104 protein-coding genes, 1 tRNA gene, 1 other RNA gene and 8 pseudogenes are annotated in these 115,067 nt (G+C 71.0%); 67 read left to right on the plus strand and 47 right to left on the minus strand.

Annotated elements, in window-relative coordinates:
- On the plus strand, positions 1–1,257 hold a 1,257-nt coding region (locus Phou_RS42470), incomplete at its 5' end, for an aldehyde dehydrogenase family protein (RefSeq protein ID WP_173069240.1).
- A gap of 52 nt (positions 1,258–1,309) precedes the next feature.
- Here Phou_RS42470 and pgm read toward each other — a convergent pair.
- Positions 1,310–2,965 (minus strand): phosphoglucomutase (alpha-D-glucose-1,6-bisphosphate-dependent), encoded by a 1,656-nt coding sequence (pgm, locus tag Phou_RS42475; RefSeq protein WP_173069243.1) that lies wholly within the window; start codon positions 2,963–2,965, stop codon positions 1,310–1,312.
- Positions 2,966–3,046: 81 nt separating this feature from the next.
- Here pgm and Phou_RS42480 point away from each other — a divergent pair, with 81 nt between their 5' ends.
- The 6 genes and pseudogenes from Phou_RS42480 to ahcY all read left to right on the plus strand — a co-directional run bounded on the left by Phou_RS42480 (position 3,047) and on the right by ahcY (position 9,242).
- Positions 3,047–3,805 carry an HAD-IIB family hydrolase gene (locus Phou_RS42480; protein WP_246274463.1) on the plus strand — a complete coding sequence of 253 codons (759 nt, stop codon included), beginning with the start codon at positions 3,047–3,049 and terminating at the stop codon, positions 3,803–3,805.
- Positions 3,806–3,888: 83 nt separating this feature from the next.
- Entirely contained in the window at positions 3,889–4,071 is a 183-nt protein-coding gene (locus Phou_RS42485) for a Trm112 family protein (protein ID WP_173069250.1), read from the plus strand.
- Positions 4,068–5,252: an SIS domain-containing protein gene (locus Phou_RS42490; RefSeq protein ID WP_173069254.1), complete on the plus strand. Its 1,185-nt coding sequence runs from the start codon at positions 4,068–4,070 to the stop codon at positions 5,250–5,252. The genes Phou_RS42485 and Phou_RS42490 overlap by 4 nt, the downstream gene beginning before the upstream one ends.
- A gap of 67 nt (positions 5,253–5,319) precedes the next feature.
- Positions 5,320–6,264 (plus strand): cation diffusion facilitator family transporter, encoded by a 945-nt coding sequence (locus tag Phou_RS42495; protein ID WP_173069257.1) that lies wholly within the window; start codon positions 5,320–5,322, stop codon positions 6,262–6,264.
- Positions 6,265–6,266: 2 nt separating this feature from the next.
- Positions 6,267–7,364 (plus strand): mannose-6-phosphate isomerase, class I, encoded by a 1,098-nt coding sequence (gene manA / locus Phou_RS42500; protein WP_173069260.1) that lies wholly within the window; start codon positions 6,267–6,269, stop codon positions 7,362–7,364.
- A gap of 385 nt (positions 7,365–7,749) precedes the next feature.
- Positions 7,750–9,242: pseudogene (ahcY, locus tag Phou_RS42505) on the plus strand (adenosylhomocysteinase).
- Here the strand turns inward: ahcY and Phou_RS42510 are convergent.
- Both Phou_RS42510 and Phou_RS42515 read right to left on the minus strand, forming a co-directional pair.
- Positions 9,230–9,433 (minus strand): hypothetical protein, encoded by a 204-nt coding sequence (locus tag Phou_RS42510; RefSeq protein ID WP_173069263.1) that lies wholly within the window; start codon positions 9,431–9,433, stop codon positions 9,230–9,232. The pseudogene ahcY and the gene Phou_RS42510 overlap by 13 nt on opposite strands.
- A 96-nt stretch (positions 9,434–9,529) precedes the next feature.
- Positions 9,530–9,838 carry a hypothetical protein gene (locus tag Phou_RS42515; RefSeq protein ID WP_173069265.1) on the minus strand — a complete coding sequence of 103 codons (309 nt, stop codon included), beginning with the start codon at positions 9,836–9,838 and terminating at the stop codon, positions 9,530–9,532.
- 156 nt (positions 9,839–9,994) lie between these two features.
- Here Phou_RS42515 and Phou_RS42520 point away from each other — a divergent pair, with 156 nt between their 5' ends.
- The 6 genes from Phou_RS42520 (at position 9,995) to efeB (ending at position 14,808) form a co-directional block, all read left to right on the plus strand.
- Positions 9,995–10,846, plus strand: a complete 852-nt coding sequence (locus Phou_RS42520; RefSeq protein WP_173069268.1) for a helix-turn-helix domain-containing protein — start codon at positions 9,995–9,997, stop codon at positions 10,844–10,846.
- Positions 10,847–10,884: 38 nt separating this feature from the next.
- Positions 10,885–11,100 (plus strand): DUF397 domain-containing protein, encoded by a 216-nt coding sequence (locus Phou_RS42525; protein WP_173069272.1) that lies wholly within the window; start codon positions 10,885–10,887, stop codon positions 11,098–11,100.
- Between the two features lie 118 nt (positions 11,101–11,218).
- Positions 11,219–11,377, plus strand: coding sequence for a DUF397 domain-containing protein (locus tag Phou_RS55890; RefSeq protein WP_173069275.1), 159 nt, complete (start codon positions 11,219–11,221; stop codon positions 11,375–11,377).
- A 129-nt stretch (positions 11,378–11,506) separates the two neighbouring features.
- Positions 11,507–12,388: an iron uptake transporter permease EfeU gene (gene efeU, locus Phou_RS42535; protein ID WP_371872266.1), complete on the plus strand. Its 882-nt coding sequence runs from the start codon at positions 11,507–11,509 to the stop codon at positions 12,386–12,388.
- A 19-nt stretch (positions 12,389–12,407) separates the two neighbouring features.
- Positions 12,408–13,544: an iron uptake system protein EfeO gene (gene efeO / locus Phou_RS42540; RefSeq protein ID WP_173069278.1), complete on the plus strand. Its 1,137-nt coding sequence runs from the start codon at positions 12,408–12,410 to the stop codon at positions 13,542–13,544.
- A gap of 13 nt (positions 13,545–13,557) precedes the next feature.
- The gene (efeB, locus tag Phou_RS42545) at positions 13,558–14,808 is read left to right on the plus strand and encodes an iron uptake transporter deferrochelatase/peroxidase subunit (RefSeq protein ID WP_173069282.1); all 1,251 of its coding nucleotides are present in this window, start codon (positions 13,558–13,560) and stop codon (positions 14,806–14,808) included.
- Positions 14,809–14,811: 3 nt separating this feature from the next.
- Here the strand turns inward: efeB and Phou_RS42550 are convergent, their stop codons facing one another.
- Positions 14,812–15,840: an RDD family protein gene (locus Phou_RS42550; protein WP_246274465.1), complete on the minus strand. Its 1,029-nt coding sequence runs from the start codon at positions 15,838–15,840 to the stop codon at positions 14,812–14,814.
- A gap of 25 nt (positions 15,841–15,865) precedes the next feature.
- Here Phou_RS42550 and Phou_RS42555 point away from each other — a divergent pair, with 25 nt between their 5' ends.
- A complete protein-coding gene (locus Phou_RS42555; RefSeq protein ID WP_173069289.1) occupies positions 15,866–16,834 on the plus strand; it encodes a stage II sporulation protein M in 969 nt (322 codons plus the stop codon).
- Positions 16,835–17,143: 309 nt separating this feature from the next.
- Here Phou_RS42555 and Phou_RS42560 read toward each other — a convergent pair whose 3' ends face one another.
- From Phou_RS42560 to Phou_RS42580, 5 genes are read right to left on the minus strand one after another with little or no spacing between them, the layout of a single operon-like run.
- Complete coding sequence (locus Phou_RS42560; RefSeq protein WP_173069292.1) at positions 17,144–18,424, minus strand: DUF58 domain-containing protein; 1,281 nt, start codon at positions 18,422–18,424, stop codon at positions 17,144–17,146.
- Complete coding sequence (locus Phou_RS42565) at positions 18,424–19,392, minus strand: AAA family ATPase (RefSeq protein WP_173069295.1); 969 nt, start codon at positions 19,390–19,392, stop codon at positions 18,424–18,426. The genes Phou_RS42560 and Phou_RS42565 overlap by 1 nt, the downstream gene beginning before the upstream one ends.
- The gene (locus tag Phou_RS42570) at positions 19,389–20,672 is read right to left on the minus strand and encodes a DUF4350 domain-containing protein (RefSeq protein ID WP_173069298.1); all 1,284 of its coding nucleotides are present in this window, start codon (positions 20,670–20,672) and stop codon (positions 19,389–19,391) included. Before Phou_RS42570 ends, Phou_RS42565 begins: the two co-directional genes overlap by 4 nt.
- Complete coding sequence (locus tag Phou_RS42575) at positions 20,669–21,253, minus strand: DUF4129 domain-containing protein (protein ID WP_173069301.1); 585 nt, start codon at positions 21,251–21,253, stop codon at positions 20,669–20,671. The genes Phou_RS42570 and Phou_RS42575 overlap by 4 nt, the downstream gene beginning before the upstream one ends.
- On the minus strand, positions 21,250–22,083 hold the full coding sequence (locus Phou_RS42580; RefSeq protein WP_173069305.1) for a hypothetical protein: 834 nt from the start codon (positions 22,081–22,083) through the stop codon (positions 21,250–21,252). The genes Phou_RS42575 and Phou_RS42580 overlap by 4 nt, the downstream gene beginning before the upstream one ends.
- Before the next feature lie 129 nt (positions 22,084–22,212).
- Between Phou_RS42580 and mtrA the strand changes: the two genes are divergently transcribed.
- From mtrA to Phou_RS55900, 7 genes and pseudogenes are all read left to right on the plus strand, one after another.
- On the plus strand, positions 22,213–22,902 hold the full coding sequence (gene mtrA, locus Phou_RS42585) for an MtrAB system response regulator MtrA (RefSeq protein WP_173069308.1): 690 nt from the start codon (positions 22,213–22,215) through the stop codon (positions 22,900–22,902).
- Positions 22,903–22,959: 57 nt separating this feature from the next.
- Complete coding sequence (gene mtrB / locus Phou_RS42590) at positions 22,960–24,591, plus strand: MtrAB system histidine kinase MtrB (RefSeq protein WP_371872278.1); 1,632 nt, start codon at positions 22,960–22,962, stop codon at positions 24,589–24,591.
- On the plus strand, positions 24,588–25,949 hold the full coding sequence (locus Phou_RS42595) for a hypothetical protein (RefSeq protein ID WP_173069314.1): 1,362 nt from the start codon (positions 24,588–24,590) through the stop codon (positions 25,947–25,949). The genes mtrB and Phou_RS42595 overlap by 4 nt, the downstream gene beginning before the upstream one ends.
- Positions 25,946–26,449, plus strand: a complete 504-nt coding sequence (locus tag Phou_RS42600) for an LpqB family beta-propeller domain-containing protein (RefSeq protein ID WP_173069317.1) — start codon at positions 25,946–25,948, stop codon at positions 26,447–26,449. Before Phou_RS42595 ends, Phou_RS42600 begins: the two co-directional genes overlap by 4 nt.
- Before the next feature lie 32 nt (positions 26,450–26,481).
- A complete protein-coding gene (locus Phou_RS42605) occupies positions 26,482–27,156 on the plus strand; it encodes a ComF family protein (protein WP_173071354.1) in 675 nt (224 codons plus the stop codon).
- Positions 27,157–27,405: 249 nt separating this feature from the next.
- Positions 27,406–27,763 (plus strand): annotated as a pseudogene (gene hpf / locus Phou_RS55895) (ribosome hibernation-promoting factor, HPF/YfiA family); the annotation flags it as partial.
- A 74-nt stretch (positions 27,764–27,837) separates the two neighbouring features.
- Positions 27,838–28,038, plus strand: a pseudogene (locus Phou_RS55900) (sigma 54 modulation/S30EA ribosomal C-terminal domain-containing protein); the annotation flags it as partial.
- On the opposite strand, the gene Phou_RS42615 reads toward Phou_RS55900, so the two are convergent.
- The gene (locus tag Phou_RS42615; RefSeq protein WP_173069323.1) at positions 28,011–29,117 is read right to left on the minus strand and encodes a GNAT family N-acetyltransferase; all 1,107 of its coding nucleotides are present in this window, start codon (positions 29,115–29,117) and stop codon (positions 28,011–28,013) included. The pseudogene Phou_RS55900 and the gene Phou_RS42615 sit on opposite strands and share 28 nt — an antisense overlap.
- The gene (locus Phou_RS42620) at positions 29,114–30,232 is read right to left on the minus strand and encodes a GNAT family N-acetyltransferase (protein ID WP_173069326.1); all 1,119 of its coding nucleotides are present in this window, start codon (positions 30,230–30,232) and stop codon (positions 29,114–29,116) included. Before Phou_RS42620 ends, Phou_RS42615 begins: the two co-directional genes overlap by 4 nt.
- Positions 30,233–30,393: 161 nt before the next feature.
- On the opposite strand from Phou_RS42620, the gene secA reads away from it, so the two are divergent.
- Positions 30,394–33,267: a preprotein translocase subunit SecA gene (gene secA, locus Phou_RS42625; RefSeq protein WP_173069329.1), complete on the plus strand. Its 2,874-nt coding sequence runs from the start codon at positions 30,394–30,396 to the stop codon at positions 33,265–33,267.
- Positions 33,268–33,747: 480 nt separating this feature from the next.
- On the opposite strand, the gene Phou_RS42630 is transcribed toward secA, so the two are convergent.
- The 3 genes from Phou_RS42630 to Phou_RS42640 form a co-directional block, all read right to left on the minus strand.
- Positions 33,748–34,350, minus strand: coding sequence for an Rv3235 family protein (locus Phou_RS42630; RefSeq protein WP_173069332.1), 603 nt, complete (start codon positions 34,348–34,350; stop codon positions 33,748–33,750).
- Positions 34,351–34,478: 128 nt separating this feature from the next.
- On the minus strand, positions 34,479–34,694 hold the full coding sequence (locus Phou_RS42635; protein ID WP_173069335.1) for a helix-turn-helix transcriptional regulator: 216 nt from the start codon (positions 34,692–34,694) through the stop codon (positions 34,479–34,481).
- Entirely contained in the window at positions 34,691–35,170 is a 480-nt protein-coding gene (locus Phou_RS42640) for an Lrp/AsnC family transcriptional regulator (RefSeq protein ID WP_173069339.1), read from the minus strand. The genes Phou_RS42635 and Phou_RS42640 overlap by 4 nt, the downstream gene beginning before the upstream one ends.
- A 93-nt stretch (positions 35,171–35,263) precedes the next feature.
- Between Phou_RS42640 and Phou_RS42645 the strand changes: the two genes are divergently transcribed.
- Positions 35,264–35,575, plus strand: a complete 312-nt coding sequence (locus Phou_RS42645; protein WP_308784966.1) for a rhodanese-like domain-containing protein — start codon at positions 35,264–35,266, stop codon at positions 35,573–35,575.
- Positions 35,576–35,737: 162 nt separating this feature from the next.
- The gene (locus Phou_RS42650; RefSeq protein ID WP_173069342.1) at positions 35,738–36,238 is read left to right on the plus strand and encodes a DUF6912 family protein; all 501 of its coding nucleotides are present in this window, start codon (positions 35,738–35,740) and stop codon (positions 36,236–36,238) included.
- 56 nt (positions 36,239–36,294) lie between these two features.
- On the opposite strand, the gene Phou_RS42655 is transcribed toward Phou_RS42650, so the two are convergent.
- Positions 36,295–37,227, minus strand: a complete 933-nt coding sequence (locus tag Phou_RS42655) for a hypothetical protein (protein ID WP_173069345.1) — start codon at positions 37,225–37,227, stop codon at positions 36,295–36,297.
- A gap of 145 nt (positions 37,228–37,372) precedes the next feature.
- Between Phou_RS42655 and pruA the strand changes: the two are divergent.
- Positions 37,373–38,999 (plus strand): annotated as a pseudogene (pruA, locus tag Phou_RS42660) (L-glutamate gamma-semialdehyde dehydrogenase).
- On the opposite strand, the gene Phou_RS42665 reads toward pruA, so the two are convergent.
- On the minus strand, positions 38,996–41,314 hold the full coding sequence (locus tag Phou_RS42665) for a helicase-associated domain-containing protein (RefSeq protein ID WP_173069348.1): 2,319 nt from the start codon (positions 41,312–41,314) through the stop codon (positions 38,996–38,998). The pseudogene pruA and the gene Phou_RS42665 overlap by 4 nt on opposite strands.
- Positions 41,315–41,489: 175 nt before the next feature.
- Here Phou_RS42665 and Phou_RS42670 point away from each other — a divergent pair, with 175 nt between their 5' ends.
- From Phou_RS42670 to ssrA, 12 genes are all read left to right on the plus strand, one after another.
- Complete coding sequence (locus tag Phou_RS42670) at positions 41,490–42,782, plus strand: serine/threonine-protein kinase (protein WP_281365176.1); 1,293 nt, start codon at positions 41,490–41,492, stop codon at positions 42,780–42,782.
- Between the two features lie 133 nt (positions 42,783–42,915).
- Entirely contained in the window at positions 42,916–43,431 is a 516-nt protein-coding gene (locus Phou_RS42675; protein WP_173071356.1) for a PadR family transcriptional regulator, read from the plus strand.
- 19 nt (positions 43,432–43,450) lie between these two features.
- On the plus strand, positions 43,451–44,584 hold the full coding sequence (prfB, locus tag Phou_RS42680) for a peptide chain release factor 2 (RefSeq protein ID WP_173069354.1): 1,134 nt from the start codon (positions 43,451–43,453) through the stop codon (positions 44,582–44,584).
- A 105-nt stretch (positions 44,585–44,689) separates the two neighbouring features.
- Positions 44,690–45,370 carry a cell division ATP-binding protein FtsE gene (gene ftsE / locus Phou_RS42685; RefSeq protein WP_173069357.1) on the plus strand — a complete coding sequence of 227 codons (681 nt, stop codon included), beginning with the start codon at positions 44,690–44,692 and terminating at the stop codon, positions 45,368–45,370.
- 32 nt (positions 45,371–45,402) lie between these two features.
- Positions 45,403–46,281: a permease-like cell division protein FtsX gene (gene ftsX / locus Phou_RS42690; RefSeq protein ID WP_173069360.1), complete on the plus strand. Its 879-nt coding sequence runs from the start codon at positions 45,403–45,405 to the stop codon at positions 46,279–46,281.
- Positions 46,282–46,401: 120 nt separating this feature from the next.
- Positions 46,402–47,649 (plus strand): M23 family metallopeptidase, encoded by a 1,248-nt coding sequence (locus Phou_RS42695; protein WP_246274467.1) that lies wholly within the window; start codon positions 46,402–46,404, stop codon positions 47,647–47,649.
- A gap of 16 nt (positions 47,650–47,665) precedes the next feature.
- Entirely contained in the window at positions 47,666–48,142 is a 477-nt protein-coding gene (gene smpB / locus Phou_RS42700; protein ID WP_173069375.1) for an SsrA-binding protein SmpB, read from the plus strand.
- A 22-nt stretch (positions 48,143–48,164) separates the two neighbouring features.
- Positions 48,165–48,986: an SRPBCC family protein gene (locus Phou_RS42705; RefSeq protein WP_173069378.1), complete on the plus strand. Its 822-nt coding sequence runs from the start codon at positions 48,165–48,167 to the stop codon at positions 48,984–48,986.
- Complete coding sequence (locus Phou_RS42710; protein WP_173069381.1) at positions 48,968–49,261, plus strand: hypothetical protein; 294 nt, start codon at positions 48,968–48,970, stop codon at positions 49,259–49,261. The genes Phou_RS42705 and Phou_RS42710 overlap by 19 nt, the downstream gene beginning before the upstream one ends.
- An 84-nt stretch (positions 49,262–49,345) precedes the next feature.
- A complete protein-coding gene (locus tag Phou_RS42715; RefSeq protein WP_173069400.1) occupies positions 49,346–50,173 on the plus strand; it encodes an SRPBCC family protein in 828 nt (275 codons plus the stop codon).
- Positions 50,068–50,364, plus strand: coding sequence for a cellulose binding domain-containing protein (locus Phou_RS42720; protein ID WP_173069403.1), 297 nt, complete (start codon positions 50,068–50,070; stop codon positions 50,362–50,364). The genes Phou_RS42715 and Phou_RS42720 overlap by 106 nt, the downstream gene beginning before the upstream one ends.
- A 91-nt stretch (positions 50,365–50,455) precedes the next feature.
- Positions 50,456–50,831, plus strand: a transfer-messenger RNA (tmRNA) gene (gene ssrA / locus Phou_RS42725).
- 46 nt (positions 50,832–50,877) lie between these two features.
- Here the strand turns inward: ssrA and Phou_RS42730 are convergent.
- Positions 50,878–51,471, minus strand: a complete 594-nt coding sequence (locus Phou_RS42730; protein ID WP_173069406.1) for a ribonuclease FAU-1 family protein — start codon at positions 51,469–51,471, stop codon at positions 50,878–50,880.
- Positions 51,472–51,605: 134 nt separating this feature from the next.
- Here Phou_RS42730 and Phou_RS42735 point away from each other — a divergent pair, with 134 nt between their 5' ends.
- The gene (locus Phou_RS42735; protein WP_246274469.1) at positions 51,606–52,073 is read left to right on the plus strand and encodes a hypothetical protein; all 468 of its coding nucleotides are present in this window, start codon (positions 51,606–51,608) and stop codon (positions 52,071–52,073) included.
- 121 nt (positions 52,074–52,194) lie between these two features.
- Here the strand turns inward: Phou_RS42735 and Phou_RS42740 are convergent, their stop codons facing one another.
- Positions 52,195–52,998 (minus strand): S-methyl-5'-thioadenosine phosphorylase, encoded by an 804-nt coding sequence (locus tag Phou_RS42740; protein WP_173069409.1) that lies wholly within the window; start codon positions 52,996–52,998, stop codon positions 52,195–52,197.
- 131 nt (positions 52,999–53,129) lie between these two features.
- Between Phou_RS42740 and Phou_RS42745 the strand changes: the two genes are divergently transcribed.
- On the plus strand, positions 53,130–53,684 hold the full coding sequence (locus Phou_RS42745; protein WP_173069412.1) for a YqgE/AlgH family protein: 555 nt from the start codon (positions 53,130–53,132) through the stop codon (positions 53,682–53,684).
- 100 nt (positions 53,685–53,784) lie between these two features.
- Positions 53,785–53,857, plus strand: a tRNA-Ala gene (locus tag Phou_RS42750).
- A gap of 149 nt (positions 53,858–54,006) precedes the next feature.
- Here Phou_RS42750 and Phou_RS42755 read toward each other — a convergent pair.
- The 4 genes from Phou_RS42755 to Phou_RS42770 are packed head-to-tail and all read right to left on the minus strand — an operon-like array spanning position 54,007 to position 57,580.
- A complete protein-coding gene (locus tag Phou_RS42755) occupies positions 54,007–54,279 on the minus strand; it encodes a hypothetical protein (RefSeq protein WP_173069415.1) in 273 nt (90 codons plus the stop codon).
- Entirely contained in the window at positions 54,279–54,962 is a 684-nt protein-coding gene (locus Phou_RS42760; RefSeq protein WP_173071362.1) for a toll/interleukin-1 receptor domain-containing protein, read from the minus strand. The genes Phou_RS42755 and Phou_RS42760 overlap by 1 nt, the downstream gene beginning before the upstream one ends.
- Complete coding sequence (locus Phou_RS42765; protein WP_173069418.1) at positions 54,907–55,902, minus strand: toll/interleukin-1 receptor domain-containing protein; 996 nt, start codon at positions 55,900–55,902, stop codon at positions 54,907–54,909. Before Phou_RS42765 ends, Phou_RS42760 begins: the two co-directional genes overlap by 56 nt.
- Positions 55,903–55,918: 16 nt before the next feature.
- Positions 55,919–57,580 (minus strand): hypothetical protein, encoded by a 1,662-nt coding sequence (locus Phou_RS42770; RefSeq protein WP_173069420.1) that lies wholly within the window; start codon positions 57,578–57,580, stop codon positions 55,919–55,921.
- 164 nt (positions 57,581–57,744) lie between these two features.
- Between Phou_RS42770 and Phou_RS42775 the strand changes: the two genes are divergently transcribed.
- From Phou_RS42775 to Phou_RS42795, 5 genes are read left to right on the plus strand one after another with little or no spacing between them, the layout of a single operon-like run.
- Complete coding sequence (locus Phou_RS42775) at positions 57,745–58,758, plus strand: AAA family ATPase (protein ID WP_173069423.1); 1,014 nt, start codon at positions 57,745–57,747, stop codon at positions 58,756–58,758.
- Positions 58,755–59,885 (plus strand): DUF58 domain-containing protein, encoded by a 1,131-nt coding sequence (locus Phou_RS42780; protein WP_173069426.1) that lies wholly within the window; start codon positions 58,755–58,757, stop codon positions 59,883–59,885. The genes Phou_RS42775 and Phou_RS42780 overlap by 4 nt, the downstream gene beginning before the upstream one ends.
- Entirely contained in the window at positions 59,882–61,381 is a 1,500-nt protein-coding gene (locus Phou_RS42785) for a TgpA N-terminal domain-containing protein (RefSeq protein ID WP_173069429.1), read from the plus strand. Before Phou_RS42780 ends, Phou_RS42785 begins: the two co-directional genes overlap by 4 nt.
- Positions 61,309–61,965: a hypothetical protein gene (locus Phou_RS42790; RefSeq protein WP_173069432.1), complete on the plus strand. Its 657-nt coding sequence runs from the start codon at positions 61,309–61,311 to the stop codon at positions 61,963–61,965. Before Phou_RS42785 ends, Phou_RS42790 begins: the two co-directional genes overlap by 73 nt.
- A 36-nt stretch (positions 61,966–62,001) precedes the next feature.
- Positions 62,002–63,057 carry a hypothetical protein gene (locus Phou_RS42795; protein ID WP_173069435.1) on the plus strand — a complete coding sequence of 352 codons (1,056 nt, stop codon included), beginning with the start codon at positions 62,002–62,004 and terminating at the stop codon, positions 63,055–63,057.
- Between the two features lie 99 nt (positions 63,058–63,156).
- Here Phou_RS42795 and Phou_RS51745 read toward each other — a convergent pair whose 3' ends face one another.
- From Phou_RS51745 to Phou_RS42805, 3 genes are all read right to left on the minus strand, one after another.
- The gene (locus Phou_RS51745; protein WP_218579569.1) at positions 63,157–64,191 is read right to left on the minus strand and encodes a Calx-beta domain-containing protein; all 1,035 of its coding nucleotides are present in this window, start codon (positions 64,189–64,191) and stop codon (positions 63,157–63,159) included.
- Positions 64,188–64,985: a vWA domain-containing protein gene (locus tag Phou_RS51750; RefSeq protein ID WP_218579570.1), complete on the minus strand. Its 798-nt coding sequence runs from the start codon at positions 64,983–64,985 to the stop codon at positions 64,188–64,190. The genes Phou_RS51745 and Phou_RS51750 overlap by 4 nt, the downstream gene beginning before the upstream one ends.
- A gap of 391 nt (positions 64,986–65,376) precedes the next feature.
- A complete protein-coding gene (locus tag Phou_RS42805) occupies positions 65,377–65,814 on the minus strand; it encodes a MarR family winged helix-turn-helix transcriptional regulator (RefSeq protein WP_246274473.1) in 438 nt (145 codons plus the stop codon).
- An 82-nt stretch (positions 65,815–65,896) separates the two neighbouring features.
- Between Phou_RS42805 and Phou_RS42810 the strand changes: the two genes are divergently transcribed.
- From Phou_RS42810 to Phou_RS42820, 3 genes and pseudogenes are all read left to right on the plus strand, one after another.
- A complete protein-coding gene (locus Phou_RS42810) occupies positions 65,897–66,529 on the plus strand; it encodes a maleylpyruvate isomerase family mycothiol-dependent enzyme (RefSeq protein WP_173069438.1) in 633 nt (210 codons plus the stop codon).
- Between the two features lie 114 nt (positions 66,530–66,643).
- Positions 66,644–67,356 (plus strand): annotated as a pseudogene (locus tag Phou_RS42815) (Clp protease N-terminal domain-containing protein).
- 44 nt (positions 67,357–67,400) lie between these two features.
- Entirely contained in the window at positions 67,401–67,733 is a 333-nt protein-coding gene (locus Phou_RS42820) for a TfoX/Sxy family protein (RefSeq protein WP_173069443.1), read from the plus strand.
- A gap of 27 nt (positions 67,734–67,760) precedes the next feature.
- On the opposite strand, the gene Phou_RS42825 is transcribed toward Phou_RS42820, so the two are convergent.
- Positions 67,761–69,449 (minus strand): alkaline phosphatase family protein, encoded by a 1,689-nt coding sequence (locus tag Phou_RS42825; protein ID WP_246274475.1) that lies wholly within the window; start codon positions 69,447–69,449, stop codon positions 67,761–67,763.
- Positions 69,450–69,522: 73 nt separating this feature from the next.
- On the opposite strand from Phou_RS42825, the gene Phou_RS42830 reads away from it, so the two are divergent.
- Together Phou_RS42830 and Phou_RS42835 are read left to right on the plus strand one after the other, a co-directional pair.
- The gene (locus tag Phou_RS42830) at positions 69,523–69,681 is read left to right on the plus strand and encodes a hypothetical protein (protein WP_173069448.1); all 159 of its coding nucleotides are present in this window, start codon (positions 69,523–69,525) and stop codon (positions 69,679–69,681) included.
- A 42-nt stretch (positions 69,682–69,723) separates the two neighbouring features.
- Entirely contained in the window at positions 69,724–71,661 is a 1,938-nt protein-coding gene (locus Phou_RS42835) for an alpha-glucuronidase (protein WP_246274477.1), read from the plus strand.
- On the opposite strand, the gene Phou_RS42840 is transcribed toward Phou_RS42835, so the two are convergent.
- The 7 genes from Phou_RS42840 to Phou_RS42870 are packed head-to-tail and all read right to left on the minus strand — an operon-like array spanning position 71,655 to position 81,887.
- Positions 71,655–73,676 (minus strand): beta-galactosidase, encoded by a 2,022-nt coding sequence (locus Phou_RS42840; RefSeq protein WP_173069451.1) that lies wholly within the window; start codon positions 73,674–73,676, stop codon positions 71,655–71,657. The two genes, Phou_RS42835 and Phou_RS42840, sit on opposite strands and share 7 nt — an antisense overlap.
- Positions 73,673–74,365, minus strand: coding sequence for a YesL family protein (locus Phou_RS42845; protein WP_218579572.1), 693 nt, complete (start codon positions 74,363–74,365; stop codon positions 73,673–73,675). The genes Phou_RS42840 and Phou_RS42845 overlap by 4 nt, the downstream gene beginning before the upstream one ends.
- Positions 74,365–75,891 (minus strand): GH39 family glycosyl hydrolase, encoded by a 1,527-nt coding sequence (locus Phou_RS42850; protein ID WP_173069454.1) that lies wholly within the window; start codon positions 75,889–75,891, stop codon positions 74,365–74,367. The genes Phou_RS42845 and Phou_RS42850 overlap by 1 nt, the downstream gene beginning before the upstream one ends.
- A 2-nt stretch (positions 75,892–75,893) precedes the next feature.
- The gene (locus Phou_RS42855; protein ID WP_173069457.1) at positions 75,894–77,537 is read right to left on the minus strand and encodes an ABC transporter substrate-binding protein; all 1,644 of its coding nucleotides are present in this window, start codon (positions 77,535–77,537) and stop codon (positions 75,894–75,896) included.
- 56 nt (positions 77,538–77,593) lie between these two features.
- Positions 77,594–78,511: a carbohydrate ABC transporter permease gene (locus Phou_RS42860; protein ID WP_218579573.1), complete on the minus strand. Its 918-nt coding sequence runs from the start codon at positions 78,509–78,511 to the stop codon at positions 77,594–77,596.
- Entirely contained in the window at positions 78,508–79,497 is a 990-nt protein-coding gene (locus Phou_RS42865) for an ABC transporter permease (protein ID WP_173069460.1), read from the minus strand. Before Phou_RS42865 ends, Phou_RS42860 begins: the two co-directional genes overlap by 4 nt.
- Positions 79,494–81,887 (minus strand): beta-xylosidase/alpha-l-arabinosidase, encoded by a 2,394-nt coding sequence (locus tag Phou_RS42870; RefSeq protein WP_173069463.1) that lies wholly within the window; start codon positions 81,885–81,887, stop codon positions 79,494–79,496. The genes Phou_RS42865 and Phou_RS42870 overlap by 4 nt, the downstream gene beginning before the upstream one ends.
- 269 nt (positions 81,888–82,156) lie before the next feature.
- Here Phou_RS42870 and Phou_RS42875 point away from each other — a divergent pair, with 269 nt between their 5' ends.
- The 4 genes from Phou_RS42875 to Phou_RS53935 all read left to right on the plus strand — a co-directional run bounded on the left by Phou_RS42875 (position 82,157) and on the right by Phou_RS53935 (position 85,195).
- Positions 82,157–83,242 (plus strand): LacI family DNA-binding transcriptional regulator, encoded by a 1,086-nt coding sequence (locus Phou_RS42875; protein ID WP_173069465.1) that lies wholly within the window; start codon positions 82,157–82,159, stop codon positions 83,240–83,242.
- Positions 83,242–84,213 carry an acetylxylan esterase gene (locus tag Phou_RS42880; RefSeq protein ID WP_173069467.1) on the plus strand — a complete coding sequence of 324 codons (972 nt, stop codon included), beginning with the start codon at positions 83,242–83,244 and terminating at the stop codon, positions 84,211–84,213. The genes Phou_RS42875 and Phou_RS42880 overlap by 1 nt, the downstream gene beginning before the upstream one ends.
- 145 nt (positions 84,214–84,358) lie before the next feature.
- The gene (locus Phou_RS53930) at positions 84,359–84,526 is read left to right on the plus strand and encodes an AraC family ligand binding domain-containing protein (protein WP_246274479.1); all 168 of its coding nucleotides are present in this window, start codon (positions 84,359–84,361) and stop codon (positions 84,524–84,526) included.
- 102 nt (positions 84,527–84,628) lie between these two features.
- Positions 84,629–85,195: a helix-turn-helix domain-containing protein gene (locus Phou_RS53935; RefSeq protein WP_246274481.1), complete on the plus strand. Its 567-nt coding sequence runs from the start codon at positions 84,629–84,631 to the stop codon at positions 85,193–85,195.
- A gap of 365 nt (positions 85,196–85,560) precedes the next feature.
- Here the strand turns inward: Phou_RS53935 and Phou_RS42890 are convergent, their stop codons facing one another.
- The 7 genes and pseudogenes from Phou_RS42890 to Phou_RS42925 form a co-directional block, all read right to left on the minus strand.
- Positions 85,561–85,770, minus strand: a complete 210-nt coding sequence (locus tag Phou_RS42890) for a tetratricopeptide repeat protein (RefSeq protein WP_173069468.1) — start codon at positions 85,768–85,770, stop codon at positions 85,561–85,563.
- 23 nt (positions 85,771–85,793) lie between these two features.
- Positions 85,794–88,624 (minus strand): annotated as a pseudogene (fxsT, locus tag Phou_RS55905) (FxSxx-COOH system tetratricopeptide repeat protein); the annotation flags it as partial.
- Positions 88,625–88,938: 314 nt separating this feature from the next.
- A pseudogene (locus Phou_RS55910) lies at positions 88,939–89,649 on the minus strand (KGGVGR-motif variant AAA ATPase); the annotation flags it as partial.
- On the minus strand, positions 89,582–90,619 hold the full coding sequence (fsxC, locus tag Phou_RS42910; protein WP_173069472.1) for an FxsC protein: 1,038 nt from the start codon (positions 90,617–90,619) through the stop codon (positions 89,582–89,584). The pseudogene Phou_RS55910 and the gene fsxC, both read right to left, overlap by 68 nt.
- Positions 90,577–90,807 carry a TIR domain-containing protein gene (locus Phou_RS42915; protein WP_173069474.1) on the minus strand — a complete coding sequence of 77 codons (231 nt, stop codon included), beginning with the start codon at positions 90,805–90,807 and terminating at the stop codon, positions 90,577–90,579. Before Phou_RS42915 ends, fsxC begins: the two co-directional genes overlap by 43 nt.
- Before the next feature lie 124 nt (positions 90,808–90,931).
- Positions 90,932–91,405, minus strand: coding sequence for a hypothetical protein (locus Phou_RS42920; RefSeq protein WP_173069476.1), 474 nt, complete (start codon positions 91,403–91,405; stop codon positions 90,932–90,934).
- Positions 91,405–93,021, minus strand: coding sequence for an NAD-binding protein (locus Phou_RS42925; protein ID WP_173069477.1), 1,617 nt, complete (start codon positions 93,019–93,021; stop codon positions 91,405–91,407). The genes Phou_RS42920 and Phou_RS42925 overlap by 1 nt, the downstream gene beginning before the upstream one ends.
- 224 nt (positions 93,022–93,245) lie before the next feature.
- On the opposite strand from Phou_RS42925, the gene Phou_RS42930 reads away from it, so the two are divergent.
- The 8 genes from Phou_RS42930 to Phou_RS42965 all read left to right on the plus strand — a co-directional run bounded on the left by Phou_RS42930 (position 93,246) and on the right by Phou_RS42965 (position 101,100).
- Positions 93,246–93,887 carry a helix-turn-helix domain-containing protein gene (locus tag Phou_RS42930; protein WP_218579574.1) on the plus strand — a complete coding sequence of 214 codons (642 nt, stop codon included), beginning with the start codon at positions 93,246–93,248 and terminating at the stop codon, positions 93,885–93,887.
- A gap of 86 nt (positions 93,888–93,973) precedes the next feature.
- Entirely contained in the window at positions 93,974–95,356 is a 1,383-nt protein-coding gene (locus Phou_RS42935; RefSeq protein ID WP_173069481.1) for a M24 family metallopeptidase, read from the plus strand.
- Complete coding sequence (locus Phou_RS42940; protein ID WP_173069483.1) at positions 95,283–96,260, plus strand: thiamine pyrophosphate-dependent dehydrogenase E1 component subunit alpha; 978 nt, start codon at positions 95,283–95,285, stop codon at positions 96,258–96,260. The genes Phou_RS42935 and Phou_RS42940 overlap by 74 nt, the downstream gene beginning before the upstream one ends.
- Entirely contained in the window at positions 96,248–97,231 is a 984-nt protein-coding gene (locus tag Phou_RS42945; RefSeq protein WP_173069485.1) for an alpha-ketoacid dehydrogenase subunit beta, read from the plus strand. The genes Phou_RS42940 and Phou_RS42945 overlap by 13 nt, the downstream gene beginning before the upstream one ends.
- A gap of 11 nt (positions 97,232–97,242) precedes the next feature.
- Positions 97,243–98,598, plus strand: coding sequence for an amidohydrolase family protein (locus Phou_RS42950; protein ID WP_173069493.1), 1,356 nt, complete (start codon positions 97,243–97,245; stop codon positions 98,596–98,598).
- Positions 98,595–99,485 (plus strand): cupin domain-containing protein, encoded by an 891-nt coding sequence (locus Phou_RS42955; protein WP_173069495.1) that lies wholly within the window; start codon positions 98,595–98,597, stop codon positions 99,483–99,485. The genes Phou_RS42950 and Phou_RS42955 overlap by 4 nt, the downstream gene beginning before the upstream one ends.
- Positions 99,482–100,234, plus strand: coding sequence for an SDR family NAD(P)-dependent oxidoreductase (locus tag Phou_RS42960; protein WP_173069502.1), 753 nt, complete (start codon positions 99,482–99,484; stop codon positions 100,232–100,234). The genes Phou_RS42955 and Phou_RS42960 overlap by 4 nt, the downstream gene beginning before the upstream one ends.
- Positions 100,231–101,100, plus strand: a complete 870-nt coding sequence (locus Phou_RS42965) for an NAD(P)-dependent oxidoreductase (protein WP_218579575.1) — start codon at positions 100,231–100,233, stop codon at positions 101,098–101,100. The genes Phou_RS42960 and Phou_RS42965 overlap by 4 nt, the downstream gene beginning before the upstream one ends.
- On the opposite strand, the gene Phou_RS42970 is transcribed toward Phou_RS42965, so the two are convergent.
- Positions 101,086–102,150 (minus strand): DNA polymerase ligase N-terminal domain-containing protein, encoded by a 1,065-nt coding sequence (locus tag Phou_RS42970; RefSeq protein ID WP_173069504.1) that lies wholly within the window; start codon positions 102,148–102,150, stop codon positions 101,086–101,088. The two genes, Phou_RS42965 and Phou_RS42970, sit on opposite strands and share 15 nt — an antisense overlap.
- Before the next feature lie 54 nt (positions 102,151–102,204).
- Here Phou_RS42970 and Phou_RS42975 point away from each other — a divergent pair, with 54 nt between their 5' ends.
- Complete coding sequence (locus Phou_RS42975) at positions 102,205–102,558, plus strand: STAS domain-containing protein (RefSeq protein WP_173069506.1); 354 nt, start codon at positions 102,205–102,207, stop codon at positions 102,556–102,558.
- On the opposite strand, the gene Phou_RS42980 is transcribed toward Phou_RS42975, so the two are convergent.
- The 3 genes from Phou_RS42980 to Phou_RS42990 form a co-directional block, all read right to left on the minus strand.
- Positions 102,540–103,388 carry a glycosyltransferase family 2 protein gene (locus Phou_RS42980; protein ID WP_173069507.1) on the minus strand — a complete coding sequence of 283 codons (849 nt, stop codon included), beginning with the start codon at positions 103,386–103,388 and terminating at the stop codon, positions 102,540–102,542. The genes Phou_RS42975 and Phou_RS42980 overlap by 19 nt on opposite strands.
- 89 nt (positions 103,389–103,477) lie before the next feature.
- Positions 103,478–104,626 carry a glycoside hydrolase family 12 protein gene (locus tag Phou_RS42985; protein WP_173069509.1) on the minus strand — a complete coding sequence of 383 codons (1,149 nt, stop codon included), beginning with the start codon at positions 104,624–104,626 and terminating at the stop codon, positions 103,478–103,480.
- A 101-nt stretch (positions 104,627–104,727) separates the two neighbouring features.
- A complete protein-coding gene (locus Phou_RS42990; protein WP_218579576.1) occupies positions 104,728–105,438 on the minus strand; it encodes an IclR family transcriptional regulator in 711 nt (236 codons plus the stop codon).
- 43 nt (positions 105,439–105,481) lie between these two features.
- Between Phou_RS42990 and eda the strand changes: the two genes are divergently transcribed.
- The 4 genes and pseudogenes from eda to ctaD all read left to right on the plus strand — a co-directional run bounded on the left by eda (position 105,482) and on the right by ctaD (position 110,496).
- A complete protein-coding gene (gene eda / locus Phou_RS42995) occupies positions 105,482–106,132 on the plus strand; it encodes a bifunctional 4-hydroxy-2-oxoglutarate aldolase/2-dehydro-3-deoxy-phosphogluconate aldolase (RefSeq protein WP_246274485.1) in 651 nt (216 codons plus the stop codon).
- Positions 106,129–107,226 (plus strand): sugar kinase, encoded by a 1,098-nt coding sequence (locus Phou_RS43000; RefSeq protein ID WP_173069513.1) that lies wholly within the window; start codon positions 106,129–106,131, stop codon positions 107,224–107,226. The genes eda and Phou_RS43000 overlap by 4 nt, the downstream gene beginning before the upstream one ends.
- Positions 107,227–107,418: 192 nt before the next feature.
- Positions 107,419–108,528, plus strand: coding sequence for an FAD-dependent monooxygenase (locus Phou_RS43005; RefSeq protein WP_173069515.1), 1,110 nt, complete (start codon positions 107,419–107,421; stop codon positions 108,526–108,528).
- A 211-nt stretch (positions 108,529–108,739) separates the two neighbouring features.
- Positions 108,740–110,496 (plus strand): annotated as a pseudogene (gene ctaD / locus Phou_RS43010) (aa3-type cytochrome oxidase subunit I).
- 48 nt (positions 110,497–110,544) lie between these two features.
- Here the strand turns inward: ctaD and Phou_RS43015 are convergent.
- Genes Phou_RS43015 through Phou_RS43025 form a run of 3 tightly spaced genes read right to left on the minus strand, consistent with a single transcriptional unit; the run spans position 110,545 to position 115,052 of the window.
- Positions 110,545–111,099, minus strand: a complete 555-nt coding sequence (locus Phou_RS43015; RefSeq protein WP_173069517.1) for an isochorismatase family protein — start codon at positions 111,097–111,099, stop codon at positions 110,545–110,547.
- 13 nt (positions 111,100–111,112) lie between these two features.
- A complete protein-coding gene (locus Phou_RS43020; RefSeq protein WP_281365179.1) occupies positions 111,113–112,387 on the minus strand; it encodes a nicotinate phosphoribosyltransferase in 1,275 nt (424 codons plus the stop codon).
- 10 nt (positions 112,388–112,397) lie between these two features.
- Complete coding sequence (locus Phou_RS43025) at positions 112,398–115,052, minus strand: helix-turn-helix transcriptional regulator (protein WP_178135014.1); 2,655 nt, start codon at positions 115,050–115,052, stop codon at positions 112,398–112,400.
- Positions 115,053–115,067 lie beyond the last annotated feature (15 nt).

Below are 115,067 nucleotides of genomic sequence, written 5' to 3' on the forward strand. Positions count from 1 at the left end.
GCGCGCGCCGCGGCGCTGGACCACGTCTCCCGCCGCCTCGCCGAGCGGGCCGACGAGGTGGCACAGCTGATTACTGCGGAAAACGGCAAACCGCTCAAGTGGGCACGGGCCGAGGTGGGCCGCGGCGTCTCCACGTTTCGGTGGGCCGCCGAGGAGGCGCGCCGGTTCGCCGGTGAACTGCAGCGCCTGGACACGGACCCGGCGGCCGCGGGCCGGGTCGCGGTGGTGCGCCGCTTCGCGCGGGGACCGGTGCTCGGCATCAGCCCGTTCAACTTCCCGCTCAACCTCGTCGCCCACAAGGTCGCACCGGCCCTCGCCGTCGGCGCGCCGATCATCCTCAAGCCGGCCCCGGCCACCCCGCTGACCGCGCTGCTGCTGGGTTCGCTCCTGGCTGAGACGGACCTGCCGGCGGGCATGTTCTCGGTGCTGCCCGTGCCCAACGACCGGGCCGGCGCGCTGGTCGAGGACCCGCGGCTGCCGGTCGTGTCGTTCACCGGCTCGGGCCCGGTGGGGTACGCCATCCGCGACCGCGTGCCGTACAAGCACGTGACGCTGGAACTGGGCGGCAACGCGGCGGCCCTTGTCTGCGGCGATTGGTCATCGATCGAGGACCTGGACTGGGCCGCGCAGCGGGTCGCGCTCTTCTCCAACTACCAGGCCGGGCAGAGCTGCATCGCGGTACAGCGCGTCTTCGTGCACGAGTACCTCGAGGACGCCTTCGTCCCCCGCCTTGTAGCGGCCGTGGAGGCCCTGAAGACCGGCGACCCCTCCGACGAGTCCGTCGACGTCGGCCCGATGATCAACGAAGACGCCGCCAAGCGGGTGGAAGCCTGGGTCGACGAGGCCGTGGCCGCGGGCGCCACCCTCGCCGCCGGCGGCCGGCGCGACGGCGCCACCTTCCCGCCCACCGTGCTGACCGGCGTACCGGCCGGCGCCAAGGTGGTCACCGAGGAGGTCTTCGGCCCGGTGCTCGCCGTGGCCCGGGTGACCGACGACGCCGCCGGCTTCGCCGCGATCAACGACTCCGCGTTCGGCCTGCAGGCCGGCATCTTCACGCACAACCTGCAGACGGCCTTCACCGCCCACCGCACGCTCGAGGTGGGCGGCGTCATCATCGGCGACGTGCCGTCGTTCCGCGCCGACCAGATGCCCTACGGCGGCCTCAAGGGCAGCGGCGTCGGCCGCGAAGGGCTCCGCAGCGCCATGGACGACTACACCGAACCGCGCGTCATGGTCCTCACCGGCGTCGACCTCTAAAGATCAAGATCAAGAAAGGGGGCCACCGCGGTAGCTCGGAAAATGAAATGGATCAGCTCTTCAGGGCGGACGAGACGAGCGCCTGGCCCTCCTCCTGGAGCTGGGCCAGGTGGTCGTCGCCCTTGAAGGACTCGGCGTAGAGCTTGTAGACGTCTTCGGTGCCGGAGGGGCGGGCGGCCAGCCAGCCGGACTCCGTCACGATCTTCACGCCGCCGATCGCCGCGTTGTTGCCGGGCGCGTGCGAGAGGACGGCGGTGATCGGGTCGCCGGCCAGGTCGCTCGCCGTCACCTGGTCTGCGGAGAGCTTGGACAGCACGGCCTTCTCCTCGCGGCTGGCCGGCGCGTCGATCCGGGCGTACGCCGGGGCGCCGAACCGCTCGGTCAGCTCCGCGTACCGCTCGCTCGGCGACCGGCCGGTGACCGCGATGATCTCGGAGGCCAGCAGGCAGAGGATGATGCCGTCCTTGTCGGTGGTCCACACCGAGCCGTCGCGCCGCAGGAACGAGGCGCCCGCGCTCTCCTCGCCGCCGAAGCCCACGCTGCCGTCGACCAGGCCGTCGACAAACCACTTGAAGCCGACCGGCACCTCCATCAGCCGGCGGCCGAGGTCGGCGGCCACGCGGTCGATCATCGAGGAGGAGACAAGCGTCTTGCCCACGGAGGCGTCCGCGGCCCACTCCGGCCGGTTGCGGTAGAGGTAGTCGATCGCGACGGCCAGGTAGTGGTTGGGGTTCATCAGGCCGCCGTCGGGGGTGACGATGCCGTGGCGGTCGGCGTCCGCGTCGTTTCCGGTGGCCACCTGGTACGCGGTGCGCTGCTCGATAAGCGACGCCATCGCATAGGGGGACGAGCAGTCCATCCGGATCTTCCCGTCCCAGTCCAGCGTCATGAACCGCCACGTCGGGTCCACCAGAGGGTTGACCACCGTCAGGTCGAGGTCGTGGCGGCTGGCGATCTCGTCCCAGTACGCGACGCTCGCGCCGCCCAGCGGGTCGGCGCCGATCCGCACGCCGGCCGCGCGGATCGCGTCAAGGTCGACCACGCTTGGCAGGTCGGCGACGTACGTGCCGCAGAAGTCGTACCCCTCGGTCGTCCCGGCCGCCCGCGCCCGCGCGACGGTGACCCGCCGGACCTCCTTGAGCCCGCTCTCCAGCAGCGCGTTCGCCCGGTCCTCGATCACCTTGGTGACGTCGGTGCCGGCCGGACCGCCCGACGGCGGGTTGTACTTGAAGCCGCCGTCCGCCGGCGGGTTGTGTGACGGAGTGACGACCACACCGTCGGCCAGCCCGCTCGTCCGACCCCGGTTGTACGTGAGGATCGCGTGCGACACGGCCGGCGTCGGCGTGTAACCGTCGCGGCTGTCCAGCCGCACCCGCACGCCGTTTGCCGCGAAGACCTCCAGCGCCGACAGCATCGCGGGCTCGGAGAGCGCGTGCGTGTCGCGTGCCAGGTAGAGGGGGCCGTCGATGCCGTGCTCGGCCCGGTACTCGCAGATGGCCTGGCTCATCGCGACCACGTGGTCCTCGTTGAACGCGAGCTTGAGGCTGGACCCCCGATGTCCCGAGGTGCCGAAGGCGACCCGCTGCCCGGCCTCCGACACGTCCGGCTTCCCCGTGTAATAGGCGGACACGAGGTGGGGCACGTCGACGAGATCGCCGGGCTCGGCAACGCTACCGGCGCGAGGGTGAAGCCGGGCAGTATCGGACACGACGTATCCTCTCGGGAAGTTGGGAAGCGGTTTCGATCGTAGTCGCGTGGGAGGCTTCTGTTGGCGGGAGACATTCGAGTCGTGGCGTTCGACCTCGACGACACACTCGCCGTGTCGAAGTCTCAAATCGACGACCGCATGGCGAAGCTTCTCGCCCAGCTGCTGGCCCAGGTCGACGTGTGCGTCATCTCGGGCGGACGGTTCGAGCAGTTCGATACCCAGGTGCTGCGCCATCTGGACCTCGACACGGGCGTGCGTGAGCGGCTGCACCTGATGCCCACCTGCGGCACCCGCTACTACCGCTGGATCGACGGCGACTGGGGCCTGGTGTACGCCGAGGATCTCACCGAAGAGGCCAAGGACCGCATCGTGTCGGTGCTGGTCGAGGGGGCGAAGGCGCTCGGCATCTGGGAGCCCGAGCCGTGGGGCGAGATCATCGAAGACCGCGGCAGCCAGGTCACGTTCTCGGCGCTGGGGCAGCGTGCGCCGGTCGACGCCAAGTACTCGTGGGACCCGGACGGCGCCAAGAAGGCGGCGCTGCGCGACTACGCGGCCGCCCGCCTGCCCGACCTGGAGGTGCGCAGCGGCGGTTCGACGTCGGTCGACGTGACCAAGAAGGGCGTCGACAAGGCGTACGGGATGGGCCGGCTCATGCAGCACCTCGAGCTGTCCACCGACGAGGTGCTGTTCGTCGGCGACCGCCTCGACGAGGGTGGCAACGACTATCCCGTCAAGGCGATGGGTATCCGGTGCGTGGCGGTAACCCGCTGGCAGGACACCGCCGAGTACGTGGAGCGGCTGCTCACCACGCTGCCGGCCGCACTACCCGGCGACGTTTAGGATCATCGCAGCGTCCCGATGGATCGGCGTTGGTCGCGGGCCAGCGACCAACGCGGGACCACAGTGCTTGGAAGGAGCGTCCGGTGTCGCTGGACACGCAGTTGCTGGAGATCCTCGCGTGCCCGGACACGCATCACGCACCGCTGGAGTACGACGCCGCCGCCGAGACCCTGACCTGCACCGAGTGCGGGCGGATCTTCGAGGTGCGCGACGGTATCCCGGTGCTGCTGCTGGACGAGGCTCGCAACCCTGAGGGCGAGAAATGAGCGCTAGCGTGCGCGGCCGGCGCACTGTCGACGAAGCCCTGCTGGACGATCCGGCCGGGATGGCGGAAAACGACCCGGGCGGCATGCTGCGGGCCACCGCTTCCGCCGGTGCCCAGGTCCGCGAGTCGGCCGCCCTCGCCGCGGAGGCCAATCTCGCCGTGCTGAGCGACGAGGGCCGCCCCCGCGCCGTCGTGATCGCCGGCATCGGCACCGCCGGCCGCACCGGCGAGATCCTGGCGACGGTCGCCGGTCCACGCTGCCCCGTACCCGTGATCGCGCACCGCAGCGCCGGCGTGCCCGGCTGGGTCGGCGCCGCCGACGTGGTGATCGCGGTCAGCGCCTCCGGCCGCAGCCCCGAGGCGCTCGGCGCCGCCGAGGCCGCCTCCCGCCGGGGTGCCCGCCTGGTCGCCGTCGGCGCGCCCGACTCGCTGTTGCAGTCGGTGGCCGAGAGCGCGCGGGCGCCGTTCATCCCGGTGCCGCGGCGCGCGCCCGCCCGCGCGAGCCTGTGGGCACTGACCGTCCCGGTGCTGCTCGCCGCCCGTAGCTTCGGGCTGGTCAAGGTCAACGAGGCGGACCTGGCCGAGACCGCGGCCCGGCTCGACGCGGACGCCGACCGCTGCCGCCCGACGGCCGAGTCGTTCGTCAACCCCGCCAAGTCGCTCGCGCTCGGCCTTGCCGGCTCGGTGCCGATCGTGTGGGGCTCCTCGCCGCTGGCCGCCGTGGCCGCCCGGCGCTTCGCCGACACGATCTCGGCGAACGCCCGCTACCCCGTGGTCGCCGGCGCGCTCGGCGAGGCCGGCCGAGGCCGCGTGGGCCTGCTGGACGGCGTCTTCGGCGGGCTCGTCGAGTCGTCCCGCGACATCTTCGCCGACCCGGAGGAGGAGCAGGACGCGACCCGCCTGCGGGTCGTGCTGCTCCGCGACGGCGGCCTCGCCAACGAGGAGGAGGCCGACGAGCCGGTCGCGGTCGAAGAGAGGCGGGCCGACGCGATTCAGACGCTGGCCGAGCGCCGCGGCGTCCGCTGCGACGTGGTCACGGCCGAGGGTGGCTCCCCGCTGGAGCGGCTCGCCTCGCTGGTGGCCGTCCCCGACTTCGCCTCGATCTACCTCGCTCTCGCGCACGGCCTCGACCCCATGGCCGTGCCGGCCGTCACCGAGATGAAGGAGCTGAGCAACCCATGAGCGAGCGAATCATCAGGCGCAGCGTTTTCTGTGCCTCATGTCCGCCCGCAGCGAAGCGAGGGCGGGCATGAGCACCTCCGGCGGCACCAGGGCGATCATCGCCGCGCTGCTGGCCAACCTGGGCATCGCGGTCACCAAGTTCATCGCGTGGCTGCTGACCCAGTCGTCGTCGATGCTGGCCGAGTCGATCCACTCCGTGGCCGACTCCGGCAACCAGGCGCTGCTCCTGCTCGGCGGACGCCGGGCAAAGCGCGAGGCCACCCCGCAGCACCCCTTCGGCTTCGGCCGCGAGCGCTACATCTACGCGTTCATCGTGTCGATCGTGCTCTTCAGCCTCGGTGGCTGCTTCGCGCTGTACGAGGCGTACCACAAGTGGGGCCACCGCGACGAGGGCATCGACAGCTGGCAGTGGGTGCCGATCGTCGTGCTCTCGGCGGCCATCATCATGGAGTCGTTCTCGTTCCGTACGGCGATCGTCGAGTCCAACCACGTGCGTGGCAAGGCGTCCTGGGTGCACTTCGTGCGCCGCGCGCGGGCGCCTGAGCTGCCCGTGGTGCTGCTGGAAGACCTCGGCGCGCTGGTCGGCCTGATCTTCGCGCTCATCGGCGTCTCGATGACGCTGATCACCGGTGACGGCACCTGGGACGCGCTCGGCACCGCCGCGATCGGCATCCTGCTCGTCACCATCGCGATCGTGCTGGCTCTGGAGACCAAGAGCCTGCTCCTCGGCGAGGCCGCCACGCCGGAAGACCTAGCCAAGATCGAGGCGGCGATCGTCGCGGGCCGCGAGGTCGAGCGGATCATCCACATGAAGACCCTGCACCTCGGCCCGGAGGAGCTGCTCGTCGCGGCGAAGATCGCGGTGCGCGAGCACGAGACGGCGGAGGACATCGCCCGGCACATCAACTCCACCGAGGCCCGCATCCGCGAAGCCGTACCGATCGCCCGGGTGATCTACCTGGAGCCGGACATCTACCACGTCCCGGCAGAGCCGGCACCCGTCGCGAGCTGACCGTGCGGCTCCTCACCGGCCGCATCCGGCCGTACGCCTGGGGCTCGCGGACCGCGATCGCGCGGCTCCAGGGGCGGCCGGTGCCGAGTGAGGGGCCGGAGGCCGAGCTGTGGCTGGGCGCCCACCCGGGCGACCCGGCCACGGTCGACGGGACGAGCCTGACCGACCTGATCGCCGCCGAGCCCGAGCGGGTGCTCGGCGGCGCGGTCGTGGCGCGCTTCGGGCCGCGCCTGCCGTACCTGATGAAGCTGCTCGCCGCGGCCGCGCCGCTGTCGCTGCAGGCGCACCCGGACGCGGAGCAGGCCCGCGAGCGGTTCGCGGCCGGACACCCCAGCTACGTCGACGCGTACCACAAGCCCGAGATGCTCGTGGCGGTGTCGGATTTCGAGGCGCTGTGCGGGTTTCGTGACCCCGCGGCGTCCGCGGCCGAGCTGTCCACTCTGGACGCGCCCGCGCTCAAGCCGGTCCTTGCCGCACTCGCCGCCGGCGACCTGCGCGCCGCGATGGCCGACCTGATCGCATTGCCCTCCGCCGTGGTCGCGGAGGCCGCGGCGGCGCCCGACGCGCCCGACCTGGTCCGCCGGCTCGCCGCCGCCTATCCCGGCGATCCGGGGGTACTGGTGGCGCTGCTGCTCAACCACGTCACGCTCGCGCCCGGCGAGGCGATCTGGATGCCGGCCGGCAACCTGCACGCGTACCTCGAGGGGACCGGTGTGGAGATCATGGCGGCCAGCGACAACGTGTTGCGCGGCGGCCTCACGCCCAAGCACGTCGACGTCGCGGAGCTCCTGCGGGTGCTGCGCTTCGAGGTGCTGGCCGACCCGGTGGTACCCGCCGAGCCCGTGAGCCCGGGGATCGTCACGTGGCGCACGCCTGCGGCCGAGTTCACGCTGCACCGGGTGCGCCCGTCAGCCGGCGCCGTGGAGCTGGCGGTGACGGGGCCGCGGGTGGTGCTCTGCCTGGCGGGCGAGCTGGCCGTCGACGACGGCGCCGGCGCGGTGGAGCTGGCGACCGGACAGGCGGCGTTCGCGGCGGCCGGCTCCGGCGCGCTCACAATCTTTGGCGCCGGAGAGGCGTACGTCGCGTCGGTTCCGGCGTAGGTTCGACCTTGTAGCCCTCTGTGGGCCTGGCTTTTGTGGGCGGTTTCGGCCCCAAGCTGGGCGTTTGCGCCATCAGCACAGACGCACAGATCAAGAAATTTCCTGATTCACTTGACACCGCCATAGCGCAATGTAACGTTGGGACCACGCAGCGTTATCGCGACGAAGGTCCGAGTCACGCGCGGGGAACCAAACCGGGGGGATGCGCGGGGCGGTGGGAGTTGAGCGGAAAGCCCGCTCATGACCCGCCGCCCCGCGCGCTATTTGTGTGCCCGGTGCCGGTACCCGGGTCAAACGGCGGGCGGTCCGAGGCTTCTAGATGCCTTCGAGAGCGCCCGCGTATGGTGTGGGGTCGTTGCAACGAACGCGTTCGACAGGAGCTTTCATGACCAGCACTCTGCCGGCGCCGGACGCGTCGGCCTCGGCCCGCCCACGCACCGTCGCCGAAGGCGACTTCAAGGTTGCGGACCTGTCGTTGGCCGGGTTCGGTCGCAAGGAGATCCAGCTCGCGGAGCACGAGATGCCCGGGCTGATGGCGCTGCGGCGGGAGTACGCCGACGCCCAGCCCCTCGCGGGTGCCCGCATCACCGGCTCGCTGCACATGACGATCCAGACCGCGGTGCTCATCGAGACGCTGGTGGCGCTGGGTGCGGAGGTCCGCTGGGCCTCCTGCAACATCTTCTCCACCCAGGACCACGCCGCCGCGGCGATCGTCGTCGGACCCGACGGCACGCCCGACGCGCCTTCCGGCGTCCCGGTGTACGCGTGGAAGGGCGAGACCCTCGCCGAGTACTGGTGGTGCACCGAGCAGGTGCTGCTGTGGCCGGACGGCCAGGGTCCCAACATGATCCTGGACGACGGTGGTGACGCCACGCTGCTGGTGCACAAGGGCGCGGAGTTCGAGCAGGCCGGCGCGGTGCCGTCGCCGGAGACCGCGGACAGCGAGGAGTACGCGGTGATCCTCGGCGTGCTCCAGCGCTCGCTCACGGAGGACAACCGCCGCTGGAGCCGCGTCGCCGCCGGAATCAAGGGCGTGACCGAGGAGACCACCACCGGCGTTCACCGCCTGTACGAGATGCAGGCCGCCGGGAGCCTCCTCTTCCCGGCGATCAACGTCAACGACTCGGTGACCAAGAGCAAGTTCGACAACAAGTACGGCTGCCGCCACTCGCTCATCGACGGCATCAACCGCGCTACGGACGTGCTGATCGGCGGCAAGGTCGCGGTCGTCTGCGGGTACGGCGACGTGGGCAAGGGCTGCGCCGAGTCGCTGCGCGGCCAGGGCGCGCGGGTGATCGTGACCGAGATCGACCCGATCTGCGCGCTGCAGGCGGCGATGGACGGCTACCAGGTCGCGACGCTCGAAGACGTGGTGGAGACGGCCGACATCTTCATCACCGCGACCGGCTGCTTCGACGTGATCACCAACGAGCACATGGCGCGGATGAAGCACCAGGCGATCGTCGGCAACATCGGCCACTTCGACAACGAGATCGACATGGCCGGCCTCGCCAAGCGTGACGACGTCGAGCGGATCAACATCAAGCCGCAGGTCGACGAGTGGCGCTTCGCCGACGGCCACTCGATCATCGTGCTGTCCGAGGCCGCCTGCTGAACCTCGGCAACGCGACCGGCCACCCGTCGTTCGTGATGTCGAACTCGTTCTCCAACCAGACGATCGCGCAGATCGAGCTGTACTCGAAGACCGACCAGTACCCGATCGGCGTGTACACGCTGCCCAAGCACCTGGACGAGAAGGTTGCCCGCCTCCACCTCGACGCGCTCGGTGCCCGGCTGACCGAGCTGTCGAAGGAGCAGGCCTCGTACCTGGGCGTGCCGGTCGACGGCCCCTTCAAGTCGGACCACTACCGGTACTGAGCTTCTACTCGGCGTGCTGCCGGGTCGGCTGGATCTTCAGCCGGCCCGGTTGCTCTTTCGGGGCGGACCCAGGTCCACACGCAGTAGACGAGCCAGGTGACGGCCACGGCGGTGGCCAGGACACCGAGATGCAGGGCGTCGAGCAGCAGCACCACCGCGAGGACGGCCAGCCAGGGCAGGAGCACCTTCACGCCGGCAACGGTACTGGCAAGGGGCGTCCCGTGGACAAGGAGCGGCGGGCCGGTGTTTGCCGCCACCAGCCCGCCGTCCAGTCCCTGCGACCTCGATCAGAGCATGTGTTGGGCCTGCGGGCCCACAACCTGTACAAGTTCTGACTCGAGCAATCGGAGCCACCGCCGCTGCACGCTCTGGAGCGTCGTCACGATCGGGCGGCTCGGTGTCTCGTCGACCGGGATCAGCACCGCGTGGTCGCCGGGGAGAACCATCAGCCAGGCGACCACACGCCCGCCTGCGCCGTCCTCGTCGCGCCGGTAGAGGGCGAAGAGGCTCGGCTTTTCGTCAACGAACACCAAGCCGAGGCGCAACTGCCAGGGCAGCTCAGGAAGCTCGGGGACCAACGTCTGCTCGTCCAGCACGGCTGCCTCCCACGGTCTTGACCCCGACTTGGTGGCTGCGCGTCGACTCCGTTGTCGTCGTACATCCCAGGGTGCATGGTGCGGGTCACAGATGCAAGTGCATCTGATGCATGTTCGTTGCAACCTCGCTGCTCCACTTGCGTTACGGTATGCACGATGGCAGTGAAGCCAAGCCCGACCACCTTGCGGCGGCAGTTGGGCGCAGAGTTGCGTCGCCTGCGCGCCGATCGCACCGTGGCGGACGTGGCAGCTGAGCTCGGCTGGTCAGACTCCAAGCTGAGCCGCATCGAGACCGCCCACACGGGTGTCCGGCCAAAAGATCTGGACCGGCTGCTCGAGGCGTACGCCGTCGCTGAGGACGCCCGAGCACGAATCCGGGCGCTCGCGGGGCAGTCCCGGCAGCGAGCGTGGTGGGAGGCGTACGGTGACGTGCTGCCAAACGCCTACGAGACGTATATCGGCTTCGAAGCCGAAGCGGTCGGCATCTACAACTACGAGTGCCAGGTGGTGCCGGGGCTTCTGCAGACCGCCGAGTACGCCAGCGCGGTGATCCAGGCCGACGGCGTCTACGAGGACGACGAGGTCCACGGACAACGGGTCGCTGTCCGGATGGCGCGCCAAGCGGTCCTCACCCGTGATCCGCCACCGCAGCTGTCGGTCATCGTCGACGAAGCGGTGCTGCGCCGTCCAATCGGGGGTCCGGACGTCATGCGTCGCCAGCTGACGAGCCTTGTCGAGGCGAATGAGCGAAAGATGGTCACGGTGCAGGTGCTGCCTTTCGCGGCCGGTGCCCATCGCGCTCTGGCCGGAGCGTTCATCATTCTTGAATTCGCTCGCGACGGAGACTCTCCGCTGGTCTACAGCGAAGGCATGACCGGCGGCGTATTTCGCAGCCGGCCGGACGAGCTTCGAAACTATTGGATGAGTTTCGAGGCGCTACGGGCAGCCGCGCTCAACCCGAAGAAGTCGGTCGACTTCATCAGCGCGATTGTGCGCGGCGAAAATTGATTTAGAAGTTCACATTCCGAGAGAGGAAGTACCGGAGAATGCTGCCTGCGTTCAGTGGCGACGGGCTGCGCTGGTTCAAGAGCCGGCGAAGCTCGGGGAACGGTGCCTGCGTTGAGGTGGCCTACGTGGCGTCCGGCGGAATTGCCATGCGTGACTCCAAAGACCCTGAGGGCCCGATTCTTCAGTTCGAAGCCATGACGTGGCGGGACTTCGTCGGCTCCGTCCGAGCCGGCGAGTTCGACCGCTCAGCTTAGCGGCTACCACAGTTCGAGGTGGTCCTGACAAGACCACCTCGATCGTGTCCAGGATGCGCCGTGCAGCGATGAGTCCGGGGCGGGATGCGGCGCGAGTAGAAATCACTGAGTAGTCGAAGTGTGGGCGGCCGGTGCCTGCGCGAAGATGAGTCAATGTCGATGGCGGATAGGCGTCCGTGACTCGAAGAGTCGTAATGCTGTCGCCTTCTCATTCACAAATGCTTCGTGGCGAAGCTTCATCGCTGGTCTTCCGACGCGTGGGCGCCACACGCAATGATCTTGATTGAGTCCAAAGTGCCTGGTCGGGCGGTGCGCGTCACATGGTGCTGGCTTGACTTGGGGTGGCGAGACGAGGGAAGGTGTGGCTGCCCTAAGTTAGGGGCGCCTAAGGATCCGGAGTTACGCCATGGGCGACAACCCCCTGTTCGCGACGTACCTGATCGGCCTCCGCGAAGGGCTCGAGGCCACGCTGGTCGTCAGCATCCTCATCGCCTTCCTGGTCAAGTCGGACCGCCGCAACCGGCTGCCGTGGGTGGCGCTCGGCGTGACCGTGGCGGTGGCGCTCTCCATCGGCTTCGGGGCCCTGCTGACGTACACGCGGACCACGTTGCTCGCCGACTACCGCGACCGGGAGCTCTTCGAGGCCATCACCTCCGTGGCGGCGGTCTGCTTCGTGACCTGGATGATCTTCTGGATGCGCCGCGCCGCCCGGTCGATCGCGGGTGAGCTGCGCGAAGGGCTCGACCGCGCGATAGCCGTGGGTCCGCTCGCGGTGGCGCTGTTCGCGCTGCTTGCCGTCGTGCGCGAAGGGCTGGAGACGGCGCTGCTCTTCTTCGCCGCCGTGCAGGGCGCCGAGAGCGACACAGGTCCGCTCCTCGCGATCCTGGGCGGCATCCTCACCAGCATCGTGATCGGTGTGCTGCTCTACGCCAGCGCCGTCCGGATCAACCTCACCAAGTTCTTCACCTGGACCGGCGTGCTGCTGGTGCTGGTCGCGGCCGGCATCCTCAAGTACGGCGTGCACGACTTCCAGGAGGCCGACGTCCTGCCCGGCCTCAACAACCTCGCGTACGACATCACCGGCACGCTCGACCCGTCGTCGTGGTACGCCGCGCTGCTCGCCGGCATGTTCAACATCACCCCGGCGCCCACCGTGCTGGAGGTCGTGGCCTGGCTCGCGTACGCGGTACCCGTGCTGGTGCTCTTCCTCATCCCCGGACGGCGGCGGCCGTCGCCGCCAAGGCCGACCACCGACAGCCCGGCGCCCGCCGCGTCGCAGGCAGCTTGACCGCAAGGAGAACCGCACGATGCGTACCCCTAGAGTCCTCGCCCTCGCCGCGGCCGGCGTCCTGGCCGGCGGCGCGCTCGCGGCCTGTTCCGACGACGCCGGGTCGGGTGGCGACGCGGCCGCCGGCGGCCCGATTCCGGTCAATGCCACGGACAGCGCGTGTGAGGTCGCCACGACCGATGTGGACGCCGGGACGGTGACCTTCAAGGTCACCAACAAGGGCGTCAAGGTCACCGAGTTCTACGTGTATGCCCAGGGTGACCGCGTGATGGGCGAGGTGGAGAACATCGCGCCGGGCCTCAGCCGCGAGCTGCACGTCGAGCTGCCGGCCGGCACGTACGAGACGGCGTGCAAGCCGGGCATGGTGGGCAAGGGCATCCGCGGCGCGCTCAAGGTCAAGGGCTCGGCCGCGCCGCTCACCGCCGACGCCGCGCTGGCGGCGGCCACCGAGAGCTACCAGCGGTACGTGAAGAGCCAGACCGCCGCGCTGCTGGAGAAGACGCAGGAGTTCGTGACCGCGGTCAAGGCGGGCGACGCCGCGAAAGCCAAGGAGCTCTTCCCGGTGGCGCGCACGTACTGGGAGCGGATCGAGCCGGTCGCGGAGATCTTCGGCGACCTCGACCCCAAGATTGACGGCCGCGAGGAGGTCATCGAGGAGGGCATGGAGTTCACCGGGTTCCACCGGATCGAAAAGGACCTGTGGCAGACCGGTGACATCTCCAAGTCCGGCCCGATGGCCGACCGGCTGATGACCGACATCAACGAGATCGTGGCCAAGGCGAACGCCGAGAAGCTCTCCCCGCTCCAGCTCGCCAACGGCGCCAAGGAACTCCTCGACGAGGTGGCCACCGGCAAGATCACGGGCGAGGAGGACCGCTACTCGCACACCGACCTGTGGGACTTCAACGCGAACGTCGAAGGCTCCAAGGCGGCCATCGCCTCGCTCCGCCCGGTGCTGGAGGAGCGGGCCCCCGACCTGGTCAAGCAGCTCGACGCCGAGTTCGCCAACGTCGACACCGCGCTGTCCAAGCACCGCGCCGGTGACGGTTGGAAGCTGCACAACCAGCTCACCCAGGATGAGCTGAAGGAACTGTCCGACTCGATCAACGCGCTGGCCGAGCCCATCAGCAAGGTGGCCGCGGTCGTCGCCAAGTGAGAGGGGTGACGTGGTGAACCGGCGTAGAGCCATCGCCCTCGCGGGCTTCGGGGTGGTCGGCGCGGGTGCGGCCGCGGGTGCCGCCGCGCTGCTGCGGGAGGACCACCCGGCCACCGCGGGCACGTCGGGCGCGGTCGACTTCTACGGGGAGCGGCAGGCCGGCATCGTGACGCCGGCGCAGGATCGGCTGCACTTCGTGGCGTTCGACGTGGTGACGAAGGACCGCGCCCGGCTGGTCGAGATGCTGCGGGAGTGGACCGAGGCGGCCGCGCGGATGACCGCGGGCAAGGACGCGGGGCTGATCGGCGCGGTCGACGGCATCCCCGAGGCGCCGCCGGACGACACGGGTGAGGCGCTGGGGCTGCCGCCGTCCGGGCTCACGCTGACGGTCGGCTTCGGTCCTTCGCTCTTCCGCAACGCGGATGGCGTCGACCGCTTCGGACTCGCGGCCCAGCGCCCGGCCGCGCTGGCCGACCTGCCGCGCTTCCCCGGCGACGCGCTGGACGCGAAGATCTCCGGCGGCGACCTGTGCGTCCAGGCGTGCGCCAACGACCCGCAGGTGGCCGTGCACGCGATCCGCAACCTCGCCCGCATCGGCTTCGGCACGGTCAGCGTGCGGTGGTCGCAGCTCGGCTTCGGGCGTACCTCCTCGACCTCCACCAGCCAGGCCACGCCGCGCAACCTCTTCGGCTTCAAGGACGGCACCGCCAACCTCAAGGCCGAGGAGGAGGCGCTGCTCCGCGAACACCTGTGGGTGCAGCCGGGTGACGGACCGTCCTGGATGGAGGGTGGTTCGTACGCGGTCACCCGCAAGATCCGGATGCTCATCGAGACCTGGGACCGCACCTCGCTCGTGGAGCAGGAGGCGATCGTCGGGCGGGCCAAGGGCACGGGAGCGCCGCTGGGCCTCAAGGACGAGTTCGACGAGCTGGACTTCGCTGTCAAGGGCGCCGACGGCGCGCCCGCCATCGGGGAGGTGGCGCACGTCCGGCTCGCCCACCCGGACCACAACAACGGCGCCCGCCTGCTGCGGCGCGGCTACAACTTCGTCGACGGCTCGGACGGGCTGGGCAGGCTCAACGCGGGGCTGTTCTTCATCTCGTACCAGAGGGACCCGCACAAGCAGTTCGTGCCCGTGCAGATGGCGCTGGCCCGCAACGACGTGATGAACGAGTACATCCGGCACGTCTCCAGTGGCCTTTTCGCCTGCCCGGCCGGCGTGCGGGAAAAGGGCGACTTCTGGGGGCGCGCGCTCTTCGGCTGAGGCTCAGTCGGGCGTTGCCTGGCGCAGCGTGCTGGCGACCGGCGGGCGGCGCATGCCGGTCCAGTCCGGCTGCTCGGCGGTCGGACCCAGCCACGGCGGGCGCGGCCAGGCGTGGCTCGGCCATTCGTGCGGCGCGCCCGGCGGCACCGGCACCGGCGGCCGGGTGAGCAGCGTCGCCGGCCGGGACGGCACCGCGAGCCCCGGCCAGAGCGCCGCGGTGGCCGCGCGGGCGCGGGCGAGGCGGTGGGCTGCCCGGCGGTGACGCTCGGCGAGCACGGCCGCGAGGTACGCCCAGCCCGGCACGCCCGGCGGCGGTGGCGGTGTGGTGCGCGCCAGGATCTCGGCGGCGAGCGACTGCCCGAGGCGGCTGCGCTCCGGCTCGGACAGGCCGTGGCCGCGGGCCAGGAAGTGCCGCACGGCAAGCGCGAGGTCGTCGTCGAGCCCGGTCAGGTCGAGTGTGGACGCCCAGCCGGCCAGCGGCGGCGGCATGCCCGGCACCCAGCCCCACGCGGCGGGCGTGCGATCGTGGATCACCATCGTGCCGGCCGCCAGGTCGCCGAGGCGCTTGCCGCGCGGGTTGGCCAGCATCGTGGCGAGGCTGGCGACCCACGTGACCAGCGGCAGGACGAGGCCCGGCCACTCCACCGCGACGCCGACGAGGCTGCGGGTGAGCGCGTGGCGGAAGCGCACCGGCCCGCCGTCGTCCCGCACGACCCGGAGGCCGACCGCGAGCTTGCCGACGGTGCGCCCGCCGTTGAACGTCTCGCAGAGCGTCGGATAACCCACGAGCACGAGCACCGCACCGAGAGTGAACAGCGCCCCCTCCAACGCCGCGTCGACCACCGGCGCCGTGGACAGCACCATCGCCGCGATGACCAGCAGCGCGACGGCGAGCATCAGCTGGACGGCGATGTCGACCAGCAGCGCGAGGACCCGGGAACCGACCCGGGCCACGCGTACCTCGACCTCGACCGCCTCGCCACTGACGAGGACGCCCGCGGCGCCCGACGGGGCGTGGACTTGCGCGCTCACCCGACAAGTGAACACCATGTCGGGCGTGGACCTCGACGCGTACGTCGCCGAGCACGACGCCGAGTGGCGGAGGCTGGAGCAACTGTCCCGCGGCCGGCGACTGAGCGCGGCCGAGGTGGACGAGCTCGTGGCGCTCTACCAGCGGGCCGCCACGCACCTGTCGGTGGTCCGCAGCCGCTCGCCCGACCCGGCGCTCGTGGCACGACTGTCGCGGCTCGTGCTCGCCGCCCGCGCCACCATCACCGGCGGCAGCCGCCTCTCCTGGCGGGAGGTCGGCCGGTACTTCACCGAGGGCTTCCCACTCGCCGTCTACCGCGCCTGGCCGTGGTGGTCCGGCGTCGCGGTGTCGTTCACCCTGCTCACCGGCTTTCTCATGTGGTGGGTGGCCGGCCACCCGGAGAGCGCTGCGGCCTTCATCGGCGAGGACGCCGCAGAAGACCTTGTGGCGTCCGAGTTCGCCGGCTACTACACGGAGTTCCTGCCCCCAACCTTCGCGTTCCACCTGTGGACACACAACGCCTGGCTGGCCGCACAGTGCCTGGCCTCCGGCGTCCTGATCGTGCCCGTCCTCTGGCTGCTGTGGAACAACGCCCTCAACATCGGCGTGGTCGGCGGCGTGATGATCTCCTACGGCCGCGGCGACCTCTTCTTCAGCCTGATCACGCCGCACGGCCTGCTGGAGCTGACCGGCATCTACGTGGCAGCCGGCGTCGGCCTGCGCATCGGGTGGTCATGGATCGCGCCAGGCCCCAACCGCACCCGCGGCCGCGCCGTGGTCGACGCCGCCCGCGACGGCATGCTCGTGGCAGTCGGCCTCGTCGGCCTCTTCGCGGTCTCGGCCGTGATCGAGGCATTCGTCACCCCGTCGCCCCTGCCAGCCGTTTTCCGCATCGGCATCGGCGCCGCGGTCTGGCTGGCCTTCCTCGGCTACGTGGTGATCCTCGGCAGCGCGGCCAGGGCGCGCGAGCGGGAACGCGCCGCCCAGGCGACGTAGCGAATCCGGCCGCGGGAGTTTCCGGAGCTGGGCGCAGCAATGCGTCCGCTGGCCGCGGCCTGGCTGGAATCGGCCGCCCAAAGGGGCGATTTCGACAGATTTGAGCTACCGCGATGTCCGCGGTGGTCCGGACCGTTGCTCCCGCGGCCTCACCCTCCGCGGTGGCACAACCCCTGCGCCTGCCCGCTTGGCCTGCGGGGGTGGCAGCGGAGGTCGGGGTTTCGGCGAGCGCTGGCGAGCCGCCGGCCGGAGCGGTGCCCGCGGGAGCATGCGGTCCGCAGGTGGCGCGGACCGGGGTATATCAGCCGCCTAGAGTTTGCCGGCCTGTTTGAGCGCCAGGTAGGTGTCGGCGACGCGTGAGGCGAAGGTGTCGATCGGCGCGTCGAGCACCTCCACGCCGTGGCGGGTCAGGGCGTTGCGGACGCGGTCGCGTTCGTTGAGGGTGCGGAGCGCGGCGGCGGCCAGGTATGGGTCGCCCTGTGCTTCGGCGAGTAGCGGGTCGTGTACGGCCGCGACCAGCACCTTGTGGCGGGTGGCCAGGCGGGGGAGGACCGGCAGGAGGCCGTCGCCCAGGGCGCCTGGCTCCAGGGCGGTGAAGAGGACGACCAGCGCGCGCTTGCGTTCGCGCCGGAGGACCTCGCCTACCACCAGCTCGAAGTCGGTCTCCACAAGGGACGGTTGGAGGGGCGCCAGCGCGTTGACCAGGCGGGGCAGCAGCACGTGGCGGCCGCCTGAGACGGTGGCGCGTACGGCGGTGTCGACGGCCAGCAGGTCGACCTGGTCACCGGCGCGTAGGGCCAGTGCGGCGAGCAGGAGTGCGGCGTCGATGGCCGCGTCGAGGCGGGGTTCGGCGCCGGCCAGCACCGCGGAGGTGCGGCCGGTGTCGAGTACGCACACCACGCGCCGGTCGCGCTCCGGGCGCCACGTGCGTACGAGCACGTCGGAGCGGCGTGCGCTGGCCCGCCAGTCGATGGAGCGCACGTCGTCGCCGATGACGTACTCGCGGAGGGCGTCGAACTCGGTGCCCTGCCCGCGTCCCCGGGTGACCGTCGAGCCCTCGAGCGTGCGCAGGCGGGCCGTCTTCTCGGGCAGGAAGCGCCGCGAGTCGAAGCGCGGCAGCACGCGGAGTGTCCACTGTGGTGTCGCGGGGCGGCCGGCGCGCTGGCGGAAGGCGAGGCGCAGCGGTCCGTACGAGCGGAGGGTCAGCCGCACCGCCGGCCGGTCGCCGCGGCGGCTCGGCGTCAGCGAGGTCTCCAGCGTCACCGCGCTGCCCGGCTCCACCACAACCTCGTGCGTGGCGGGAGTGGCGCCGGCCGAGGGGACCCAGGCGTCGCGGATGTCGGCGTGCAGCACGCGCTGCGAGCGGTTTGCCACCCGCAGCGAAACCGTGGCGGTCTCGCCCGAGCGAACCGTCCGCGCGCCCTCGCGGCTCACCTCGACCTCGCGGAGCGGGGCGGCGAGCATGAAGTCCACGGTGGACAGTACGAGGATGCCTCCGGCGAGCACCGCCAGCCCCAGCCACGGCGACGGCCACAGCGGGAGCGTCGCGGCGGCGAGGGCCATCAGCAGGGCGGCGCGGCCGGTGACCATCAGCGTGGCGTCGGCACTGTCGCGAGCACAGAGTCGAGCACCGCGTCCGCGGTCACGCCTTCGAGCTCGGCCTCCGGCCGCAGGCGCACCCGGTGGCGCAGCGTGGCCCGGGCGACCGCCTTGATGTCGTCGGGGGTGACGTAGTCGCGCCCCGCCAGCCAGGCCCACGCCTTCGCGGTGACCAGCAGCGCGGTGCCGCCGCGAGGGGAGGCGCCCAACTCCAGCGAGGGTGAGGTGCGGGTGCCCCGGCAGAGGTCCACGATGTACGCCATCACCTGGTCGGCCACACCCACCCGCTGCACGCTGGCCCGCCCGGCGGCGAGGTCGGCGGCGGTGGCGACCCGCTGTACGCCGGCCGCCTTCAGGTCACGCGGGTCGAAGCCGGAGTGGTGCGCGCGCAGTACGCCGATCTCCTCGTCGCGGGTGGGCAGCGGCACGCTCAGCTTGAGCAGGAAGCGGTCGAGCTGCGCCTCCGGCAGCGGGTACGTGCCCTCGTACTCGATCGGATTTTGGGTGGCCGCCACGATGAACGGCTCGGGCAGCGGCCGGGGCATGCCGTCGACGGATACCTGGCGCTCCTCCATCACTTCGAGCAGGGCGGACTGGGTCTTCGGCGGCGTGCGGTTGATCTCGTCGGCGAGCAGGAGGTTGGTGAACACCGGACCGGTGCGGAACTCGAACACCGCGCTGCGCGGGTCGTAGACCGGCGAGCCGGTGACGTCGCCCGGCATCAGGTCGGGGGTGAACTGCAGCCGCTTGGCGTCCAGGTCGAGAGCCGCGGCGATCGTGCGTACCAGCAGCGTCTTGGCCACGCCAGGCACGCCCTCCAGCAGCACGTGGCCGCGGCACAACAGGGCGATCACCAGGCCGGTCACGATGGCGTCCTGACCGACCACCGCCTTGGCCACCTCGGCGCGCAGCCGGTGCAGGGCGGCGCGGGGATCGTCGGATCCCGCGGGAAGGGTCACCGTGCTCTCCTTACGGCATCGACAAGCGCGTCCAGGTCGGCCTGGAGGCGCCGGAGGTCATCGTCGCTTTCCGGGGTGGGACCGTCCAGCAGGCCCTCGACCTGCTCCCGGTCCAGCCCGGTCGCCGCGGCGGTCGCGTCCACGAGCGACACCTCGGCGGTGGGGGTGAGCAGCTGCGCGAGCCGGTCCCGCGCGGCCGCCCGGAGCAGGTCCGCGGTCGGCCCGCGCGCCTTCGCCCGCCGGTAGAGGCGGCCCCGGCCGTGCACCGTCTCCGCCGCCCGCACGGTAACCGGCAGGGGCTCGGTCACCGGCGGGCCGAGCCGGCGGGCCCGCCACAGCGCCAGCAGTACCACGGCGAGCGCGAGCTGGATCAGCAACGCCCAGAACCACTGTGGAAACGCGTCCCACAGCGGGTTTTCGCTGTCTTCGTCCGACGCCGAGGAGCTGCTCGACTCATCGCCCGACGAGCCGCCGGAGCTGGACTCGTCGCCCTCGCCGCCGCGCGAGCCCTCGCCTTCGCCGTCGGCCTCGCCGGAACCGCCGCGGGGGTCGGTGCCCAGCGACGGTGGCACGCCGCTGGACGAGCCGGGCTCGTCGGTGACGCCCGGCGGCGGCTCCAGCTTGTGCAGGTCGAGCCAGACCACGCGGGGGCGCGTCGCGAGCAGGCCGGTGGCGAGCGCCGCGTTGCCGTGCTCGCCGATCCGGTCGTTGCGGAACGGGTCGCTCGCGCCGATCACCACGAGGTCGGCCCGCTGCAGGTCAAGCTGCACGACGCCGGCGCCGTAGCAGCGGATGCCCTCGCCTTTGTACCGCTGGCGCAGCGCCGCCGCGGTACCGGCCTCACGCGCCTCCTGCACCGCGCAGCCGGGCGGCACGGCCCGAGCCGCCCAGCGCCGGCCACCCGGTGCGAGCGGGATCGCGGCGTCTTCCAGCACCTGGCGTGCCGGGTCGACAAGCACGATGCGGGTGCTCGGTGGCATGAGGCGCAGCATGTCGAGGTAGTCGGGGTGCACCACCCGCGGCACGGGGACGAAGAGGGTGGCGTCGCCCTCGTACGCCGAGACGAGCGCGTCGGAGGTGCGGGTCTCCCGCTCCACCTGCACGCCCCGGGCGGCCAGCGCCTCGGCGAGCCTCCGCGCGCCGATGCCGTCGCCGCTGACCGGGCTGAGGAACGCGGGGTCGCCGGGGTCGGGCTCGTTCACCGCGTACGTCACACCGGTCACGGTGAAGATCAGCACCACCACGCCCAGCGGGATCGCAAACCGGTGCCACCGCCTCATGACAGCGCCCGGTGCATCTGGTCGGCCAGCTCCCGCATCCGCGCGTCGTGCTGCGCGCCGGCGGGGTGCTCCGCGTACCACACCTCGGAGAAGACGCCGCCGGCGGCGCGCAGCGGCGCGTCGACGACCGGCTTGGCCCGCGCCGCCGCGCCGGCCAGCTCGGTGACAGTCCACCCTGGACGGTGCTCGACCACCTGCCGTTCGATCAGCTCGCGCACCATGGCCCGGAGCCGTTCGCGGACCGCCTCGGCGTACCGCCCCTCGGACGCGAACCGGTCGGCGAGCGAGACGAACGCGACCACCGGCAGGTCGGGCAGCTCGTCGCCGATGCCCTCGGCCGCCGGACGGACCGGCTCCTGCGTGGTGTCCCGCTTGCGGCGGCGGAACGGCCAGCGAAAGCGCGGCCGCCGCAGGCGAATCCGGGGCATGCGCAGCTGGGGGAAACGGCGCGGGACCCAGTGCGGCCACCAGTACCAGCCGGCACCGATCAGCGCCGCGGCCACGAGCAGGCCGAGGGCCGCCAAGGGCAGGGGCACCACATCGCCGAACGCCGCCACGGCCTCGGTCCACCACCGGCTCAACGGACCACTCCCAGCAGGGCCGGGCTGACCTGGCCGCGACGGGCGGCACGGGAGAGCAGGATGTCCAGGCCCTCGGTGCGCATGCGGGTCTCCAGGTGCAGCGCCGCGTCGAGGCAGGCGAGCGTCGGGTACGCCACGGTGTTGACAAGGAGCCAGGCGAGCGCGCTCATCGGCGCGGTCCACTCCGCCTCGCCGAGGCTGAGCGCGTCGAGCGCCGCGTACCCGCCGAGGCCGAGGGCGACCCGGATGGCGAGCCAGGCCAGGTATCCCAGCGTGCGGATGCCGGCGGCGCGCAGGCCGGCCCGGCAGGCGAGCTTCGTCGAGCGCCACAGCGCCCGGCCGGGCCCGAGCCGGTCGAGCACCACGGCGGGCGCGGCGAGGCCGAACAGCGCGTACACCACGAACCAGGCCGGCCCGACGAGGGCCGCGACGAACATCGAGGCCCCGGCCACGAGCGCGACCACCGCCACCGCGCCGAAGCGGCCGCCACGGGGGTTGAGCAGCTGCCGGGCCGTCGGCCGGTGGCCGAGCAGGTCGGCGCCGGCCGCGCGGGCGGTCAGCCCGCCGAGCAGCGCGATGATCGTGACCTCGGTGGCCGCGCCGACCGCGAGCAGGAGCCAGAAGAGCTCGACGTGCCGCAGCTGGGGAAAATCGGGCAGGTAGGCCGGGGGCTCCACGCCGGCGAGCAGGCGCAGCGGGGCGAGGAGGGCTTGCTCGATCGCCGCGAGCACCACCGCAACGGGCAGTAGCGCCCGCCCGTGCACGCGCAGCAGCGACACCGCGGCGTCGAGCAGCTCGCCGACGGTGAGCGGGCGCAGCGGCAGCAGCACTGCGCCATCCTGGCACGGGTCGGCTACCCCGGCGAACCCGTAGTGTTTCCGCCGCTAGATCGCCCGATTTGTCATAACCCCTGGTGAGGGCGGTCCCATGGATCGGACGCGAGGTGGAATATTGAACGCATGAGGGCACGGGTACTGGTTGTCGACGACGATCCTGCGCTGGCCGAGATGCTCGGCATCGTCCTGCGCAGTGAGGGCTTTCTGCCGTCCTTCGTCGCCGACGGTGAGCGGGCACTGGCCGCCTTCCGGGAAAACCGCCCCGACATCGTGCTGCTCGACCTGATGCTGCCGGGGATGAGCGGCATCGATGTGTGTCGGTCCATCCGCGGCGAGTCCGGCATCCCGATCGTGATGTTGACGGCCAAGAGCGACACCGTCGACGTGGTCCTCGGCCTGGAGTCCGGTGCCGACGACTACGTGGTCAAGCCGTTCAAGCCCAAGGAGCTCGTGGCCCGGATGCGGGCCCGCCTGCGCCGGGGCGAGGACGCGGCGCCCGAGCTGCTGACGATCGGCCCACCCGGCAACCAGATCACGATCGACGTGCCGGCGCACACGGTGAGCCGCGACGGCGAAGAGGTCAAGCTCACGCCGCTGGAGTTCGACCTGCTTGTCGCGCTGGCCCGCAAGCCGCGCCAGGTGTTCACCCGCGAGGTGCTCCTGGAGCAGGTGTGGGGCTACCGCCACGCGGCCGACACCCGCCTGGTCAACGTGCACGTCCAGCGCCTGCGCGCCAAGATCGAGCCGGATCCTGAGCGGCCGGAGATCATCCTGACCGTCCGCGGCGTGGGCTACAAGGCGGGCACCGGATAGCCTGGTGGCGCCGTGGCTGTCGATACACGCTCCGTAACCGCGCTGGGTGCGCGGGCGCTGGCCGCTGCCCACGAGCTGTGGCGACGAGCCGCGCGGCGGGGGGCGGTGGTGGCCGGGCCACTGCACCACACCTGGCGGCGTTCGCTCCACTTCCGCGTGGTGGCGATCACGCTGGTGACGTCGAGCCTGCTGGTGAGCTCGTTCGCCTACCTGGTGGCCACCCAGAGCACCAACATCCTGCTCGAGCGCACCAAAAACGCGGCGGCCAAGCAGCTGCAGGTCGACACCGACTACGCGGCTGAGCAGCTGGGCGGCTACAGCCAGGAGTTCGACCAGCAGGTGCAGACCAGCATGAGAAACATCGCCAGCTACCTCTCCCGGGGCGGCCCGGACCAGGGCGGCGCGATCGTCGTGCTCACCGCGAGCAGGTTCGTCAACCTGGACACCGCGCAGACGTTCGACGCCACCCCGCTGATCAGCGAAGACCTCGCCCGCAGCGTGGGCGGTGAGCGCCGGGTCTCCTCACAGATCCGCACGCACGACTTCGGGGCGGGCCCGACCAAGTACCTGGTGACCGGATCGCCGGTGCCCACAGGCTTCGGGCAGGTCGAGCTCTACTACATCGTTCCGCTGAAGACCGAAGACCAGACCGCCGGGCAGATCCGCACGATGGTGCTGCTCACCGGCGCCGCGCTGGTCATCCTGCTCGGCGTGCTCTCCGCGCTCGTCACCCGGCTTGTGGTGCGGCCGGTGCGGGTGGCCGCCCGGACAGCGCAGCGCCTCTCCGCCGGCCTGCTCGACCAGCGGATGGCCGTGCACGGTGAGGACGACCTCGCGCTGCTCGCCGCCTCGTTCAACCAGATGGCGACAAACCTCCAGCGCCAGATCGTGCGGCTGGAGGAGATGTCCCGGCTGCAGCGGCGGTTCACCTCGGACGTCTCCCACGAGCTGCGCACACCGCTGACGACGGTACGGATGGCCGCCGATCTGATCTTCGCGGAGCGCGACGAGTTCGACCCGGCGGTCGCCCGGGCCGCTGAGCTGCTGCAGGCCGAGCTCGACCGGTTCGAGGGCCTGCTCACCGACCTGCTGGAGATCAGCCGCTTCGACGCCGGCTTCGCCATGCTCGACGCCGAGCCCACCGATCTTGTGCCGGTGGTGCGCCGGGTCGTCGAGCGGCTCGACGGGGTCAGCGCGCGAGCGGGCGTGCCGGTCGAGCTGAAGGTCCCGGAAAACGCGGTGATCGCCGAGGTTGACCCGCGCCGGGTCGAGCGGATTCTGCGCAACCTCGTCGGCAACGCGGTCGAGCACAGCGAGGGCCGCCCGGTCTCGGTGGCGCTGGGCGCCGACGAGTCCGCCGTCGCGGTGACCGTGCGGGATCACGGCATCGGCCTGCGCCCGGGAGAGGAAAAGCTTGTGTTCAACCGGTTCTGGCGCGCCGATCCGTCCCGGGCCCGGCAGACCGGCGGCACCGGCCTGGGCCTGTCGATCAGTCTTGAGGACGCGCGACTGCACGGCGGCTGGCTGGAGGCGTGGGGCGCGCCGGGCCAGGGTGCCCAGTTCCGGCTGACGCTGCCCGTGCGGGCCGGCGACCGGTTGACCTCCTCACCGCTGCGGCTCGTGCCGGCGGACGCGGTCCCCGGGCACGCCGTCGAGACGCACTCCGCGAGCCTGGAGGTGACCGCGTGAGGAGGCGTGCCTTCCTGGCCGCCGCCGCGGTGGCCGTGACCGTCGGCGTGACCGGGTGCGGGATACCCGACGAGAGCAAGGTAAGCGACATCGGCCCCGGCCCCGAGTTCGGTGAGGCGAGGACCGGTGGCGCGGGCGCTGGCCCGCCGGCGCGCGAGTCCGCGACCACCAAGGAAATGTTCGTGACCAACTTCCTGGCCGCGGTGGCCGGTGAGCCGAACAAGCGGGCGGAACGCTTCCTGTCGTACATGACGGAGAGTGCCCGTCCCGACAAGGTCGACGCCGACGCCGGGGTCAACTTGGTCCGCCTGCGCAAGCCGCCGGTCTTCACCGAGCTGGAGCAGGGGAGCTGGCGGGTCACGATCGATGTTGTACAGGTCGGCGTGCTCGACGAGCGGGGCACCGTCGCGCAGGCGGACCTCAAGAGGACCAGCTACGACTTCGAGATCGCGATCCAGAGTTCGGAGTCGGGCACGGACTCGTACATCGTGACCAAGGCGCCCGTGGACCCCATGCTGATGAGCACCGAGGCACTGGAGCTGTACTTCACGCCGCGCACCCTCTACTTCTGGAGCAAGGACGGGGCGACCCTCCTGCCCGACGAGCGCTACATGCCGAAGGAGCTCGACGAAGGGCTACGGCCCACCCGGATCGTCGAGTGGGTGGTGGCCGGTGCCTCCGCATGGCTCGAGCCGGCGGTCAGCCAGCTCAGCGACAAGGCGCGAAACAACCAGAACGTCCCCTACCCGAAGGACCAGCTCGAGGTCGCGCTGAACGCCGCGGCGGCGGAGCAGACGAATGGTGCCGAAGGCGGCGACGTGGTGCCCAAGCTGGGCCGCCAGCTGTTGTGGTCGTTGCGACCGTATGTCAAAACGGGCCTCCGGCTCTCCATCGACGGCGGGCGGAGCCTGATCTTCCTCAAGGACGACGAGTTCTACGGCGCCAACGCCGCTAACCGCGTGCCCGAAGGGCCGGAGCAGGAGGACGCGCAGCCGGAGCGGTTCGCGTTGCTCGACGGAAAGATCCATCGGCTGCGGGAGTCGCCGGGTGGCGGCGTCCAGCAGCTGCCGCGGATGCTCCTCTCCAACGGCGTCAACGAGGGCATTCTGCAAGCCGCGCTGGCCCGCGAGGACGGCACGGAGGGCCTGCGCACCTCCGCGGCGCTGGTGTTCCAGCAGAACGGGGAGTACAAGCTGCGGCTGGTCAGCGCCGTCGGCGACGGCGCCAACCCGGCGGCGGAGACCGAAGGGTTCGCGTCGATGGGCCGGCCGGTCTGGCTCAAGGCCTCCCTGGACGACGGGATCGGGCTCGTGGTGGCCAACAAGCGCTTGTACCAGTTCACGGTGAAGGGGGCATGACACCGGTCGACCTGTCGAGCGTGGTTGGGGAGATCACCGACGTGAGCGCGGCGGCGGACGGGCGGCGGATCGCCGTCGTGGCCAAGGGCCGGGTGTACACGCTCACCCTCATCCGCGACGAGGACAAGGTCGCGGTGGAGACCGCGCGCCTCGTACCGACCACTGTGCGAGATGTGTCCGCTGTCGACTGGAGTGAGGAGACGAAGCTCGTCGTGGCGGGCACAGGCCTGGACGACAAGCCGGCCGTCTGGGAGGTCAGCATCGACGGCGCCGTCGAAAAGTCGCAGTTCAGCGATACCGGCGGCAAGCTGCAGCACCTTGTCGCGTACCCCGACGACCCGGTTTCGGCGAGCGTCTCGTCGACGGTGATGTACTCCCGCGATGGTGCGGCTTTCGACCTCGCCGGTGACAAACCGGGCATCGAGGCCAGCGACGTGATGGGCGCCGAAGGCGAGGTCGACCTTTCCCGCGTGACCGCGCCGTTCTTCCTGCTGGACTGAGCGTGGCCGGCTGGGCGGGGCTCGTCGATCTGGTGCTGCCGGCCGCCTGCGCGGGCTGCGGCGCCGAGCGGGTCCCGATGCGGTACGGCGTCTGCACGCCCTGCTCCGTAGGGCTGGAGGGCCTGCGGCCCGGCCCGACCGCACCCAGTCCCGTGCCGCCCGGGCTGCCACCCTGCACGGCGCTCGGCGCGTACGACGGGGTGCTGCGCGACGTCCTGCTCGGCTACAAGGAGCGCGGCCGGCACGGCCTGGCGGTACCGCTGGGCGCACTGCTGGCTGACGTGGTGGCGGCTTCGCTTGGCGGCACGCGAGGTGGCGTACTCCTCGTGCCGGTGCCGGCCACCGCGAAGGCCGCGCGGGACCGCCACGGTGACCACATGGCGCGGCTGGCCCGCCGTGCGGCGGGGCACCTGCGGCGGGCGGGCTGGCCCACGGCGGTGTCCATGCCGGTACGCGCGCTGCCCCGGCCGGACTCGGCGGAGCTCGGCGCGACCGCCCGGGCCGTTGCGGCGGAGTCGGCCTTCCGGATCCGCGCGGGGCGGGTGGCCGCGTTGCGCGGCGCGGCCGCCGGCAGGGCCGTTGTGGTGGTCGACGACATCGTCACCACAGGTGTCACTCTGGCCGCGGTGAGCCGGGAGTTGAAAATGGTCGATGTGCAAGTGGATCGTGTTGCGGTGCTTGCAGCCACGCAGTTGCGTTACGGGTAGTAGGGCTCTTTTCACCCCATCGTGCTAACTGGGCGAATCTCCCCGAAACGGTCTTGGGAGGAGGGGTGACTAGTGAGCGCACAAGAGTTAGCGTCGTCTTCACCGGGGTATGAGCATTGGTTCAACCGCCGGAAGGGCAGGCGCAACCGTCCTAGCCCTCGCAGCCGGAGAGGAGGCGTAAATCCCTTCATCGTCATCCGGCACTGGGCCGGTGACGTCACCACAGAACCATCGTGGGGGAGGTCACGCGTGGACATCGTCGTCAAGGGGCGCAACGTCGAAGTGCCCGATCACTACCGCGTACATGTAGGCGACAAGCTCGCCAAGATCGAGCGCTACGACCAGAAGCTCATCCGAGTCGACGTAGAACTATTCCACGAGAGAAACCGGCGACAGTCGGACTACTGCCAGCGTGTGGAGATCACCGTCTACACGCGCGGACCGGTGATCCGGGCCGAGGCGTGCGCCAAGGACTTCTACGGCGCACTCGACTCCGCGATCGCCAAGCTCGACACCAGATTGCGCCGCGCCGCCGACCGGCGGCGGGTGCACCGCGGCCGCCACACTCCCGTCTCCGTCGCCGCTGCGACGGCAGGCCTGCCCACCTCGTGGGTCAACGAATCCACGGCAGCCGCGCCCAACGGTTCAAAGCCCGCCACGGCCGTCGAGTCGTCGATGGATGAGTACGACGACGACCAGCCTTGGCACATCGTCCGGGAGAAGGAACATCCGGGCGAGCCGATGACCGTTGATGACGCGCTCTTCCAGATGGAGCTCGTCGGGCACGACTTCTATCTCTTTCTCGACAAGGAGAACGGTCGGCCGAGCGTCGTGTACCGGCGCAAGGGCTACGACTACGGGATCATGACCCTGGCGGTCTGATCCCTCGCCACGTCCGCGGCCAGCAGGCCGTAGACGACGTCGTCGACGCGGGTGCCGGAGATGCCGGGAAGCCGACCGCGGAGGTAGCCCTCCCGCCGGAAACCGGCCTTCTCCAGCACCCGCTGCGACGCGGCGTTGCCCGGAAGCGTGCCCGCGGTGAGCCGGCCGATGCCCGCCGACTCGACCGCCCAGCGGGAGAGCAGGCGCACCGCACGGGTCGGCATGCCACGACCTCGCCAGGCCGGCAACATCGCGTAGCCGATGCCGGCGGTGGCCGTACGCGGCTCCTCGTAGTAGAGGCCGATGGTGCCCGCGGGTGCGCCGGTGTGCGCGTCCGTGATGACCAGGTCGGCCCGCTCGCCCGCCAGCCACCACCCTTCGGAGCGGGCGCACCGCAGGTCGACCTCCTCGCGGTCGGGCACGATCGGCGGCACGCTGGTGCCGGCCACGTCCGGCAGCGAAAGCAGCGAGTGCAGAAACGCGGCGTCGCCCGTACCGACGGGTCGCAGGGTGACCGTGCCGTCGGTGAGCAGGCCGCCGGGCAGGTCGGGCAGCAGCCGCCGGGTCGGTTCGGGCGGGTCACCGGCGAGGCGGGCCCAGACCACGAGGTCGTACCGCCCCGCGATGCCCTGCCCGCCGCTGCGGCGGATCCCCTCGCGCTGGTACCCGGCGGCTATCGCGACCCGCTGGCTCGCCGCGTTGGCGAGGTCGGTGAGCAGTTCGAGGCGGCTGAAACCGCGATCGAACGCCCACGCCGACAGCGCCCGCGCCGCCGCGGTGGCCACTCCCCGGCGCCGGGCCCACGGGGCGACCCAGTAGCCGATCTCACCTTGGCTGCGCTCGGCCACGATCCGGTTGATACTCACGCCGCCGACGAGGCGGTCCGTCGCGGGGTCCGTCACGGCGTACGCCGCCCCGCCGGCTGCCCACGCGGACGGCGCGCCGTACGCGATCCAGTGCGCCGCGTCGTCCCGCGTGTAGGTGTGCGCGTTCGGCTCCTCGTACCCGGCGGCGAGGTCGTCGACGTCCGCCTCCCGAAACTGGCGCAGCCGTATGCCGTCGGCGTGAATGACGATCACGGGACGAGACCTCCCACCCAGGCGTCCTTCCGTCCGCCACGGTAGGGGAGCGCGTCGCGCTGCGTACCCTCGATCGTGAAGCCGGCCTTCTCCGCGACTCGCCGCGACGCATCGTTGCCCACCTGCGCGCGCCACACGATGCGGGCCAGGCCGAGCGACGTGAAGGCCCATCCGCACAGGGTGGTGAGGGCCGCCGTCGTGTACCCGCGGCCGCGCGCCCAGGGCGCCGCCAGGAAGCCGACCTCGGCGACCATGGGGTCCTGTGCCGAGACGGTCAGCTCGATCGAGCCCGACCACGCGTCGCCGGGATCCGCGACCGCGCAACGCATGCCGTCGCCACGTGCCCATTTCGCCGGCGCCGTGTCGACGAACCCCTCGGCGTGCGCCCGCTCGTACGGCTCCGGCACCGTGGTCCAGCGCGCGCTCTCCGGATCGCGGCACGCGGCGACGATCGCATCGAGGTCGCGCGCCGCGGGTGGCCGCAGCCGCAGGCCATCCCCCATCGGGAGTACCGGCTGTGGCGCGCCGAACAGGCGGGCCCGCCGCACCGTCTGCTCGTCGATCACGGGATCCATCGGGTCGCCGGGGAGCAGCCCGCCGACCCAGCCGTTGCTGCCGTCCTCGGCCATCCGCAGGTAGCCGTCGACCCGGAAGCCGGCGCGGAGCGCGACGAGCCGCGAGGCGTGGTTGCCGACCGCGGCCTGCCACACGATCCGCCGCATGCCCAGCGACTCGAACGCCCACCGCGACACCACCCGGGTCGCCCGGGTGGCCACTCCCGCACCGCGGGCCCACGGCGCGGTCCAGTAGCCGACCTCCGCCGAGGCGAGCACCCGGTCGATCGTGACGAGCCCGCAGGAACCGAGCAGTTCACCGGTATCCGGGTCGATGACCGCGAACGGCGCACCGGTACCTTCGCGCCACGCGGCCTCCGAGTGCTGGGTCACGAAGTAGCGGGCGTGCGTGGGCAGATAGGGCGACGGCACGCGGGTCCATCGCTGGATCACCGGATCCTGGCACGCCCGGTGAACCGCCTCCGCGTCCTCGACCCGCCACGGCCGGAGGATCAGTCCTTGATCATTAATCTGCGGCTGGGTGTTCGCTTGTGCCCCCACGCGGCAATGTTGCCGTACCGTTCGCGGCGGGCATAACCGAATACGCACTGCCTGTGAGGCAAAATGTCCGCTTTGGCGCGATCGCCGGAGACGTGGCTGACAGTTGCGCCGAAGGTGCGCCTACGATGGTTCGGCAGACTGTCCAAGGGGAGCGTTGACCCGTGTCGATTTTGGAAAAGGTCCTTCGTGCCGGCGAAGGCCGCATGCTTCGGCGACTCAAGGCGGTCGCCAACGCCGTCAACTCACTCGAGGATGAGTACACCGATCTCACCGATGCTGAGCTGCGGGAGCTGACCGATCAGTACCGGCAGCGCGTCGAGGACGGCGAGACCCTCGACGACCTGCTCCCCGAGGCGTTCGCGACCGCCCGCGAGGCAGCCTCGCGGGTGCTCGGCCAGCGGCATTACGACGTCCAGGTGATGGGCGGCGCCGCGCTGCACTTCGGCAACATCGCCGAGATGAAGACCGGTGAGGGCAAGACCCTTACCTGTGTCCTGCCGGCGTACCTGAACGCCCTTTCCGGCAAGGGCGTGCACGTGGTCACGGTCAACGACTACCTGGCACAGCGCGACGCCGAGTGGATGGGCCGGGTGCACCGGTTCCTCGGCCTGAGCGTCGGCGTGATCCTTCCCAACCGCCCCTCGGCGGAGCACCGCGCGGCGTACGAGTGCGACATCACGTACGGCACGAACAACGAGTTCGGCTTCGACTACCTGCGCGACAACATGGCCTGGTCGCGGGACGAGCTCGTGCAGCGCGGCCACAACTTCGCGATCGTCGACGAGGTCGACTCGATCCTGATCGACGAGGCCCGCACCCCGCTGATCATCTCCGGCCCGGCCGAGCAGTCCGCCCGGTGGTACTCGGAGTTCGCCACGGTCGTGGCCCGCCTCGAGCCCGGCAAGGACGGCGAGGGCGACTACGAGGTCGACTACGCCAAGCGCACGGTCGCCATCACCGAGCGGGGCGTCGCCCGGGTCGAAGACCGCCTCGGCATCGACAACCTCTACGAGTCGGTCAACACGCCGCTCGTCGGCTACCTCAACAACGCCATCAAGGCGAAGGAGCTGTACCGGCGGGACAAGGACTACATCGTCAACGACGGCGAGGTGCTGATCGTCGACGAGTTCACCGGCCGCATCCTGCACGGCCGCCGCTACAACGAGGGCATGCACCAGGCCATCGAGGCCAAGGAGCACGTCGAGATCAAGCAGGAAAACCAGACGCTCGCGACGGTCACCCTGCAGAACTACTTCCGGCTGTACGACAAGCTGGCCGGCATGACCGGTACCGCGCAGACCGAGGCCGGCGAGTTCAACAAGGTGTACAACGTCGGCGTCGTCAGCATCCCGACCCACCGGCCGATGGTCCGCCTCGACCGTCCGGACGTCATCTACAAGACCGAGAAGGCGAAGTTCAACGCGGTCGTCGAGGACATCGCCGAGCGGCACGCCCTCGGCCAGCCGGTCCTTGTCGGCACGGTCTCCGTGGAAAACTCCGAGATCCTGTCGCAGATGCTGCGCCGGCGGGGCATCCCGCACGCCGTGCTCAACGCGAAGTACCACGCCAAGGAAGCCGAGATCATCGCGCAGGCCGGGCGCAAGGGCGGCGTCACGGTCGCGACCAACATGGCCGGCCGCGGTACCGACATCCTGCTCGGCGGCAACCCCGAGCACCTCGCGGCAAACGAGCTGCACCAGCGCGGCCTCGACCCGGTCGAGCACGAAGACGACTACCAGAAGGCGCTGGAGGAGATCCTCCCGCGGTGGAAGCAGGCGTGCGACGACGAGGCCGAGGAGGTCGCGGCCGCCGGCGGTCTGTACGTGCTGGGCACCGAGCGCCACGACTCGCGCCGCATCGACAACCAGCTGCGCGGCCGCTCCGGCCGGCAGGGCGACCCGGGCGAGTCCCGCTTCTACCTGTCGCTGCAGGACGAGCTGATGCGCCGCTTCCGCGCGGGTGCGGTCGAGGCAGTCATGGAGCGCTTCAACATCCCCGAGGACGTGCCCATCGAGTCCAAGATGGTCACTCGCCAGATCAAGAGCGCGCAGGGCCAGATCGAGGGCCAAAACGCCGAGATCCGTAAGAACGTCCTCAAGTACGACGAGGTGCTCAACAAGCAGCGCCAGGTGGTCTACGCCGAGCGCAAGCGCGTGCTCGACGGCGAAGACCTCAGCGACCAGGTCAACCACATGATCGACGACGTCATCGAGGCGTACGTCACGGGTGCCACCGCCGAGGGCTACGCCGAAGACTGGGACCTCGAGCAGCTCTGGACCAGCCTCAAGCAGCTGTACCCGGTCGGCGTCACCATCGAAGACCTCGAGGAGGAAGCCGGCGGCGAGCGCAACAACCTGGACGCCGACTTCCTGATGGCGCGCCTCAAGGAGGACGCGCACGCGGCGTACGAGCGGCGTGAGCAGGAGCTGGGCACCGAGGCCGTCCGCCAGCTGGAGCGCATGGTGCTGCTGCAGGTGATCGACCGCAAGTGGCGCGAGCACCTGTACGAGATGGACTACCTCCAGGAGGGCGTGGGCCTGCGGGCGTACGCCCAGCGCGACCCGCTGGTCGAGTACCAGCGCGAGGGCTACGCGATGTTCGCCACGATGATGGACGGCATCAAGGAGGAGACGGTCGGCTTCCTCTACAACCTGGAGGTCCAGGTCGAGGAGGCGGCGCCGGCCGCACCCGCCCCCGCGTCCGGCCCGGCCCCGCTGCCGATGCCCGACGACGCGACGGTCGAGATCCGCGCCAAGGGCCTCGGTCGCCAGCGCCCGCAGCAGCCGCTCCAGTACTCCGCACCGACAATCGACGGCGCGGCCGGCGACGGCGCGGTCTTCATCGAGCAGCAGCAGGACGCCGCGCCCGCCCTAGGCCTGGGCGGTCCAACCCCACCCCGCGCGAGCGGCCGCCGCCCGTCCCCGTCGCCCAGCCAGGCGTCGACCAGCGCCGGCCCGTCCCGCAACGCGCCGTGCCCGTGCGGGTCCGGCAAGAAGTACAAGCGCTGCCACGGCGCCCCGGCCGGCGGCGCCTGACGCAACGGCACCGGCGAGGGCTCCCGCACTGCGGGGGCCCTCGCTCTTTGTGGGGGGCCGTGCGCCTGGCTCACGCAACCCGACGACGCCCTTCGCGGCGCGCTGGTCGCTGGGCGCGCGCCGAGGCCCCGGCAGGGCGACTCAGCCGGCGGCCAGGTGCATCCACGGGGTCTGGGGCGGGCTGGTGGGGGCGGCGCAGCCGGCCGCGATAGTCCAGACGAGAGCGATGTAGCCGGCGCCTCCCTCAAGGCCGACGTGCACTCCCGCCCCGGCCTCGCCAGGGAACCGCAACCACGTCGGCGGGCAGCCCGCAAGCACCTCGGCGGAGGGGCGACCAGTGGCCACCGCATCCGATACGCAAGCCGGCGGACCGCGATGATGGAGCCCCGGGGCGCCCACCGCTCGCGTACGCAGATGAGCGCCCTGGGGGTCGGGCACGCGCGGGACCCAGAGCGGCCCGCGGTGGGAGTCGGTGAGGGGTCAGACCAGCCGGACGGCGGCGCAGTGCCAGCGGCCGCGCTTGCGCTCCAGGCGGAAGGCGAGCGCCCACGTGCGGCCGAACAGCGCGAGTGCCGCCGCGCCCTCGGCCACACCTGCTCTCGGCTCGCAGACGCGCAGGTGGCGCACGATCACGAACCTGTGGCCGCGGGGCAGGCTGCGGCCGGGGTCGTGGGCGCGGCGAAGGCCGTCGGCGCGGTCGAGGCAGGCGGCCACCTGCTCGATGACCGCGGAGGCGTTGTGCCCCGTGAGGTTGCGGATGTGGGCGACCGGACGGTAGCCGTTGAGAATTTCCAGGCAGACGTCTAGGAAGCGGCGGGCGGCGCGCTTTGTCTCCTCGGACGCGTCGGCAAGCGCCGGTGGCGCCGCCGCGCCGTCTGAGGAAGTGGGCACGGGGGCGGACGGGGTGGGGATGCCCGAGCGGACGCGTGGCACCGGGATCGGGGCGTGCCGCCGGTGGCGGGTGGCCCCGTCGAGCTGGAGGGCGAGCTGGTCGCGCAGCGGCGGCGTGGCCTCGTCGTCGAACGGCGGGTCGAGCGCGGGAGCGGGCCGGAGCCGGATGGCAGGGCGAACCTTCGCGATCATGCAACACCCCGATCAGGGCCAGAGATCTTGCGTTTGCCTTTGTTTGCCTCCGTTAGCCATCAGTTTCCGGCACCCATCGAGCAGCCGTCAACGCCACCCCCACCACCTGTGGATAACCGCCGACGGGCTCACTCGACCAGCGGGTTTTGCTGGATCCACTCGGCGGTCTCGGTGTACATGCGCTGGATGTACTCCTCCAGCTTGGCCCTCTCCACCCGCCACTGGCCACGCCCACCGATCTTGATTGCGGGAAGGTCGCCGCTGCGGACCAGGTGGTAGACCTGCGAATCCGAGACGTTGAGCTCGGCGGCCACGTCTGCCAGCAGCAGGAAGCGGGAGGTCACTGCTTCAGTTTGCCATCGACAGCTTGCGAGTCCACCGTACGGCTCGCGAGTGGGCTCGAGTACACCACGCTGGTCGTGACCGCGCCCAGGCCGCTGATCCGCCCGGCGACCTCCTCCAGGTGGCGCATCGAGCGGGCCACCACCTTCAGTACGAAGCAGTCCTCGCCGGTCACATGGTGGGCCTCGATGATCTCGGGTGTGGAGTCGAGCAGCGCGTGGAACGGCCGGTAGTTGCCGGTCGGGTACCGGAGGCGGACGAACGCCATGATCGACAGGCCGACGCGCTCCGGGGAGATCGTGGCGCGGTAGCCGGTGATCACGCCGGACTCCTCAAGGCGCCGCACCCGCTCGGCCACCGCGCTGGGCGACATCGCCACGGCGCGGGCGAGGTCGGCGAAGCTCATCCGCCCGTCGCCCTGCAGCGCGTCGAGGATCCGCCAGTCGGTGGCGTCGAGTGCCGGTGATTCCACTGCCATCCGCCGACAGTACCGGCGAGACGACGGCTCTAGAAGCCCAGCGCCGTGCGATGGCGGTGTAGCGACTGAGCGCGGATCCGTACCGTCTCATGCATGACCAACCAGCAAGCCGTCGCCTGGTTCGAAGCCCGGCTGGCGTTCCAGACCGATGTTTCCGACGTCCAGGCGGCACTGGCCGCCGGCGACCCCGGCTTCACGCTCGTCGACACCCGCGACCTGGCCGCCTGGCGGCAGGGTCACATCCCGGGCGCCGTCCACCTGCCGCGCGCGATGATCCCGGTGCGCGGCGACCGCCTCCTCGACCGCGGGCGTCCCGTCGTGACGTACTGCTGGGGTCCCGGCTGCGACGGCGCCACGAAGGCGGCGCTGGAGCTTGCCCGCCGGGGTACGAGGTCAAGGAGATGATCGGCGGCATCGAGTACTGGATCCGCGAGGGCTTCGCCGTGGAAACCGCGGACGGCCTGGTAGCGCGGCCGGTCGACCCGCTGACAGCCCCGGTTCATCATTGATCAACCGGAGGGTGTAGGACATCTACGACAAGGGGGTCGAGGCCCGGGGGGTCCGCGCGTGCCAGATCAGCTCATCCGGGTCTATGTCCCGGCGACGCTTGCCATGCTCTCGGCGCTCCGCGAGCGGGGTGAGATAAGCGGGGCGGAGGCACACGCCGTGACGCCCGCGCTCCGCGAGTGGTACGCGGAGGGCGACGAGGAGGAGCTGGAGTACGTCGCGTTCACCCGCGCCGCACAGGGCGCGCTCCGCCTGCTCCGCCACGACCCGGGCGCGCCCCGCCGGCGCGTGGTGATCTCGGCCGACCTGCCGGCGGGCGCGGTGACCCGCGAAGACCGCGAGCTGGGCTCGAGCGAGGTGCGGCTGGCGGCTCCCGTCCCGCTCGCCGCCGTGGCCGCGATCCACATCGACGGCCAAGGCGCGGCCGACGACATCGCCGCCGCCGCGGACGTGGTCGAGGAGGCGCTGGCCGGCGACCCGGACGCCCAGTTCACGGTGGATGGCGCCGAGGACCACGAGCTCGAGTGGTACGACGTGAGCGAGCTGGAGACGATCGCCTAAGCCCAGACGACGACCGGCGGCACCGGGCGCCGCCCGGGCAATCTGGAGACGATCGCCTACGCGGTCCGCTTCGGCATCGTGCGGCCGAACATGATGATCGCCACGATCGCGCCCACGAAGAGCACCACCAGCGCGTTGTTGACCCGCGAGCTGTCCATCATCTGCTGCGCCGTGGCGTCCGCCTCGCTCACCGAGCCGGCCAGGGCCAGCACGTCAGCGCCGAGCGTGCGGATGATGAACTCGGCCGCGCCCAGCAGCAGCCCCGGCCCCGCGCCGGCGATCGCGTACGCCGGCCATTTCGGCGCCACGGCCTCCTCGCCCGCGCGGCGGGCGGCCCGGCGCAGGTAGAAGTAGGCCACCAGCCCGGCGGCGAGTCCGGTGCAGACCGCGATCGTGAGCGCGGACCAGCCCGAGGCGCTGAGGCGCGAGGAGGGGTCGTCCTTGCTCCCGTAGAGCGACATGAGGTGGGGCTGGAAGTTGTCCAGGACCTGCTCGACCGCGAAGACCACCAGCCCGGCGGCCACGATCGCGCCGGCGACCGCACGGGCGCGGACCGCGGCGAGCGCGCCGCCGGCCGTGACCGCGGCGGCCAAGGTACCGGCGAGCACCGTGCTCGCCTCGCCGCCGCCGTAGCTGGAGATCACCACGAGCGCGGCGATCACGCCGACCGCCAGGCCGGCGCCGACCGAGGCGGCGAACCGCAGGGGCGTGCGCAGGCGGCGCAGCAGGTGCCCCACCGCGAGGCTGGCGGCCGCGCCGGCGACAAGGCCGGCGGAGATCACGGTCGGCAGCGACATGGCCGCCGAGGTGATCGCGAGCGTGCCCTCGCCCGAGGTGATCTCGGCGTGCGAAGACCACATCATCGCGGCGAGCCAGGCCAGGGCGATGACCGCCAGGACACTGGCGCCGAACGCGGGTGGGCCCTCGGCCGCGGGCGTCTCGGCCCGCCGGGCCCGCACGGCCTCGGTGACGCTGGACTGATCGGTCATCGTCTCCCCTTCACCCGGGCAGCCAGGCAGCTTCTCAGCGTACGCCGCAGGCCGGGAACGCTTGCGGCACCCACTGGGAGACGCCGCCGCGACCGGCACGTCATGTAAGGATGGAACAACTCAGAGACCCTGACAGGAGCCCACCATGGACGCCGCCTTCGTCGTACCCGAACCGCACAACGAACCGGTACGCACCTACGCCCCGGCACCCCGGAGCGCGAGAGCATCCAGCGCCGCCTCGCCGAGCTGTCGGCCGAGCGTGCGGAGCTGACGATGACCATCGACGGTGAGCAGCGCATGGCCGGGGTGCGGCGATCGAGGTGGTACAGCCGCACCGGCATCGGCATGTGCTGGGAGTCACCCACAACGCAACCAACGCGGATGCCGCGGCGGCGGTGACGGCCGCGAAGAAAGCCGCGCCGATGTGGCGCGCCCTCTCGTACGCCGACCGGGCCGCGATCTTCCTGCGCGCGGCTGACCTTCTCGCCGGTCCGTGGCGGGACACGCTCAACGGCGCTACCATCCTCGGCCAGTCCAAGTCGGTGTACCAGGCGGAGATCGACGCCGCGTGCGAGCTCATCGACTTCCTGCGCTTCAACGTCCACTTCGGACAAAATCTCCTCGCCGAGCAGCCGCTCTCGTCGGCGGGCATGTGGAACAGGTTCGACCACCGGCCGCTCGAAGGCTTCGTGTACGCGGTGACCCCGTTCAACTTCACAGCGATCGCCGGCAACCTGCCCGCCGCCCCCGCGCTGATGGGCAACACGGTGGTGTGGAAGCCGTCGCCGACGCAGCAGTTCGCCGCCCACTTCACGATGCGGCTCTTCGAAGCGGCCGGCCTCCCGCCCGGCGTCATCAACATGGTGACCGGCGACGGGATCGCGGTGTCCGAGGTGGCGCTCGCCGACCCCGACCTCGCCGGCATCCACTTCACCGGTTCCACCAAGACGTTCCAGACGCTGTGGCAGACCGTGGGGCAGAACCTCACCGGGTACCGGTCGTACCCCCGCCTCGTCGGCGAGACCGGCGGCAAGGACTTCGTCATCGCGCACGCCAGCGCCGAGCCGGACGGGCTCGTCACCGCGCTGGTGCGGGGCGCGTTCGAGTACCAGGGCCAGAAGTGCTCGGCGGCCTCGCGCGCCTACGTGCCGCGCTCGCTGTGGGAGGGCGGCGTCCGCGACGCGCTGGCGGCCACCGCCGACTCCCTGACGTACGGCGACGTCACCGACCTCGCCAACTTCGGCGGCGCGGTCATCGACGCGCGGGCGTTCGCCAAGCACGCCGCCGCGCTCGACCTGGTGAAGAACAGCGCCTCCTGCACGGTCATCGCCGGCGGTACCGCGGACGACAGCGAGGGCTGGTTTGTGCGGCCGACGGTCGTCGAGTGCGGCGACCCCGAGCACGAGATCTTCACGACCGAGTACTTCGGGCCGATCCTCGCCGTGCACGTCTACGACGACGCTCGCTTCGAAGACGTGGTGAAGCAGGCCGAAGGCATCGCGCCGTACGCACTGACCGGCTCGGTCTTCGCCACCGACCGGCGGGCCGTCGACTGGGCCTCCAACGCCCTGCGGTACGCGGCCGGCAACTTCTACATCAACGACAAGCCGACCGGCGCGGTGGTCGGGCAGCAGCCGTTCGGCGGCGCGCGGGCCAGCGGTACCAACGACAAGGCCGGGTCGTGGCACAACCTGATCCGGTGGACCTCGCCGCGCACCATCAAGGAGACGTTCGTCCCGCCGACGGACCACACCTACCCGCACATGGGCTAGCCCACGGCGGATACCGACTCGATCCGGGAGAGCAGGAAGACGCGCTCGTCGTCGCGGAGCTGGCACCAGGCCGAGAGCTTCGGCCCGTCCAGCTCCGTCGGCTCGATGACGCGGCGCGTCGACTCGCCGTCGCCGTCGGTGTAGAAGATCTCGATCGCCGTGCCCTGGCTGACCGCGCCGACGAGCAGCAGCCGCTGCGGGGTGGTGAGGTGCGCCGCGTGGTCGCGGACGTCGCGGGCGACGCTCATCGGCGTGGGTCGCAGAGGCGCCTCGGTTGCTTCCTCTACATAGGACGAAAGCAGCCGCGCCGCCAGCGCCGCCACGTCGGCGGGGTTGCGCGGCGGCCGGCTGCGCGACTCGGGGCGGCGCGGTGTCGGAACCCGGTGGCGCGGCGCGCGTTCCACGGTGGCGACGCCGTCGGCGTCTTCGCCCGACGGCGCGTACCCGGCGGCGCGCAGCGCGGCGAGGGTCTCGGCCGGGCCCTGCGTACTGGCGAGCACCGTGGGCGCGAGCACGGTGAGCCCCAGCTGGCGCAATGACCGCGCGCCGGCGATCTCCGCGAGGAGCGTGGGGTCGTCGGCGCGCATGACGCAACCGACGCCGCGCACGCGCACCCGGCCGTGCTGGCGGCCGACGTCACCGACCAGGTACTCCAGCACCTGCGGGACAGTGCCACCGACCGCCGCGGCGCGGAGGTCGGTGAGCAGCCCGTCCGGCGTGTGGCCGGCGTCGAGAGCCGCGCGTACCGACGCGGGTGAGAACCGCCACGTGACCGCCCCGCCGCCGGACTCGCGGACCGCGGACGTGTCGAGCAGCGCGGCGAGCGACGCGGCGGGAGCGCCCGGCACGAGGGCGGTGAGGTCGTTCTGGAACACGGCCTGCGCGACGGCCGCCGGGAGCAGGGCCGCGACCGCCGCCTCGGGTGCGGTGCCGGCGAGCAGTGCCTTGCCGATCGGCGTCAGCGCGCCGTGCGCCAGCGCCCCGACGAGATGCGCCTCGCGCCACAGCGATTCGAGCAGGCCGGGGTCGCCGGAAAGCATCGGCAGCCGCCACCCGAGCACGTCCGCGAGCCCGCCGGCGGCGCCCTTTCCGTCGGGCAGCTCGGCCGCCGCCTGGAGCAGGGCTGGGCGCAGGTCGTACGCGGCCATCCCCACCGCGTCCCGGATCAGTGCGGCCGAGCCGTCGACCGCCAGCGGCGCGGCCGGAAGGTGCGGCCACACGCGCAGCAGCGGCGCGAGGCGGCCGGCCGGCTCGGCGGCACACCACTTGTCGTACGCCTCCGTGGGCAGCACCCGCATCTCGGAGACGCCCACCAGGCTGGCCGCGTACGACAGCTCGAGCCACAGCCGTACCTCCGGCTCGCCGCAGCCGACCGACTTGGCCAGCCGCCGCAGCTCCCGCGAGCCCACGCCGCCGGACTTGAGCAGCGCGACGGGCGACGCGGCGATGGCGCCGAGCAGCGCGGAGGCCTGCTCCACCGCGGTGGTGGCCGCCGCGGCCGCCTCCCGCGTCACGGCCTCCGGCGCGACGTCGACGAGGTCGGGCGAGGGCGGCAGCGGGTCGAACGGCGCCCGCCACTCCGGCCCGCGCAGCGCCATACCGACCTCGCCCGGCATCTGCGCGTGCTGCCAGCCGTCGGAGACCAGCAGGCCGTGGCGCACCGCCCAGGCGACCGGGCCGTTGGCGGGACGGTCGTAGATGCCGATGGCCACCATGGGCCCGTCCCACGCGACCTTCGTGAGCAGGTCGCGCGCCGCCACGGGGGCGGACGCGACGATGGAACGGACGCGCTCGCCGTCGGCCAGCGCGGCGCAGACGCCGGCAAGGGCGGTTGCTCGGGTACGCCCGCGGGGCAGCCCGAGCGCGGCAGCGATCTCCTGCAGCTCGGGGATCGGTGCGCCCTCGAGGAGGCGGCGGGCCGGCAGCCCGAGGTGGAGCGGATGCTCGAACGCGCTCCACAGCGGACCGGCCATGCGCAGCTCGTCGCCGTCCGGCCAGACAAGGGCCCGCTGGGCGAGCACCGTGAGGGTCGCGGCGAGCTCGGGGTCGTCCGGCTTGCGCCCGAAGGCGGCGGCGAGCTTGTCGAGCGCGACCAGCGGCCCGCCGAAGGCCTGAAGCGCCTCCACCACCTGCACAGCCGGTAGCGGCAGCGCGCCGGCCGTCATCATCACGGCGTCCGCGTCCTGCAACCGTCCGGCCAGACCGGTCAAGCTGGACACCTGTGGCCGGTCCAGCGCCTCGGGGCGGCGGGCCAGGACGGCGGCGAGGTCGGCGGCGGGGAGGCTGGCGAGCCATCGCACCAGAGGTGAGGTCACGAAAGTTCACCCTCTCGCAGTGACGGCCGCATCGCCAGTCCCTGGTTCGTGCCAAACCCGTGTCGCGCCGCCCCACGGGCCCGGTCGCGGGCCATAGCGTTTCATCCATGGACGGGGTACTGGACGGCCGCTACCGGCTGGAGGGGGAGATCGCACAGGGCGCGATCGGCGCCGTGTGGCGAGCCGTCGACATGGCCAACGGGGGCTGGTGGCCGTCAAGATGCTCCGTCCCGAAGCGGCCGAGCAACCCGAGCTGGTCCGGTGTTTCCGTGACGAGTTCGGGTTGCTCGCCGCCGCCAACCACCCGTCGGTCGTACGCCCGCACCGGCTCATCGACACCAGGGACGCGCTCGCGATCGTCATGGACCTGGTGGAGGGTGAAGACCTGCGCAAGCGGGTGCGCCGGGACGGACCGGTGCCGCCGGCCATCGCGGCCAACATCGTGGCGCAGGTGGCCGACGCGCTCGCCTACCTCCACGGGGTCGGCATCGTCCACGCCGACGTGAAGCCGGGCAACCTCGTCGTGCCGGCGGACGGTGGCCCGGTGCGGGTCGTGGACTTCGGTGTGGCGCGCCGGATGAATGCCGCGCCGCCCGTCTCCATTCACGCCACGCCGGAGTACGCCGCGCCGGAGGTGGTCGGCGGTGCCGCTCCGTCGCCGACCGCGGACGTGTACGCGCTGGGGATCGTCCTTTTTGAACTTCTCTGCGGCCGGAGTCCGTTCCGTGGCGGGGGTCCGCTGCAGGTGTTGCGCCGCCACGGGATGTGCGCCGCCGTACCGCCGCCGGGCCTGCCGCCGATCGTCTGGCCCGTCATCGAGGAGTGCCTCGCGCCGGATCCCGCGCACCGGCCGGACGCGCGACTCATCGCCGCCCGGCTGCGCGGGGTGGAGCCGGCCCTCGACGGCGCGCCCGCGATGCCCGCCCTCGCCGCCGACCAGATCACGTGGTGGCCGCGCCCCGCCGGTGCAGCCGCGGCGGTGGCGAAGGTGACGTGGGTCCCACTGCGGGCCGCCCCCGTCTCGCCCGCTTCGGCGTATGTGGGGCGGATGGTCTCGATTCCCGTGGCGGGCATGGGTTCCGCTGTCGAGCTCGGCGCGGCGTACGGCACCGACAGCCCGTGGCCCGGCGCCAACACCGAGCCGGTGCCGATGCCGGTGCCGGCGATGGCCGCTCCGATGCCCGCGCCACCGAAGCGTCGGCGGCGGTTGCCGGTCGTCCTCGCGGGCGCCGGGGCGGCGGCCATCACGGCGGCCGCGGTCGTGGGCACGCTTCTGTTCGTGGGTGGAGGGTCCGCCGGTACCACGCCCGCCGGCCCCGCTTCGGCCACACCGCCAGTCGCTGCGGTCACACCCGCACCGGCAACGACTCCTTCCACAGTGGTCCCATCCACGATGGACCTACCGCCCGGGATGGAAGACTGGCCAGACATCGGTGATGTGCTCCCGACCCCGCGCCGGGTAGGTTGATCACTTCTCGTGATCAACTAACTACGGGTCCTCACCGGACTGTCGGGCACGGACAGTGCACAGTGGAGGATATCGCCCCGCGGATCACGCGAAATCCTGGACGCGGAGGCTACAAAGTGGCAGCGTGGAGGGCATGGCAGAAACTGCAATCAACCCCACCGCCGCAGCCCTCCTGGGGCTGCTCCACGAAGGACCGATGACTGGCGGCCAGCTGATGGCCGCGGCTGAGCGACGGCTCGGTCCGTTCTGGTCGATGACGCGCAGTCAGGTTTACCGCGAGTTGCCCGCACTGGCCGACGCCGGCTACGTCCGCCTCGGCAAGCCCGGGCCGCGGTCGAGCCAGCCGTACGCGATCACCGCTTCCGGCAAGCGCGCATTCACGCGTTGGCTCGCCGAGTCGCCGGGGCGCGACGCCGTCCGCAACCCGATCGCCCTCCGCGTCGCCTTCGGCGAGCAGCACAGCGCCGCTCAGCTGAAGGAGCTCTACGCCGGCGCGACCCAGTACCACACCGAGGCCCTCGCCTCCGCGCGCGAGCAGGCCAAGGAGGTCAAGAAGGCTGGCGACAATTACGGCTCGGCGGCACTCGAGTTTGCCGTGGCCTACCACCGGGCCGCCCTCTCGTGGCTGAAGACGGCGCCGGGAGCCTGACGGCCTATCCTTGGTTGTTGTGACTGCTGCCGAGTTTGCCGACCAGCTCAAGACTCTCGACGCCACCTTGCGCAACATCGAGGCCGTCCTCGACCTCGACCGGCTGCGCCAGGAGAAAGCGGAGCTTGAGCAGCAGGCGTCCGCCCCCGACCTGTGGGATGACCAGGCGCGGGCGCAGCAGGTCACTTCGAAGCTGTCGTACGTCAACGGCGAGATCGGGAAACTGGAGGGGTTGCGCCGCCGGCTCGACGACGCCCACGTGCTGCTGGAGCTGGCCGAAGCCGAAAACGACCCAGGCGTCGTCGCCGAGGTCGGCACGGAAGTGGCCAGCTTGCACAAGGCGATCGAGGAGATGGAGGTGCGCACCCTCCTCTCCGGTGAGTACGACGCACGCGAGGCCCTCGTGGCCATCCGGGCGGGTGCCGGTGGGGTTGACGCGGCCGACTTCGCCGAGATGCTGCTGCGGATGTACCTGCGGTGGGCGGAGCGGCACGGCTATCCCACCGAGGTCTACGACACGTCGTACGCGGAGGAGGCGGGCCTCAAGTCGGCCACCTTCGCGGTCAAGGCGCCGTATGCGTACGGCACGCTGAGTGTCGAGGCGGGCACCCATCGTCTGGTGCGGATCAGCCCCTTCGACAACCAGGGGCGGCGGCAGACGAGCTTCGCCGGCGTCGAGGTGCTCCCGGTGGTCGAACAAACGGACCATATCGACATTCCGGAAAACGAGCTGCGGTTCGACGTGTACCGATCGTCCGGTCCAGGTGGACAGAGCGTTAACACCACCGACTCGGCGGTGCGGATCACACACATCCCGACCGGGATCGTGGTCACCTGCCAAAACGAAAAGTCCCAGCTGCAAAACAAGGCATCCGCGCTGCGGGTGCTCCAGGCCCGCCTGCTGGAGCGCAAGCGGCAGGAGGAGCACGCCAAGATGGAGGGCCTCAAGGCCGACGCGGCTGGCTCGTGGGGCGACCAGATGAGGTCATATGTCCTGCACCCGTATCAGATGGTGAAGGATCTGCGCACCGAGGAGGAGACCGGCAACCCGGCCTCGGTCTTCGACGGTGCTCTGGACGAGTTCATCGAGGCGGGCATCCGCTGGCGCAAGCAGCAGGAGCAGGAGCGAGAGCGGGAGCACGGGTCGGCTTAGGGGCCGATCTCGTGGGTTCAACGCCCCGTGGTTTTTACGGCATTGCGCGCGAACCGGTGCAGGGCGGACTTGGCTATCCGGTTACACCGCGTAGACTCCTGACCCGTGATTCAGCTCGAGCACGTCACGAAGACGTACCCGAAGGCATCCCGCCCGTCCCTGGACGAGGTGTCGGTCGGGATCGAGAAGGGCGAGTTCGTCTTCTTCATCGGTCCCTCCGGCTCTGGCAAGTCCACGATCATCAAGCTGCTGCTGCACGAGATCACGCCCAACCAGGGGCGGGTCGTCGTCAACGGCCGGGACGTCACGTCGATGCGTTCCTGGAAGATCCCCCACTTCCGGCGCTCGATCGGCTGCGTCTTCCAGGACTTCCGCCTGCTGCCCAACCGCACGGCGTATGAAAACGTCGCGTTCGCGCTCGAGGTGATCGGGAAGACCAAGGCGGTGGCTCGTCGGGTGGTGCCCGAGGTGCTGGAGCTCGTCGGACTCGGCGGCAAGGAGCACCGGTACCCGCACGAGCTCTCCGGCGGTGAGCAGCAGCGGGTGGCGGTGGCGCGGGCCTTCGTCAACCGGCCGCTGATCCTGCTGGCCGATGAGCCCACCGGAAACCTGGACCCCGACACGTCGATCGAGATCATGCGGCTGCTGGACCGGATCAACCGGACCGGCACGACGGTCGTGATGGTCACCCACGACTCCAACATCGTCAACCAGATGCGGCGCCGGGTCGTTGAGATCGAGAGTGGCCGGATCGTCCGCGACCAGGCGCGCGGCGTCTACGGCTAGTCCACCGACCTACCCCAGCGAAGGAACCCCCGATGCAGCGCGCTAAGTACGTCCTGTCCGAGGTCATGGTCGGGCTGTGGCGCAACGTGACCATGACGATCGCCATGATCATTACGATGGCGGTCTCGTTGGCCATGCTGGGTGCCAGTGGTCTCATGTACCTCCAGGTCAACAGCATGAAGGACTTCTACTACGACCAGATCGAAGTAGCGATCTTCCTCAACAACGACGTCACTGACCAGCAGCGCAGCGATCTGAACAGTGCGCTGAAGTCCGACCCGGACGTGGCCGAGGTGATCTACGAGTCCAAGGAACAGGCGCACGAGAAGTTCAAGACCATGTATGCGGACGCGCCGGACCTGGTAAACGCCGTCAAGCCGGGCCAGCTGCCCGAGTCCTTCCGGGTGCGCCTGAAAAATCCTGAGGAGTTCCAGAAGATCAACGACAAGTACAAGAACAACGAGGGTGTCGAGACGATCGTCGACCAGCAGCGGCTGCTCGACAAGATCTTCAACATCCTCGGGTCCGTCCAGAACATGGCACTGCTTGCCGCGTCGGTCATGGCCATCGCGGCGCTGCTCCTGGTCGGCAACACGATCCAAGTCGCCGCGTACAGCAAACGGCGTGAGGTCGCCGTCATGAAGCTTGTCGGCGCCTCGAACTGGTTCATACAGGCACCATTCGTGCTCGAGGCGGTGGTTGCCGGCGTGATCGGCTCGATCATCGCGTTCATCGGGCTGGTGCTGGGCAAGTGGTTCCTGCTAGACGGCTCGCTACGCGACCTCACCGAGCTGCTGACGCCATTGAGCTGGAGCGACGTGCTGCTCATGTTCCCGGTGATGGCCGGTGCCGGCGCTCTGGTCAGCGCGGTCACGGCGTGGGTCACGCTCCGTTTCTACCTGCGCGTCTAGCCGTAACTACGCTCCGTAATCGCCGCTCCCCGTGCTCAGGGGGCGGCGATTCGCTTTTGTGCTGTTGGGAGGCTTGTGGCAGGAGTACGGTAAAGGGCACACGTATGAGGGGAGTTGCCCGTGAGACCCCATCGTGCCTGGCTGACCCTTTTTGTCGTACTCCTGCTGCTGCCGGCGGGCGCGGCGCAGGGTGACCCGCGCGACGACAAGGAGCGCGTCGACGCTGCCGTCGCGACCGCGGCGTCGATCCTCGAGGGCGCCACGACACGCGCTCAGGAGGCCGCCAAGAGCCTCGCCGCGGCGAATGCCCAGCTGCCCACCGCTCGCGAGCGGGCCGCGGTGGCGCGGGGCGAGGTGGCGGCCGCGGAGGTGGTGGCCAACACGGCCCGCCGGGAGGCCGAGGCGGCGGAGAAGGCGCTCGCCGACGCGCGCGGCCGGTACGAGGAGAGCGCTCGCAAGGTCGACGCGGCGCGGGAGCGGGTGGGCACCTTCGCCGAGTCGGCGTACAAGGGCAGCGACCTGGTCGGCTTCAACCTGCTGGTCAACGCGCGGACCCCGATCGACGTCGCCGAGCGGTACGGCTATTTCGAGCGCGTCATGCGCACCGAGAAGGAGGCGCTGGACGGCTTCACCTCCGCACGCCGGGTGGCCAAGCAGGCGGAAAACGACGCCGGTCTCGCGCAGCGCCGGGCCGAGGCCGCCCGACTCGCGGCCGAGGGGGCGCTCGCCGAGGCCCGTGCCGCCAAGGCCGCGGCCGATGCGGCGGTGGCCGAGGTCACGGCCCTCGCCGATCAGCGCGAGGAGGCGCTGGCGGTCGCCGAGGAGGAGCGCGACGCGAGCCTCGCCAGGTACCAGGAGGCCAAGGCCGAGGCCGAGCGCATCGAGCGGGAGCTGCGCGAGTGGGAGGACCGGCAGAAGGTGACCCGCCCGAGCGGCAAGGCGCCGGCCGTGCGCCCCGGCGCGCGCCTGCTCATGCCCGTGCAGGGCTGGAAGTCCAGCGACTTCGGGATGCGCTACGACCCGTACTACCGCGTGTGGCAGCTGCACGCCGGCGTCGACCTCGCGGCCGGCGGCGGGCAGCCGATCCACGCCGCCGCGGACGGGCGGGTCATCCGTGCCGGGTGGAACGGCGGGTACGGCAACTACACGTGCATCAGCCACGGGCGGTACCAGGGCCGCGGCCTGAGCACCTGCTACGCCCACCAGTCGCGGATCCTCGTGTGGCCGGGCCAGCAGGTGCGGCGGGGTCAGGTGATCGGCCGGGTCGGCACCACGGGCGCGTCGACCGGGTACCACCTCCACTTCGAGGTGCGCCTGTCCGGCACTCCCGTGCAGCCGCTGAAATGGCTGCCGGGTTGCCTTTGCTGAGCTGTACCATTGCGCGGTGCCGAGGGAAAAGGGTCGTAAGGTCGTCGCGTCGAATCGTAAGGCGCGGCATGACTACGCCATCCTCGACACCTATGAGGCCGGCATGGCGCTCACCGGCACCGAGGTCAAGTCGCTCCGGGCCGGGCGGGCGTCCCTCGTGGACGCGTTCGCGCAGGAAAAGGGCGGCGAGCTTTACCTCTACGGCATGCACATCCCGGAGTACGTGCAGGGCACCTGGACCAACCACGAGCCCCGCCGCACCCGGAAGCTGCTGCTCAAGCGCCTCGAGATCGACCGGCTGATCGGCAAGCTGCGGGAGGGCGGGCTGACGCTCGTGCCCCTTTCGGTGTATTTCTCGGACGGCTGGGCCAAGGTCGAGATGGGACTGGCCAAGGGCAAGAAGGCGTATGACAAGCGCCAGGACCTCGCCAAGCGCGACGCCGATCGGGAAATCAACCGCGCGATGGGCCGCCGCGGGAAGGGCATGGAGTAGCCGGAGGCTCTAGAGTGCCCCGGTGACCGAAATCCGGATCGACTTCGACTTCGGCCATCCACCCGCGCTCGTGTGGCGGGCGCTCACCGAGCGCCGGCAGCTCGCCCGCTGGCTCATGCCCGGTGACCTCACGCCGATACAGGGCAGCCAGTTTCAGCTCCTTCCGGACGCGCTGCCCGGCTTCGACGGTCCGATCTCCGGCCAGGTGCTGGAGGTCTCCGCCGAGCGGCGGCTGGTGATGCGGTGGAAGGGCGAGCAGCTGCACGCCCGGGTCACCTGGGAGCTCAAGCCCACGGCCGAGGGCTGCCTGCTGATGATGAGCCAGTCCGGCTTTCTCGGCGTGCAGGGCAGCACGCGGCGGCAGGCGCTGGTGTCCACGTACGACAGGCTGTTCGGCGAGCGGCTTCCGGCGGTACTCGATGAGCTCGGTGGAAAGGACGCGGTCGTGCCGCGGGCGCCGCGATCGCCTTCGCCGCTCCCGCCGCGGCCCGACCGCCGCCGGCAGATCCTCGCGGTCGCGGCCGCCGCGATCCTGATCGGGCTGGTCGCCGCACTGCTGGCCAACCTGCCCTCGGAGAGCAGCGTGCCCGCCGAGGCCGGGGCGGCGGTGACGAGCGGCGAGCCGGCGGCGTTCGCTTCGGCCACGGTTGCCTCCTCCACCGCCGTCGAGGCCACCCAGCGCCCGCCGAGCGCCTCGCCGTCCACGACGGCCAGCGCGACCGCTCCGCCCCCGTGCGCACGGTGGCGCCGAGCACGTCCGCGCGCACCGAGCGGGCCACGACGGCCGCCCCGCCGCCGGCCGCGCTGGCCGCCAGCTACGAGACGGTGTCGAGCGGCACCCTGACCTACCGGGGCGCGGTGGTCGTCAGCAACACCGGCGGCGCGCAGTCCGACCGGTGGACGCTCACGATCACCGTCCCGCTGCTGGCGACGGTGCAGGGCGTGGAGGGCCCGCGGCCGAGCCAGAGCGGGACGGCGTGGAGTTTCAGCGGTTCGGCAGTGCCGGCGGGCGGCTCCACGCGGGTCGTGTTCGATGTCCTGCTGGACGTTGGCAGCCTGCTGGGAGCCACGCAGCCACTCAGCTGCCGGGTGGCCGGCGAAGACTGCGCAGGGTTGTGACGCGGCTGCTTGGAGTACCGGTGCCAACAGGGTCGGCGCCGGACTTGCGGCGGTCTGTAAGGTCTCCGCGTGAGCGAAATCCGGATGGATATCGATCTCGAGCACCCCGCCGAGCGGATCTGGCGAGCGCTGACCGAGGAGAAGCTGCTCTCCCAGTGGCTTGAGCTGCCGGGCTTCGCGCCGGTGGGCGAGGCCGAGGTCACCGGTGTCGAAGGGCAGCGACGGCTGGCGATGCTCTGGGGCAACGACGAGGTCAGCACGCGCCTTGTCTGGGAGCTGGCCTCGACCCCGGACGGCGCGACGCTGACCCTCCGCCAGTCCTGCGTCTACGGCGAGTGGGAGGACGGGGAGCGCGAGGAGGTGCGCGCGGCGTACGACAGCGTGCTGCACGAGCGCCTCCCGGCGATCCTGGACTGGCTGGCGTTCCAGGAGGTCGACCTCAACGCGCCGATGCCGGGCAGCCCGGCCGAGCCGGCGACCCAGGTGATCCCGTTCGTGGCGCCGGTCGACCGCCGCAGGGGCCGCGGCCGCTTGTTGATGGCGCTCTCCACTGCCGCGCTCGTGTTCGTGGCCATCGTGGCCGTCGCGGCGCTGACCGGGGCGGCGACGAGGAGCCCGCCGCCTCACCCCAGACGGGTGGACCGGAGCCCGCGGTGGGCACCACCGCGCCGGCCGGCGTGGCCGGCCTCGGCACCGGGGCACCCTCACCCAGCCAGTCCGCGAGCCCGTCCGCCAGCCCGACCCCGTCCCGCGCGCCGACCACCGCCCCAACCAGGGAGAGCACCACGGCACCCGCCGGGCAGGCCGTGCTCGGCGCGGACTACGAGACGTCGCAGCAGCGCCTGCTGGGCTATGAGGGTACGGTCACCGTCAGTAACACCGGCAAGGCTGCCGCGTCGAGCTGGACCGTGAAGATCACCTTGCGTGACGGTGCTCGCGTGACGGACGCCGAAGGGGCAACCTTCCAGCAGGATGACCGGACGGTGCTCTTCAGCGGCGGTTCGCTGGGCGCTTCGGACACCGCACGGTTCACCTTCCAGGTCAGCGGCGCCCTGGAGGCCGGTCCGGCAGCGTGCGAGGTGGGCGGCAAGCCCTGCTCGTAGCCCCGCGGCGCGGCGCGCTCCCCGGCCGCGGCCGGCTGGAATGTATCCGCTTGCCGGAGGCGTTAGGCTGTGTGTCTGGAGAGATCCTTCAAGGGGTGACTGGTTTCGACTTCGTCCGTTACGGCAGGGGAAGCGAGCCGAGGAAGCCGACGTCGTCTCGAGAATCGGTCGTCGGAAACCAATAAGCGCCAACACCAAGCGCGCTGACTTCGCTCTCGCCGCCTGAGGCGGGTAAGCGAGTCTGTCGGTCTGGAATCGCCTTCGGTCCAGTAACCGGCATCAGCTAGAAGGCTGGCCAACCGAGCCCGGTCGCGGGGCTCGTGCGGCGAGATAAATCAGCGACTGGGCCCGTCACACCGACTCGCTCGCGTGATCGGAGGGGCCGAGTAGAGGCATAGCGAGCTGCGCTCGGAGAAGCCCTGACAAGACGCCGAAGGACCCGGGTTCGATTCCCGGCACCTCCACGATCGCGGCGCCACCCCTCGCGGGTGGCGCCGCTTTTCGCTTTTCTAACTACGCCGGGGTGGAGAGGCGGGCGCGGGAGGCCTGGCCGTCCGGTGCCTGCCAGGTCGGGTCCGGCGTCCAGCCGTCCCAGGGGCTCCACCAGCGCTCGTCGCGATCCAGCGCCGCGGCCACCTCCTCGGTCTGCGCCCACACGGCGTCGGCCTCGTCCTGGGTGAGACGGCCCACCTGTACCAGGGTGGTCACGTCGGCGCGGTCCTTCCACTGCCACCCGGTGCCGCCGGCGGGTATCCAGATGTCCACGCCCTGGTCGACGGTGTCGAAGCCCTGCTCCCACCGGCGGATGGGTGCCTCGAAGTTGATGTACGAGCCGGTGCGCTCGCCGTCCTTGTAGAAGGTCCAGACGGCGTACGCGTCACCCTCGCGGTGTACCTGAAGGACGCCCGTGCCGGTCCACCGGTCCCGCCCGTGCCACGGATGCGGTCCGAAAGGGTGGTCCGGGAAGAGCAGCGGCGTGCCTTCCGCGAGGTAGGTGACGAGGATGTCCTCGCTGTCCCAGACGACGCGGACCGGGGTGACCAGCCACGTACGCCCGTGCAGCACCTCTCGCCGGTCGATCACCATGCCAGGTGCGAAGAGCTCCATACGTTCGCACCATAGCCGCCCATGATGTCCTTGATGCCCCTGTTCCTCATGCGGCGTATGAGCTGCCCCCGGGGCTGGACACAGAGTGAAGTGCGGGCGACCATCGGCTAATAGCTCGTGGCGGGAGGTGCGACATGGTGGCAGGACCGTCCCACCCGGCAGCGGCAGAAAGCGCGGCCTCGCTCGCCGTCGCCCGGCGCCACCGCGTCGCGCTGCTGCACAGCATCCAGTCCTTCGAGCGGGCGCTCGCCGCCCCCGCGGGCGATCCCGGGTGGCGGCCGAGGGTCAGCACGCGGCTGCACGGGCTGCGTGGGGCGTTCGCCGAGCACATCGTGGTGACCGAGGGAGCCGAGGGGCTGTATGCGGAGCTGCTCGACCACGCGCCCCGCCTCGCCCGCTGTGTCCACGTGCTGATCCGCGAGCACGCGGCCGTCGCCACCGCGATGTCCGCGCTGCAGCGGCAGGTCGACCAGCCGGGACCGTCGGTGGAGGACCTGCGCGCGTGGGCCAGCGACCTGCTCCGCGAGCTGTCGCGCCACCGCCAGCGGGGCGCCGACCTCGTCTACGAGGCGTACGAGACCGACATCGGCGGCGAGACCTGACCTGGACCGTCCACGTGAGACGGTTCGGGTCCTGAGCCACCGCGGAGGGTGAGGCCGCGGGAGCAACGGTCCGGACCACCGCGGACATCGCGGTAGCTCTGAATCTCTTGAAATGGATCGTCTAGGGGAGCCTGAACGGCAGCTTGATGCCGTCCAGCGCGGCACCGCACGGGCAGGCCCGGTCTGCCGGGAGCGCCGCGACGGCGTCGAGGAGGAGGCCGCGCAGGCGCTCGGTGTTTTCGCCGAAGACCCGGAAGACCTCCTCCTGGGTGACGCCGTGGTCGCCCTCCACGCCCGCGTCGAGGTCGGTGACCAGCGCGATGGCCGTGTAGCAGAGCGCAAGCTCGCGGGCGAGCACCGCCTCCGGGTGGCCGGTCATGTTGACCACGGTGCCGCCGATCGCCGTGAACCACCGCGACTCCGCCCGCGTCGAGAAGCGCGGCCCTTCGACCACGACCATCGTGCCGGTCGGGACCGCGTCGACTCCGTGCCGCCCCGCCGCGTCCCGCACCGTCTCACGCCCCACCGGGCAGTACGGGTCGGCGAACGAGACGTGCACCGCACCCTCGTCGTAGTAGCTCTGCGTGCGCCCGCTCGTGCGGTCGATCAGCTGGTCGGGGATGACGAACGTGCCCGGCCCCAACTCCGGCCGCAGCCCGCCCACCGCGCACGGTGCGAGGATCTGCCGCACGCCGAGCGAACGCAGCGCCCACAGGTTGGCCCGGTAGGGGATGCGGTGCGGCGGGTAGCGGTGGTCGCGGCCGTGCCGAGGGAGGAACGCGACGGTCCGGTCACCCACTTCGGCGATGGTGACCGGGTCGGATGGTGGACCGTACGGCGTGTCGACGGTGAACTCCGTCGCGCCTTCCAGCAGTGCGTACAGGCCGGAACCGCCGATCACGGCAAACTCAGCGCGTGGGCTCACGATTGAGACCTTAACCAGGAGCAGACGCGCAAGCTATCGTGCGTGCATGGCGCACGAGTCCTGTATCCCTGGCTCCCACGAGTAGCGGGGGCTTCCGTGCACGGAGAGGGGCAGCGGATCGGGGGCGGTCTATGGAGTCGATGACCGGGCAGCTACTGGTCGCGACCCCGGCCCTGAAGGATCCGAACTTCGACCGCACCGTTGTTCTGCTGGTCGCGCATGAGCCGGGCGGTGCCCTTGGCGTGGTCCTTAACCGGGCCACCGAGGTGCCCGTCGCCGAGGTGCTCGGCAACTGGGGTGCGATGGCCCGCGACCCCGCCGTCCTCTTCGAGGGCGGGCCGGTGCAGCCGGAGTCCGCGATCTGCCTGGCCCGCACCCACCCGGGTGTCCGCCGAGCCCGCGGCTTCCATCGCGTGTCCGGCTCGATCGGCACCGTGGACCTCTCGGTCGACCCGGAGTCACTGCAGAGCAGCCTGGCCGGCATCCGCGTGTTCGCCGGCTACTCGGGCTGGTCCGCGGGCCAGCTGGAGGAGGAGATCACGTCCGGCTCCTGGTTCGTGTTCGACGCCCTGCCCGGCGACGCGTTCGTGGAGCGCCCTGACGACCTGTGGCCGATGGTGCTGCGCCGCCAGGGCGGCATCATGGCCGCGGTGGCCCACTTCCCACCGGACGTGGCCCTCAACTGACGGGACCACCCACGCCCCGGCCGCGTGTCGGGACCTGCGAGATGACCGGCGGGGTGGGGGTGTGTACTATTGCGCGGGTGCCCGGGAGACCGGGGACGTTGGGGCCGTGGCGCAGCTGGTAGCGCACCACACTGGCAGTGTGGGGGTCAGGGGTTCGAGTCCCCTCGGCTCCACAAGCATCGAGCGACGCCTGTCCGCGAAGAGCGCGGACAGGCGTCGCTTGTCATGTCTGCTCCGAGGGCCGAGCCCCCGGAGGCCCCACGGAGCGGTGGTCGCGGTTCGTGGCCACGGGCAGCCGACTCGGTGGGTGGTTGCCCTGGGCTCATAGGATGGCGAAGGCCTCGTTTGAGACGATTGTCAGGCTCTCGGGGGCGGTGGCGCCGGGCTGGGCAATTCGCGGCTCGTCGTCCTGCACCATCTTCTCGATCGTCTCGCGGGCTCGGGGTGGCACGTCCACGATGAGGTAGGTGCGGGCGCTGCCCTTCTCGGTGCGTTCGTCGTGGACGACCTGGTACGGGCGGCCTGCCGACAACCCGCCGGCGATCCTCGCCTTCGCGAAGTACACCCTTGAGCCCTGTTCTTCCCAGTAGTCCATCAGCCAGTACTCGTGGTCGGCCTGTGGGCGCGGCAGACGCTCACCGTGATCGTCGGGCGGTGGCCCGTGTGGCCAGGCGTCTCGGTCGATACGGCCTCGATCCGGGCGGGACGGCCCTCGCAGCCGCCGGGCGGTGTGCCGTCCGGGCCCCGATAGAGCGCGAATAGGGCGGCGGCCACGGACAGGGCGGCCGTGGCGCCGAGAAGCCACCAGCGGCGCCGCCTGAGCCGTGAGGGGTGTTGGCGCTCCAGGTGCCTGCGGACCTCCAGCACCCAGGACGGGCCCGGCATCGTGCCGCCCTCGGCGAAGGTGGCCTGGATGCTCTTCAGCTCGGCGTAGATTTTTCCGTCGAGGAGCAGGGGAAACAGGCGCTTGCCGCCGTCGCGGGCGGCGTCGAGCTCCTGCCGGATGAACCGTCGCTGGTCGGCGCCGTCGCTCATCACGACGAGCACGCCGGCGCAGGACGCGATCTTCCCCTCGATGACCGACGCCCACCGCTCGCCGGTCGGGATGTCCATGTCGTACCAGGTCGGGATGCCATGCCGGGCAAGGAACGCCCACAGCTCCGCGACGTAGTCCCCGGCGCTTCGGGGTAGCAGATGAAAAGGAACGGCGCTTGAGGATCGGTCATTCGCAGTCGTCCATCGTGCCTTGGCGGACCCGGACGAGCGCGGCGCGCTCAGCGCCGGCCGGGAGGTCGTTCGCGAACGCGTAGGAGTTGTCCTCGCTCTTGTGCTGCTGCCAGAACCTGGCCGCCGCCTTGACTTCCATCACGACGATCACGAGGTCGTACGACTGGCGGGTGGCGGATCCGAAGTAGACGGTGCCGGCCCACTCAGGCGGGACGAAACCGTTCTGGTAGGTGCCGACGTAGTTGAAGTACCAGACGGCGTCCGGTGGTCCCGTGCGGTTGCGGGCGAAGAGCATCGTCTTGTTGTCGGGCAGGTTTGCTGTGCCGCGGACCCGCTCGCACCTATGGACCACCGCGCCTTCCTGCGGGGACGTGATGGTCACGGTGTCCGGGGGTGCCGGGTTTTCGCTGACCACCGGCGCGGTCGTGACCGTCGGGGTGGGCGGCGAGACGGTTTCGCCCCGCGGCCTGCTGCCGATCCAGTACCCGCCGCCGATCACCAGGAGCACCGCGGCGAGCGCCGACAGCACCAGCAGTGGAGCGGCGGCCCGCCGCTGCGCCGCCGGCTCGATGAGGGCGATCTGGCTCGTGCTGGAGCCACCCAACGCCTGGTACAACTGGCTCACGAACGCCGCGGACGGCATCCGTGACCACCGTGCGACCTCGTACGGGCACTGGTTCAGCAGCAACGGCAGGCGCTTGCCGTGCAGCAGCAGCACGAAGATGGGCCGGCCCATCTCCATCGCGCGGTCGAGCTCGTGCCCGACCTGGTCGGACGTCGCCGACTCCTTGGTGACGAGCACCAGCAAGCCGACGCTGCGGTCGACCCGTTTACGCAGCTTCTCCATGTTCGGCGCGGGCAGGCCGTCGTTGTCGACCTCCGTCGCGATTCCCACCCTCTGGAGGTACTCGGCCAGCTTCCTGGCGTAGGCGCGACCGTCCGGCGCGTGGCTGATGTAGAGCCGCCCGGGGGTGTTGGTGGGTTGGGTCATTTGTTCTCCCGCTTGGTCAGCAGTCCGTGGCGTCGGTTTGGCGGACGCCCAGCCGATGTGCCTGCTTGCTGCCCGCCGGCAACGAGTTCGCGGCGGCGTAGAAGTCGTCGACCTGATGCGAGTTCCAGAAATCTCGGGCGTCGTCGACGTCGATGATGAGTAGAAGGAGTTCGTACGACTGGCCGGCCGCGGTGCCGAACCGCATCTCGGAACTCCAGGTCCGGCCGACGCCGCCGTCCCGGCTCCCCGAGACGTAGTAGAAGTAATATGTGTCGGAGGACGGACTGACCCTGCGGTGCACGAGAAACAACGCTTTCGACGCTTCTACGTCGGCCCGGCCGGTGACGCGTTCACACGTCGATACCGAGTCGTTCTCCTGGATATTGGTGATCCGCGCGGTATTCGTCGGGGATGGACTGGCGGATGGCGAGGGAGTCGGTGGGCCATTGGGCTTGGTTGATCTGGAAGGGGCGGTCCGTCCGGGTGTTCGGGGTGGCCGGACCGTCGGAGCTTCGGTGGATGGACGGTCGCTCACCTTCGGCGGAAGGGGCGGTGTTTTCGTTACCTTCGGCGGCGGTTTGGACGGCGCCGGGCGCGTCTTGGCGGGCGACTGCGGGAGGTATTTCACCACGGGCCAGCGATCTCCATTGTGTACCGCCAACGCGTCCGGCCCATTCGGGTCGTTGACCCAGACGACGCCTTCCTCGGCGAAGACCTCCAGGCGTGCCGGGCCGCGAGCCACGCCGATGGTCGAGGGCGATCCGCCGTTCGGCCCGACCGGCACGATGACGAGTCCGCCGGTCGTTTCGTCGGCCGCGTAGAGCCGGTCGTCGAGCAGGACCGGGGCGCCGAAGTCGTGGCCGGCCTCGCCCAGCGGCCCGGCCGCACCGGGGTGGTCGGCCGCCAGGCCGGCGACGCGGTACGAGGCGTCCCGTCCGGCGCGGACGAGCACCGCGTACCCGTTGTCCGCGCTGACGAAGAGCGCTGTGTACGGCCCGGCGGCCACATCGGCGCCTATGCCGTAGACCCGATGCGCTGGGCCCGCGCCGGTGAGCACGTGGACCTCGCCGCGCGCCTCGTCCAGCAGCGCCACCCCACCCTCGACGGCGGTGACCAGCGGATCCTGGCCCTTGGCGAAGAGGCCGGCAACGGGCTTCGCATCACCGGACGCGGAGATCCGGACGATGGCACCGGACCCGGGGATGGTCAGCCAGAGGGCCCGACCGGACACCTCCGAGTGGCCGCCGGGCTCGCCGGGGAGCTGGGCGGTCCACCGGGTACCGACCCCGGTGCCGTCGAGGGCCGTCACCTGCCGCGCGGTCGGTTCGATGCGTACCGGCCGCCCGTCGAGCACGTCGAGGCGCGTGTCGACGGCGGCCGGGATGCTTTGCCGCGCCCGGGTTCGCGGATCGATCAGCCACGCGTCGCCACCGGCGCCGTCGAAGACGACCAGGCGCCCGGGGCGGCGCAGGACGGTCACGCCGGAGCTCATCCGCACCGGTACGACCGCGCCCGTCGCCGCGGACGGCTGGCGCACGAGAGCGCTGGTCCGGCCGATGAACTGCCGCTGGACGCTCGGCAGCCAGGCGTTGACCGAGCTGACGTCCACCCGTGGCTGATCGACCGGCCCTGCCGTCGCCACGGCGACGCCGCCGGAGCCCGCGACGATCGCTGCCATCGCGAGCCAGAAGGGGTACCGCCGTTTGACGGATGTCGACCTAAACGAGTTGGCGTTACGGTCGGAAGCCGCCGAGTCGACATTGTCCATCAAACCGTCCTATCGGGCTCACCCAAACGGGTGACATTACGAGTCCACACATTTGGTGGTGCCAGATCAGTACTGTGGAGCTTTACACGATCGAACCGGCCGAGTTCAACCGACGTTTCGCATTCCTGACACAGGCCGTCGGCTCTCGACTTCTCGGCAAGAGCGACAAGGTTGAGCTGTCCTTGATCTGTCTGATCGCCGATGGTCATCTTTTGCTGGAGGATCTTCCGGGCCTTGGAAAGACGAGTCTCGCGCAGACCCTCGCGACCGCGATCGGTGGAAGCTACGGCCGAGTGCAGGGTACGCCGGATCTGTTGCCGTCCGACATCACCGGATCATTGATTCTCGACACGGACAAAAGTGCCTCACGTATTCACCAAAGGGACGACGGATTCAAAATCCGCAAAGGCCCGGTATTCGCGAACGTCCTGCTGTGCGATGAGATCAACCGTACGCCGCCGCGCACGCAGTCGGCCCTTTTGGAGGCGATGGAGGAGCGGCAGGTGACGATATTCGACGAGACGCGCGAACTGCCGGATCCGTTCTTCGTGATCGCGACCCAGAATCCGGTGGACCTGGACGGCACCTATGCGCTGCCCGAGGCGCAGCTGGATCGGTTTCTGATGCGACTCACGCTGGGCTACCCGGACACCGACGTCTTCTGTACGGTGCTGCGGGATTTCGGTGGGCGCCGCCGCCCCGGCACCAGCACGGGGTCCGAGGCCAGCGCGACCGGCTTCACGCCGGACCATGTCCTCGACATGATCCACTATGCCGAGCGGCTACCCGCCGGCGAGATTGTCCGCCGCGACATCGCCGCGATCGTGGAAGCGACCCGGGATCCCGATCGCGCGCTCCTCGGCGCCAGCCCCAGGGCCGGCCTGGCGCTCTTGCGCGCGGCTCGCGCGTACGCCGCGGCGAGGGGCCACCTGGAAGTCCACACCGATCATGTGCGCGTCATCGCCCCCGACGTGCTGGCGCACCGCATCATCCTGCGGCATCCGCCGGTAGCAGAGGTGGCCGACGCGCAGCGGGAGTACATCCTGGACATCCTGCGCCGGACCCCGACGGGCAAGCGCCGTCTATGACCGGAAACGGCGCGGTAGTACTCGTGGTGGGCACCGGCGCCGCGGCGCTCTGGTGGCTCGGCTACCCGGCGGCGGGCGGGATCGCGGCCGCGGCGGCGGTGCTGCTGGCGATCGGGCTGGTCTGGCGGCTCGGTGTCCCGGGTTGCACCGTGGAGCTCACCGTCGCGCCGAGCCGGGTGCACCGCGGCGGCGAGGTGGAGCTCAGTGCCTCCGCGCGCTCCCGCCGTCGCTGGGACCGGGGCCTCGTCCACGTGCGGGCGGAGCTGCTGGGCATCACCCGGGAGCTCGCCGTGCCGATCGCCGGCGGCCCGCCTGCCACGTCACGGGTGCGTGCCACACACCGGGGCGTCTACCGGGTCGCACCGGCCGGCGCGGAGCGTGTCGGTCCACTGCGGCTGGCCCGCAGAAGGCTGCCCGGTGCCGCCGCCACAGCGCTCGAGGTCCTGCCAAGGCTCCACCCGTTTGCGATGCCGCGCGGGATGGACGTGGACGCCGACGGTCCCGCGGGCGCGCTGCGCGGCGGCCAGGTCTTTACCAGCCTCCGGGAGTACGTCGCGGGCGACGACGTGCGCCAGGTGCACTGGGTCGCGAGCGCCCGGACGGCCGACCAGACCCTGCTGGTACGGCAGCACGTGATAGCGCGCATGTCGGCCTTCCGGGTCGTGCTCGACACCGACCTGGATACCGGGCTCGACGCCTCGGCAGAAGAGCGCTTCGAGGACTGCGTCGACATCGCCTACTCGCTCTTCACGCTCCTCCAGGTAGGCCCGGGCCGACCGGCGACACTGTCGACAGTGCACGGTGGCGTGGTGGCCGAGGGCGCGGACACCGCGCGGGTCGAGGCGCTGCTGCTCGCCGTCAGGCCCTGTGACGTGCATCCGGCCGGTACGGCGGCGGGGTGCCGGCTCGCCCTGGAGCGGGCCACGGAACGGGCGTGGAGCCGGCGGCCCGGCGTCGTCACCGTGGTGGTCTCCACGGCGGCTCCGCGTCGCGTGCCCCGGAGCCCGGCGATCCATTTCCGCGTCGGCGTGCCCGAGCGGGTGCGGCGGACGGGCGCTTCGGTGCGGCTCGACGTCCCGGATGCCGCCGTCGCGTCGCGCTTGTGGGCCGAGGTGGCGGTGCGGTGACGCCCTCCGAGGACCGGCCGAGAGGGCCGATGTTGCTCGACACCGCTGCCGTGGTGGTCGCCGCCTCCGCGGCCGGGCTCACCTTCGACCGGGCGTTCGCGCCGGCGACGCTCGCGGCCGTCGTGCTGCCCAGCGCGCTCGTACCCGCCATCGGGATCGCGGCCGCGGCCTGGCGCGCGGGCCTCGCGGTCCGGATCGCGGTCCACCTCTGTTCGCTGGCGCTGCTTTTCGTGCTCCTGAACGACGCGGCGCTCGCGCTGATGGCGATGACGCTTCCCGCGCCGCCGGACCCCGCACTCGTGGCCGTCCCGGTGGGATGCACCTGGCTCGCGTCCGCCGCCGGCACGGAGCTGGCCTGGGCGAGGGCGCGTGGCGGTGGCCTTGTGGTGCTGCTGCCCGCCGCACCCGTGCTCGTGTACACGACGTTGCTCGCGCCGCCGACCCGGCTGAGTCCTGTGCCGTACGGCGTGCTGGCGGCGTGTGCGGCCATCCAGTTGGTCCGCTCCACGGTCCGGCCCGGCGGCAGGGTTTTCGGCAGCGCCGCCGGCAGGGCGGCCGTCCCGCTCGCGGCCGCCGCCGCGGTGGCCTTCGCCGCGCCGCCCATCGTGGGCACCAGCGCGCGCGAGCGCGTGGACCCGCGCGACCACCTGCCGCAGTGGGGCTTGCCGCAGTCGACGGTGCACCCGGTCGACCAGGTGGACGGGTGGTTGGCTGACCCTGGCCGGATCCTGTTCCGGGCGCGCACCGACCGCCCCGTCCGCTACTGGCGGCTCGTCGCCCTGGAAGACTTCGACGGGACGCGGTGGTCGCCGCCTGTGCGGTACACCCGTGCCGGGCTCGGCGTGCCGTCGCCGTCGCCGCCCGCCGCGCGGGCCGGTGAGACGGTGAGCCAGGTCGTCACCGTGCAGGGGCTGACCGGCCCGTTCCTGCCCACTGTGGACCGTCCGGTGCGTATCGGTGCTCCGGTGTCGGCGGTCGACACGCGGAGCGGGGTGCTTCTCACCGGCGCATCAGTCGGTCCGGGAGTGACCTACCGGCTCACCTCCGCGAGCGCGTCACCGTCCGGCACCGCGAAATGCGGCGACCCGGTCGGCATGTCAAGCGACGACCCGGCACTGGCCGTCCCGCCGGACCTGACCGGGCCGCTGGGACAGTTGGCCGGTACGGGCCGGTGCACGGGCTCGTTCGACGCGTTCGCCGGCGAGCTTTCGCGCCGCCTGGGCGACGGGCGCCACAACGTGTCCGGCGGGCCGTCCTCCGGCGGCAGCGTCGGGGCCCTAGCCGAACTGCTCCGCGCCGGCGGCAGCGGGACAGTCGTGGAGTTCGCGGCAGCCTTCGCGCTCGGTGCGCGTGCCGCCGGGGTTCCCAGCCGGCTGGTCATCGGCTTCGAGCCGGCGTCCGCGGTCGCCGGGAGGAGTACCCGGTGCACGCGCGCGACGTGCGGGTGTGGGTCGACGTGTGGCTGCCGGACCAGGGCTGGACCGCGTATCACCTGATCCCACCGCCACCCGAGCCTCGCACCGAGCCGGGACTGTCGCCCCCGCGGCCGCCACCACCCACGCAGATCGTGGCGGCGCCGCGGACGGCACCCACGCCCATCCCCACCCGCACGCGGCCGCCGCCCGAGCCGGGGCGCTTTCCGCTCTGGGCGTTCGCGATCGCCGCGCCCGTGGCGCTGTACCCGATGGTCGTGCTTGCCGCGCCCGTCCTCCGGCGCCGGCGACGGCGCCGCGGCGGTGACCACCGCGACCGGGGCCTTGGCGCGTGGCATGAGGTCCTGGATGAGCTCGCCTACCGCCCAGCGCGGCACGCGACCCCGGCCCAGCTGCGCACCGCCACACCGGCGACCACGCGGCGGCTCCTCGCGCGGGGCGGCGGTGAGCTGGAGGCCGCCGGCGCGGTGCTTGCCCGGACCGCCGAGATCTGCTTGTACGCCACCCGTCTCCCGAGCGCCGACGATGTCGAACGGGCTTGGCGGGCGGCTTACCTGATCCGTCGCGGGCTGCGGCGCCAATCCGGCCCGAGCGCGCGGATGCGGCGACACCTGAGCCCGACCAACCTGAGGGGTGGGCGCTGGTGACCGCCCACCGCCTCCTACGCCCACGCGGGGAGAAGCATGCGACCACTGATCGCGATCGTCGGTAGCTTGGAGCCGGGCCGGGACTACGACCCGCCGGGTGGGGTGCCCGAGGACGCCGAAGGCGCGGCGGTGGCGATCGGGCGGGAGCTGGCGATGAGAGGCTGCCGCATCGTGGTCTTCTCCAGCCGGCCGGAGTACATCGAGCGGGCGGTGGTGCGCGGCTACCTGGCATCCGGCCAGGCGACTCCTGGATCGGTGGAGGTCCGCGCCCGCTACGGCCACGACACCGCCTTCGACGAGATGAGCAGCCGGCCCGAGGCGATCGCCGTCAAGCCCGAGCCGACCGCCGACTGGGAGGTGGCGTTCTACCGTTCGTTACTCGTCGTCGACGGCGTCGTGCTGATCGGCGGTGCCCGGGCGACGTTCGCCGCCGGTCTCATCGCCCTGTCCCGCCGGATCGCGGTGGCGCCGGTCGCCGCGTTCGGCGGTGCCGCCCAGCGGATCTGGCACCGGCTGGGAAACGGCGATAACCACGCATCCGAGGAGGACATCTCCGCGCTGGGACAGCGCTGGGGGACAGCGAGCGCCGGTGCTGTCGTCGGCTCCCTCATGGCGCAGCACGACCGGCGCACCGCCGAGGAGGAGCGCGGTCGCCGCGGCGAGGCCTCGGCACGGCGCCGTACGGCGGCCGGCCTCGTGGCCGCCCTGCTGCTCCTGCTGCTGGCGCTGACCACCATACCGGTCGCGTACGCCCTCCCGCTCGGCATGTGGCCGGGCCTGACGGTCCTGGTCACAGCCGCGTTGCTGGCGTCGATCTGGGGTGCGGTGATCCGCAACGCCTACGACGGCGGGGTGGGGTGGCTGCGCGCCGCCGCGCTCGGCTCGGCGGCCGGGTGCATCGCATTCCTCCTGTTCGTCGCGGCGCAGATGTCGACGAACCCTGACCTCTTCGTCGGTGACGGCGCGCGTCGGCTTGTCTTCTTCGTGCTCGCGATTGGGTTCATCGGTGGCTTCACCTCCGAGGTGGTCTACCGGAAGCTGCGCGACCAGGACGTGACGCAGACGTCGGTGCTGCCACCACCCGGCACCTGAGCCGGCTGTCCAACGGGCGTGGACGCGGCGCGGCCCGGGCCAGAGGTCCCCGGGGCCGCGCGTCTCAGCGCCTCCGCCCTGCGCGGAAAGCGCGGATGGTCACCCGCAGGGCTGACCCTCCACATTGGCCTTCGACTCGGCCAGGACCACGTCGGTCAGCAGCGTGTCCAGGAAGACCGCTCGCTGCACGATAGTGTTGCCGGTCTTCTGGGTGCTGTTGATCTGGAGCGAGCCCACCAGCAGCGGGATCGTCAGCGGCGCGGTGCCCACGGTCACCGGCACGCCGTTGATCTTCAGGCTGGCGATGGAGGAGGCTCCGGCGAGCTGCGCCTTCAGGCCTTCCGGCTCCTTCACGCAGGTCGCCGAGGCCGACGACTTGATGACGCCCAGCTCGATGACCACCAGACCGGCGGTGATCTTCGTCTTCTCGATCGTGGCCTTGGCCGAACCGCTGTCGCCCACCGCGGGCGGTGCGCTGTTCAGGTCGTCCGGCGTCTGGTCGGTGCGGGCGTCCAGCAGGCTGGTCTCCACCTTGACGATGCCGGCGTTCAGGGTCGACTGCGCGACCGTGGCGACGTCATCGGCGCAGGGCACGTCGGCCGGGTTGGCCTGTGCCGCCTTGAGGCCCGCGATCTTCACCGCGGTCGCCTGGCAGGAGAACGTGCCGTCCCGCTCGTTGTCCACGATCGTGCCCGTACCCGCGCCGTCGACGATGGCGGCGCCGGTGGGCGCGGACAGGTTGACCGTGAAGGTCTCGTCCGGCTCGTTCACCGCGTCGTCGACGATCGGCACCGGAACCGGCTTGGTCGTCTCGCCCGCGGCGAAGGTGAGCGTGCCGTTCACGGCCGTGTAGTCGCCCGGCGCGGTCGCCGTGCCGTTCGCGGTCGCGTACTTGACGGTCACCGGGTTGGTGGTGGGTCCGGTCCGGGTGACAGTGAAGACCGCCGGCCCACCATTTTCCGGTACCTCGACGTCGTCGATCTTCAGCCCGGGAACGTTGACGGTGAGCTTCTGGACGAAGCCGCGGCTCTCGCCGTCGATCAGGAAGTCCACAGTGCACTCGTGAGTGCCGGCCGGCACGCTGCCGGCGAGCGCGACGTGCTCGGTGAAGGTGGCGTCCTCGCCGCTGGTCACTGTCCGGTTGGCGGGGAGAACGTCACGGAGACGCCGGCCGGGCAGGAGACGACCTTCGGCGTGACGGTCACCTCGATGGCCTTGATGCCCGCGAGGATGGCGTCGGCGACCTCGTCGCCGGCGACGCCGCTCAGCAGCACCCCGCCGGTGGCGGCGGTGAGGTTGCTGAACTGGCCCTCGCTGTCCAGCGCGCCCACGTCCACCGCGACGAGGCGGATGCCCGCGGCCTGCAGGGCGGCCGAAGTGTCAGCGAGCGTGTGACCGCCGCTGGGGTCGTGCGACGGCGCGTCACCGAAGATCACCGCGATGCGGGTGCTGTCCGCACGGAACGCGACGGCGCCGGTGGCCACCTCGTAAAGCGCGTTCAGGTTGGCCTCGGGGAAGTCGCCTCCGCCGGAGGCCACCCACTGGTTGATGCCCGCTTGGACCGACGGGTCGTCGTCGGTCAGGTTCTGGTTGACCCGGAATGGAGAGGAGTCGGTGAAATCCTTGTACTCGGCGACCGCGAACTGCGCTGTCGGCTGCGCGGTGCTCACCTCGTTGAGGATGTCAGCCGCATTGGTACGGACGTTTGCGATCGCGCCGCCCATGCTGCCCGTGGTGTCGGCGATGAATACGAGGTCGGGCTTGGGCGGGACGGGTGGAGTGTGCACCACCTTGTTGACGTCGGCGGATCCGCCAGGGCCGAGCGTGAGCGTCACGTTGGACGGCTCCACCCCCGGATCCGCTGCGGCTCCGGCCGGGACGAGCGCCCAGCCGGAGCTGGCTAGGCACCCTGCCAACAGGGTGGCCATGAATCTCCTCTGGCGGCGGCTTCGCACGCGCATTACGGTTCTCCTCCCCTTTTTGGGCACGGTCCACCGCACTCCGAATTGGGTACCGGAACAGAATCGCACTTCTTTTGAAACGCGCCGGAGGGCAGTGGAATCACTATGCAGAGTGAACCAGTCACCGGTTTGCGCCAGCAAATCTTGACTAGGCATCAACGGTCTTGTACGCGGCGCCTTTTCTTGTCAAATTGCCGACAGCCCTGAGCGTGTACCTCGCAGAGACCTCGGCCATTCGGACGACCCTCGGGGGTGGATGAGATGAAGCCGTTTATTTCGTTCACGCCATTGGAGTGTCCGCCGATCGGAGGACATCCAATATCGCGAGTGGGAAATAGATCCGGATTGCCCGTCTTGCTCACTGCCAGGGGTCGGTGATCTCGCGAAGCTGGGTGAGGATGCCGCGCAGCTGGCTCATCCGCCGATCGCCGAGGTGCTTGGCCCACTCCGCCTCGACCTCGGCGACGACGGCCGCGGCGAGCGGGACGGCCCGCGCGCCGCGCTCGGCGATGCGGACAAGGCGTGCGCGGGCGTCGGTCGGGTCGGGGACCCGCTCGACGTAGCCCGCCCGCTCGAGCTGGTCGACGAGGAAGCCGGCCGACTGCTTGGTTATCTGAGCCTGCTCCGCCAGCTCGGTCAGCCGGCTGCCTCCGGGGGCGATCCGCTGGAAGACCCGTGCCTGGGCGGGCGTGAAGTCGTCGAATCCCGCCGCGGCCATGGCCTCGAAGACGCGGGCCTCCATCGCCCGATAGGGGATGTAGAGCAGCAGGCCGACGTTGAGGGGCGCCTCTGCCACACCCAGCCTCCTTGAAGTTAGTCAGAGTCTCTGATTAAAGTAGTCAGAGAAGCTTACCAAATCGCTGCACTGGAGGATCATCGTGGACAGCGAGGAGAGCTGGCAGGTCATCGCCGGGCAGCGGCTGGCGCTCGCCGAGCTGCTGGAGGGACTGTCCGCGGCGGAGTGGGAGACGCCGTCGCTGTGCGCGGGCTGGCGGGTGCGTGACGTCGCCGCACACGTCGCGATGGCGCCGCAGGTGCTGAGCCTCCGCACGATGACCGTCGAGTGGCTGCGCGCCGGCGGCCGCTTCCACCGGCTCAACCACGACCTGGCGGTGCGGCACGCGCAGAGCCGACCCACCGGGCGCCTGGTCGAGGAGCTCCGCGAGCACGCCTCGTCGCGCCGGCTGCCCATGGTCACCAGCTACCGCAACACCCTCTTCGACATCCTCGTCCACGGCCAGGACATCGCGGTCCCGCTGGGCCGGCCGCACCACATGCCGCCGGCGGCCGCCCGAGCCGGCGCCACGCGCGTGTGGTCGATGGGCTGGCCCTTCTGGGCCCGTCGCCGCCTGCGGGGCGTGCGCCTGGTCGCCACCGACGTCGAGTGGTCGGCCGGTGCCGGTGCCGAGGTGGAGGGCCCGATCGAGGCACTGCTGTTACTGCTCACCGGCCGGGTCGCCACCGCGCTGCCCCACCTCCGTGGCGCGGGCGTGCCCGCGCTGCCCAGGTAGGGGCCGACGCGTCCCGGGCGCAGGCCTGCCCGGGTAGGGCCGACGCCTCCGGGCGCCGGCGGGGCGCGTCAACTTGAGGTTGACGCCGCGATTTCGTCAACCTAAGGTTGACGCATGACGACGCCACCCATCAAGCTCGACGACCTCATCGCCGGCATCAAAAAGGTCCACACCGAGCCCCTGGAGCAGCTCGCCGACGCCGTGCTCGCCGGCGAGCACCTCGGAGAGCTCGCCGATCACCTGATCGGCCACTTCGTCGACCAGGCCCGCCGGTCCGGTGCATCGTGGACGGAGATCGGCAGGAGCATGGGGGTCACCAAGCAGGCCGCGCAGAAGCGGTTCGTGGCCAAGGGCGAGCCGATCACGCTCGATCCGCAGGAGGGCTTCCGCCGGTTTACGCCTCGCGCGCGGGCGGTCGTGATGGAGTCCATGGAGGCCGCGCGCGCCGCCGGCAACGTCTTCATCAGCCCGGTCCACGTCGTGCTCGGCCTGCTGACCGAGCCCGAGGCGCTGGCCGCCAAGGCGATCATCGACCAGGGTGTACCCTGGATCGGGTCCGGGAGGCGGCCAAGGCGGCGCTGCCCACGGGCGGTGCGCCGGTCGAGGGTCTGATCCCCTACGACGCCGACGCGAAGAAGGTCATGGAGCTGACCTTCCGGGAGGCATTGCGGCTCGGGCACAACTACATCGGCACCGAGCACATCCTGCTGGCGCTGCTCGAGCAGGAAAACGGCAGTGGCCTCTTCGCCGACCTCGGCATCGGCAAGGAGGGGACCGAGGAGGAGATCGTTCGCTTCCTGGACGCGGCGCAGCGCGCGAAGGGATAGCCAGGGGCGCCCGAGACCGTGGCGCCGCCTGCCAGGATGCCGTTATGGCGTATGACGAGGATCTTGCCGATCGGGTGCGGGAGCTGGTCGGGCGGGAGACCAGGCTCGACGAGAAGCGCATGTTCGGCGGCCTGGCGTTCATGGTGGGCGGCAACATGGCGGTGGTCGTGCGGGGCAAGGGCGGGCTCATGGTGCGGGTCGACCCGGCCGAGTCGGAGGCCCTTCAGGCGCGGCCGGGCGTCGAGGCGATGGTCATGCGGGGCCGTGAGATGGCGGGCTGGCTCGTCGTGGAGCCGGCGCGGCTCGCGCGGGACGCCGACCTGAAGCAGTGGGTCGACCGCGGCTGCGCCTACGCCAGGACGCTGCCCACGAAGTGAGCCAGCAGCGCCACGCTGACCTCACGGTCAGCGCAGCGGGCTGTACGCGGTCAGGAAGCGGTCGCGGAAGGTGTCCATCCGCCACACGGGGGCGTCCTTGCTCGGCTTGATGCCCTGCTCCCACTGCCAGCCGGAGATCCGGTCCAGCACACCGCGGTCGCGCGTGACGATCGAGATCGGCACGTCGTGCGTGGCGCCCTTGCCGGTGAGCAGCGGCGCCGGCTGGTGGTCGCCGAGGAAGATCAGCACGAGGTTGTCGTCGCCGTGCCGCTCGACGTACGAGGTGAGCGCGGTCAGCGAGTACTGGATCGACTGCCGGTAGTGCGCGCGGGTCTTGTCGCCGTCGCGCCACACCTCCTCCGGCGACTCGCCCTCCTTGGCCATCGGGCCGAAGACGGAGCCGTCGCCGACGTTGTTCCAGTCGATCATCCGGGGGAGCGGGGCCCATGGCGCGTGGCTGGAGGTGAGCGGCATCTCCGCCATCAGCGGCCCTCGGCCCGCCCGGCCCCGCTCCAGCCGCTCGAACGCGGTCAGCGTGTACTGGTCAGGCATCGTGGCCAGCGCGAACGCCGGACCCTGGTACCCCATGCTCTTGGCGTCGTAGATCTGGTCGTACCCGTAGAAACGCCCCTCTGGCCAGGCCTGCGTCACGCCGGGCATGATGCCGACCGTCCGCCAGCTGGCCCGGCTGAAGGCGCTGCTGAGCGTGAGGCGGTCGCTGGAGACGAGCGTGTTGTACCGCTTCTGGTTGTCGATCCAGAGCCCGGAGTTGAGCGTCGCGTGCGCCAACCAGCTGCCGCCGCCCGCCGTCGACGAGGTCAGAAACGCGCTGCGGGAGTCGAAGCCGGCCGCGGCGAGCCGGCGGTTGCCGTCGTCGAGCGCCGAGCCGACCTGCGCCGCGTAGAGCGGGTCCTCGATCGCGTCACGGCCGTAGCTCTCGATGAACGTGAGCAGCACGTCCTTGCCGCGCAGCGCGGTGAGCAGCCGCTCGCCCGGCGTGTTCCGGAAGACGTCAACCTTCGCCTCGCCCTCGAACATCTCCTGGTCGCGCAGGCTCGTGCGGATCTGGGCCGCGTGACCCTTGGCGATCGCGGCCGTGTCGGTGGCCGCGAGCGGCGCGTCGGAGACCACCTGGGCGCCGAGCGCGGCGCAGACGAACCAGGCCAGCACCAGCGCGGCGGTGGCCCGCGTGGCGGTCTGCCGGTGCGTCACGAGCTGGCGGGTCGTGCGCAGCATGGCGAGCGTCATCAGGACGATCAGGGCGACGACCAGCAGAACCACACCGATGACCGCGCCGATCGCGCCGGCCTTGCCGACGGCCTGGGTGAGGAACACGTACGCCGGGTCGAAGAGGGTCGTGTCGAACACCGGGTCGAAAGGTCGGTCAAGGACCGAGTAGAAGCCCATGTCGACGGCCTTCAGGACCGTGACCAGGGCGAGGCCGGCGCCGGCGAGGATCGCCAGCACGCGCCGCGGGCGCGCCGGAAGGGCCAGCAGCACGGCGATGCCCACGACGGCCTCGACCGGGATCCGCAGGAACGTCCAGGGTGTGATCTTGGCGAGCTCGTTGGGCAGCAGGAGCGCGCCGATTACCAGTAGCCAGGCCATTACGGTGGCGACACGCCCCGCGACGGGGCGGATGCGCGCGAGCCGCTGCGGCCTGGCGGGCTCCTCCCGCGGGGCCGCCGGCGCGGCCGGCTCTGCGAGGGGCGTCAAGGTCCGCACGACAACTAGAACGACCATTTCACGAGATCAGTTCAAACCCGTCCGACCAGGGTATGGCGGAACGATGACTGACGCGGACAAGACGCCCATCGGGGATCCCGACGACGTCGACGGGGACTTCGCTGAGGAGCACGCCTCACTGACGCTCGCGGACGAGGACGAAGGCGGCCCGGAGGGCGAGGCCGAGCCGGAGTCGCCAAAAGGGTATGCCGGCACGGACTGAGATTCCGGTAAATTTACGGAACCTGTGTACCCGGGAGGTTTCGTGAGCACCGATGAGCTGGCCGGTGTCCATCCGGCGTGGTTGCCACCGAGGGCGTTCCGGGCGATCGCCGCGCGCCGGGTGGCCGTCCACGGCACGGGCCCGCTGGCCGACACGGTGCGGGAGGAGGCGGTCCGGGCCGGCGCCACCCTCGCCGAGGACGCGGAGCTCGTCTTCAAGCTCACCGGCGACCGCGCGCCGCTCGGCGACGAGGGCTTCGCGATCTCCCGCGCCGGCGGCGTGACGCTGGTGCTGGCGGACGCGCCCGCCGGCCTGCTCCACGGCTTCTTCCACGTCGTGCGGCTGGGCGAGGCGGCCTTCACCGGCGAGCGGCCGGTGGAGCGGCACGTGCCCGCGATGCGGCGGCGGATGCTGGACCACTGGGACAACCTCGATGTGCATCCGGTGATGGGTCAGGTCGAGCGCGGATACTCGGGCGGCTCGATCTTCTGGGAGGCCGGCGCACAGCGCGACCTCGCCCGCGTCCGGGCGTACGCGCGGCTGCTCGCCGCCACCGGGATCAACGCCGTCGCGATCAACAACGTCAACGTGCACCGTGCCGAGGCGCACCTGCTCACCGACCGGGTCGGCGAGGTCGCGGCGGTCGCGGCCGCGTTCCGGCCGTACGGCATCCGCGTGCACCTCTCGGTCAGCTTCGCCTCGCCGGTCGTGCTCGGCGGGCTGCCGACGGCCGACCCGCTCGACCCGGCCGTGCGCGCCTGGTGGGCGGAGACGACCTGGCGGGTGTACGAGGCGATTCCCGACTTCGGCGGCTACGTCGTGAAGGCCGACTCCGAGGGGCAGCCGGGACCGTTCGGGTACGGGCGCAGTCACGCGGACGGCGCCAACCTGCTCGCCGAGGCGCTCGAGCCCTTCGGCGGCGTGGTGCACTGGCGCGCTTTCGTCTACAACCACCGGCAGGACTGGCGGGACCGCTCGACCGACCGGGCACGCGCCGCGTACGACCACTTCGCACCGCTGGACGGCCAGTTCCGGGACAACGCGATCCTCCAGGTCAAGTACGGACCGATCGATTTCCAGACCCGCGAGCCGATCTCCCCGGTGATCGCCGCGATGCCCGCCACCAACGTGGCGGTCGAGCTTCAGGTCACGCAGGAGTACACCGGGCAGCAGCGGCACGCCTGCTACCTCGGTCCGATGTGGAGCGAGGTGCTCCGCTTCCCGCTCGCCGGCCACGTCACGGTGGCCGGGCTCGCCGAGGAGCTCGTCGCGGTCTCCAACGTCGGCGACGACCCCTACTGGACGGGACACCCGCTCGCCCAGGCCAACCTCTACGCCTTCGGCCGGCTTGCCTGGGAACCGTCGCTCGACCCACTGTCCATCCTGGACGAATGGGTGGACCTGACGCTCGGCCCGGACGTGGACCGGGAGGCGCTGCACGGGATCCTGGACGACTCGTGGCGCACCTACGAGTCGTACACGGCGCCGCTGGGTGTGGGCTTCATGGTGCGGCCGGGCCACCACTACGGCCCGGACGTCGACGGGTACGAGTACACGCCGTGGGGCACGTACCACTTCGCCGACCGGGACGGCGTCGGCGTCGACCGTACGCGGGCGACCGGCACCGGCTTCACCGGCCAGTACCCGAAGCCCTGGTCGGACGTGTACGAGTCGGTGGAGCGGTGCCCCGACGAGCTGCTGCTCTTCTTCCACCACGTGCCGTACGGCCACGTGCTGCACAACGGCGCGACGGTGATCCAGCACATCTACGACACCCACTTCGCCGGCGCCGAGCGGGTGGAGGAGATGCGGCGGCTCTGGGACCGGCTCGACGGGCAGGTGGACCCCGCCCTCTTCGAGCGGGTCCGGGAGCGCCTCGACGAGCAGGTGCGCTCCGCGGCGGAGTGGCGCGACCAGATCAACACGTACTTCCACCGCAAGTCGGGGGTGCCGGACGCGAAGGGCCGGCGCATCTACTGACGCAGCACCATCACGCCGCGCGCGTCCAGCCGGATCACCTGTCCGATGTGGACCCGCGCCCCGGTGAGCAGGTCGACGCCGCCCGCCCGGGCCACGACCTCGACCGCCTCGGCGTTGTGGTTGAGCAGAAAGAGCAGGTGCGTGCCGTCGCGGGTGACCCGCACCGCCGTCTCCAGGTCGGGCACGTCCGGGTACGGCCCGCCGAGGTTGTGCCAGTCGAGCACCTGGCGGATCACCCAGGAGACGCCCGCCTGCTCCAGCCCCGCCCCCACGTACCAGCCGTAGCCCGCGCCGAAGACGTTTCGGGTCACCGCCGCGGTGCCGGCGTAGAAGTCCTCCCGGTACGTGCCGACGACCTCCGCGCCCTGCGGTATCACCAGCTCGAAGAGCAGCCGCGCGTCGACGACCGGGCCGTTGGCCAGGTGCACCGGGTTGACGAAGTCCGGGCCGCGCGCGTCCCACTCGTCGACGCGGACGCCCATCAGGGCGCCGAGCGGCCCGGGCACATCCATGAGGAACGCGTTGTCGTCCTCGTCCACCCGCCCGGACAGGAAGGTGGCCACCACCGAGCCGCCGCGGCTGGCCACCTGCTCCAGCCGCTCGGCGAGGTCGCCCTTGACCATGTGCAGCGCCGGGGCGATCACCACGTCGTACCGGGACAGGTTGGCGGTGACCGGCACCACGTCGACGTCGGCGCCGGCGTCCCACAGCGCCCGGTGGTACGCGAGCACCACCTGCTGGTACTTGACCAGCCGGGACGGCCCGTCCGAGATCTCCAGCGCCCACCAGCTGTCCCAGTCGAAGAGCAGCGCCACCCGCGCCGGGGTGCGCGCGCCGAGAGTGACGCCGCCCAGCCGCGAAAGCTCCGCGCCGAGCTCCGCGACCTCCCGGAAGACCCGGGTGTCGGAGCGGCTGCCATGCCCGATGACCGCGCCGTGGTACTTCTCGCAGGCGCCCCGCGACGCGCGCATCTGGAAGAACAGCACCGCGTCGGCGCCGTGTGCCACGGCCTGCCAGCTCCACAGGCGCATGAGCCCGGGCCGCTTGAGCGGGTTGACGTCACGCGACGCGGTGAAGCTCGGAGTCTGCTCCATCAGCCAGAACGGCTGGCCGTCCTTGAGCCCGCGCATCAGGTCGTGTGTGAGCGCCATCCGTGCCTGCGACGTGTCGTCCGGCGGGTAGTTGTCCCACGAGGCGAAGTCGAGGTGCGGCGCCCAGCGGTGGTAGTCGATCGGCCGGTACATGCCCATGAAGTTGGTGGTCACGGGCGTGTCCGGGTCGTACCCGCGGATCGCGGCCTTCTCGTCGCGGAAGTTGGTGAGCATCGCGTCGGACATGAAGCGCAGGTAGTCGAGCGTGATGCCCTGGAACGCGGTGTGGTCCGGCCCGCGCCAGTGCTCGGTCAACGCCGACGGCGGCTCGATCTCGTCCCAGTCGGTGAACGTGTGCGACCAGAACGTGGTGTTCCAGGCGGCGTTCAGACGCTCCAAAGTGGAGTACCGCTCCCGCAGCCAGCCGCGGAACCCCGCCGCGCAGTTGTCGCAGTAGCAGGCGCCGCCGTACTCGTTGCCGACGTGCCAGGCGATGACCGCGGGATTTCCGGCGTACCGCTCGGCGATGCGCCGCGCCATCTCGGCGGAGAGGCGGCGGAAGACCGGTGAGCTGGGGCAGGCGTTGTGCCGCTGCCCGTACCGGCGGCGCCGCCCTTCGAAGTCGGTGCGGTTGACCTCCGGGTGCGCCTTGGCCAGCCACGGCGGCAGCGCGCCGGTGCCGGTGGCGAGGCAGATGTGCCGCCCCTCGGCGGAGATCCGCTCGACGATCCGGTCCAGTGTCGTGAAGTCGTACACGTCCGGGGCCGGCTGGGTCTGCGCCCAGGTGAAGACGCCCACCGTGAGCGTGTCGATGCGGGCGGCCTCGAAGAGCAGGTGGTCCTGCTTCCACACGTCCTCGGGCCACTGCTCCGGGTTGTAGTCCCCGCCGTACGGCATCTTCGACGTGACGGGAACGCCGCTCATGCGGTGAACTCCTCCCGGATCGCCGTGATCATCCGGCGGGAGGTCAGCAGGTACACGAGCGCGAACACCGAGCCCAGCATGACGAGTACCACCTCGGACGTCGCCGCGGTCAGGAGGGCGGCGAGCACCACGAGGCACGCGTTGCCCAGTGTCACCGCGGGCGTGCGGGCGAGGAAGAGCACCGCCAGGCGGGCGACGTCGATCGTCCGGAACGTGAAGAGCGAGGTGATGACCAGCGCGTTGCCCACCCACAGCGCCACCGCGATCGCGATCGCGATGAGCAGCCCGGCCCACCAGCCCGGCACGTCCGCGCTGCCGAAGTTGGCGAGGTTCAGCCCGATGACGGTGAGCCACGCCAGTCCCGGTACCCAGATCTTCAGGCTGCTGAGGAAGTTCAGCCGGTAGCCGCGAAAGAACGCGTTCGCCGGATGGAGGTCGGTGATGTCGCCGCTGCGATGGCGCAGCGCGTAGAGGGCCGCGGATACGGCCGGGCCGAGCGGCAGCGCGCACGCCGCGGCGAGCGGGAGGTTGCTGCTGTCGGCGCTCAGCAGGACCAGCGGGACGAGGCCGGGCAGCGAGGTGAGCAGGACCAGCACCTCGACGACCAGCAGGGTGTAGACAAGAGCGGCGCCCTGCGAGAGGGGCCCGTTGCCAAAATGGCGCTGCCGCGCGGCCGTGGTACTCATCATCAGTCCTCCTGCTCGTTGCCGCTGCCCAGTATCCGGCTCCCGTCCCACCACGGCGGGGTCTCGTCGGCGACGGCGGTGATCTCCACCAGCGTCACCTCGTGGCGGTCGAGGGTGAGGTCGAGGTCGACCCGGCCGTCCGCGATCGGCAGCGCCTGGTGCCGGCGGGCCGGCTCGGCCAGCTCGCGCAGCGTGTCGAGCTGGCGGCGGTCGGGGGAGCGCGGGCGGCCCATCGCGGACCAGGCCGCCCAGGCGTTGCCGGCCTCGTCGCTGACCGACGAGCGCAGCGCGAACGCCGTCCCTTGTGGAGCGCCGACCGGGATCGACAGCGCGAGGGTGTACCCGGCCGGCGCCGCGTCGTGCTCGGTGAGGTCCACCGGCGCCCAGGCCAGCACCGCCACTCGGCCCGTCGCGTCCCGGGTGACCAGGTGGTCCTGGCCGCGGGCCAGGAGCAGCTCGCCCATCCGAGCCATGAACGCGTACAGGTGGTAGGTCGGCTTCTTGACCTGCCGGTGGGTGAGCAGGCCGAACCCGCCGTGAAACAGCGCGGTCGGCACACCCACCTCCTCGAACATGTCGCTGAACGTCCAGTACGAGAAGGAGTCGACAAGGTCGCCGCCGGCGGCCAGCACGGGGGCGAGGTACGCGGCGTTGAAGGCGGTGTCGTGCACCGGGTTGTCCGGCCGGTACGAGGAGTTGAACTCGGTGATGTGCACCGGCAGCCCGGCCAGGGCGGTGCCGCGCAGCTGGCGACCCGGCCCGGCGAACTGCTCCAGCAGGCGGCTCGCCGGAGCCAGCCGCTGGTGCGTGCCGAAGGGCACGTGCTGGGCCGGGCCGGTGGTGTACGCGTGCTGGCTGACGAAGTCGACGGGCACGTCCCGGGAGGCGACGAAGTCGGCGAAGCGCACCAGCCAGTCACCGGCTCCCGGAGCGAGGGCCGGGCCACCGACCTGGAGCTCCGCGTCGACCTCTTTGACGGTGTGCGCGGTCAGCTCGTACAGGCGGTGGTAGGCGTCCTGGTCCGCGCCGGCCCAGAACTGCTTGAGGTTGGGCTCGTTCCACACCTCGATCGGCCAGCCACGCACCTCGTCGAGCCCGTACCTGTCGACGAGGTGGGAGACGGTCGCGCGGACCAGGTCGGCCCACTCGGGCCAGGAGCGCGGGGACGTGATGTTGCCGGCCCACCAGAAGACCGTCTCGTCGCCCGAGGCCAGCTCGGCGGGCATGAAGCCCAGCTCCACAAACGGCTTGATGCCGAGGTCGAGGTACGCGTCGACAACCTGGTCGACGTACGTGAACGAGTGGTGCACGTGGCGGGCGCCGCGGTGCTCGTACGGCCGGTACACGCCGACGCCGTCGCTGAGCAGGCCGTGCCCCCGGATGTAACGGAAGCCGATCTCCCGCTGGATCAGCGCCAGCGAGTCCTGGTAGTCACGCCGCAGGGCGAGCTCGAACCGGCCGGTGCCGACGCAGTAGCGCCAAGCGTCGGACAACCGGCCGGTCGGCTCTTTCGGTACGGAGACCCGCACGGTCAGCCGTGTTCCTTCTTGTAGCGCTCGTACGCCTTCTGCTGCAGTTCCATGTACTGGTCCATGTTCTTTGCCTTCAGCTCGTTCACGTACGCGTCCCACTCGCTGAGTGGCCGCTGGCCGAGAATGAAGCGCAGGGTCTGCTGGTCGACGTAGTCACGCAGTGTGGTCTCCCACAGCGTCGCCTGCTCGCGCTCCTCGTCGCTGAAGGGTGCCGGCGGGGGCACCACCCACGGCGCCTGCTGGCGGGCGTTCAGCACCTTCTGGTACTCCTGCTCCTCCGGCGAGAAGAACGCCTGCACCAGCTCGGGCTTGCCGCCGTAGGCGAACACGCCGTTGTAGAAGCCGAAGTCCTTCTGTAGGTGCTTCGGCGCGTTCGGGTGCAGGCCGACCGCGTTGACATCCGGGGCCAGCTCCGGCTTGCCAGAGGCACCCTTGACGAACGTCGTGCCCTCGACGCCCCACTTTGCGAACTCCTGGCCGGCGTCCGAGTAGAACAGCCAGTCGATGAGCTGCAGCATGGCCACGAAGTTCTTGTTTTCCTTGGCCTTCGAGGAGATCATGACGCCGTTTTCGAGGCGGCTGGCGGGGTTGACCTCGCCGGCCGGTCCGATCGGCAGCGGGATCTTCTTGTACGTCATCTTCGGGGTCTTCGCGGCGTCCGGCCGGTAGTCGTTGACGACAGCCTGCGCGTTACCGGTGATCACGAACGACTTACCGGTGGCCATCTTCGACCGCGCCTGGTCGTCGGTCTGGGTGAAGGCCTCGGGGTCCATCAGCTTCTCAGCCACGAGCTTGTTGAGGAATGTGACCCATTCCTTCCACTTGTCGCTGGCGGCGGTGTAGAAGTACTTGCCGGCGCTGGCGTCCCAGGTGGCGTGGTTGAAGCCCCAGCCGCCGGGAGCGCCGTAGGACGACCCGAGGATGTTCCACAGGTTGCCGGTCGGCTTGGGCTGGCTGTACCGGTCGGTCATCGGGTACTGGTTCGGGTACTTGGCCTTCATCGCCTTGAGCATGCTGTAGACCTCGTCCCACGTCTTCGGCTCCTGCAGGCCGAGCTCGGTGAGGATGTCGGTCCGGACGACCAGCGAGTAGTCCTGCCAGGCCTTCTCGTGCACGCCGGGCAGCAGGTAGTACTTGCCGTCCGACTGCCGGAGCGTGTTGATCTCAGGCCCCAGGTTCCACTTTTCGACCTTGTCCTTGTAGTTGGGCATGAAGTCGATGTAGTCGCTCACCGGAAGGATCGCGCCCGAGGAGACGAACGCGTTCTCGTCCGGGTGGTACGTCTTCGGGATGATCAGGGGGGCGTCGCCGGCGCTGATCAGCACGCTGCGCTTCTGGTTGTAGTCGCTACCCGGCACCGCCACCTGCTCGAACGTGACGTTGGTGCGCTTCTCCAGCTCCTTCCAGAAGAGCCAGTCGGCCTTGACCGGGTAGTTCGCGTTGTTGAGGAGAAGGATCGAGAACTTGACCGGCTCGGTCGCCTTGAACTGGTCGCCGGCCTTGTAGTTCTCCATGGCGGCGGTCATGTTCTCGGAGAGGTCCTTGCCGGGCTCGTTGTCGTCACCACAGGCGGTGAGCCCCAGCGTGAGAGCGAGTGCGGCGGCCGCGGCGACCGCCGAACGGCGCCGGGATAGTAGGTACATCACACCGTCCTTTCTGGAGGATGAGCATTTCGGAGGGGTGGTAATGGATTCGCGAGCTAACCCTTCACGGCGCCGAGCATGATGCCGGAGACGAAGTACCGCTGGACGAAGGGATAGACCGTGAGGATGGGCAGTGTGGTGAGCACGATGGTTACGGACTTGATGGTCGCGTCGACCTGCGCCTCGTCGGCCTCCGCGATTGCGCCGGCCATTTCGGCACCGGTCGAACCCGCGATGAGATTTCGCAGATAGACGGTCACCGGGAAGAGCTCCTGCCGGTCCATGTAGAGGAACGCGGAAAACCAGGAGTTCCAGAAGGAGACCGCGTAGAAGAGCACCATCGTCGCGACGATCGCCTTCGAGAGCGGCAACACGATCCGCAGCAGGATCCCGTACGTGTTGAGACCGTCGACCGCTGCCGCCTCCTCCAGATCCAGTGGCAGGCTTTCGAAGAATGCCTTCATGACGAGGAGGTTGAAGACGCTGATGGCGTTCGGCAGGGCGATCGCCCACACCGAGTTTTTCAGGCCCAGGCTGGTGACCAGGACGTAGTTGGGGATCAGGCCGCCATTGAAGAACATGGTGAAGACCGCGATGGAGACCAGGAACGTCCGGCCCTTGATGTGCTTCTTGGACAGGACGTATGCGTAGGTGGTGGTCAGGATCAGCGCGACACCCGTGGCTACGACGGTGTAGAAGACGGTGTTGCGGTAGTTCCTCCAGAACATCGCGTCCGATGTCACGTGTTCGTACGCCTCGAGGTTGAACCCCTTCGGGAGGAGGTTCACCTGCCCGCTGATGATGTACGTCTGGTCGCTCATCGAGCGGGCCACGATGTTGATGAACGGGTAGAGCGTCACCACCACCACGCCGGTGAGGATGATGGCGTTGACGACCTGGAACGCGCGGTAACCCTTGCTGGGCCGGATGCCCGGCTTGCGCCGTCTCGGCCGCTTGAGCGCATCGACGGTCACCACAGGCTCGTCCCCACTGTGCGACGGGAGATGAAGTTCGCCGACAGCACGAGCGTCAGCCCGATGATGGATTCGAAAAGCCCGATCGCGGCGGCGTAGCTGAGGTTGCCGGAGACGATGCCGACCCGGTACACGTACGTGGAGATGACGTCCGCGGTCTCGTACGTCAGCGGGTTGTAGATCAGCAGGATCTTCTCGAAGCCGACCGCCATGAACGTGCCGATGTTGAGGATCAGCAGCGTCACCATGGTCGGCCGGATGCCGGGCAGCGTCACGTGCCAGGTCTGGCGCCACCGGTTCGCGCCGTCGATCCGCGCCGCCTCGTACAGGTCCTGGTCGATGGTGGTGAGCGCGGCGAGGTAGAGGATCGTGCCCCAGCCGACGGTCTGCCACAGCTCCGAGGAGACGTAGATGGTGCGGAACCACTCGGGCTTCTGGAGGAACGCGGTGGGTTCGCCGCCGAGCGCGCTCACGAGCTGGTTGACCACGCCGTCGACGGACAGCATCTGCATGAGCATGCCGGCGACGATCACGATGGAGAGGAAGTGCGGCAGGTACGACACCGACTGGACGAACCGCTTGAGGTAGCGGGTGCGCACCTCGTTGAGCAGGAGCGCCAGCACGATCGGCAGCGGGAAGCAGACGAGCAGCGTCAAGCCGCCCAGGACCAGCGTGTTGGTGAAGACGTTCCAGAACGTGGGGTCGCCGAGGAACATCTTCACGTAGCGGAGGCCGACCCAGTACTCGCCGAAAATGCCGCCACCAGGCCGGAACCGCCGGAACGCGATGACGTTTCCGAGCATCGGCAGGTACCTGAAGATCACGAAGAAGAGCAGCGGGAGGATCGCCAGCGAGTACAGCTGCCAGTCCCGGCGCAACGCCCGCCGCCAGCTACGGCGCCCCTTGCGGACCTTGCGGGCCACGGGTGGGAGCGGCGGCTCCGCCATTGTCGTCGGTGGTGGATCCAAGATCTTGGGTGTGCTCATGCGGTGCCTTCCCTCGCGCCGTACCCCTCCTGACCGGCCTGCCGCGGCACCGGCGCGGCGCGGTCGACCCGCGCCTGGGCCTGGAAGCGGCGCTCGTGGCCGATCTCGCGTTCGGCGCCGGTCAGGCGCAGGGACAGCGCGGCCGCCACGTCGCCGGCGGACCGGCCGAAGCGGAGCTCGACGTCACCCGGCTCGACGACGCGCCGGCCGTGCACGCCGGTGAAGGCGGTGACGTCGGCCGGTACGGTGAAGGTCACGCGCGCGGTCTCTCCCGGCTCCAGCGCCACCCGCGTGTACCCGACGAGGCGGACCACCGGCCGGGTGACCTGGGACACGAGGTGGTGCAGGTAGAGCTGGACGACCTCGGTGCCGGCCCGCTCGCCGGTGTTGCGGACCGTCATCCGCACCGTCGCGTCGCCGTCGACCGGCCACTCGGGCTCGCCCGCCGCGTCGTACCACTCGAAGGACGTGTAGCTGAGCCCGTGCCCGAACGGGTACGCCGGCGTGGTGTCCACTGAGGACACCTGGGTGCGGCGGCCGAGCGGCGGCGCCAGGTACGTCGTGGGCACGCCGCCCGCGTCGCGGAGGATGCTGACCGGCAGGCGGCCGGACGGGTTCACCGCGCCGGTGAGCACCTCGGCGAGCGCCTCCCCGCCGAGCTGGCCGGGGAAGAACGCCTGCACGACGCCTGCCGCCGCGTCGAACTCCGCGCCGAGCGCGTACGGCCGGCCGGAGAGCAGCACAAGGACGACGGGCGTGCCGGTGGCCAGCACGGCGCGTACCAGATCGGCCTGGACGCCCGGAAGGTGCAGGTCGACGGCGTCGCAGCCCTCACCCGACGTGCCGCGCCCGAAGAGGCCGGCCCGGTCGCCCACCGCCACCACGCAGACGTCGCTCTCCGCGGCGGCGGCCGCGGCGGCGGCGATGCCCGAGGTGTCGTCGCCGGTGATCTCACAGCCCGGCTGGTACGCCAGGTGCGGGACCAGGCGGCCGAGGGCCTCACGCAGCGTGCTGATCTCCACGCCGACCTCGTGGTCCGGGTGCTTGACGCCGACGTGGGTCGGAAACGCGTAGCAGCCGAGCACGGCCAGCGGGTCGTCCGCGACCGGACCGATCAGCGCCACCCGCGCGCTGGGCGCGATCGGCAGGACGCCGCCGTCGTTGCGCACCAGGACGATCGACTGGCGGGCCAGGCGCAGGGCGATGTCCCGGCTCGTCTCGTCGTCGAAGCGCAGCTCGTCGACGCCGTCCGGCAGCGGCTGCCAGTCTTCGTCGAGAAGGCCCAGCTCGGCCTTCTGCGCGAGCACCCGGCGCACGGCGCGGTCGACCAGCGCCTCGTCGACGGCACCCGCGCGCACCGCTTCGACAAGCGCCGGACCGAAGGCGTCCACGGTGGGCAGCTCGACGTCGATCCCGGCGCGCAGGGCGAGGGCGGCGGCCTGCACGGCGTCGCCGGCGACCGCGTGCAGGGTCTGCAGGAACCGCACCGCGAAGTAGTCCGAGACGACCGTGCCGGTGAAGCCCCACTCGTCGCGGAGCAGGCCGGTCAGCAGCGCCTCGTCGGCGGCCACGGGGAGTCCGTCGATCTCGGCGTACGAGTTCATCACCGAGCGGGCGCCGCCGAGCCGCAGCGCCATCTCGAACGGCGGCAGGATCATGTCGGCCAGCTCGCGCCGTCCCATGGCCACCGGACCGTGGTTGCGGCCGCCGCGAGACGCCGAGTAGCCGGCGAAGTGCTTGAGCGTGGCGACGATGCCGGCACGCTCCAGGCCGCGCACGTACGCCGCGCCGACGGTGCCGACCAGGTACGGATCCTCGCCGATCGTCTCCTCGGTGCGGCCCCACCGGTAGTCGCGGGTGACGTCGACGACCGGTGCCAGCCCTTGGTGCACGCCGGCGGCGCGCATCGAGTGGGCGATCTTTCCCGCCATCTCCTCGACAAGCTCCGGGTCGAACGCGGCGCCCCAGCACAGCGGCGTCGGGAAGGCGGTCGCGCGCCAGGTGGCGAAGCCGGTCAGGCACTCCTCGTGTACCTGCGCGGGGATGCCGAAACGGTTGGTGGCCACGATCTCCGCCTGCGAGACGGCCAGCGAGCGGGCGCCCAGGACCGGGTCGACCGGCGCGGTGCCGAACGGGCGCGTGAGCTGCCCCAGCCCGTGCTGGATGACCTCGCTCCAGGGTGCGCCGTCCATCATGTCGGCCTGGTGCGGCGCGACACCGCCGCCGTCGGCGTCGGCACCCACCCAGATGCCCACGAGTTGGGCGAGCTTTTCCTCCAGCGTCATCAGCGGCAGGAGAGCGTCGGCGCGCTCGGCGGGCGGCAGCTTCGGGTCGCGCCAGCGCGCGTCCGCGGGCGCGAAATCCGTGCCGACCGGTACCTGACCTGCCATGCCACCCCTTCGATGGACGGGGGCGTATGTCGCCGCACCGAGCGGAGTCGCCTGCCGAAAGTTTCCGCAACAACTCCGTTACATCTGGCGGCAACTTAGGCGTCGCTGCCGATCGATGTCAAGAGTCTCGATTGCAATGGTCAACTTGGTGTATGGTCCTGTGGGTCATGCCTGGGCGCGGCTGCCCCTGGCCCTGGCGAGGCTGGCCAAGGTCGGGTCGTCTGTGGCAGAGTCTGCCGAAACTTCCGAGTAGGCTGCGTGAGTTTTCGATGACGGTTCCCCCTCCGGTCGCGAAGCCCGGATCCGCCACCATCGCGACCATCGCCGACGAGGTCGGCGTCTCCGTCACGACCGTGTCGAAGGTCCTCAACGGGCGCACGGACGTCGCGCCCGAGACCCGCGCACGCGTCGAGGAGAGCCTGGAGCGGCACCGCTACCGGCGCCGTGCCAGCCGCCAGGCGGCCACGTCACAGCAGATCGACCTCGTCTTCCACGAGTTCGACACCGCCTGGGCCATAGAGATCATCAAGGGCGTGGAGGCGGTGACCGCCGGCGCCAAGGTCGACATCGTGTTGTCCCAGCTCGGTGGCGCGCACAGCCCGTCGCAGCAGTGGCTCGACACCGTGTACGGGCGGCGCCCGCTCGGCGTGCTCCTGGTGCTCTGCCACCTCGCGCCCGCGCAGCAGCGCCAGCTCCAGCGGCAGCGGATCCCGTTCGTGGTCGTCGACACCGACAGCGCGACGTCGGCGATGGTGCCCACCGTCGGCTCCAACAACTGGAACGGCGGCCTCCTCGCCGCCCGCCACCTTCTGGAGCTGGGACACCGGCGGATCGCAGTGATCTCCGGCCCGGAGGACGTGCTGTGCAGCCGGGCCCGGGTGGCCGGCTTCCGTTCGGCGCACGACGAAGCGGGCGTACAGGTCGATCCCGAGCTGGTGCGTTTCGGCAACTTCGCCGCGTACAGCGGCAACGACCACGGCTTGGAGCTGCTCCGGCGCCCCGACCGCCCGACGGCGATCTTCGCCGGCTCCGACATCCAGGCGATGGGCGTCATGCGGGCGGCCCGGCAGCTCGGCCTCGACGTCCCGCGTGACCTCTCGGTCGTGGGTTACGACAACCTGCCCATGGCCACGTGGATCGGACCGGCGCTCACCACCGTCAACCAGCCGCTGCGCGACATGGCCGGCACCGCCACCCGCATGCTGCTCGACCTTGCCCGCGGCGAGGAGCTGGCCACCAGCCGGATCGACCTGGTGACCGAGCTGATCGTCCGCGAGAGCACCGCCCCGTGGCGGCCGGGATCCGGTCCGGCAAGCTCCTCTTCCGGCAAGGCCGTGGTGGAACGGACCGACTGATGGCGCTCTTCGACCTTCCGCTGGACCAGCTTGAGCGGTACGCACCGGACGTGGCCGAGCCGCCCGACTTCGACGTGTTCTGGCGCTCCACAGTGGAGCTGGCAGAGACGAAGCCGATCCTCATCGACCTGAAGCCGTACCGCAACGAGCTGTCGCTTGTGGAGACGTGGGACCTCACGTTCGCGGGGTACGGCGGGGATCCCATCCGCGCCTGGTACACGCGACCGGCCGGTGTGGACGATCCGATACCGGCGGTCGTGGAGTACCTGGGGTACGGGCGCGGCCGCGGTCTCCCGCACGAGCGGCTCACCTGGTCGGTGGCGGGCTACGCGTACCTGCTCATGGACTCGCGCGGGCAGGGTGGGCAGTACGGCACCGGTGGCGACACCCCCGACCCGCACAACGGCGCGCTCGGTGGGCCGGGGCCGGTCACCCGCGGCATCCTCGACCCGCACGACTACTACTACCGGCGGCTCATCACCGACGCGGTCCGCGCCGTGGAGGCCGCCCGCGCGCTGCCCGGCGTCGACCCGGCGCGCGTTGCGGTCGCGGGCAACAGCCAGGGCGGCGGGCTCGCGCTCGCGGTGGCGGGGCTCGTGCCGGACCTGGCGGCCCTGATCACCACCGCCCCGTTCATGTGCCACATCCAGCGCGCGATCGACATCACCGACGCCACGCCGTACGGCGAGATCGTCGCGTTTCTGGCCGTGCACCGGGAGGCCGAGGAGGCGGCCCGGCGCACACTGTCCTACATGGACGGCGTGGCCTTCGCCCGCCGCGCCAACGCGCCCGCGCACTTCGGCGTGGGACTGCGGGACACGGTGTGCCCACCGAGCACCGTGTACGCGGCGTACAACCAGTACGGGGCGGAAGACCGCGCGCTCTACGCGTACCCCTTCAACCACCACGAGGGCGGCGAGGCGGTGCACGTACGCCGCCAGCTGCGGTGGCTGCGCTATCACCTGGAGTGACGATCACGTCGGGAGTATGGTCCCGATATGGCGGACACGCCGGCTCTCGCGGAGCCACCGGTCGAGCGGCTGAAAGGGCTGCTCTACTTCACCGACGGCTCGCTCGCCCTACGCCGGCCACTACCTGCACGAGGGCTCCCACCCGGTGCACACGCACAGCTTCGTGGAGATCGCGGTCGTCACTGGCGGCGACGGCGTGCACCACTCACTCGCCGGCCGTCGGCGCCTGCGCGTCGGCGACGTGATCCTGCTGCGGCCCGGCGTCTGGCACGGGTACGAGGAGTGCGCGCGGCTCGACGTGTACAACTGCTGATTCAGCACCGAGCTGCTGCACCGGGAGCTGGCCTGGACCCGCGAGGACCCGCTGCTGAGCTACCTGCTCTGGACCGGGCCGCACTCCATGCAGCGCCGCGGCATGCTCACCGCCAGCCTCGACGGCACCGCACTCACCGAATGCCTCGATCACCTCGACGCGCTGGACCGCCTACGTTTAGCCCCGGTCGCCATGCACCGCGGCGACATCATCGGCCGCCTTTCCCTCTTCCTGAGCAACCTGGGCCGCGCGGTGGCCGGCTCCCGCGAGGGCGGCGCCGAGCCGGCCGGCCCGACCCACCCGGCGGTGGTCGAGGCGATGCGCCTGCTGGAGGCGAGGCCCGCCCACCGCTGGACGCTGACCGAGCTCGCCGCCGACCTGCACCTGGCGCCCGGCTACCTGGTGCGCCTCTTCAAGTCGGCGACCGGCCTGCCGCCGATGGCCTACCTTTCGCAGCACCGCGTGGAGACGGCGGGCACGCTGCTCCTGCACACCGACCTGCCGATCACCCAGATCGGCCGCATGGTGGGCTGGCCCGACCAGAACTACTTCGCCCGCCGCTTCCGCGCCCACTACGGCCTCAACGCCACGACCTACCGCAAGCAGTTCACCCACACGACCGCCCGCCTCCGCACCTGGCTCGCCGACGGCACCGCCACCCCGAACTGACCAGCACACAACCCACCAGATGGGAGCTACCGCGATGCTCGCGGTGGTGCGGACCGTTGCTCCCGCGGCCTCACCCTCCGCAGGCGGCAAGCTCAGCCCGAGTGCGCGAGCCCGCCCGCCGTTCGGCACCATCGTCGCGGTCGGTGACTGTCGATCAGGTGCAGGCGGTGTGAGCTTCGAAATCTTGGTGAGTTAGCGCGCCATTTCGACGCTAGCTTGCCAAGATCTGCCGAGCGGGTTCCTGGGTTGAGCTGGGCGACCGCGGAGAGTGAGGCCGCGGGAGCAACGGTCCGGACCGCGACGGGCGTCGCGGTAGCCCGATTCTGTTGTGGGTTGAAGCTCTGCGGGCGGCGAGCCCAAGCCGTCTACGTGGGTGGGGGTTCGAGGTCGCAGCTCAGGCGGGACCAGTTGGCGGCGGCCACGGTGTTCGGGTGGTCCTCGCCGAGCAGGCGGCGGTAGATGTTCAGCATCGACTCCATCAGCGCGTTGCCGCCCTGGCGGTCGCCGTCGGCGCGGCGGCTGATCGCTAGGTTGCTCCCCGCGGCCAGCGTGTCGGGGTGTTCGGCGCCGAGCACCTGCCGGATGCGGGATAGGCCTGCTCGTCGCTGGCGCGTGCGCCGCTGAAGTCGCCGGACTGGAAGAGGTCGTCGCCGGAGTTGACCACCGCGGCCAGTGTGTACGGGTGCTCCGGGCCCACCGTCGCGGTGAAGCGGTCGACCACCTTCCGGGTCAGCTCGCGGGCCGCGGTGACGTCGCCGGCCTTGCGCATGAAGATGGCGAGGTTGTTGCCGTACGCCAGCGTGAACGCGTGGTCCTCGCCCATCGACGACCGGTACCACTCGTAGACGGGCGTGGCGCGGCGCCGGGCGCTCAGGTCCTGGCCGAGGGCGGACTCGTCGCAGGCGAGGTTCATCGCGCAGGCGAGCGAGTCGGGGTGCTGCGGCCCGTGCACCCGCAGCGAGCGGGCCAGCGTGTCGGTGCTCAGCGCGTACGCCTGCTCGAACTCGCCGAGCTTGCGCAGCGTCACCGCGAAGTTTTTCGCCGCCCGCAGCGACTCGGGGTGGTCCTCGCCGAGCACGCGGCGGTGGCCGTTGAGCGCGGTCTCCAGTACCCGCCGGGACTCGCGCAGGTCACCGTTGTCGCGCAGGTCGCGGCCGTAGTTGCCGGCCGAGTAGAGCGTCCACGGGTGCAGCTCGCCGTGCACGGCCCGGCGGCGGCGCAGCGTGCGCTCCTGGAGAATCAGCGCCGCCCGCAGGTCGCCGACGAGGCGCAGCGAGATGGCGAGGTTGTGGCCGGCGGTGAGGGTGCGCGGGTGCTCCTCGCCGAACGCTTCGCGCCACCGCGACTCGATCTGCTCGTCGAGGTCGCGGGCCCTGGTCAGCTGGCCGAGCGCGCGCAGGTCGGCCGCGAGGCCGCCGCCGGCCATCAGCGTGTACGGGTGGTCGTCGCCGGCGGTACGGCTCAGCCGGCCGTAGACGTCGTCGTCGATCGCGTACGCCGCGTTGTAGTCCGCCTGCAGGCGCAGGGCGCAGGCCAGGTTGTACCGCATCATCAGCGTGGCCTGGTCGTCCGCGCCGTACTCCCGCTCCCACTGCGCGATCGCCTGCTCGGCGTACGCCTGTGCGGTGGGGTAGTCGGAGATCTTCCACAGGTACCGGCCGACATCGAGCACGAGCTGGCGCACGTGCGGCGAGTCGGAGTCGAGCACCCCGGACGGCAGCAGGTGCGGCCACAGGTCGGCGTAGAGCGGCCAGTACTCGGCGTTGTCGGCGTCGCCGGGGTTGGCAGCGGCCAGGATCTCGTGTACCTGATGCTGGTTTTCGGTCCGCTCCTCCGGGCTGAGCGTGGCCCGGATGATGGTCTGCATCAGGCGGTGCAGCTGGATGCTCTGGCCGCCGCCGTCCTCACCGCGGTCGGCGATCCGCCGCCGCACGGAGGAGTTGGCACCGGGCCGGCCGGAGTCGATGCGGGCCAGCGCGTACCGGCTGATCTCGCGCATCGCGCGCCCCATCAGCATGCGCTCGCGCAGCGACGGGTCGAAGGGGAGCAGCGCCTCGATGAACCGGTCACTGTAGACGAGCGAGACCGGGATCGGCTCGGGTGCGAAGAACGCGCAGATCTCCAGGAGCTTGGCCGCGGCCGGGCTGCGCTGGCGGAGGCTGTCGAGCGACACCAGCCAGGGCTGCGCGGAGCTGGCCTTGTAGTCGGGGGCAGCTCCTCTTCGAGCATCCGCAGCGGCTGCGTCTCCAGCAGCTCCAGGTAGTGCGAGACCGACATCGCGGTGGCGGCCAGCCACGCGCCGGCCTGCTCGATGGCGAGCGGGAGGTCGCCAAGGCGTTCGGCGACGAGGTCCGCGTCGGCGTCGGCAAGGTGCGGGATCCGCCGGTGCAGGAAGGCGACGCTCTCCTCGCGGGCGAACACGCCGACCTCGACGACGTGCGCCTCCCGGGCCCACGCCTGGTCGCGCGTGGTGATGAGGACGTGGCCGGGGCCCTGCGGGATGTACTCGCGGAGCTGGGCCGGGTCGTCGGCGTTGTCGAAGACGAGCAGCCATCGGCGGTGCGGGCGGCCCTGGCGCAGCGCCTCCAGCCCGGCGCGCACCCGCTCGGTGACGCTGTCGCCGGTGGGGACGCCGAGCTGCTCGGCGAGGGCGGCAAGCGACGAGCGGACGACGCTGGTCTGCTGTGCGGAGACCCACCACACCACGTCGTAGTCGGCGCGGAAGCGGTGCGCGTACTCCAAAGCGATCTGGGTCTTGCCCACGCCGCCGAGGCCGTGCAGCGCCTGCGGCACAACGGCGGCACCGGTGGCGGAGAGGCGGTTGCGCAGCGCTTCGAGTGTGCGGCGCCGCCCGGTGAACGTGCCGTTGCGCTGCGGGACGCTCCACAGTGGTGGCTCGAGCGCGGGGAAGCGCCGGCGCGGCGTGCCGTTGTCGTCCTGCACGGAGGCCGCCGGGCGCGGGTACACGGGCTGGTCGAGCGCCTCCAACAGCGCCTCGACGGCCCGCTGCTCGGTGAGGCCGGCGAGGTCGACCGGGATCCTGTCGTGGAAGGGCGGACCGACGCGCACGTTGTCGAGCCGCACCGGCACGAGGAACGGCGCGCCGCTCACCGGGTCGCGGCTGGCCAGCAGCTTCCACAGCTCGGCCGCGTTGGGCGACTGGACGTAGTCCTGGGACAGCAGCACGATCGCGCGGGTCGCGTCGGCCAGCAGCGCGGGCACGTCGCCGCCGGTGTCGGAGTCGGCCGGGAAGTCGACCTCGCGCATCGCGACCCGCAGGCCGGCGTCGTCGAGCTCGCCGCTGATCCACTCCGCCCACATCCGGTCGACCGCCGCGTAGCTGATGAACACGTCGGAGGTACCGGCCGTGCGGCGCCGCTCGAACGCCGCGAGCCACCGCCGGCGCACCCGCTCGTCGAGCGGGACCATCTGCTCGACGTCGCCGTCGGTGACCACCTTCGCCAGCCGCTCGTACGCCGCGAGCAGCGAGTTTTCCTGGCGGGACCGGTCGCCGAAGGCTGACAGGATCTCCTCGTACGCGTAGAACGGCTTGTACGGGATCTCGACGTCGCCCCAGTACTGCTCGACCTCCTCGGGGAGCGGCGGCTGAGGAACGGCGCGAAGCTCTGCCGGGCGTAGTCGCGGCCGGCTTCCAGCTTGACCTGCTCGGCGTCCTCGACCCGCATCGGTACCGGCAGCAGCCGCACCGGGCGGTCGGTGCGCTGCCGCGCGATCGACTTCGCCACGGAGAGGGCGCCGTCGATGCTCTGCGCGTTCATCGTGAAGCAGTCGACGACCACGTCGGGCAGGCGCACCGTGCAGATGCCGCCGCCGTCACTCACGCCGGTGCGGCTGTCGATGAGCGCGTAGTCGTAGTTTTCCCGCATGTTGCGCCGGAGGGCGTCGAGGAACGTGTTGCCCGCCATCCGCTCGTAGAACGCCGACCAGTCGAACGTGCTGACCACCCGCGTGTACGACGAGTCCTGCTGCCCGGCCGGGAGGAAGTCGAGAAAACCCTTGTCCGGGAACTGCCAGTCGAGCGAGACCGCGTAGCGCAGGACGTCGGCGTGCGAGGCGAGCCACTCGGTGGTCTCCGAGTCGTGGATCGGCTGCATCATCGCGGTCGCGTAGTCGCGGATCATGTCGATCACGCCGGGCGAGGTGCGCAGCTGCTTGTCCAGGAGGAACGGGTGGTAGTACTTGTGCAGGCCGGGAGACTCCAGGTCCCAGTCGACGGCGAGCACGCGCTTGCCCTGGCTGGCCAGGATCCACGCCAGGTTGGCCAGTGCCATGGTGCGGCCGGTACCACCCTTGTACGAGTAGAACGTGACGATGGTGCCGCCGCCGCTCTCCGTCACGGTCGTGCCTCCCCTGTAGACAAAGCGCTCATGGCGCGTCGAGCATGGGGCGGTCGGAGCTGACCTCCCCGTCCGGCCGCCGGTGGACGTGCCCACTGACGAACATGCGGTTGACCGCCACCTGCAGCACGGCCGGCAGATCCTGCTCGAACGCCTGGTAGGTGGGGATGTTGGACCGGTAGAGCTCGTCGTCGTCCGCCGTACCGCGGAAGATCCGCCGGCACTCCTCGGAAAGCCGGCGCCAGTGCTGCACGGTCTCGCGGTCGTCGAGGCTGCGCGGGATCAGCACCGCGGTCGTCGGCTCGCGCTCGCGGATCTCCCGCGCGTTGTACGCCGTCAGCACGCGGCTCGCCTCTTCGAGCTCGGTCGCCCACACGTCGACGAGCAGCACGACGATCTGGTTGTGGCGGCTGGCGAGCTCGGCCCGCTCGGCCAGCTCCTCCAGGTCGGCCACGCGGGATGCGAAGCGCTGGCTCTCGGCGATGGCCGACGCGTACTCGGCGAGCGGGCTGGGACGCACCGGGTGGTAGGGCGCCCAGTCCCGCGGGCGGTCGCCGTACACCGCGCGGTCGGAGCGGACGGAGAGGGCTTTGCTCCGGGTCAGCGCCGCGACGACGAAGTGGACGGTGAGGGCGTCCGAGTCGGCGTCGCGTTCAGAGCCGTTGAGGGACTCGACGGCCGGCTGCGGCGTGTGGAAGATGCTTGGCGCGCTCTCCAGGTCGGGATAGCTGTGCCCTTCCGGGATCGGGTGCGTCTCGGCGCTCTCCACGATCTGGCCGGCCAGCTCGAAGACGAACTCGCGATAGGCGTCCTGGTGGCGCTGCAGCCGCATCAGCTGCCGCACGCAGGTGTCGCCGAGCAGGTCGGAGGAGAACTGGATGCGGGCCGCTACGGGATGCATCTTGCCGGGTGGGAGGGGCACCCAGAGCAGGGGCTTGAGGACTGAGGGGTCCAGGCCCATCTCTTCCTCGTAGCGGGCGACGCGGTCGGCGAAGATCTGCCACTCCTGGCCGCAGGGTCGGCTCAGGAAGTAGCGGGGGACAGCAACGCGATGAACGAACGGCATTGGGAAAGGGCCTCGGCGAGCTCGGCCGACCAGACCGTGCCCGCCTTCATGCGGGCGTCGATGAAGCCCACTTCGGCGTCTTTGTGCAGGCCGGCCCGGACACGCACTTCGACGCTGAGATCGTTGAAGAACTGCCGGACCAGGTCGTCTTCGTCGCCGCGGGCATAGCTGAGAAAGAAGTACAGCAATCGCACCTCCGAGCCGGGCTTGGCCGGTCCAACCCCGGCGCTGCCGGGCGAAGCGCTCCGGCACCGAGAGACACTTAACGGTGAGTATAAATGGCAGAACCAAGGGCGACAGGCCCCAAAGCGGTCAGGCTCGGTGGGCCCCGGCCGGCCACAGCACCACCACGGGCAGCCCTTGCGCACGCGCCGTGCCGACCACGTCGGCGGTGTCGCCGAGCTTGCGGGACGGCAGCCCGTCCCAGACCGCAAGGAGCAGCTCACACTGGCGCAGGACCTCCTCGCTGGCCGCCTTGAACGCCCGCCGGTCGGAGTGGCGGAACGGCATCCGCGACACGTGTGCGGCCTTGCCCAGCAGGCGGTCGAAGTCGTCCCGGTCGACAAGTCGCTCCCGGTAGTCGTCGGCCGGGAGCACCACGGCGAGGTCGCCGCCCCGCTCGATCACCGCCTGGGCGAAGATCTGGTCGGCGCCGTCACACAGGCAGGTGATGCCGCACAGCTTGTCGCCCTCGTGCTTGCGCAGCTCAGCGGCGATGGCGTCGGCCACGAGGGCGGCGGTGTCGCCGGCCAGCCGAGCGTGTCCGGTGATCCCGATCCGCGCCATCACGAACCTTCCCTCATCCGCACGATGCGAAAGCCGGAGTCGGCCAGCATCGCGGGCAGCTCGCGGATGGCGTCGGCGTTGACCGTCCGGAGGCTCTCCGGCAGGTCGGCCCAGCGCCGGATCGCCGGATGCAGCATACGTTCGTCGTCGCGCTCTTCCGCGAACCGCCAGCCCTCGCGTAGCCGTGCCCGCAGCCACCGCTCGTGCTCCATCGTGGCCAGTCGGGTCACCTCGGTCGTGGTCAGCGTGTGCTCGCCGCCGGCCGCCACGCGGGGCGCGAGCACACAGTCGATCGCGCGGAGCTTGCGGCCGATGTCGGCCGCCTGCGCGCGGTTTTCGCTCTTGAGCCGGTCGGGCAGCCGCTGCCAGGGGACCATGGCCGGCGTCTCGTCGAACCCGTCGCCGCGCCGCTGCCGGGCGATCAGGTAACTCTCGTGTATGACGCGGGCCAGGCGCTCGCCGAGGTCGTCACGGATCATGGTCGGGTCGCACGCCGCGTCGACGACGCCGAACAGGCGGAGGGTGCCGGAGACCTCGTCGAAGAGCCGCTCGTCGCGGGCGCCGTCGAAAGCGCTCTGCAGCGTCGCGAGCTGGTCCTGGCGGACGATCACCGTGCCCGGGCCGCCCCGCCACAGCCGGTCGGCGATCAGCGCGGTCTTCAGCGCGAGCTGCTCGTCCTCCAAGCAGATGAACACCCGGTCGGGTGGCTCCGGCGTCCCCTCCTCGGCGAGCACCGCGAGCAGGTTCTCGTCGTACGGCGTCAGGTCGCAGGACTTGCTGAGGAACGGGTACCGGAACGTCAGCTCGTCGACCAACTGGGTGGCCGCGTCGTCGACCACGGACACCTCGACGCGCCACATGGCCGCCGGTGCGAGCACCCGCCACTGCCGGGCCAGCTCCACGATGATCGCGCGGCCGAACGTGGTGGCGCCGACAACGAGGAAGCGGGGCGGCCGGTCGAGCGGCGGGATGATCGGGTCCTTGGCGAGCAGGTGGCGGGCGGCCAGGTCGTCGGCGTTGAAGAAGTCCAGCCGGATCGCCGGCGGCTCGATGGTGCCGAGGTGCCGTGCCTGCAGGGCCAGGCAGAGTTCGGGGTCTTCCACCTGGGCGTACACGGCAAGCGGCCGCTCGCCGCGCTGCCGCCGCCCGGCCGCGAGAGCGATCGCGGTGTTGGTGGCGCTGTCCTCGGTGCACGCGTAGAGGGCGCTGGCGTGCGCGACGCCGGCGGCGCGCAGCACGTCCGGGTTACGGGCGTCGCCGAGCACCCACAGCGGCTGGCGGCGGCCGCGGTCGGGCGGGTCGCTGCGGCTATCGGCGACGTGAACCACGCGGTTGCCGCTGAGGCGCAGCTGCCGGGACAGGCTCGTCGCCATCGGCCCGTCGCCGCAGATCACCACGTGGCCGCGCGCCCGGCGGGCGCGCAGCCGCTCAGCCTCCGCCGCGAAGACAAGCCGCAGGGCCTCGACCAGCGCGTAGAAGGTGACGGCCGGCGCGGCGAAGCGGGCGATCTCCAAAGTGATCGGGTACGCCCCGGCGCCACCGGCCGGCGGCAGCTCCAGGACGAAGAGCTGGAACGAGTTGTAGAGGACATCGGTGAACCGGGCGGAATCACCCATATACTGATGAAGGCCTATGTATCCAAACAGGAGGGACAGGACCGCCGCGGCGGTGAAGAGGGCGCGCATGCCGACGACAGGGGTGTACCGCTTGTCGCCTGCCATCCCACCTCACCTTCGATGCGTAGCCATTCTATGACTGAAAGCGATCAATGGCGCTCATGATTTTGTTCAGCAGGGCTGTACGATGCGGGCGTGAGGGAGCGAGCGAACCCGGAGGCACAGTGACCACTGCTCTTCCGCCGGTCGGCGAGCGCATCCGCGAGGCGCGGCTGCGCCACGGAATGAGCCTGCGCGCCCTGGCGCGGGCGGTGGGCGTGTCCGCCAGCTTGATCTCCCAGATCGAAACGGGCAAGAGCCGCCCGTCGGTGAGCACCCTGTACGCGATCACCAAAGCGCTGGAGATCTCCGTCGAGGACGTCTTCGACAACGCGGAGGCGGACGCGTCCGACCTCGGTGCGGCGGAGCCGATGATCGGCACGGCGCTCCAGGCGGTGCACGGGTTCGCCCAGCCGGCCGGCCACCGCATCGGTCCGATCGTGCGCCCCGAGGCCCGCGAGGTGCTGCAGCTGGACTCCGGCGTGACCTGGGAGCGCCTGGGGCACGTGCCGGGCACGCGGATCGACTTCCTGCTGGTGACGTACGCGCCGGGAGGCAGCTCGTCCAGCGGCGACCAGCTCATGCGCCACTCCGGGTTGGAGTACGGGTTTCTGCTCGAAGGTGAGCTGACCCTGACGCTCGGCTTCGAGGAGCACCTGCTGCGCCCGGGCGACGCGGTCTCGTTCCCGTCGAGCACCCCCCACCGGTACCGGAACGACGGGGTCACGCCCGCCGTCGGCGTCTGGTACGTGCACGAAGAGCCTTGACGGTTCCTGTGAACCGTTAAGTGACGCTTGACACGGGCCCTTAACACGTCCTTCACTGAGGGGGTCGCCTCAGTGAGGAGGGCGCGGTGGCTATCCGCACGTTCGGGACGAACGCCGTCGACTGGGAAGAGCGTGTCGACCTGGATCGGCTGCGCCGCGAGCGGCTTGACCGGCTCAAGGCCCAGCTGGACGCGTCGGAGTTCGGCGCGCTGCTCACCTTCGACTTCTCCAACATCCGCTATCTGACGTCCACGCACATCGGCACCTGGGCGATGGACAAGCTGATCCGGTTTGCCGTGCTGCCTCGCGGCGGCGAGCCGGTGATCTGGGACTTCGGTTCCGCTGCCCGGCACCACCAGCTCTACAACCCGTGGCTCGACGGCACCGAGCGGGCCCGGGCCGGGATCTCCACGCTGCGCGGGGCCTTCCATCCGGACGCGGGCATCGCCGCAGACGTCGCCAAGAAGGTCGCCACCGTGCTGCGCGAGCACGGCCTGGCGGACGCGCCGGTCGGCGTCGACCTGATCGAGATGCCGGTCCTGGCCGCGCTGCAGGCCGAGGGACTGACCGTCGTGGACGGGCAGCAGGTCTTCCTGGAGTCGCGGCGCATCAAGACCCGTGACGAGATCAGCCTGCTCGCACAGGCGTGCGCGATGGTCGACGCGGCGTACGAGGAGCTGTACGAGTTCCTGCGCCCCGGCGTCCGGGAGAACGAGTGCGTCGGCCTGGTCAGCAAGGTCCTCTACGACCTCGGCAGCGAGTACGTCGAGGGGGTCAACGCGATCTCCGGCGAGCGGTGCGCGCCCCACCCGCACGTGTACAGCGACCGGTTGATCCGCCCCGGCGACCCGGCGTTCTTCGACATCCTGCACAGCCACCTCGGCTACCGCACGTGCTACTACCGCTGCTTCGCGGTGGGCAGCGCGTCGCGCGGCATGCGGGACGCGTACACCCGGTGCCGGGAGTACATGGACCAGGCGATAGCGCTGGTCAAGCCGGGCACGACCACGGCCGACATCGTGTCGCTGTGGCCGCGCGCCGAGGAGTTCGGGTTCCCCGACGAGATGGCCGCCTTCGCGCTGCAGTACGGGCACGGTGTCGGGCTCTCCATCTGGGAGAAGCCGGTGTTCAGCCGGCTCGTCTCGCTGGATCACCCCGAGGTGCTGGAAGAGGGCATGGTCTTCGCGCTGGAGACGTACTGGCCGGCCGGCGACGGCTACTCCGCGGCGCGGATCGAGGAGGAGGTCGTGGTCACCGCCGACGGGTGCGAGGTGATCACGAAGTTCCCGGCCGAGAAGCTGCTGATCGCGGGGCGCCGGTACTGGACAGTGGACGGCCCGCTGCCGACCGCTCGCGAGGCGCAGTCCCACCTGAACACGCTCAAGGGGCGGGCGAATGACGCCGGACGAGCTGCTCGACGCGTACGCGGAGATGGTTTTGATCCGGCGCACCGAGAAGGCCGCACATGACCTCTTCATGTCCGGCCTGGTCAAGGGCACCACCCACCTGGCCGCCGGGCACGAGGCGGTCGCGGTCGGCGCCAGCGCCGCGCTGCACCCGGACGACTACGTCTTCGCCACGTACCGCGGCCACCACCACGCGCTGGCCCGCGGCGCGACGCCGGAGGAGTGCCTGGCCGAGCTGATGAGCCGGTCCACCGGGCTGTGCCAGGCCAAGGGCGGCTCGATGCACCTGACCAAGGCGAGCAAAGGCATGCTCGGCTCGTACGCGATCGTCGGCGCGCACCTGCCGATGGCCGCCGGCGCGGCGTGGTCGGCGAAGCTGCGCGGCAGCGGCCAGGTGGCCGTGGCGTTCTTCGGGGACGGCGCCACGAACATCGGCGCGTTCCACGAGGCGCTCAACCTCGCGGCGGTGTGGTCGCTGCCGGTGCTGTTCGTCTGCGAAAACAACCTCTACATGGAGTACACGCCGATCGAGGCGGTGACCGCGGTGCCCAACCCGGCCGCCGACCGGGCCGCCGGGTACAACATGCCCGCCGAGATCATCGACGGCAACGACGTGGTGGTCGTGTGGGAGACGGTGGCGCGGGCCGCCGAGCGGGCGCGCAAGGGCGACGGGCCGACCCTCATCGAGGCGCAGACGTACCGCCACTTCGGACACAGCCGCGCCGACCCGGCCAAGTACCGCCCGGCCGACGAGGTGGAGCGGTGGATGAAGCACGACCCGCTCGACGTGGCCCGGGCCCGGCTGGAGGCGCTGGGCGTGTCACCGGACACGATCGCGGAGCGCGACCGGCGGGCGGCGGCCACAGTGGACGCCGCCATCGCCGCGGCCAAGAACGCGCCAGAGCCGGAGCCGGCAATGGCCTTCACCGACGTGTGGGCGGACGGGGGAGCGGCATGGCGGACGTGAAGTTCACGTACCGGGACGCGGTGGCCGAGGGCATCGCCCGCGAGATGCGCCGGGACCCGAGCGTCGTCTGCCTGGGGGAAGACATCGGCGCGGCGGAGGGTGTGTTCAAGACGACTGTCGGGCTCTTCAAGGAGTTCGGGCCGGGGCGCGTCTGGGACACGCCGATCTCGGAGCAGGCGATCGTCGGTGCCGCCATGGGCGCGGCCATGACCGGCATGCGGCCGGTCGCCGAGATCATGTTCAGCGACTTCCTCGCGTGCTGCTGGGACTACCTGGCCAACGAGATCCCGAAGGCGCGCTACATGACCGGCGGGCAGGTGACCGTGCCGCTGGTCGTGCGCACGGCCAACGGCGGCGGGCTGGGCTTCGGCGCCCAGCACTCGCAGGCGGTGGAAAACTGGGCGTTGGCCGTCCCCGGCCTCAAGATCGTGGCGCCGTCCAACCCTGCCGACGTGGTCGGCCTGATGGCGGCGGCCATCCGCAGCGACGACCCGGTCGTCTTCTTCGAACACAAGGCGCTGCTCGCGGGCTCCGGGCCGCGCCCGCCGGACGACCATGTGGTCGAGCTCGGCCAGGCGGCGGTGGCCCGTGAGGGCACCGACGTCACGGTCGTGGCGCTCGCCTCCACAGTGCCGCTTTCGCTGAAGGCGGCCGAGCAGCTGGCCGGCGAGGGCATCTCGGTCGAGGTGATCGACCTGCGCTGCCTCATCCCGCTCGACATGCGCACCGTCCTGCGCTCGCTCGAGCGGACCTCCCGGCTCGTCGTCGTGGAGGAAAACCCGTACCAGGGCGGCTGGGGCGGCACGGTCGTCTCGGTCGTCGCCGACGAAGGCTTCGAACTGCTCGACGCCCCGATCAAGCGGGTCGCCGGTGCCAACGTGCCACTGCCGTTCGCCGACTCGCTCGAAGCCGAGGTGATCCCGACCGTCGACAAGGTCACCGAGGCGATCCGAAGGCTAACCGCCTATTAGGGAGTGCCCTCATGCCGAACCGTATTCTGCTCCGCGGCGGCCATATCCTCACGATGGACGCGTCGCTCGGTGACCTGCCGAGCGGCGACATTCTGATCGAAGACGACGAGATCGTCGGTATCGAGCCGCACATCGAGGCCGACGCCGAGGTGGTCGACGCCGCCGGCCGCATCGTCATACCCGGCTTCGTCGACACCCACCGGCACACCTGGGAGTCCGCGATCCGCGGCGTGGCGCCGAATGCCACGCTTGACGACTACTTCGTCGACATCCTGGACACGTTCGCGCCGGTGTACACCCCGGACGACGTGTACGCGAGCAACCTGGCCGGCGCGCTGGAGTGCCTCAACGCGGGCATCACGACGCTCGTCGACTGGTCGCACATCAACAACACGCCGGACCACCCGGACGCCGGCATCCGCGGCCTGCAGGAGGCGGGCATCCGCGCGCAGTACGCGTACGGCAGCGCGAACACCTCGCTCGCCGACTACTGGTTCGAGAGCAAGATCGTGATCCCGAAGGACGACGTGCGGCGCATCCGGGACACGTACTTCTCCTCCCCCGACGGGCTGCTCACGATGGGCCTCGCCACCCGCGGTCCCGGCTTCTGCACCGACGACGTGGTGCGCGCCGAGTGGGAGATGGCCCGTGACCTGGGCATCCCGATCACCGTGCACGTGGCGATGGGGCGGATGGCCGGCCGCTTCGGCATGATCAAGCAGCTCGACGGGCTGGGCCTGCTCGGCGCCGACACCACGTACATCCACTGCTGCTACTTCAGCGAGGAGGAGTGGGGGCTCGTCGCCCGCAGCGGCGGCACGGTCTCCATCGCACCGCAGGTCGAGGTCCAGATGGGGCACGGATGGCCGCCGGTCGCCAAATCCATCGAGTACGGCCTGCGCCCCAGCCTCTCGATCGACGTGGTGACCACGGTGCCGGGCGACATGTTCACCCAGATCCGCAGCGCGTTCGGCACCGACCGGGCGCGGCGCAACGCGATCTACTGGGAGAAGAACGAGCCGGCCGAGGGGCACCTCACCGCACGCCAGATGCTGGAGATCGCCACGCTCAACGGCGCACACGTCGCCGGCCTGGAAGACCGCACCGGCTCGCTGACCGTCGGCAAGCAGGCCGACATCGTGCTCATCGACGCGCGGGCGATCAACATCGCGCCGGTGCACGACGCGGTCACCGCGGTCACGCTTTGCGCCGACGTGTCCAACGTGGAGTCCGTGCTCGTGGCCGGGCAGTTCGTCAAGCGCGACGGCAAGTTGCTGGCCGACGTCACTCGGGCCCGCCAGCTCGTGGAGAACGCCCGCGACCGTCTGCTCGGCGCGGTGGCCGACAAGAAGGCCGTGGCGGCGTGAGCGTTTCCCGCCATGTCGTGCGGAGGGCGTCGGAGGCGGTGTTCACCGCCGTCTCCGGCGGCTACTCGCGCTGGTCCATCGTGGACGAAGGCGTGCCGGGCGCCGTGCACACCGGGTTCGCCGTCTGCGAGCTGGCGCCCGGCGCCTCCGTCCCCAGCCAGGTCAACTGGTTCGAGGAGTCGGTCTTCCTGCTCAGCGGGTCCGCCGTGATGGACACGCCCGGCGGGTCGTACCGGTTGGAGCCCGGCGACTACGGCCTCGTCAACACCGGCGTGCCGTACGCGTGGCGCAACCTGGGCGACGAGCCGGCCCGGTGGGCGCAGATGCAGGCGCCGCAGCCGCGCGGGCGGATGGGCGGCGACACGCTGCCGGTAGCACTGGCCACCCCCGGGCCGGTGCTACCGGTGGATCCCCGAGACCCGCGCAACCAGACGTTCGGCCACATCGCGCCGCAGCACATGGAGCCGGGCAAGCAGAGCCAGGACCTGCTCGCGGTATCGGCGAGCATGCGCACCGCACTGCTGGTCTACAGCGGCATCACGGTGAAGATGATGGTGGACAGCGACCTCGGCGCCGACCTGTCCACGATGTTCATGGTGCAGTACCAGCCGGACGGCGTCGCCGGCGCGCACGACCACCCCTTCGAGGAGACGTACCTGATCCTCGAGGGCGCCACCGATGCCACCTTCGACGGCGAGAGGTACCGCCTCGAGGTCGGCGACGTGGCGTGGGCGGGTGTCGGCTGCGTGCACGGCTTCGCCAACGCCGGCGCCGGGCCGGTGCGGTGGCTGGAGACACAGGCCCCGCAGCCGCCGCCCCGCCATTCGTACCGCTTCGCCCGCGACTGGACGTACCTGGTCGAGGTTGTGGACAAGGAGGACACGTGAGCGGGAGTCGTGAGGCTACGGGCCTCGACCACGACGGCGGCCGAGCGCCGAGCGACGGAGCGTGGCGGGCACAGAGCGTTGTCGTAGTTGGCGGCTCGGCCGGGATCGGGCTGGAGGTCGCCCGCTTCTTCGCCGACCTCGGCGACGACGTCGTGCTGACCAGCCGCGACGCGGGTCGGGCCGAGCGGGTGGCCAAGGAGGTGGGCGCGCGGGGCGTGGCGCTCGACCTCGCCGAGCCCGAGACCATCGCCGACGCGCTCGCCGGGGTGGAGCGCGTCGACCATCTGGTGCTCGCCGCGATCGAGCGTGACCACAACACCGCCGCCGAGTACGCGATCGAGCGGGCGATCCGGCTGGTCACGCTCAAGCTGGTCGGCTACACCGAGGTCGTGCACACGCTCGTGCCGAAGATGCACCAGGGCAGCTCGATCGTGGTCTTCGGCGGGCAGGCGATGCAGCGCCCGTACCCGGGCTCCACCACGGTCTCCACCGTGAACGGCGGCGTGGTCGGTCTCGTGCACACGCTCGCCTGCGAGCTGGCCCCGATCCGGGTCAACGGCATCCATCCCGGCATCGTGGGCGACAGCCCGTACTGGGAGGGCAAGCCGCTGGACGCGGTCGTGGCGCGTACGCCGCTCGGCCGGCTCGCGGTCATGAACGAGGTGCGTGACGCGGTTGTCTTCCTGCTCCGCAACGGGGCGATCAACGGCGTCAACCTCCCCGTCGACGGAGGCTGGCTGCTCAAGTGAACGTTGCGATCATCGGTACGGGGCGGATGGGCGCCGCCATGGCGGTCCGGCTGCGCGAGTCGGGCGCCGACGTGGTGGTGTGGAACCGCACCCGCGACAAGGCCGAGGCGACGGGGTGTGCGGTGGCGCAGACGGCGCGCGAGGCGGTGGCCGAGGCCGGCACGGTGCTGGTGTCGCTCGCCGACGACGCGGCGGTGCACGCCGCGTACGACGGCCCGGACGGCGTCGCGGCCGGCCTCCGCGAGGGCACGGTCGTGGTGGAGAGCAGCACCGTCGACCCGGAGACGGTACGCCGGCTCGAGCCGCTGGTCACCGGGCGCGGCGCGGTGCTGCTGGACGGACCGGTGTCGGGCAGCACCGCCCTGGTGGAGAAGGGGCAGCTGACCTTCATGGTCGGCGGTCCGGCGGAAGGGGTCGAGCGGGCGCGGCCCGCGCTCGACCTGCTGGCCCGCCAGGTCTTCCACGTCGGTGACCTCGGCTCGGGCGCGGTCGTGAAGCTCGCCGTCAACACCGTCGTGCTCGCGCTCAACCAGGCCCTCGCCGAGTCGCTCGTGCTCGCCGAGCGGGCCGGCGTGCCCCGCGAGACCACGTACGAAGTGCTGGCCAACAGCGCGATCGGTTCGGCGTTCGTTTCGTACAAGCGGGCGGCGTTCGAGCGGCCGGACGAGGCGCCGGTCGCGTTCAGCATCGACCTTGTCGCCAAAGACCTCGACCTGGTCCGCCAGCTCGCCGCCCGGGTCGGCGCCCGCATGCCGCAGGCGGACACCAACCTGGGTGTGGCGAGCGCCGCCGTGGCCGCCGCGCTCGGCGACCGGGACATGAGCGCGATCGCCGCTTATCTGCGCACGCGGTCAGGGGAGCTCTAGCCACTGGCGGGTGCGCTTGCCCGGCAGGTACGGCGAGTCGAGGCGCTTGGCCACCACGCCGCCGGCGCCCTGCTCGCGACTGGCCTGCCGGGCGAACTCCCCGCCGCCGGTGAAGTGCGGCGGCACCTGCCAGTGCGGCCCGGCCAGCTCGAGCGCGTCAAGCAGCTCACGCCGCTCGGTGTACGGCAGGTCCACCGTGGCGCGCCCCTCGACCCAGAGCAGGTCGAAGACGAGGTACTGCACGGGCACCCGGGACGCCACCCGGCGGGCGGCCGCGCCGTCGGTGACCCGCACGCGCGGGCGCAGCGCGGCCTCGCTCACCCGCCCCGAGGCGTCGAACGCCACGATCATGCCGTCGAGTACGCACTCGGTCGGCGCCAGCGCCTCGGCCATCTCGCGCAGTTCCGGGTACGAGGCGGTGATGTCCTTCTCGTCGGTGCCGAGCGCCCGCGGGCGGCCGCCGGACACGTAGGTCACGGCGCGCACACCGTCCCAGGCCAGCTCGTACGCCCACGCGTCGTCGTCGGCCGGCAGCTTCGCCGCGCGTGCCGCCAGCATCGGCGCCACCAGGTCGGGCATCGGCGTGAAGCCGGCCGGCGGCGGGTCCATCCGGTGGATCATCCAGTTCTTGCCGTCGGTGCGAAACAGCACGTACCGGCCGGAGATCCGCTCGCCGCGCAGCGTGACGATCACCTCGCCGTCGCGCCACTTCTCCGTCTCGTACGTGCCTCGGTCGAAGATGGTCATCCGGCCGCCGCCGTACTCACCGGCCGGGATCTCACCGTGGAAGTCGCGGTACTCCATCGGATGGTCCTCGGTCTGTACCGCGAGGTTGTTGCGCGCCGGGTCGCGGGGCACTCCGCGCGGCACGGCCCAGGAGACGAGCACGCCGTTGCGCTCCAGCCGAAGGTCCCAGTGCAGGCTGCGGGCGTGATGCTGCTGGATCACGAACGTGTCGTCGCCGCCCGCGCTCGGGCGCTGCGCGGGCACCGGCTCCGGCGTCCGCTTGGCATCGCGTTTGCGGCGGTACTCGTCCAGCCGGTCGCCCATAGTCGCAATTGTGGCCGCGTCGCGTCGGTATCGCATGGGCTCCGCCTGGGTACCGTGGGAAGCACCTACAAGGCCCGGGGTGAGGGCGTGTCCTACTTCACCGTCATCCGTCTCGGCGAGGCCGCTCTGGTCTACGCCGAGGGTCCACTCGACGCCACCGTTGCCGCCAGCATTCACGACGCGCTCGCCGACATCGTCGACGAGCGGGCGACCCCGATAGTCATCGACCTTGTCCGCGTGCCGACCGTCAACGACGGCATCGTCACGGCCCTCGCGGCGGCCGCCTCACGCGCCGCCCAGCAGGGCCGGGGTCTCGAGCTGCGCCTGGCCGCCGGCCAGCGCTTCACCGTCACCGGCGCGGCCCAGCTGCGCCAGGTGATGGGACGGGCCTACCCGACGGCTGCCTGACTCGTCTCCAGCCGTCGCAGTGCCGCCTCCAGGTGGGGCGGCAACCGGCGGCGATGTCGCATGACCCAGGGCAGCTCGGCGAGCGCGTCGTGGAGGCCGGCACGTCCGTCCGAGGTGGACAGCGCCCGCGCCGCGTCGCGTACCGCCCGGGTCGCCGGCCGGCGCAGCCAGGTCGTGAGCAGGTCGTTGCGGATCTGTTGCCGCCGCCGCGCCGCCGGGTCGCGGCCGTTCGGCACGGGCAGGTGACGCACGACGAGGGACGGCAGGTAAGCCAGGCCCCACCCCTGAGTCGCCAGGTCCATGGCGAGCAGCGCCTCCTCGCCGTACACGTGGAGCTTGGGCTGGAACCCACCGACCGCGAGAAACACCTCCCGCCGGACCACCGCGCTGCAGGCGAGAAAGCCCAGCACCGACGGGCCAGGCTGGGTCGGCATGGTGCCGAGCGGCGCGGTGGCCATCCCCGCCGAGACCGGGTCGAGCTTCGCGGTGGGCCCCACCAGCACGCGAGCGGCCAGCAGCGCGGTACTGGGATGGCGGTCGAGCGCGCGGGCGGCCTGTTCGAGCGCGTCACCGTCCCAGTAGGAGTCGTCGTCGGCGAACGCCACGTACGGCGTCTGCGCCAGGGCCACACCGACGTTGCGGGCGGCCGCGCCGGCGTTCACCGGCAGGCGCAGCACCCGCACCTGGGGAAACCGCGCCCGGACGGCGGCCGCGCTGCCGTCGGTGGAGGCGTTGTCGACGAGTATCACGGGCGCCCGGTGCCGCGGCAGCGTCTGCAGCAGCTGCTCCCGCCGGTTGTGGCTGGCTACGACGACCGTCACTTTGCGCACGGCGCGCGGGATACCCCGCCTTGGCGTCCATATGCGATCGGGGCGCCCCGGAGGGCGCCCCGATCAGTGCGGAGATTGCGGTACGGCGGTCAGGAGGAGCAGGCGGTGCCGTTCAGACTCCAGCCTGTGGGCGCTCCGTTGGTTCCGCCATGTGTGCCCTGGAAGCCGAACGAGGCGCTGGCCCCAGGTGCGAGGGTGCCGTTGTAGCCGACGTTGCGCGCGCTCACCGAGGAGCCGCTCTGCGTGACGGTCGCGTTCCAGCTGCTGGTGATCTGCTGGCCGCTCGGGAACGTGAAGTTGAGCGTCCAGCCGTTGACCGTGCTGGAACTCGTGTTGGTCACCGAGACGTTGCCGGTGAAGCCGTTGTTCCACGAGTTCGCCGTGTACGCGACGCGGCACGCACCACCGCCGCCCGGCGGGGGAGTGGTCGGCGGCCGGGTGGTGGCCGGCGGGCTCGTCGACGGGTTGGTGGGCGGGGTGCCCTGGTTGACAGTGGTGGAGAACGAGGTCACGCCGTTGCCGACGCTGCCGTTCCACGGCTCGAAACCGCCCTGGATGCTGGTCAGGTACCAGGAGTTGGTGATCGCGCCGCGGTTGCGGATGTCGTTGATGAAGTCCAGCACGTTGAAGCTCCAGCTGGTGATCGGCGACGGCGCCACGTACGAGATGACGTTGTTGGAGCCGTTGCTGCCGCGCCAGACGTCCCAGGTGCGGCCGCCGACCGTGCCATTGCCGATCGAGGAGCCGATGGGCTGGATCGAGCCCTGCCGGTTGAACCAGATCATGATCTCCATCTGGTTGACGCCGTCCCGTTTGGGCGTCGGGTCCAGCCAGATGTCGAACGAGGCGTTGTAGGTGCCGCTCGCGTACGTGTAATTGATGCTCTGCGGGATGCTGCTGATCTGGCTGACCTGCATGGGCAGGTTGGTCCCCGGCGAGCAGTTGGTGTAGTGGCAGCCGAAGTAGACCGCGGGGTACGACAGCGGCGCGCCGTTGGTCGCCGCGCTGCCCTGCTGGCTCACGATCGAGAAGCCGGTGCTCGTGACGTTGATGCACTGCTCCGCGCTGGAACCCCAGCGGTTGTTCATCACCACGTAGCGGTTCTGGATCGTGGTCGAACCGTACTGCTCACAGATCCGGACATCGGCCTGCGCCGGTGCGGCGGCGACGGTGATGACCGTGGCGGTGCCCGCGATGAACAGGCCGACCGCGGCCAATGCGCGTATCGGGCGTTTCATGGGTGCTCCTTCTCGTGGGTGGGGTCCGGGTGGGTCGGACGGGAGCGCTCCCATGAGGTTATGACATATTTACGCTTATGAAAACATGCTGCGCGCAGCCCTCAGCTGATCCATCGCTCGGGCCAGCGCAGCCGTGATCCGTTTCTCGCTCTCCGGGCCGATGCGGGCGACCGGCACCGAGATGCTGATCGCGTCGGCCGGGGATCGGCGAGCGGTACCGCGATAGCGAAGCAGACTATGCCGTCGGTGTTTTCCTCCCGGTCGACCGCGTAACCCCGCCGGCGGGTCTCCTCCAGCTCGGCGTGAAGTGCTTCCCGTTCGGTGATGGTGTGGCTGGTCAGCGCGGTCAGCGGCCACCGCAGCTGGCCTTCCGGGTCGGGGTGGCGGGCCAGCAGCGCCTTGCCCAGCGCCGTGGCGTGGGCGGGCAGCTTGCGCCCGATCGCGCTGTACAGCCGCAGCCGGTGCACGGACTCGCGCTTGGCCAGGTAGACCACGTCCGGACCGTCGAGCCGGCCGAGGTGCGTGGCCTCGCCGAACTGCCGAGACAGGTCGTCGAGCACTCCCGCGACCAGGCCCACGGCGTCGTCGGCCTCCAGGTACGCCGCGCCGACCGCCAGCGCGCGCACGCCGAGGCCGAAGCGCGTGCCGGTCTGATCCGTCTCCACCCACCCGCGGCGGGCCATGGTGCGCAGGATGCCGTGGAGGCTGCTCTTGGGGATGTCGAGCGCGCGGGAGAGCTCGACAAGCGAGCGGCGCGTAGGGGACGCGGCCAGCACCTCCAGCACCTCAAGGGTGCGGTCGGCTGACTTCACGGGGGGTTGGACCGAAGTCATGGGTTCCATTATGGTCATGTACGTGACCAGCGTTCATCATGTTGAACAGGCAATCGGTGCCGCCCGGCTCTTACCCGTGGTGGTCCTCGAACATGCGAGCGGTGCCGAGCCGCTTGCCGCCGCGCTGACCGCGGGCGGCCTGCGCAGCGTCGAGGTGACTTTCCGTACCGACGCGGCGGCCGAGGCGATCCGGATCATGGCGGAAAACCCCGAGCTGCTGGTCGGCGCCGGCACGGTGTTGACTCCGGCCCAGGTCGACGCGGCGGTCGAGGCGGGCGCGAAGTTTGTGGTCAGCCCCGGGTTCAGCCCGGCGGTCGTGGCCCACTGCCAGGAGGTCGGCCTGCCGGTCTACCCGGGTGCGGCCACCGCCACGGAGATCCAGATGGCGCTCGACGCGGGGCTGTCGATCGTCAAGTTCTTCCCGGCCGAGCAGATCGGCGGCGCCAAGATGATCAAAGCGCTGGCCGCGCCGTTCCGTTCGGTGCGGTTCATCCCCACCGGTGGGGTAAACACCGCAAACCTGCCCGACTACCTCGCGCTGGGCGCGGTCTTCGCGGTCGGTGGCACCTGGATGGTCGCGCCCGACCTGCTCGCCGCGGGCAAGTGGGACGAGGTCACCCGGCTCACGGCGGAGGCGGTCGCGGTGACGTCGCGTTCGAAGGAGGACCGGTGACGCTCCAGATAAGGCCGGCCGAGGAGTGCCGCTACGACCTTGTCTCGCTCGGCGAGATCATGCTGCGCCTCGATCCGGGTGAGGGGCGGGTGCGCACCGCCCGCAGCTTCCGGGCGTGGGAGGGCGGCGGGGAGTACAACGTGGCCCGCGGCTTGCGCCGTTGCTTCGGCATGCGCACGGCGGTGGTCACCGCGTTCGCCGACAACGAGGTGGGGCGCCTGCTCGAAGACCTGGTGCTGCAGGGTGGCGTGGACACGTCGTTCGTCAAGTGGCTGCCGTACGACGGGATCGGCCGGGCGGTGCGCAACGGGCTCAACTTCACCGAGCGCGGCTTCGGCGTGCGGGGCGCGGTGGGCACGTCCGACCGCGGGCACACCGCGGCCAGCCAGCTGCGCCCGGACGACGTCGACTGGGACCACCTCTTCGGCACGCTCGGCGCGCGCTGGCTGCACACCGGTGGCATCTACGCCGCGCTCTCGCAGACCACGCCGGACGTCATCGAGGCGGCCATGTCCGCCGCCCACCGGCACGGCACCGTCATCTCGTACGACCTGAACTACCGGCCCAGCCTGTGGAAGGCGGTCGGTGGCAAGGAGCGGGCGCAGGAGGTCAACCGCAGGCTCGCGCGGTACGTGGACGTGATGATCGGCAACGAGGAGGACTTCACTGCCTCGCTCGGCTTCGAGGTGCCGGACACCGACGAGTCACTGTCCACCCTGGAGGTTGCCAACTTCCGCCGCATGATCGAGGAGGTCACGAAGGAGTACGGCAACTTCGCCGTCGTGGCCACCACGCTGCGCACCGTGCGCAGCGCGACGGTAAACGACTGGGGCGCGATCGCCTGGGCGGACGGCGCTTTCGCCGAGGCCACGCACCGGCCCGAGCTGGAGATTCTGGACCGCGTGGGCGGCGGCGACAGCTTCGCGTCCGGCCTCATCTACGGGCTCATGACCACCGGCGACCTCAGCACCGCGGTCGAGTACGGCGCGGCGCACGGTGCGCTTGCCATGACGACCCCGGGCGATACCTCCATGGCGAGCCTCAAAGAGGTCGAGGCGTTGGTGCGCGGAGGGAGTGCCCGCGTCCAAAGGTGACGGTGTGCGGTGCTTTGTCGGGGCGGTTGTGCCGTAAAACGTGAGACTTGCGTAGCGCAATTGCGTGTTCGGGGGACTACTCTTAGACGCGATCGGGGCCTACCTTTGGCCGGTCGCTCCGAGTAGTCTCTTGGCTTCAACGCGTTGCCCCTCCCCGGCGCCGGGGCTGGAAACCTCCGGAGGCGTTCGCACATGCTTGGATCCAGGCTGCGGATCCTCGTTGTCGGTGCCGGCATCGCCGGCCTGGCAGCCGCCCGCGCACTGCGCCTCGCCGGCTTCCGGCCCGAGGTGGTCGACAAGCTGCCGGCGTCCACTGTGGCGGGTGCCGGCATCTACCTGCCGGGCAACGCGATGCGTGCCCTGCGGGAGCTCGACCTCGACGCTCCGGTGCGGCCGTGCGGTGAGGTGGTGACGCGGCAGCGCTTTCTCGACGCGCGTGGGCGCCAGCTCTGCGAGGTCGACCTGGCCACGCTCTGGGACGGCGTCGGCGAGTGCCGCGCGCTGCCCCGCGCCGACCTGCATCGCGTGATGCTCAGCGGCGCCGGCGGTGCGGTCCGCCACGAGACCGAGGTGACGTGCGTCGACGTCGTGGCCGGCGAGAGCGCCAAGGTGGAGTTCGGCGACGGGTCCACCGCGGAGTTCGACCTGGTGATCGGCGCCGACGGCCGCCGCTCCGGCGTGCGGATGATGGCCGCGCTGGGCAGCGCCGCGGTGCCGGTCGGCCAGGTGATGTACCGCAGCGTGGTGACCGGCGGTCCCAAGATCACGGAGTGGACCGCGGTGCTCGGCAAGCGGGCCGCGTTCGTGGTGATGCCGATGGGCGCGGGCCGCCTGTTCTGCTACGCCGACGAGGCCGGCTCGTCCGCGCCGCCCGACCCGCTGGCACGCGTGCGCGAGGTCTTCGAGAGCTTCGGCGGCCCGGTGCCGGCCGTGCTGGAGGCGGTAGAGAAGGTGCAGGTCGCCGTCACCGACGAGGTCGAGATCGGCAGCTGGTCGCGAGGGCCGGTCGTGCTGGTCGGCGATGCCGCGCACGCCACCGCGCCGACGCTCGCCCAGGGCGCCGCGATGGCCATGGAAGACGCGGTCGTGCTCGCCCAGTCGCTGCGCCGGTCGGCCACGGTGCCCGAGGCGCTCGAGGCGTTCGAGGAGCGCCGGCGCCCGCGCACCCGCTTGGTGCTGGAGCGCACCCGCGACCGCGACCGGCTGCGCGACGTGGCACCGGCCCTGCGCGACCCGCTGCTGCGGCGCCGCGGCGGCTCGATCTTCGCGGACCACTACAAGGGCCTGGTCGCGCCGCACTGACCGGCCCGCGGGCTGTGCTGGTTGGGCTCGCTTCGCTCGCTGGGTGCCCGCGGCTGCCGGCGCCATCCGACCTCGTCGCTGCGCTCCTCGGACCGGCTCCCGCCGGCCCGCGGGCTGGCTACTAACCCCCGTAGTGGGTGGCTGCCGGCGGAGGACTATTCTGCCCGTTGGACCGCCAGATCAAGAGTCAGCACACATTCGGAGGCCCTGCGTGACCACCGTCGCACCGAAGCCGATCGTGACGCGGCCGTGGCCGGTCCGCGAGCCGGTCAAGGGTTCCGCGATCGCCCGCATCCTCCGCACCACGGACGCGAAGCAGATCGGGATCATGTACATGATCACGTCCTTCGTGTTCTTCATGATCGGTGGCCTGATGGCGCTGCTCATGCGCGCCGAGCTGGCCCGGCCGGGCATGCAGTTCCTCTCGCCCGAGCAGTACAACCAGCTGTTCACCATGCACGGCACGATCATGCTGCTGTTCTTCGCGACGCCGATCGTGTTCGCGTTCGCCAACTTCGTCGTGCCGATCCAGATCGGCGCGCCGGACGTGTCGTTCCCCGGCTGAACTCCTTCGCCTACTGGCTCTACGCGTTCGGCGGCACGCTCGCCCTGGCCGGTTTCATCACGCCGGGTGGCGCCGCCGACTTCGGCTGGTTCGCGTACGCGCCGCTCAACGACGCGGTCAACTCGCCCGGCGTGGGCGCCAACATGTGGATCGTCGGCCTGGCCATCTCCGGTCTGGGCACGATCCTCGGCGGCGTCAACATGATCACGACGATCCTCACGCTGCGCGCGCCCGGCATGACGATGTTCCGGATGCCGATCTTCACGTGGTCGATCCTGATCACGGCCCTGCTCGCGATCCTCGTCTTCCCGCTGCTGGCCGCCGCGCTCTTCGCGCTCGCCGCCGACCGCATCCTCGGCGCGCACGTGTTCGACCCGGCCACCGGCGGTCCGATGCTGTGGCAGCACCTCTTCTGGTTCTTCGGGCACCCCGAGGTGTACATCGTCGCGCTGCCGTTCTTCGGCATCATCAGCGAGGTCGTGCCGGTCTTCAGCCGCAAGCCGCTCTTCGGCTACAAGGGCATGGTCGGCGCGATGATCGCCATCGCCGCGCTGTCGATGAGCGTGTGGGCGCACCACATGTTCGCGACCGGCCAGGTGCTGCTGCCGTTCTTCAGCTTCCTGAGCTTCCTGATCGCGGTGCCCACCGGCATGAAGTTCTTCAACTGGATCGGCACCATGTGGCGTGGCCAGTTGACGTTCGAGTCGCCGATGCTGTTCGCGATCGGCTTCCTGGTGACGTTCCTCTTCGGCGGCCTGTCCGGCGTGCTGCTGGCCAGCCCGCCGGTCGACTTCCACGTCTCCGACTCGTACTTCGTGGTGGCCCACTTCCACTACGTGCTCTTCGGCACGATCGTGTTCGCGGTGTACGCCGGCATCTACTTCTGGTTCCCGAAGATGACCGGCCGGATGCTCGACGAGCGGCTCGGCAAGATCCACTTCTGGCTGACGTTCCTCGGCTTCCACACCACGTTCCTGGTGCAGCACTGGCTCGGCAACGAGGGCTTCCCCCGCCGGTACGCCGACTACCTCCCGGACGACGGCTTCACGACGCTCAACACGATCTCCACGATCGGCTCGTTCGTGCTCGGCGCGTCCACGCTGCCGTTCCTCTACAACGTGTGGAAGTCGTACAAGGCCGGCCAGGTGGTCGAGGTCGACGACCCGTGGGGCCACGGCAACTCGCTGGAGTGGGCCACATCGTCGCCGCCCCCGCTGCGCAACTTCGACCGCATGCCGCGCATCCGCTCGGAGCGCCCGGCGTTCGACGCGAAGTTTCCCGAGCTGGCCGCCGGCTCGCACCACCTGGCCGCGCCGCCCGAGGGCGGCGCAAAGCCGCTGACCAGCGAGTCCCGCGGTGGCGCCTCGTACCAGGAAGACACCTCGGACGAGATCGACCGCTAAGCGTCGCCGGCCTGGGTGACCAGCGGCGGAGGCCGCCGGTCGCCCGGTTCAGGGTGTCAGCGTGACGCCGGCCGCCTTCATCTCGCGGAGCGCGGCCTCGGTCGTGGCCGGGGCGACGCCGGCGGTCAGGTCGACAAGCACTGTCGTCTGAAAGCCCTCGCGCGCCGAGTCCAGCGCGGTCGCCCTTACGCAGTGGTCGGTCGCGATGCCGACCACGTCGACCTGCGTCACGTCGCGGGCGCGGAGCCAGTCGGCCAGGCCGGTGCCTTCGTCGTCGTGGCCTTCGAAGCCCGAGTACGCCGCCGCGTGCTCGCCCTTGCGGAACACCGCCTCGATGCGGCTTGTCGCCAGGGCGGGGTGGAACTCGACGCCGCCCGTGCCGACCACGCAGTGGCGCGGCCAGCTGTCGACGTAGTCGGGCGGGCTGCCGAAGTGGGCGCCGGGGTCGACGTGGTAGTCCTTCGTCGCCACGACGTGGTCCCACGGGCCGTTTGTCAGCGCGCCGGAGATGCCGGCCGCGACGGCGGCGCCGCCGGTGACGGCCAGCGAGCCGCCTTCGCAGAAGTCGTTCTGTACATCCACGATGATGAGCGCGCGGCTCATGCGAAACACCCCTTCAGGACGCGGGAATGACGGACACCGGAATCGCGGGGTCACCCGCGGAGAGCTTGAGCCCTTCCCACGGGATCGAGATCAGGCACTGGCGCAGGTGGGCCCGGGACTCGGCGAGCGTGGGGAGGTCGGCCGGCTCGCCGGCGACGAGGTACGGCCGCTGGAGGAGGCGGTCACCGAGCTGGCGCTCGGCCGCTCCCTGGGATACCACGATCTCCTCGGTGGCGGTGCCGGTCGGCTTGTGGCGGCGGACGGCGGTCTTGCGGCCACCGACCGTGGCCTTGTTTTCGGAGCGCTTGACCACCGGACGCCCGTCGACCTCGACGAGCTTGTACACGAGGCCCGCGGTGGGAGCCCCGGAGCCGACGACGACCGCGGTGCCCGCGCCGTACATGTCGACGGGCTCGGCGGCGAGCGCGGCGATCGCGTACTCGTCGAGGTCGCCGGAGACGATGATCTTCGTCTCGGTCGCGCCCAGCGAGTTGAGCAGGTCGCGGGACTGCTGGGCGAGCACGGAGAGGTCACCGGAGTCGAGGCGGATGGCGCGCAGCTCCGGCCCGGCGACCGCGATCGCGTTGCGGATGCCCTGGCTGATGTCGTACGTGTCGACGAGCAGCGTCGTGTCCTTGCCCAGCGCCGCCACCTGGGACGCGAAGGCGGCCGGCTCGTCGTCGTGCAGCAGCGTGAACGCGTGTGCCGCCGTGCCCGCGGTCGGTATGCCGTACCGGAAGCCCGCCTCGAGGTTGGACGTGTACTCGAAGCCGGCCAGGTAGGCGGCGCGCGCGGCGGCCACGGCCGCCTCCTCGTGCGTGCGGCGGGAGCCCATCTCGATGACCGTGCGGCCCCGGGCGGCGGTGACCATGCGGGCGGCCGCCGCGGCGATCGCGCTGTCGTGGTTGAGCACCGAGAGGATCAGCGTCTCCAGCAGCACACACTCGGCGAACGTGCCGGTCACGGTCAGGATCGGAGAGCCGGGGAAGTAGAGCTCGCCCTCCCCGTACCCCTCGATGTCACCCGTGAAGCGGTAGGTGGACAGCCAGGCGGCGGTCTCGTCGTCGACCACCCCGCGGCTCCGCAGGTGATCCACCTCGGCCTCGGTGAACCGGAACTCGCGCACCAGGTCGACAAGCCGCCCTGTGCCGGCGACCACGCCGTAACGGCGGCCGGACGGGAGGCGGCGGGCGAAGACCTCGAAGACGCAGCGGCGGTCGGCCGTGCCGTCTTTGAGTGCGGCGCTGAGCATTGTCAGCTCGTAGTGGTCGGTAAGCAGGGCGGTCACGCCCACCACCCTATGTTTCCGGCAGCGCTCGTAGGGCGTGAGCCAGCTCGCTCCGGTTGGTGACGCCAAGTTTCCCGTACACCCGCTGGAGATGGTTTTCGATCGTGCGGGTGGAGAGGAAGAGCTGGTCGGCGATCTGCTTGCTGGCGACGCCGGCCGCCGCCAGGCGGGCGATCTGGTGCTCGCGCTCGGTGAGCGCCGGCCGGGCCGCTCGCAGCGCGGGCGTGCGGAGAGCGTCGCAGCAGGCGAGCAGGTCACCGAGGCGGGCGCTCGCCTCGGAACGCTCGGCGCCGGTGGCGGCCCGGAGCCGGACCACCGCCATCGCGGCGGCCTCGGCGGCGAAGAGCAGCAGGCCCAGCTCGGCGAAGGCGTCGGCGACGGTCAGCAGCTCGGCACCGTCGCCGGCGGCCGCCGCGTGCCGGGCCATCAGCGCGGCGACCGGGCCGTCGACGGCACAGGCCAGCTCGGCGAGGCGGTCGGCGACGGTCTGCGCCTGGCTCGCGCCCGAGGGCCACTCGATGGCCAGCGTCGCGCAGCCGAGCCGGACGAGGTCGTGCAGGACCAGCACCTCGTGTGCCGCGAACCCGTCCTGGCGCAGCCGCTCGACCAGCGTGACAAGCGCCCGGATCGCCTGCTCGACGTCGCCGCCGCAGGCGAACACCCAGGCGCGTGCCTGCTCCCGCCAGGGATACAGCACGGCCATGCCGGGCCGCTGGGTCTGGTCGGAGTCGGCCATCGCCGCCTTCGCCTCGTCGGCGTCGCCGAGCAGGGCGGCGGCGTACGCCCGCTCGGCATGGGCCAGGCCGGCGAAGACCCGGCTGCCGGCCAGCACCGCGCAGGCCTGGAGGCTGCCGCGCAGGGCCTCGGCGCTGCGGCCGCGGAGGCGGGCCGACTGGGCGCGGACCACGGAAAGGTAGCCCGAGCCGAGCCGGAAGTCGCCCGCGTCGGCCAGGTCGGCAAACTCGTCGGCGACGACCGCGTCGATGCCGGCGAGGTCGCCGGCGATGGCGAGGCGGGTGCCGCGGGCCAGCTCCAGGGCGAGCTGCAGGTACGGCATCTCGGCCCGCCACAGCGGCGCGTCGGCCTGCACCTGGTCGGTCAGGCGGGCGCTGGCGGCGAGCTGGCCGCGGACGGCATCGGCGTGCGCGAGGACGCACTGCGCGAGCGCGCGGGCGGAGGCAGGTGCGCCCGGACTGTCCACGATCGACTGTGAAAGGCGGCACGCCTCGGCGGTCTCCAGGCGGTGCATCCGCATGATCGCCTCGAACGAGTGCACCCGGGCCCGGAAGCCTGGGTCGCTCACCGTCGCCGCGTCCCGGGCGATGTCGTCCACAGCGGACTCCCGGCCGAGCCCCCAGTACGACACGAGGCCGCGCACCACGAGCCAACGGCTGCGCCGCTGGTCCGAGTCGATCTCGTCGCGCACCGAGTCGAGGACCGGGAGCGCCTCCTCGGACCGGTCCATGAACATCAGGACCGCGGCGAGCAGGTCGGCCGCGTCGAAGCCGCCGCCGATGTCCAGCGCCGCCCGCGCGAGGCGGGCGCCGAGATGCATGTTGTACCGGCTGAACGCCTGTGCGCCGGCCTCCAGCAGCGGGACCGGGTCGGTGGCGGTGCCCGAGTCGAGCCGCCACTCCGCCACCCGCAGCAGGTCGTCGCGGCGGCGAATGCCGGCTCCCTCGACGAGCGTGGCGAGGCGGGCCTTGAGCCGCATGGCCCTGGTCACCGGGCAGCGCTGGCGCACCACCTCCCCGTACAGCGGGTGGGCCAGCCGCACGTGGTGGCGGCGGTCGCTGGCGGCGACCCGGATCAGGCCGCGCTCCTCGGCGATCTCCACCGGCTCCTCGCCGGATGCCTCGATCAGCAGCGACAGCCCGATCGGCTCGCCGAAGGCGACCAGCTCGATCACCGCGCGCACGTCGTCGCTGAGGTCGCCGATGCGGGCGTCGATCAGGTCGGTGAGGCGGGGCGCCAGGTCGAACTCGCCGGTCCAGCGCCACACCCCGTACGGCCGGGTGAGCTCGTCGCTCGTCGAGGCGGCGATCACCAGCTCGCGCAGCAGCAGCGGGTTGCCCGCGGAGAGGCGCCAGAGGCGGTCGGCCGACGTGGTGTCGACCGGTCCGCCGAGCATCTCGACAAGCAGCGCGCGGGTGTCGCCCGCGGAGAGCGGGGCCAGCTCGTCGTGGTCGACAAGGTCGTCGGTCCACAGTGCACGCACCGGCAGCGGCACCTGCTCGCCGGTGCGGAGGGTGCCCAGCACCGTCGCGTGTGCGTCGCGGGCGACAAGGTAGACCAGCGCGGCGGACGACGGGTCGAGCAGGTGGGCGTCGTCGATCGCGAGCACGATCTGTCGGCCCGCGGCCTGGCGGTGCAGCGCGTCAACGGCCCACCGCAGCAGGCCGGCCGGCGACATCCCGGCCGGCTGGTCGCCGGGAAGCACCTGGGCCAGCCCGCCGAAGGGCAGCCCGGCCACCGCGATGCTCGCGGTCGCCGTCCAGACCGCGTATCGCTCCGGGGGAAGGACGCTGACCGCCTCGCGCAGCAGCCGGGTCTTGCCAATGCCGGCGGTGCCGCTGAGGATTAGGCCGTGGCGTTCGCCACTCGTGGCCGAAGCGACGATGCGGCGCAGCTCATCGGCCCGGCCGACGAAGTGCCACGGGCCCACTCGCGGAAGCATATA

The sequence above is a fragment of the Phytohabitans houttuyneae genome (assembly GCF_011764425.1).
Classification (GTDB): domain Bacteria; phylum Actinomycetota; class Actinomycetes; order Mycobacteriales; family Micromonosporaceae; genus Phytohabitans; species Phytohabitans houttuyneae.

Excerpts from the sequence above, each read along its gene's own strand:
- Phou_RS42490 (WP_173069254.1), top strand. The coding sequence starts at position 4,068 with ATGAGCGCTAGCGTGCGCGGCCGGCGCACTGTCGACGAAGCCCTGCTG.
- Phou_RS42495 (WP_173069257.1), top strand. The coding sequence starts at position 5,320 with ATGAGCACCTCCGGCGGCACCAGGGCGATCATCGCCGCGCTGCTGGCC.
- Phou_RS42520 (WP_173069268.1), top strand. The coding sequence starts at position 9,995 with ATGGCAGTGAAGCCAAGCCCGACCACCTTGCGGCGGCAGTTGGGCGCA.
- Phou_RS42525 (WP_173069272.1), top strand. The coding sequence starts at position 10,885 with ATGCTGCCTGCGTTCAGTGGCGACGGGCTGCGCTGGTTCAAGAGCCGG.
- efeU (WP_371872266.1), top strand. The coding sequence starts at position 11,507 with ATGGGCGACAACCCCCTGTTCGCGACGTACCTGATCGGCCTCCGCGAA.
- efeO (WP_173069278.1), top strand. The coding sequence starts at position 12,408 with ATGCGTACCCCTAGAGTCCTCGCCCTCGCCGCGGCCGGCGTCCTGGCC.
- Phou_RS42560 (WP_173069292.1), bottom strand. The coding sequence starts at position 18,424 with ATGGTCACCGGCCGCGCCGCCCTGCTGATGGCCCTCGCCGCCGCGACG.
- Phou_RS42570 (WP_173069298.1), bottom strand. The coding sequence starts at position 20,672 with ATGAGGCGGTGGCACCGGTTTGCGATCCCGCTGGGCGTGGTGGTGCTG.
- mtrA (WP_173069308.1), top strand. The coding sequence starts at position 22,213 with ATGAGGGCACGGGTACTGGTTGTCGACGACGATCCTGCGCTGGCCGAG.
- Phou_RS42600 (WP_173069317.1), top strand. The coding sequence starts at position 25,946 with ATGACACCGGTCGACCTGTCGAGCGTGGTTGGGGAGATCACCGACGTG.
- Phou_RS42630 (WP_173069332.1), bottom strand. The coding sequence starts at position 34,350 with ATGATCGCGAAGGTTCGCCCTGCCATCCGGCTCCGGCCCGCTCCCGCG.
- Phou_RS42640 (WP_173069339.1), bottom strand. The coding sequence starts at position 35,170 with ATGGCAGTGGAATCACCGGCACTCGACGCCACCGACTGGCGGATCCTC.
- Phou_RS42645 (WP_308784966.1), top strand. The coding sequence starts at position 35,264 with ATGACCAACCAGCAAGCCGTCGCCTGGTTCGAAGCCCGGCTGGCGTTC.
- Phou_RS42655 (WP_173069345.1), bottom strand. The coding sequence starts at position 37,227 with ATGACCGATCAGTCCAGCGTCACCGAGGCCGTGCGGGCCCGGCGGGCC.
- Phou_RS42675 (WP_173071356.1), top strand. The coding sequence starts at position 42,916 with ATGGCAGAAACTGCAATCAACCCCACCGCCGCAGCCCTCCTGGGGCTG.
- ftsX (WP_173069360.1), top strand. The coding sequence starts at position 45,403 with ATGCAGCGCGCTAAGTACGTCCTGTCCGAGGTCATGGTCGGGCTGTGG.
- Phou_RS42715 (WP_173069400.1), top strand. The coding sequence starts at position 49,346 with ATGGATATCGATCTCGAGCACCCCGCCGAGCGGATCTGGCGAGCGCTG.
- Phou_RS42730 (WP_173069406.1), bottom strand. The coding sequence starts at position 51,471 with ATGGAGCTCTTCGCACCTGGCATGGTGATCGACCGGCGAGAGGTGCTG.
- Phou_RS42735 (WP_246274469.1), top strand. The coding sequence starts at position 51,606 with ATGGTGGCAGGACCGTCCCACCCGGCAGCGGCAGAAAGCGCGGCCTCG.
- Phou_RS42745 (WP_173069412.1), top strand. The coding sequence starts at position 53,130 with ATGGAGTCGATGACCGGGCAGCTACTGGTCGCGACCCCGGCCCTGAAG.
- Phou_RS42755 (WP_173069415.1), bottom strand. The coding sequence starts at position 54,279 with ATGGACTACTGGGAAGAACAGGGCTCAAGGGTGTACTTCGCGAAGGCG.
- Phou_RS42765 (WP_173069418.1), bottom strand. The coding sequence starts at position 55,902 with ATGACCCAACCCACCAACACCCCCGGGCGGCTCTACATCAGCCACGCG.
- Phou_RS42770 (WP_173069420.1), bottom strand. The coding sequence starts at position 57,580 with ATGGCAGCGATCGTCGCGGGCTCCGGCGGCGTCGCCGTGGCGACGGCA.
- Phou_RS42780 (WP_173069426.1), top strand. The coding sequence starts at position 58,755 with ATGACCGGAAACGGCGCGGTAGTACTCGTGGTGGGCACCGGCGCCGCG.
- Phou_RS42795 (WP_173069435.1), top strand. The coding sequence starts at position 62,002 with ATGCGACCACTGATCGCGATCGTCGGTAGCTTGGAGCCGGGCCGGGAC.
- Phou_RS51750 (WP_218579570.1), bottom strand. The coding sequence starts at position 64,985 with ATGGCCACCCTGTTGGCAGGGTGCCTAGCCAGCTCCGGCTGGGCGCTC.
- Phou_RS42820 (WP_173069443.1), top strand. The coding sequence starts at position 67,401 with ATGGCGTATGACGAGGATCTTGCCGATCGGGTGCGGGAGCTGGTCGGG.
- Phou_RS42830 (WP_173069448.1), top strand. The coding sequence starts at position 69,523 with ATGACTGACGCGGACAAGACGCCCATCGGGGATCCCGACGACGTCGAC.
- Phou_RS42840 (WP_173069451.1), bottom strand. The coding sequence starts at position 73,676 with ATGAGCGGCGTTCCCGTCACGTCGAAGATGCCGTACGGCGGGGACTAC.
- Phou_RS42845 (WP_218579572.1), bottom strand. The coding sequence starts at position 74,365 with ATGATGAGTACCACGGCCGCGCGGCAGCGCCATTTTGGCAACGGGCCC.
- Phou_RS42855 (WP_173069457.1), bottom strand. The coding sequence starts at position 77,537 with ATGTACCTACTATCCCGGCGCCGTTCGGCGGTCGCCGCGGCCGCCGCA.
- Phou_RS42865 (WP_173069460.1), bottom strand. The coding sequence starts at position 79,497 with ATGAGCACACCCAAGATCTTGGATCCACCACCGACGACAATGGCGGAG.
- Phou_RS42870 (WP_173069463.1), bottom strand. The coding sequence starts at position 81,887 with ATGGCAGGTCAGGTACCGGTCGGCACGGATTTCGCGCCCGCGGACGCG.
- Phou_RS42875 (WP_173069465.1), top strand. The coding sequence starts at position 82,157 with ATGACGGTTCCCCCTCCGGTCGCGAAGCCCGGATCCGCCACCATCGCG.
- Phou_RS42880 (WP_173069467.1), top strand. The coding sequence starts at position 83,242 with ATGGCGCTCTTCGACCTTCCGCTGGACCAGCTTGAGCGGTACGCACCG.
- Phou_RS53935 (WP_246274481.1), top strand. The coding sequence starts at position 84,629 with ATGCTCACCGCCAGCCTCGACGGCACCGCACTCACCGAATGCCTCGAT.
- fsxC (WP_173069472.1), bottom strand. The coding sequence starts at position 90,619 with ATGCCGTTCGTTCATCGCGTTGCTGTCCCCCGCTACTTCCTGAGCCGA.
- Phou_RS42920 (WP_173069476.1), bottom strand. The coding sequence starts at position 91,405 with ATGGCGCGGATCGGGATCACCGGACACGCTCGGCTGGCCGGCGACACC.
- Phou_RS42925 (WP_173069477.1), bottom strand. The coding sequence starts at position 93,021 with ATGGGTGATTCCGCCCGGTTCACCGATGTCCTCTACAACTCGTTCCAG.
- Phou_RS42940 (WP_173069483.1), top strand. The coding sequence starts at position 95,283 with ATGACGCCGGACGAGCTGCTCGACGCGTACGCGGAGATGGTTTTGATC.
- Phou_RS42945 (WP_173069485.1), top strand. The coding sequence starts at position 96,248 with ATGGCGGACGTGAAGTTCACGTACCGGGACGCGGTGGCCGAGGGCATC.
- Phou_RS42950 (WP_173069493.1), top strand. The coding sequence starts at position 97,243 with ATGCCGAACCGTATTCTGCTCCGCGGCGGCCATATCCTCACGATGGAC.
- Phou_RS42970 (WP_173069504.1), bottom strand. The coding sequence starts at position 102,150 with ATGGGCGACCGGCTGGACGAGTACCGCCGCAAACGCGATGCCAAGCGG.
- Phou_RS42985 (WP_173069509.1), bottom strand. The coding sequence starts at position 104,626 with ATGAAACGCCCGATACGCGCATTGGCCGCGGTCGGCCTGTTCATCGCG.
- Phou_RS43005 (WP_173069515.1), top strand. The coding sequence starts at position 107,419 with ATGCTTGGATCCAGGCTGCGGATCCTCGTTGTCGGTGCCGGCATCGCC.
- Phou_RS43015 (WP_173069517.1), bottom strand. The coding sequence starts at position 111,099 with ATGAGCCGCGCGCTCATCATCGTGGATGTACAGAACGACTTCTGCGAA.